Source organism: Mycobacterium sp. RTGN4 (assembly GCF_033804635.1).
Lineage (GTDB): Bacteria > Actinomycetota > Actinomycetes > Mycobacteriales > Mycobacteriaceae > Mycobacterium.
This window is the reverse complement of record NZ_JAPZLB010000001.1, coordinates 401,436-516,778: the sequence shown is the minus strand read 5'-3', so window position 1 is coordinate 516,778 and position 115,343 is coordinate 401,436. Positions and strand designations below refer to the sequence as shown.

The 115,343-nt window shown below is 65.1% G+C and carries 102 protein-coding genes, 4 tRNA genes and 2 pseudogenes (2 of these 108 cut by a window edge); 64 read left to right on the top strand and 44 right to left on the bottom strand.

Features of this window, described 5'->3' with window-relative positions; translation table 11 throughout:
• From SLQ30_RS02475 to SLQ30_RS02425, 11 genes and pseudogenes are all read left to right on the top strand, one after another.
• Positions 1–825: the 3' portion of a metal-dependent hydrolase gene (locus SLQ30_RS02475; protein ID WP_319445242.1), read on the top strand. Its footprint begins 117 nt before the window's first position; the window shows 825 of its 942 coding nt (coding positions 118–942); its start codon lies off the left edge, out of view; its stop codon occupies positions 823–825.
• Positions 826–862: 37 nt separating this feature from the next.
• The gene (locus tag SLQ30_RS02470) at positions 863–2,026 is read left to right on the top strand and encodes a hypothetical protein (protein ID WP_319445241.1); all 1,164 of its coding nucleotides are present in this window, start codon (positions 863–865) and stop codon (positions 2,024–2,026) included.
• Positions 2,023–2,481, top strand: a complete 459-nt coding sequence (locus SLQ30_RS02465) for a VOC family protein (RefSeq protein WP_319445240.1) — start codon at positions 2,023–2,025, stop codon at positions 2,479–2,481. The genes SLQ30_RS02470 and SLQ30_RS02465 overlap by 4 nt, the downstream gene beginning before the upstream one ends.
• A gap of 10 nt (positions 2,482–2,491) precedes the next feature.
• A complete protein-coding gene (locus SLQ30_RS02460) occupies positions 2,492–4,879 on the top strand; it encodes a CoA transferase (RefSeq protein ID WP_319445239.1) in 2,388 nt (795 codons plus the stop codon).
• A 123-nt stretch (positions 4,880–5,002) separates the two neighbouring features.
• Positions 5,003–6,133: a Rieske 2Fe-2S domain-containing protein gene (locus tag SLQ30_RS02455; protein WP_319445238.1), complete on the top strand. Its 1,131-nt coding sequence runs from the start codon at positions 5,003–5,005 to the stop codon at positions 6,131–6,133.
• The gene (locus tag SLQ30_RS02450) at positions 6,133–7,764 is read left to right on the top strand and encodes an AMP-binding protein (RefSeq protein WP_319445237.1); all 1,632 of its coding nucleotides are present in this window, start codon (positions 6,133–6,135) and stop codon (positions 7,762–7,764) included. Before SLQ30_RS02455 ends, SLQ30_RS02450 begins: the two co-directional genes overlap by 1 nt.
• Before the next feature lie 11 nt (positions 7,765–7,775).
• Positions 7,776–8,189 (top strand): nuclear transport factor 2 family protein, encoded by a 414-nt coding sequence (locus SLQ30_RS02445; RefSeq protein WP_319445236.1) that lies wholly within the window; start codon positions 7,776–7,778, stop codon positions 8,187–8,189.
• Positions 8,190–8,271: 82 nt separating this feature from the next.
• Positions 8,272–8,745 (top strand): MaoC family dehydratase N-terminal domain-containing protein, encoded by a 474-nt coding sequence (locus SLQ30_RS02440; RefSeq protein WP_319445586.1) that lies wholly within the window; start codon positions 8,272–8,274, stop codon positions 8,743–8,745.
• Positions 8,742–9,167: pseudogene (locus tag SLQ30_RS02435) on the top strand (MaoC/PaaZ C-terminal domain-containing protein); the annotation flags it as partial. The gene SLQ30_RS02440 and the pseudogene SLQ30_RS02435, both read left to right, overlap by 4 nt.
• Before the next feature lie 86 nt (positions 9,168–9,253).
• The gene (locus tag SLQ30_RS02430; RefSeq protein ID WP_319445235.1) at positions 9,254–10,174 is read left to right on the top strand and encodes an LLM class F420-dependent oxidoreductase; all 921 of its coding nucleotides are present in this window, start codon (positions 9,254–9,256) and stop codon (positions 10,172–10,174) included.
• A gap of 25 nt (positions 10,175–10,199) precedes the next feature.
• Positions 10,200–10,391, top strand: coding sequence for a hypothetical protein (locus tag SLQ30_RS02425; protein ID WP_319445234.1), 192 nt, complete (start codon positions 10,200–10,202; stop codon positions 10,389–10,391).
• Between the two features lie 26 nt (positions 10,392–10,417).
• On the opposite strand, the gene SLQ30_RS02420 is transcribed toward SLQ30_RS02425, so the two are convergent.
• Positions 10,418–10,678, bottom strand: a complete 261-nt coding sequence (locus SLQ30_RS02420; RefSeq protein ID WP_319445233.1) for a hypothetical protein — start codon at positions 10,676–10,678, stop codon at positions 10,418–10,420.
• Positions 10,679–10,932: 254 nt separating this feature from the next.
• Here SLQ30_RS02420 and SLQ30_RS02415 point away from each other — a divergent pair, with 254 nt between their 5' ends.
• On the top strand, positions 10,933–11,370 hold the full coding sequence (locus SLQ30_RS02415) for a YciI family protein (protein ID WP_319445232.1): 438 nt from the start codon (positions 10,933–10,935) through the stop codon (positions 11,368–11,370).
• Positions 11,367–12,563, top strand: a complete 1,197-nt coding sequence (locus tag SLQ30_RS02410; protein ID WP_319445231.1) for an RNA polymerase sigma factor — start codon at positions 11,367–11,369, stop codon at positions 12,561–12,563. Before SLQ30_RS02415 ends, SLQ30_RS02410 begins: the two co-directional genes overlap by 4 nt.
• 147 nt (positions 12,564–12,710) lie before the next feature.
• Here the strand turns inward: SLQ30_RS02410 and SLQ30_RS02405 are convergent, their stop codons facing one another.
• Positions 12,711–13,007, bottom strand: a complete 297-nt coding sequence (locus SLQ30_RS02405) for a hypothetical protein (RefSeq protein WP_319445230.1) — start codon at positions 13,005–13,007, stop codon at positions 12,711–12,713.
• Between the two features lie 346 nt (positions 13,008–13,353).
• Between SLQ30_RS02405 and SLQ30_RS02400 the strand changes: the two genes are divergently transcribed.
• A complete protein-coding gene (locus SLQ30_RS02400; RefSeq protein ID WP_319445229.1) occupies positions 13,354–13,500 on the top strand; it encodes a hypothetical protein in 147 nt (48 codons plus the stop codon).
• A gap of 484 nt (positions 13,501–13,984) precedes the next feature.
• Here SLQ30_RS02400 and SLQ30_RS02395 read toward each other — a convergent pair whose 3' ends face one another.
• A complete protein-coding gene (locus SLQ30_RS02395; RefSeq protein ID WP_319445228.1) occupies positions 13,985–14,251 on the bottom strand; it encodes a hypothetical protein in 267 nt (88 codons plus the stop codon).
• A 209-nt stretch (positions 14,252–14,460) separates the two neighbouring features.
• Between SLQ30_RS02395 and SLQ30_RS02390 the strand changes: the two genes are divergently transcribed.
• On the top strand, positions 14,461–14,793 hold the full coding sequence (locus SLQ30_RS02390; protein WP_319445227.1) for a YnfA family protein: 333 nt from the start codon (positions 14,461–14,463) through the stop codon (positions 14,791–14,793).
• Between the two features lie 105 nt (positions 14,794–14,898).
• Here SLQ30_RS02390 and SLQ30_RS02385 read toward each other — a convergent pair.
• The 4 genes from SLQ30_RS02385 to SLQ30_RS02370 form a co-directional block, all read right to left on the bottom strand.
• Positions 14,899–14,973: transfer RNA gene (locus SLQ30_RS02385), tRNA-Val, on the bottom strand.
• A 13-nt stretch (positions 14,974–14,986) separates the two neighbouring features.
• Positions 14,987–15,060: transfer RNA gene (locus SLQ30_RS02380), tRNA-Cys, on the bottom strand.
• Positions 15,061–15,087: 27 nt separating this feature from the next.
• A tRNA-Gly gene (locus SLQ30_RS02375) sits at positions 15,088–15,160 on the bottom strand.
• 179 nt (positions 15,161–15,339) lie between these two features.
• Positions 15,340–15,843, bottom strand: a complete 504-nt coding sequence (locus SLQ30_RS02370) for a DUF6636 domain-containing protein (RefSeq protein ID WP_319445226.1) — start codon at positions 15,841–15,843, stop codon at positions 15,340–15,342.
• A gap of 108 nt (positions 15,844–15,951) precedes the next feature.
• Between SLQ30_RS02370 and SLQ30_RS02365 the strand changes: the two genes are divergently transcribed.
• Positions 15,952–16,023: transfer RNA gene (locus SLQ30_RS02365), tRNA-Val, on the top strand.
• A 156-nt stretch (positions 16,024–16,179) separates the two neighbouring features.
• On the opposite strand, the gene SLQ30_RS02360 is transcribed toward SLQ30_RS02365, so the two are convergent.
• The 9 genes and pseudogenes from SLQ30_RS02360 to SLQ30_RS02320 form a co-directional block, all read right to left on the bottom strand.
• A complete protein-coding gene (locus SLQ30_RS02360; protein ID WP_319445225.1) occupies positions 16,180–16,833 on the bottom strand; it encodes a TetR/AcrR family transcriptional regulator in 654 nt (217 codons plus the stop codon).
• 183 nt (positions 16,834–17,016) lie between these two features.
• A complete protein-coding gene (gene lpdA, locus SLQ30_RS02355) occupies positions 17,017–18,438 on the bottom strand; it encodes a dihydrolipoyl dehydrogenase (RefSeq protein WP_319445224.1) in 1,422 nt (473 codons plus the stop codon).
• Positions 18,438–19,355, bottom strand: a complete 918-nt coding sequence (locus SLQ30_RS02350; RefSeq protein WP_319445223.1) for a TIGR03564 family F420-dependent LLM class oxidoreductase — start codon at positions 19,353–19,355, stop codon at positions 18,438–18,440. The genes lpdA and SLQ30_RS02350 overlap by 1 nt, the downstream gene beginning before the upstream one ends.
• A gap of 35 nt (positions 19,356–19,390) precedes the next feature.
• The gene (locus SLQ30_RS02345; RefSeq protein ID WP_319445222.1) at positions 19,391–19,978 is read right to left on the bottom strand and encodes a GNAT family N-acetyltransferase; all 588 of its coding nucleotides are present in this window, start codon (positions 19,976–19,978) and stop codon (positions 19,391–19,393) included.
• Between the two features lie 144 nt (positions 19,979–20,122).
• Positions 20,123–20,893: an SDR family NAD(P)-dependent oxidoreductase gene (locus tag SLQ30_RS02340; RefSeq protein WP_319458303.1), complete on the bottom strand. Its 771-nt coding sequence runs from the start codon at positions 20,891–20,893 to the stop codon at positions 20,123–20,125.
• 34 nt (positions 20,894–20,927) lie between these two features.
• Complete coding sequence (locus SLQ30_RS02335; RefSeq protein WP_319445221.1) at positions 20,928–21,308, bottom strand: nuclear transport factor 2 family protein; 381 nt, start codon at positions 21,306–21,308, stop codon at positions 20,928–20,930.
• Positions 21,309–21,969: 661 nt separating this feature from the next.
• Positions 21,970–22,371: pseudogene (locus SLQ30_RS02330) on the bottom strand (cupin domain-containing protein); the annotation flags it as partial.
• 51 nt (positions 22,372–22,422) lie between these two features.
• Positions 22,423–22,827, bottom strand: a complete 405-nt coding sequence (locus SLQ30_RS02325) for a cupin domain-containing protein (protein WP_413467898.1) — start codon at positions 22,825–22,827, stop codon at positions 22,423–22,425.
• A gap of 35 nt (positions 22,828–22,862) precedes the next feature.
• The gene (locus SLQ30_RS02320) at positions 22,863–23,078 is read right to left on the bottom strand and encodes a hypothetical protein (RefSeq protein ID WP_319445219.1); all 216 of its coding nucleotides are present in this window, start codon (positions 23,076–23,078) and stop codon (positions 22,863–22,865) included.
• A gap of 660 nt (positions 23,079–23,738) precedes the next feature.
• On the opposite strand from SLQ30_RS02320, the gene SLQ30_RS02315 reads away from it, so the two are divergent.
• The 14 genes from SLQ30_RS02315 (at position 23,739) to mug (ending at position 37,932) form a co-directional block, all read left to right on the top strand.
• A complete protein-coding gene (locus SLQ30_RS02315) occupies positions 23,739–25,151 on the top strand; it encodes a PLP-dependent aminotransferase family protein (protein WP_319445218.1) in 1,413 nt (470 codons plus the stop codon).
• A 76-nt stretch (positions 25,152–25,227) separates the two neighbouring features.
• Entirely contained in the window at positions 25,228–27,576 is a 2,349-nt protein-coding gene (locus tag SLQ30_RS02310; protein ID WP_319445217.1) for a LuxR C-terminal-related transcriptional regulator, read from the top strand.
• A gap of 800 nt (positions 27,577–28,376) precedes the next feature.
• Complete coding sequence (locus SLQ30_RS02305) at positions 28,377–28,658, top strand: tryptophanase (RefSeq protein WP_319445216.1); 282 nt, start codon at positions 28,377–28,379, stop codon at positions 28,656–28,658.
• Positions 28,659–28,670: 12 nt separating this feature from the next.
• A complete protein-coding gene (locus SLQ30_RS02300) occupies positions 28,671–30,161 on the top strand; it encodes an MFS transporter (protein WP_319445215.1) in 1,491 nt (496 codons plus the stop codon).
• Between the two features lie 148 nt (positions 30,162–30,309).
• The gene (locus tag SLQ30_RS02295) at positions 30,310–31,086 is read left to right on the top strand and encodes an SDR family oxidoreductase (RefSeq protein ID WP_319445214.1); all 777 of its coding nucleotides are present in this window, start codon (positions 30,310–30,312) and stop codon (positions 31,084–31,086) included.
• Between the two features lie 44 nt (positions 31,087–31,130).
• Positions 31,131–31,625, top strand: coding sequence for a peptide-methionine (R)-S-oxide reductase MsrB (gene msrB, locus SLQ30_RS02290; protein WP_319445213.1), 495 nt, complete (start codon positions 31,131–31,133; stop codon positions 31,623–31,625).
• Positions 31,626–31,893: 268 nt separating this feature from the next.
• Positions 31,894–32,412, top strand: coding sequence for a YkgB family protein (locus tag SLQ30_RS02285; RefSeq protein ID WP_319445212.1), 519 nt, complete (start codon positions 31,894–31,896; stop codon positions 32,410–32,412).
• 52 nt (positions 32,413–32,464) lie between these two features.
• Positions 32,465–33,385 (top strand): NADP-dependent oxidoreductase, encoded by a 921-nt coding sequence (locus SLQ30_RS02280; RefSeq protein WP_319445211.1) that lies wholly within the window; start codon positions 32,465–32,467, stop codon positions 33,383–33,385.
• Positions 33,386–33,398: 13 nt separating this feature from the next.
• Positions 33,399–33,830: a phage holin family protein gene (locus SLQ30_RS02275; protein ID WP_319445210.1), complete on the top strand. Its 432-nt coding sequence runs from the start codon at positions 33,399–33,401 to the stop codon at positions 33,828–33,830.
• A 113-nt stretch (positions 33,831–33,943) separates the two neighbouring features.
• Complete coding sequence (usfY, locus tag SLQ30_RS02270; RefSeq protein WP_319445209.1) at positions 33,944–34,252, top strand: protein UsfY; 309 nt, start codon at positions 33,944–33,946, stop codon at positions 34,250–34,252.
• 916 nt (positions 34,253–35,168) lie between these two features.
• The gene (locus tag SLQ30_RS02265; RefSeq protein WP_319445585.1) at positions 35,169–35,717 is read left to right on the top strand and encodes an aldo/keto reductase; all 549 of its coding nucleotides are present in this window, start codon (positions 35,169–35,171) and stop codon (positions 35,715–35,717) included.
• Position 35,718: 1 nt separating this feature from the next.
• Positions 35,719–36,471 carry an SDR family NAD(P)-dependent oxidoreductase gene (locus SLQ30_RS02260; RefSeq protein WP_319445208.1) on the top strand — a complete coding sequence of 251 codons (753 nt, stop codon included), beginning with the start codon at positions 35,719–35,721 and terminating at the stop codon, positions 36,469–36,471.
• Between the two features lie 168 nt (positions 36,472–36,639).
• Positions 36,640–37,377 (top strand): ABC transporter substrate-binding protein, encoded by a 738-nt coding sequence (locus SLQ30_RS02255; protein ID WP_319445207.1) that lies wholly within the window; start codon positions 36,640–36,642, stop codon positions 37,375–37,377.
• 21 nt (positions 37,378–37,398) lie between these two features.
• The gene (mug, locus tag SLQ30_RS02250; protein WP_319445206.1) at positions 37,399–37,932 is read left to right on the top strand and encodes a G/U mismatch-specific DNA glycosylase; all 534 of its coding nucleotides are present in this window, start codon (positions 37,399–37,401) and stop codon (positions 37,930–37,932) included.
• A 29-nt stretch (positions 37,933–37,961) separates the two neighbouring features.
• On the opposite strand, the gene SLQ30_RS02245 is transcribed toward mug, so the two are convergent.
• On the bottom strand, positions 37,962–39,335 hold the full coding sequence (locus SLQ30_RS02245; RefSeq protein WP_319445205.1) for an LLM class flavin-dependent oxidoreductase: 1,374 nt from the start codon (positions 39,333–39,335) through the stop codon (positions 37,962–37,964).
• A 166-nt stretch (positions 39,336–39,501) separates the two neighbouring features.
• Here SLQ30_RS02245 and SLQ30_RS02240 point away from each other — a divergent pair, with 166 nt between their 5' ends.
• From SLQ30_RS02240 to SLQ30_RS02195, 10 genes are all read left to right on the top strand, one after another.
• Positions 39,502–40,854: a sugar ABC transporter substrate-binding protein gene (locus tag SLQ30_RS02240; RefSeq protein ID WP_319445204.1), complete on the top strand. Its 1,353-nt coding sequence runs from the start codon at positions 39,502–39,504 to the stop codon at positions 40,852–40,854.
• Positions 40,855–40,857: 3 nt separating this feature from the next.
• The gene (locus SLQ30_RS02235; protein WP_319445203.1) at positions 40,858–42,441 is read left to right on the top strand and encodes a sugar ABC transporter ATP-binding protein; all 1,584 of its coding nucleotides are present in this window, start codon (positions 40,858–40,860) and stop codon (positions 42,439–42,441) included.
• A gap of 4 nt (positions 42,442–42,445) precedes the next feature.
• Positions 42,446–43,483, top strand: coding sequence for an ABC transporter permease (locus SLQ30_RS02230; protein WP_319445202.1), 1,038 nt, complete (start codon positions 42,446–42,448; stop codon positions 43,481–43,483).
• A gap of 225 nt (positions 43,484–43,708) precedes the next feature.
• Positions 43,709–45,373, top strand: a complete 1,665-nt coding sequence (locus SLQ30_RS02225) for an ABC transporter substrate-binding protein (RefSeq protein WP_319445201.1) — start codon at positions 43,709–43,711, stop codon at positions 45,371–45,373.
• 11 nt (positions 45,374–45,384) lie between these two features.
• Positions 45,385–46,305 carry an ABC transporter permease gene (locus SLQ30_RS02220; protein WP_319445200.1) on the top strand — a complete coding sequence of 307 codons (921 nt, stop codon included), beginning with the start codon at positions 45,385–45,387 and terminating at the stop codon, positions 46,303–46,305.
• Complete coding sequence (locus SLQ30_RS02215) at positions 46,302–47,177, top strand: ABC transporter permease (protein WP_319445199.1); 876 nt, start codon at positions 46,302–46,304, stop codon at positions 47,175–47,177. The genes SLQ30_RS02220 and SLQ30_RS02215 overlap by 4 nt, the downstream gene beginning before the upstream one ends.
• Complete coding sequence (locus tag SLQ30_RS02210) at positions 47,174–48,814, top strand: ABC transporter ATP-binding protein (protein ID WP_319445198.1); 1,641 nt, start codon at positions 47,174–47,176, stop codon at positions 48,812–48,814. Before SLQ30_RS02215 ends, SLQ30_RS02210 begins: the two co-directional genes overlap by 4 nt.
• The gene (locus SLQ30_RS02205; protein ID WP_319445197.1) at positions 48,811–50,181 is read left to right on the top strand and encodes an LLM class flavin-dependent oxidoreductase; all 1,371 of its coding nucleotides are present in this window, start codon (positions 48,811–48,813) and stop codon (positions 50,179–50,181) included. The genes SLQ30_RS02210 and SLQ30_RS02205 overlap by 4 nt, the downstream gene beginning before the upstream one ends.
• Entirely contained in the window at positions 50,178–51,395 is a 1,218-nt protein-coding gene (locus SLQ30_RS02200; RefSeq protein ID WP_319445196.1) for an acyl-CoA dehydrogenase family protein, read from the top strand. Before SLQ30_RS02205 ends, SLQ30_RS02200 begins: the two co-directional genes overlap by 4 nt.
• A complete protein-coding gene (locus SLQ30_RS02195) occupies positions 51,395–52,753 on the top strand; it encodes an LLM class flavin-dependent oxidoreductase (RefSeq protein WP_319445195.1) in 1,359 nt (452 codons plus the stop codon). Before SLQ30_RS02200 ends, SLQ30_RS02195 begins: the two co-directional genes overlap by 1 nt.
• A gap of 24 nt (positions 52,754–52,777) precedes the next feature.
• Here SLQ30_RS02195 and SLQ30_RS02190 read toward each other — a convergent pair whose 3' ends face one another.
• Complete coding sequence (locus SLQ30_RS02190) at positions 52,778–53,221, bottom strand: DUF6319 family protein (RefSeq protein WP_319445194.1); 444 nt, start codon at positions 53,219–53,221, stop codon at positions 52,778–52,780.
• Between the two features lie 339 nt (positions 53,222–53,560).
• Between SLQ30_RS02190 and SLQ30_RS02185 the strand changes: the two genes are divergently transcribed.
• On the top strand, positions 53,561–54,409 hold the full coding sequence (locus SLQ30_RS02185) for a TIGR03620 family F420-dependent LLM class oxidoreductase (protein WP_319445193.1): 849 nt from the start codon (positions 53,561–53,563) through the stop codon (positions 54,407–54,409).
• Positions 54,410–54,430: 21 nt separating this feature from the next.
• On the opposite strand, the gene SLQ30_RS02180 is transcribed toward SLQ30_RS02185, so the two are convergent.
• The 11 genes from SLQ30_RS02180 to SLQ30_RS02130 form a co-directional block, all read right to left on the bottom strand.
• On the bottom strand, positions 54,431–55,432 hold the full coding sequence (locus tag SLQ30_RS02180; RefSeq protein WP_319445192.1) for an ABC transporter permease: 1,002 nt from the start codon (positions 55,430–55,432) through the stop codon (positions 54,431–54,433).
• A gap of 5 nt (positions 55,433–55,437) precedes the next feature.
• Positions 55,438–56,400 carry an ABC transporter permease gene (locus SLQ30_RS02175; RefSeq protein ID WP_319445191.1) on the bottom strand — a complete coding sequence of 321 codons (963 nt, stop codon included), beginning with the start codon at positions 56,398–56,400 and terminating at the stop codon, positions 55,438–55,440.
• On the bottom strand, positions 56,393–58,045 hold the full coding sequence (locus tag SLQ30_RS02170; RefSeq protein ID WP_319445190.1) for an ABC transporter ATP-binding protein: 1,653 nt from the start codon (positions 58,043–58,045) through the stop codon (positions 56,393–56,395). Before SLQ30_RS02170 ends, SLQ30_RS02175 begins: the two co-directional genes overlap by 8 nt.
• 37 nt (positions 58,046–58,082) lie before the next feature.
• Positions 58,083–59,918, bottom strand: coding sequence for an ABC transporter substrate-binding protein (locus SLQ30_RS02165; RefSeq protein WP_319445189.1), 1,836 nt, complete (start codon positions 59,916–59,918; stop codon positions 58,083–58,085).
• Positions 59,919–60,411: 493 nt separating this feature from the next.
• Positions 60,412–63,786, bottom strand: a complete 3,375-nt coding sequence (locus tag SLQ30_RS02160) for an ATP-binding protein (RefSeq protein ID WP_319445188.1) — start codon at positions 63,784–63,786, stop codon at positions 60,412–60,414.
• Positions 63,779–64,477, bottom strand: a complete 699-nt coding sequence (locus tag SLQ30_RS02155; RefSeq protein ID WP_413467897.1) for a DUF4194 domain-containing protein — start codon at positions 64,475–64,477, stop codon at positions 63,779–63,781. Before SLQ30_RS02155 ends, SLQ30_RS02160 begins: the two co-directional genes overlap by 8 nt.
• Entirely contained in the window at positions 64,474–65,955 is a 1,482-nt protein-coding gene (locus SLQ30_RS02150) for a DUF3375 domain-containing protein (RefSeq protein ID WP_319445187.1), read from the bottom strand. The genes SLQ30_RS02155 and SLQ30_RS02150 overlap by 4 nt, the downstream gene beginning before the upstream one ends.
• Positions 65,956–66,168: 213 nt before the next feature.
• Positions 66,169–67,518, bottom strand: coding sequence for an APC family permease (locus SLQ30_RS02145; RefSeq protein WP_319445186.1), 1,350 nt, complete (start codon positions 67,516–67,518; stop codon positions 66,169–66,171).
• Between the two features lie 316 nt (positions 67,519–67,834).
• Positions 67,835–70,141, bottom strand: coding sequence for an isocitrate lyase ICL2 (gene aceA / locus SLQ30_RS02140; RefSeq protein WP_319445185.1), 2,307 nt, complete (start codon positions 70,139–70,141; stop codon positions 67,835–67,837).
• Positions 70,142–70,273: 132 nt separating this feature from the next.
• Positions 70,274–71,392, bottom strand: a complete 1,119-nt coding sequence (locus tag SLQ30_RS02135) for an NDMA-dependent alcohol dehydrogenase (RefSeq protein WP_319445184.1) — start codon at positions 71,390–71,392, stop codon at positions 70,274–70,276.
• A 111-nt stretch (positions 71,393–71,503) separates the two neighbouring features.
• A complete protein-coding gene (locus tag SLQ30_RS02130; RefSeq protein WP_319445183.1) occupies positions 71,504–71,638 on the bottom strand; it encodes a hypothetical protein in 135 nt (44 codons plus the stop codon).
• A gap of 229 nt (positions 71,639–71,867) precedes the next feature.
• Here SLQ30_RS02130 and SLQ30_RS02125 point away from each other — a divergent pair, with 229 nt between their 5' ends.
• From SLQ30_RS02125 to SLQ30_RS02110, 4 genes are all read left to right on the top strand, one after another.
• On the top strand, positions 71,868–72,026 hold the full coding sequence (locus SLQ30_RS02125) for a DUF6307 family protein (protein ID WP_319445182.1): 159 nt from the start codon (positions 71,868–71,870) through the stop codon (positions 72,024–72,026).
• 101 nt (positions 72,027–72,127) lie between these two features.
• On the top strand, positions 72,128–72,325 hold the full coding sequence (locus tag SLQ30_RS02120) for a hypothetical protein (protein ID WP_319445181.1): 198 nt from the start codon (positions 72,128–72,130) through the stop codon (positions 72,323–72,325).
• Between the two features lie 295 nt (positions 72,326–72,620).
• Positions 72,621–73,853, top strand: coding sequence for a glycosyltransferase (locus tag SLQ30_RS02115; RefSeq protein WP_319445180.1), 1,233 nt, complete (start codon positions 72,621–72,623; stop codon positions 73,851–73,853).
• A gap of 352 nt (positions 73,854–74,205) precedes the next feature.
• Positions 74,206–77,031, top strand: coding sequence for an MMPL family transporter (locus tag SLQ30_RS02110; RefSeq protein ID WP_319445583.1), 2,826 nt, complete (start codon positions 74,206–74,208; stop codon positions 77,029–77,031).
• A 15-nt stretch (positions 77,032–77,046) separates the two neighbouring features.
• On the opposite strand, the gene SLQ30_RS02105 is transcribed toward SLQ30_RS02110, so the two are convergent.
• Both SLQ30_RS02105 and SLQ30_RS02100 read right to left on the bottom strand, forming a co-directional pair.
• Positions 77,047–78,141 carry a dihydrodipicolinate reductase gene (locus SLQ30_RS02105; protein ID WP_319445179.1) on the bottom strand — a complete coding sequence of 365 codons (1,095 nt, stop codon included), beginning with the start codon at positions 78,139–78,141 and terminating at the stop codon, positions 77,047–77,049.
• A 94-nt stretch (positions 78,142–78,235) separates the two neighbouring features.
• Entirely contained in the window at positions 78,236–79,021 is a 786-nt protein-coding gene (locus SLQ30_RS02100; RefSeq protein ID WP_319445178.1) for a spirocyclase AveC family protein, read from the bottom strand.
• Between the two features lie 231 nt (positions 79,022–79,252).
• On the opposite strand from SLQ30_RS02100, the gene SLQ30_RS02095 reads away from it, so the two are divergent.
• Positions 79,253–79,915: a helix-turn-helix domain-containing protein gene (locus SLQ30_RS02095; RefSeq protein WP_319445177.1), complete on the top strand. Its 663-nt coding sequence runs from the start codon at positions 79,253–79,255 to the stop codon at positions 79,913–79,915.
• An 11-nt stretch (positions 79,916–79,926) separates the two neighbouring features.
• On the opposite strand, the gene SLQ30_RS02090 is transcribed toward SLQ30_RS02095, so the two are convergent.
• A complete protein-coding gene (locus SLQ30_RS02090; protein WP_319445176.1) occupies positions 79,927–81,030 on the bottom strand; it encodes a dihydrodipicolinate reductase in 1,104 nt (367 codons plus the stop codon).
• Positions 81,031–81,368: 338 nt separating this feature from the next.
• Between SLQ30_RS02090 and SLQ30_RS02085 the strand changes: the two genes are divergently transcribed.
• From SLQ30_RS02085 to SLQ30_RS02070, 4 genes are read left to right on the top strand one after another with little or no spacing between them, the layout of a single operon-like run.
• Positions 81,369–82,349 (top strand): LLM class flavin-dependent oxidoreductase, encoded by a 981-nt coding sequence (locus SLQ30_RS02085; RefSeq protein WP_319445175.1) that lies wholly within the window; start codon positions 81,369–81,371, stop codon positions 82,347–82,349.
• 11 nt (positions 82,350–82,360) lie between these two features.
• The gene (locus tag SLQ30_RS02080) at positions 82,361–83,434 is read left to right on the top strand and encodes a dihydrodipicolinate reductase (RefSeq protein WP_413467896.1); all 1,074 of its coding nucleotides are present in this window, start codon (positions 82,361–82,363) and stop codon (positions 83,432–83,434) included.
• Between the two features lie 14 nt (positions 83,435–83,448).
• Positions 83,449–84,480 carry an LLM class flavin-dependent oxidoreductase gene (locus tag SLQ30_RS02075; protein WP_319445173.1) on the top strand — a complete coding sequence of 344 codons (1,032 nt, stop codon included), beginning with the start codon at positions 83,449–83,451 and terminating at the stop codon, positions 84,478–84,480.
• A 1-nt stretch (position 84,481) separates the two neighbouring features.
• Positions 84,482–85,678, top strand: coding sequence for a cytochrome P450 (locus tag SLQ30_RS02070; protein WP_319445172.1), 1,197 nt, complete (start codon positions 84,482–84,484; stop codon positions 85,676–85,678).
• Between the two features lie 54 nt (positions 85,679–85,732).
• Here SLQ30_RS02070 and SLQ30_RS02065 read toward each other — a convergent pair whose 3' ends face one another.
• From SLQ30_RS02065 to SLQ30_RS02055, 3 genes are all read right to left on the bottom strand, one after another.
• The gene (locus SLQ30_RS02065) at positions 85,733–87,172 is read right to left on the bottom strand and encodes a transposase (protein WP_319445171.1); all 1,440 of its coding nucleotides are present in this window, start codon (positions 87,170–87,172) and stop codon (positions 85,733–85,735) included.
• Between the two features lie 74 nt (positions 87,173–87,246).
• Entirely contained in the window at positions 87,247–88,551 is a 1,305-nt protein-coding gene (locus SLQ30_RS02060; protein ID WP_413467895.1) for a TetR/AcrR family transcriptional regulator, read from the bottom strand.
• A gap of 318 nt (positions 88,552–88,869) precedes the next feature.
• On the bottom strand, positions 88,870–90,078 hold the full coding sequence (locus SLQ30_RS02055) for a cytochrome P450 (protein ID WP_319445170.1): 1,209 nt from the start codon (positions 90,076–90,078) through the stop codon (positions 88,870–88,872).
• A gap of 103 nt (positions 90,079–90,181) precedes the next feature.
• Here SLQ30_RS02055 and SLQ30_RS02050 point away from each other — a divergent pair, with 103 nt between their 5' ends.
• Together SLQ30_RS02050 and SLQ30_RS02045 are read left to right on the top strand one after the other, a co-directional pair.
• The gene (locus tag SLQ30_RS02050; protein ID WP_319445169.1) at positions 90,182–90,808 is read left to right on the top strand and encodes a helix-turn-helix domain-containing protein; all 627 of its coding nucleotides are present in this window, start codon (positions 90,182–90,184) and stop codon (positions 90,806–90,808) included.
• Between the two features lie 155 nt (positions 90,809–90,963).
• The gene (locus tag SLQ30_RS02045; RefSeq protein WP_319445168.1) at positions 90,964–91,845 is read left to right on the top strand and encodes a mycofactocin-coupled SDR family oxidoreductase; all 882 of its coding nucleotides are present in this window, start codon (positions 90,964–90,966) and stop codon (positions 91,843–91,845) included.
• Positions 91,846–91,874: 29 nt separating this feature from the next.
• Here SLQ30_RS02045 and SLQ30_RS02040 read toward each other — a convergent pair whose 3' ends face one another.
• From SLQ30_RS02040 to SLQ30_RS02015, 6 genes are all read right to left on the bottom strand, one after another.
• Positions 91,875–93,167: a TetR/AcrR family transcriptional regulator gene (locus tag SLQ30_RS02040; RefSeq protein ID WP_319445167.1), complete on the bottom strand. Its 1,293-nt coding sequence runs from the start codon at positions 93,165–93,167 to the stop codon at positions 91,875–91,877.
• Between the two features lie 210 nt (positions 93,168–93,377).
• Positions 93,378–93,914 carry a nuclear transport factor 2 family protein gene (locus SLQ30_RS02035; RefSeq protein ID WP_319445166.1) on the bottom strand — a complete coding sequence of 179 codons (537 nt, stop codon included), beginning with the start codon at positions 93,912–93,914 and terminating at the stop codon, positions 93,378–93,380.
• On the bottom strand, positions 93,911–94,552 hold the full coding sequence (locus SLQ30_RS02030) for a nitroreductase family protein (RefSeq protein WP_319445165.1): 642 nt from the start codon (positions 94,550–94,552) through the stop codon (positions 93,911–93,913). The genes SLQ30_RS02035 and SLQ30_RS02030 overlap by 4 nt, the downstream gene beginning before the upstream one ends.
• A 21-nt stretch (positions 94,553–94,573) precedes the next feature.
• The gene (locus tag SLQ30_RS02025) at positions 94,574–95,545 is read right to left on the bottom strand and encodes an SDR family NAD(P)-dependent oxidoreductase (protein WP_319445164.1); all 972 of its coding nucleotides are present in this window, start codon (positions 95,543–95,545) and stop codon (positions 94,574–94,576) included.
• Positions 95,542–96,630, bottom strand: a complete 1,089-nt coding sequence (locus SLQ30_RS02020) for an acyl-CoA dehydrogenase family protein (RefSeq protein ID WP_319445163.1) — start codon at positions 96,628–96,630, stop codon at positions 95,542–95,544. The genes SLQ30_RS02025 and SLQ30_RS02020 overlap by 4 nt, the downstream gene beginning before the upstream one ends.
• On the bottom strand, positions 96,627–97,778 hold the full coding sequence (locus SLQ30_RS02015; RefSeq protein ID WP_319445162.1) for an acyl-CoA dehydrogenase family protein: 1,152 nt from the start codon (positions 97,776–97,778) through the stop codon (positions 96,627–96,629). The genes SLQ30_RS02020 and SLQ30_RS02015 overlap by 4 nt, the downstream gene beginning before the upstream one ends.
• A 205-nt stretch (positions 97,779–97,983) precedes the next feature.
• Here SLQ30_RS02015 and SLQ30_RS02010 point away from each other — a divergent pair, with 205 nt between their 5' ends.
• The 8 genes from SLQ30_RS02010 to SLQ30_RS01975 all read left to right on the top strand — a co-directional run bounded on the left by SLQ30_RS02010 (position 97,984) and on the right by SLQ30_RS01975 (position 108,039).
• Positions 97,984–99,645 carry a nitric oxide reductase activation protein NorD gene (locus tag SLQ30_RS02010; protein WP_319445581.1) on the top strand — a complete coding sequence of 554 codons (1,662 nt, stop codon included), beginning with the start codon at positions 97,984–97,986 and terminating at the stop codon, positions 99,643–99,645.
• 127 nt (positions 99,646–99,772) lie between these two features.
• Positions 99,773–100,606: a CbbQ/NirQ/NorQ/GpvN family protein gene (locus SLQ30_RS02005; protein WP_319445580.1), complete on the top strand. Its 834-nt coding sequence runs from the start codon at positions 99,773–99,775 to the stop codon at positions 100,604–100,606.
• Between the two features lie 96 nt (positions 100,607–100,702).
• Positions 100,703–101,821, top strand: coding sequence for an ABC transporter substrate-binding protein (locus SLQ30_RS02000; RefSeq protein ID WP_319445161.1), 1,119 nt, complete (start codon positions 100,703–100,705; stop codon positions 101,819–101,821).
• Between the two features lie 3 nt (positions 101,822–101,824).
• Positions 101,825–102,979 carry a spirocyclase AveC family protein gene (locus SLQ30_RS01995; RefSeq protein ID WP_319445160.1) on the top strand — a complete coding sequence of 385 codons (1,155 nt, stop codon included), beginning with the start codon at positions 101,825–101,827 and terminating at the stop codon, positions 102,977–102,979.
• Positions 102,980–103,004: 25 nt separating this feature from the next.
• Entirely contained in the window at positions 103,005–104,006 is a 1,002-nt protein-coding gene (locus tag SLQ30_RS01990) for an SDR family oxidoreductase (RefSeq protein WP_319445159.1), read from the top strand.
• Positions 103,999–105,495 (top strand): aldehyde dehydrogenase family protein, encoded by a 1,497-nt coding sequence (locus tag SLQ30_RS01985; protein WP_319445158.1) that lies wholly within the window; start codon positions 103,999–104,001, stop codon positions 105,493–105,495. Before SLQ30_RS01990 ends, SLQ30_RS01985 begins: the two co-directional genes overlap by 8 nt.
• A gap of 19 nt (positions 105,496–105,514) precedes the next feature.
• Positions 105,515–106,738, top strand: a complete 1,224-nt coding sequence (locus SLQ30_RS01980; protein WP_319445157.1) for a cytochrome P450 — start codon at positions 105,515–105,517, stop codon at positions 106,736–106,738.
• Positions 106,735–108,039, top strand: a complete 1,305-nt coding sequence (locus SLQ30_RS01975; RefSeq protein ID WP_319445156.1) for a cytochrome P450 — start codon at positions 106,735–106,737, stop codon at positions 108,037–108,039. Before SLQ30_RS01980 ends, SLQ30_RS01975 begins: the two co-directional genes overlap by 4 nt.
• Positions 108,040–108,105: 66 nt before the next feature.
• Here SLQ30_RS01975 and SLQ30_RS01970 read toward each other — a convergent pair whose 3' ends face one another.
• Positions 108,106–108,696, bottom strand: coding sequence for a TetR/AcrR family transcriptional regulator (locus tag SLQ30_RS01970; protein ID WP_319445155.1), 591 nt, complete (start codon positions 108,694–108,696; stop codon positions 108,106–108,108).
• Between the two features lie 65 nt (positions 108,697–108,761).
• Between SLQ30_RS01970 and SLQ30_RS01965 the strand changes: the two genes are divergently transcribed.
• Both SLQ30_RS01965 and SLQ30_RS01960 read left to right on the top strand, forming a co-directional pair.
• Positions 108,762–109,994, top strand: coding sequence for a cytochrome P450 (locus SLQ30_RS01965; RefSeq protein WP_319445154.1), 1,233 nt, complete (start codon positions 108,762–108,764; stop codon positions 109,992–109,994).
• A gap of 1 nt (position 109,995) precedes the next feature.
• The gene (locus SLQ30_RS01960) at positions 109,996–111,036 is read left to right on the top strand and encodes a dihydrodipicolinate reductase (protein ID WP_319445153.1); all 1,041 of its coding nucleotides are present in this window, start codon (positions 109,996–109,998) and stop codon (positions 111,034–111,036) included.
• A gap of 9 nt (positions 111,037–111,045) precedes the next feature.
• On the opposite strand, the gene SLQ30_RS01955 is transcribed toward SLQ30_RS01960, so the two are convergent.
• Positions 111,046–112,482 carry a wax ester/triacylglycerol synthase family O-acyltransferase gene (locus SLQ30_RS01955; protein WP_319445152.1) on the bottom strand — a complete coding sequence of 479 codons (1,437 nt, stop codon included), beginning with the start codon at positions 112,480–112,482 and terminating at the stop codon, positions 111,046–111,048.
• 153 nt (positions 112,483–112,635) lie between these two features.
• Here SLQ30_RS01955 and SLQ30_RS01950 point away from each other — a divergent pair, with 153 nt between their 5' ends.
• Positions 112,636–113,856: an alpha/beta hydrolase gene (locus SLQ30_RS01950; protein ID WP_319445151.1), complete on the top strand. Its 1,221-nt coding sequence runs from the start codon at positions 112,636–112,638 to the stop codon at positions 113,854–113,856.
• A gap of 70 nt (positions 113,857–113,926) precedes the next feature.
• Here the strand turns inward: SLQ30_RS01950 and SLQ30_RS01945 are convergent, their stop codons facing one another.
• Positions 113,927–114,799: a hypothetical protein gene (locus tag SLQ30_RS01945; RefSeq protein ID WP_319445579.1), complete on the bottom strand. Its 873-nt coding sequence runs from the start codon at positions 114,797–114,799 to the stop codon at positions 113,927–113,929.
• A 219-nt stretch (positions 114,800–115,018) separates the two neighbouring features.
• Here SLQ30_RS01945 and SLQ30_RS01940 point away from each other — a divergent pair, with 219 nt between their 5' ends.
• Positions 115,019–115,343 carry the 5' portion of a mycofactocin-coupled SDR family oxidoreductase gene (locus SLQ30_RS01940; protein WP_319445150.1) on the top strand. It continues 512 nt past the right edge of the window, so 325 of the gene's 837 nt are visible here — the first part of the coding sequence; it begins with the start codon at positions 115,019–115,021; the stop codon falls past the right edge of the window.

The window sequence follows — 115,343 nt, the reverse complement described above, 5'->3', positions numbered from 1 at the left end:
GTGCCGTTCGAGAAGTACATCATCAGCGCGGTTCGAAAGGCGCAGCACGAGTTCGACAAGGACCCAGTCATCGCAGCAGAAGCCGAGGCGTTCCTGCGGCAAGAGGCCCAGCACGCGGCCGCCCATCGCAAGCACATGCTGGCCCTCGTCGCGCGCTACCCGGCGTTGGAGAAGTGCTACGAGGACGCCGTCAACGCGTACGACCAACTGATCGAGCAGCACCCGGCAGAATTTCACTGGGCCTACATCGCCAACCTCGAGGCGACATTCACCCCGTTGTTCAAGCTCGTCCTGGACAATCGGGATGCGTTGTTCGGCAACGGCGATCAACGCGTCGCGTCGTTGATGATGTGGCACTTCGTCGAGGAGATCGAGCACCGAAGTTCCGGCCTCATGCTGTATCGACACCTGCGCGCCGATCCTTGGTACCGGGTCAAACACATCAAGAGCACCTTCAAACACGTCGGCGACCTCTCAGCCATGATCGCCAAGACGTTCGACGAGGTCGTCCCCTTGGAAGAGCGCGGGGCGTCGGCCGAAGAGCTCATGTCGATCGACATGCTGATCGGCGAGTTCCGCTACCGCGGCCCAGGTGGTGCGCGTAGGCGTTCCAAGATTGACGGGGGTACGCCAACTCTGTTCAATGCTGTGCCGACAAGGGAATTGGCCGCGATGGTGTGGCGACTGCTGCTTTCCCAGGCGCCGTACCACGACCCGGCCGAGCAGCCGCTGCCATCCATTGCGGACACCTGGATGCGGGAATACGACCGGGGCACCGACATGAGGACCTATTGGGGTCGACCGCCAGACCAGGCGATCCAATAGCTCTGCCCGCCAGACCAACTGACAAGGGGATCTTGAGTTGCTTTCGACGAACTACGGCGGCTTGGTAGCCGATGACGAGAGTTTGACGCATCAGATCGTCGATACGTTCGCGACGGTCAGCCAGTCCGATCCGTCGTGGACGGAGAAGATCTGGACGATCGCGCACGCCAGGGACAACTCCCTTCAGGTCGTACTCGGCGTCGGAAAGTACACCAACCGCGGCGTCTTCGACGGTGCTGCCGGGGTGTGCCGGGGTACCGAGCAGTGGACGGTGCGCGGCGGACGGCGGTTGTCCTCGGATCCGTGCGGCACCGACGTCGGGCCCATTCACTACCAAGTGGTCGAGCCGTTGCGCACCATCCGGATCAGTCTCGACCGCAATGAGCACGTGCCGATCGCCTTCGACATGACCCTGCGCGGCAGCTTCGACGCCGCACTCGAGGATCCGTGGCCGGACCGCAGCCCGGACGCCTTTCGCGTCACCCACAACGTGTTGCGCTACCACCAGATTGGGGTGGCCTCCGGGTGGGTCGAGGTCCAAGGGGACCGCACTGAAGTGGGGCCCGACGAATGGATCTCGATACGCGACCACTCCTGGGGGTTGCGCCCAGGCGTCGGCAAGCCGATACCGGGGCTGCCGCGCGGCGGCCGCGGCGTCACGCACATGTTCATGACCTGGCTGCCGATGACGCTGACGCGCCCCGATGGGACCGCGTATTCACTGTTCGTCTTCTATCAGGAGGAGCGCGGGCAAGGCTTCACCTCGGTGCGGTGTCAGGCCGAGGAGCAGTTCGCGGACGGAACGTCGAAGCGCTTCGCCCATGTCGAACAGGATCTGCACTTTCGGGACGACAACCGCCGGTTCACTCACGGCACCATCACCTTGATCGAGACCGACGGCACTCGGCGTCCGGTATCGCTCACCGCGGCAGGCCCTGGTGGCTTCCACCTTGGTACGGCAGGCTATTACGGTTGGGACGATTGGGTTTACGGGCAATGGGTCGGCGACCTGCGCGTCGAAGGCAACCACGTGACGAACTGTGACAGCCCCGAGCAGGCGCGCAAGCTGCACCAGTTGCGTGATCTGCTGGTCCGCGTCGAGGATCCGGTCGGCGATGGCGTGGGTCTTGGCAACGCTGAGACGTTCGCGCTCGGCGAGTTTCCGGAACGCGGCCTTACGAAGGAGAATTCGTTCCTGTGACCGTGTTGCATCACGCCGGCGTGTGTTGTCGGGACATCGAGGAATCCCTGCGGTTCTATCGCGACGGCATCGGGTTGGTGGTACTGGCCGATGTCGTGCTCGAGGCTGACCTGAAGCCGCTGCTCGGGGTGAGCACGACCTCGGTTCGGACGGTGTTTCTCGGCGAGGCCGAGCATCCCGATGCGGGCATCGTCGAGTTGCTCGATCTCGGTCTTGCGGCCATTTCCGACGCCGACGCACAGGCCGGCACTCCGGCGCGTGGCGTCTTCCTGCTGTCGCTGCAGGTGGACGTCGAGGTGGTGTTGGAGCGGTTCGCGGCGATGGGGCTCGGCGGGACGCCGCTGGCGATGCCGGTGCCCGGGGGCAAGGTGGCCGCGACGGTGGTCGATCCCGACGGGGTGCAGGTGGAACTGCTTCCGCTTGGCGGGCTTTCGGTGATGAACGCGAAGAAGTAGCACACTGTTCATGGCCGGGCCCACGCCGACACCGTTGACGGACCTGCGGGTGCTGGAGCTCGGTGGGCGCATCGCCGGGGCCTACTGCGGCAAGCTGTTCCGTGATGCCGGGGCCACCGTGGTCAAGGTCGAACCCGAGCGCGGAGATCCACTGCGCCGATATAGCGCGACGCGGTCGGAGTCGCCGCCCGGCGTCGACTCGCCTTTGTTCGGGTATCTCAACGCCGGAAAGCGCAGTGTCGTCGCTGACCCGAGTGGACCCGTCGTCGCCGAACTCATCGAGAAGGCCGACGTCGTGGTGCTCACCGCGACCCGGGCCGCCGCCGAGCGCATCGGGTTGGGTCTGGACACATTGGTGGTGCCTGGTAGTCCACGCATCGTCGTCACCATCTCCGACTTCGGCTGGACGGGTCCGTGGGCCGAGCGTGCGGCCACCGAGTTCACGCTGCAGGGATGGTGTGGCGCAACGGGATTCCGAGGGGTGCCCGACGGGCCGCCGATCTCTGTCGGCGGCGACGTAGGCGAGTACGTCGGCGGCGCCATGGCGGCGTTCGCGGCACTGGCCGTGGCGAGACGCGTCCAGGCCGGAGGGCCGGGGGACCACCTGGACATGGCGCTGCTCGAGGCGATGACACTGTCCATGCAGAGCTCGGAGTGGCTCCACACCCACCTACTCAAGGTCGGCCCGATTCAGCGGTCCATCGAAGTGCCGTCCATCGAACGGGCCAAGGACGGCTTCGTCGGCATGACGCTGATCACCGGCCAGCAGTGGCTCGACTTCTGCGCAATGGTGGATTGTCCTGAGCTGGCGGAGGTTCCGGAGTTCCAATTCCAGTTGCAACGGTGGATTCATCGTGACCGCATCCGCGAGCTCATCGGACCGTGGATGCGCGCGCACACCGTCGACGAGATCGTCGAACTGGGCGAGCTGTTCCGGCTGCCCATGGCGGCCGTTGGCAACGGCGCCACGATCACCGAGCAGCTGCACCTTCGGGAACGCGGCGTGTTCAGCCAGGACGCCTCCGGTCTGCAGAGCCCACGTCCACCGTGGCGCATGACGCTGGCCGCGCCCGCGGCGAAGGCGCCGGCACCGGCGTTGGCTGAGGCGGGCGACGGAGTCGGTTGGGCTCCGCGACACCGCGTGACCGTTGTGGACACACCTGCCCGGCTCCCGCTGTCCGGGGTGAGAATCGTTGACCTGACGGCGTTCTGGGCCGGGCCGTCGGCCACCCATCTGCTCGCCGCGTTCGGTGCCGAGGTGATCAAGATCGAGTCGATTCAGCGCCCCGACGGCATCAGAAGTTCAGGCGGCGTGCGCAAGGACGTCGACGACTGGTGGGAGTACGGCTGGGTGTTTCAGGCCGTGAACACCAACAAGCGGTCCGTCACCCTCAACCTGGAATCCCTGGACGGCATCCGCCTGCTCAAGACGCTCGTCTCGGAGTCCGACGCCGTCATCGAGAACTTCTCGCCACGCGTGATGGAGCACTTCGGACTCGGAGCCGACGCGCTGTTGGCGGTGAACCCCCGCGTGGTCGTCATGCGGATGCCTGCCTTCGGACTCGACGGGCCGTGGCGGGACCGGGTGGGATTTGCCCCAACCATGGAACAGATCGCCGGAATGGCTTGGCTGACAGGCCTTCCCGAGGATCCGCCGATTCCGCCGCGCGGGGTCTGCGACCCACTCACCGGTGCGCACGCCGCCTTCGCGCTGCTCGCCGCGCTGGACTTCACAAGTCGCACCGGCAAGGGCCAGCTGGTCGAGATGGCCATGATCGAATCGGTGCTCAACGTGACCGCCGTGCAGACCCTGGAGGCGCAGGCCTTCGGGCGGGTGATGGAACGTCAGGGCAACCGCAGTCACGGACTGGCCACCCAGAACGTCTACCGCTGCGCAGGCACCGACGACTGGGTGGCCGTCACCGTGCGCGATGACGTCGAATGGGGCGCGCTGACGGGGGTGATGGGTAGGCCCGACTGGGTCGACGAAGACGAGTTCGCGACCGTTTCAGCCCGCCGGGCTCACGCCGACCTCGTCGACGAGCGGCTGGCGACGTGGTTCGCCGCGCAGGACGCCGGCGCCGTCGTCGAGCAGCTCGCGGCGGTGGGGGTGCCCGCCGCATCGGTGGGCTCGCCGTCGCTGGTGACGGACAACGAGCAACTGCGCTTCCGTGGGTACTTCGAACCGCTCGACCATCCGAGTTCGGGCCCATGCGTGTATCCCCGGCCGCCGTTTGCACCGATCGCCGGAACGGGTGGGCGGTGGCTGCGGACTTCCGCGCCGACACTCGGCCAGCACACCGCCGAGGTACTCGGTCGGCTGTGTGGGGTGTCCGATGAGGAACTCGCGCGGCTCGCTGCGGGCAGGGTCATCGGCACCAGGCCGATCGGCTTGTGACGTCCTGCGTCATGATTGACGCTTAAAGCTAATAATAGTAAGAATAGAATTCAGTCACTGCGGCACGGCACGTCCGCCGGGCCCATAACGTTGGATCATTGGCCCGACGTCGGAGGAGTTGACGTGACTAATACAGTTTCTGATTCGGCGGCCGACCTGGTGTCCGGCGATCCCTCGGAACGGGAGTTCGGGACCTCGGGGATCGCCCTGTCGCCGTACCGCTTCCCGACCGGATGGTTCATCGTGGGCTTCGCCTCGGACCTGGCCGTGGGTCAGGTCAAGCGCATGCACTACTTCGGCGAGGAACTCGTGATGTTCCGGACCGCATCAGGAGCGGTGAACGTGCTTGACGCGTACTGCCTTCACCTCGGCGCGAACATGGGCGTCGGTGGCACCGTCGAGGGTGAACACATCGTCTGCCCCTGGCACGGCTGGCAGTGGAGGGGCAACGGCACCAACGCGCTGATTCCGTACAGCAAGATCGGCTGCAAGCAGAACGTCCGCGTCAAGACCTATCCCTGCCAGGAGTGGTACGGATTCATTGTGGTGTGGCACGAACGCCACGGTCGGGCGCCGTACTGGCGGCCACCGGTACTGCCCGACCTCGAGGGTGGCGACCACTATCCGCTGCACCCGCACTCCCGGATGGTCAACCGGGTCAAGGTGCACGCGCAGATGATCATCGAGAACGCCGCCGACCCATATCACGTGCAATTCGTGCACAAGGCCGACAGCGCGGCCACCACAACGTCGTTCGACGCCAACGGATACCACCTGCACGCGACGGTCACGGCGAACTTCGGCGGCGGGCGCGCGGCGACGTGGCTGACCCCGGATGGCCCCGTGGACGCTCACATCGTTTACGACAACTACTCACTCGGGCTTGGCATCGTGCGATTTCCCAAGGAACTCGTCCAGACCATCGAGGTCACCGGCCAGACTCCGGTGGACGAGGAGTACACCGACTACTTCTACACCCAGGCCTCGGTGCGTGAACCCGGCGACACCGGCGACGTGCCGACGGGCCGGGCGGCGAAATTCATTGCGCTGCAACAGGAAGTCATCAAGCAGGACTTCTTCACCTGGGAGAACATGAAGTACCTCGAGAAGCCCAACCTCGCCCCTGAGGAAGCCCGCGACTATGCCGCGCTGAGGCGCTGGGCGCATCGCTTCTATCCGGGTGTAGAGGCCGCTTCCGACGATTTCGGATATCTGCCCGACGGTGAGCCGGATCCGGCCGCCGCGAGCGCGTGATGTCCGGCGGCGGAGACACCTGCGCCGCCACACGCCGCTACGGAGTTGACGAGTGCACCGTCGCGGCGGTGCTGGACGCTCGCGCGGCCGAGTTCGGCGATCGCAGCCTCTTGGTCGTGGACGGCGTCGCCATCAGCTTCGCCCAGATGCGTGACCGGGCAAACACGGCGGCGAATGTCCTTCTCGGGTTGGGTGTTTCCCGCGGCGATACGGTGGCACTCTTCGCGGGCTCCACTCCGCAGTGGGTGTACTTCTGGCTGGGCGCTGCGCGCATCGGTGCGGTAACTGCCGCGGTGAACGCCGCGAACAAGGGCGACTACCTGCGACACGCGCTCGCGATCTCGCGCGCCAAGGTCGTCGTCACCGACACCGCCGAGCGGTGCCTGCGCGTGCTCGAGGTGGCGGGCGAACTCGACTTCTTGCACACCGTGTTGTCAGACGAGCTTGTCGCGGCGGGGGAGTCCGGTCTCATCATCAGGTCCATCACCGAGTTACTTGGTGCCGCCTCGACGGCGAATCCACCGGCGGCGCTTGGCTTCAGCCCATCTGACACGGCCGCCCTGTTCTTCACGTCGGGAACCACCGGACCATCGAAGGCCGTGGCGACGAGTTGGCAGTATCTCTTCACGGCGGCCGCGACAGTGGCCTCGAGTTGGGAGTTCGCCGAGGGCGAGGTGATCTGGTCGGCGATGCCGCTCTATCACCTGAGCGCGGTGGCTACGATTCTCGCGCCGCTATTGGTCGGCGGCACAACGGTGTTGGCAGCCGCATTTCGGCTGACGCAGGTGTGGGATCAGCTCCGCGGCTGCAACGCTGTGGGTTTCGTTGGCGCGGGTGCGATGGTCTCGATGCTGTGGAGCCTGCCCGTCACCCCGACCGACCGCGCGCCCGGGCTGCGGTTCATCTCCGCGGCCCCGATCCCCGCTGAACTCCATCGCGCAATCGAGCGGCGATATGACTGCCGGGTGGTCACGATGTACGGGCTCACCGAGGCCTTCCCGATCGCGGTCAAAGCAGTCGGTGAGGACGGCGTACCGGGAACCTCCGGCCGGACGAACGACGACTTCGAGGTGGCGATCCTGGACGCCGATGGCCGGCCCGTGGCGGACGCAGTCGGCGAAATCGCCTGTCGCGGTGGCTCACCGGAGGTGATGAGTCAGGGTTACGTCGAGGCGTCGGAAGCGGGGCTGTTCGTACGCCGCCACGACGAGTGGTTCCGGACCGGCGATCTGGGGCGCCTCGACGCAGAGGGGAACCTCACCTACGTGGATCGTGTGAAGGACGCCATCCGGCGCCGCGGCGAGAACGTCTCGTCGGTCGAGGTCGAGACGGTCGTCACCGGGTACCAGGGGATCGCCGAGGCTGCGGCCGTCGGCGTCCCCAGTGCGCTCGGCGAGCAGGACATCCTCGTCGTACTCGGTGTCGTCCCCGGGACCGAGTTGGACCCGTGTGGCCTGCTCGACTACTGCGCGCAGCGGATGCCGTACTTCTGCGTTCCGCGTTACGTCCGCGTGGTGTCGGAGTTGCCAAGGAACATCGTGGGGCGCGTGCGCAAGGATCTGCTGCGTGTTGACGGCATCGGTACGGACAGTTGGGACCGCGAGGCGCACGGCTACGTGCTCGACCGCTAAAGGAGATCGGCATGTCGTTCGGTTATCAGCAGCAGCACGTCCTCGAGAGCACCGCAGCGCGCGCAGCGATTCTCAACCTCGACGCACGCCACAACCGGTTGTACTCGGCAGGAGACCGGGTGCAGTGGCTGGCCACCTTCAAGCACTCCGGCGCCACGCTCACCGTCGGTGGTCAGACGTACTCCAAGATTTGGGAGGCCTTCGATGGTGGCGCGGGCCGGCTGATTACCGTCGATCATGAGATCGACGTCGACGGGGTGAACGCGACGCAACATTGTGTGGCAATACGATTCGATGTCTCGGGATCCGTTTCCGCGGTCGGCACCTACCGCGATGCGTTGATCTACGAACGCGGTGGCTGGTACTACGCCAGCCGAACATTGGCGTGGGACAGCGCATCGAACCCTTCGGCCACCACGTCGTGAACAGGATCCGGGTCGCCGCGGTAGCGGAGCCACTGAAGTGAACGCCGAGTTAGCCTTCGGCACTTATGAAGACGGGCTGAAGATGGTCGGCTTTAGGTCAGCGCCGCGCGTCGCGGCGAGTGCCGTCAGCGCTGCGCGAATTCAGATGTTCGCCGCGACCATCCAGGACGCCAATCCGGGGTTTTGGGATGCCGAGTTCGCCGCGGAGGTCTGGGGCGGGTTGATGGCGCCTCCGGCCCTGTTGATGGGCTGGCTCATCCCGACGCCGTGGCAGCCCAATGGCCGACCGCCGACGCCGTCGCTCGCGACCAGAATTCCGCTTCCTGGAACGACTTTCATCAACGCCTCCAACGAGGTCGAGTTGCTCGATCCGATACTGGAGGGCGATCGGCTCACCGTCGTGGAGGAGGTCGTGTCGATCTCCCCGGAGAAACGCACTCGACTCGGTACGGGACACTTCGTACAAACGTTGGAAACCTTTTATCGCGGCGACGGCAATCCGGTTGCGATGAACCGCAATACGCTGTTCAGGTTCACCCCGAAAGAGCAGGCGTGACGGCGGGCGGGCTGGACTGGGCGGCCGTCGTCGTGCCCTTCGACCTGCCCGACGTCGTCGACGGCCCGATCAGCTACCAGCGGGTCGTCATGAACCCAGGCTCGACGTGGGACTACTTTCCCGGTCACTTCGACCCGGACTATGCACGCGCGCACGGCCAGCCGACGATCTTCGTCAACACCATGCACGTCGCCGGATTCGTCGACCGTGTGGTCACCGACTGGGCGGGGCCCTACAGCAGGGTGGTTCGGCGAAAGCTCACGCTCATCGAGTCGATCTACGCGGGCGACTCCGTCACGGGCCGCGGTCGGGTCACCGGCAAGCGCCGCGAGCCCGACCGCTGGCTGGTCGACCTGCACGTGGACGTGGTCAACCAGCGTGGGGAGTTGTGTTGCCCCGCAGACGTGACGGTCGACGTAACCAAGGCGCTGAACCGCAAGAACCAGCCCGATTTGGCGATGACATACCCGGTTCGCATCGACGAGAACAGGCCTGGCAACATACGAGAATGAAGTTCACAATCACCTACCCGATGCATAGCCACCCGTATCACCCGGAGTTCGCGTCGGGGGCGGGTGTGGTGAAGTTGGCTACGGCGACCGAGGCGGCGGGCTTCGACGGATTCGGCTTCACGGACCACCCCGCTCCGACGCAGCGCTGGCTCGACGCCGGCGGGCACGACGCGCTGGACCCGTTCGTGGCGATGGCCTTTGCGGCCGCGCACACGTCGACGATCCGGTTGATTCCCAACATCGTGGTGCTGCCGTATCGAAATCCGTTCGTAGTGGCCAAGTCTGGGGCCACGCTGGACCGACTGTCAGACGGTAGGTTCACGCTCGCCGTCGGGGTCGGGTACCTCCGCAAGGAATTCGCGGCGCTTGGCGTGGATTACGAGCAGCGCGCGGAGTTGTTCGACGAGGCGTTGGAGGTCATCGACGCAATCTGGACGGGTGACGACGTGTCGTATGAAGGCAGGCATTTCAATGCGGTCGGCATCACCGCGCATCCGCGGCCGGTCAGCACTCCTCGGCCTCCCATCTGGATCGGCGGTAACACCGGCGCCGCGCGTCAGCGCGTGGTCGACCGCGGCGAGGGCTGGTGCCCGTTCGCGGCCCCCAAGGCCCTCGCGCAGACCGCCAAGACGGCCGCGATGGATTCCGTGGAGGCGCTCGAAAAGGCGATCGGCGATCTGCGCCGTCGGTGTGACGCCGCCGGCCGCGACTGGTCGAAGCTGGACATCGCGTTCACCAACTTCGAGGGCGGCAACGCCGGAGAAGACGACTTCAACGCGGCTGCGCACATCGCCGGACTCAAGGCGCTCGAAGCGCTTGGCGTGACCTGGGTGCACGTACACCTGCCCGGGGACAGCGTGCAGCACGCACTCGAAACCATCGACCGCTTCCGGGTCGAAGTCATCGACGTGCTCTAAGCGATGAAGTGGCATGCTCGATGGCATGCGCATCATCATCGTGGCAATCGGTATCGTGCTCGCCCTGTTCGGCACGCTGTGGGCACTGCAGGGGTTCGGCGTGCTGGGTGGCAGTCCCATGAGCAACACCACGACGTGGTCGGTGATCGGTCCGATCACGGCGTTGGTCGGCGTCGCCGTTGCGGTCTTCGGTTGGCGCCGCGGCAAGTCCTCCTAGCGCCCTATTCCGTTGCGCCTGAGCGCTCACGCGGCGTGGGCAGCCCGCTTTCGATAGCGCTGATACGCACATCCGCGCGCAATTCCCAGTGCGGAACCGATGCGGCCCCATTCGACATCGAGGTCCCGCGCGACGTCGACCGCGGCGTGCAGCTGCCGTTCGGCGCGCGCGACGGAAGTGACGGAGTGTGTGCGCTTGGCCGCTTGCAGGCTGGCCCCGGCCGCCGAGACTTCGCGCAGCGCGCTTACCTGTTCTTCTTGATAATCGACCACTTCGTTGCCTCCCATCGATGTGTTGTTTGTACAAGTGTGTTCCGATTCTGCAAAGAGGTCCACACTTAAAATTGTGAATCAAGCTGCAATAAGAACAATCTCATAACCTTCTCAGCAACAATTCAAGGAAACCGCGACGCCGCTAGCGCTCTGGAGACAGCGGGCGTCCCGGGTAGAAATCTTGCGAGGGGATGTCGAGAAGTCTCCCGCAGCTCCGTCCCAGGGGTGAGCGCGGCCAGAATGGGCCGCATCGAATAGAGGAGATCAGAATGGCCAAGTACCTGTTGCTCAAGCATTACCGCCGCTCGAGCAGCCCCGACAACCTCAACGTGCCCGGTGCCGATTGGTCGCACGGCCTCCCGATGGACCAGTGGACTCCTGAGGAGATCGACGCACACGTGAAGTACATGAACGACTTTGCCGCGCGGCTAGAGCAGTCCGGGGAGTTCGTGGACGAGCAGGCGCTCTCACCCGAGGGCACCTTCGTCCGGTACGACGGGCCGGGCCGTCCACCCGTGACCGACGGCCCATTCGCCGAGACCAAGGATCTGATCGCCGGCTGGATGGTCATCGACGTCGATGGCTATGAGCGGGCGCTCGAATTGGCTGGCGAGCTGTCGGCGGCCCCGGGCCACAACGGTGAGCCCATCTACGAATGGCTCGAACTCCGGCCCTTCTTCGCCGCGCCGCCCACCGTCACCGAGTGACCGACGCGCCGAGCGCCGCCCCGCTGCGCGAGCTCGTTCCCGCCGTGCTTGGCGTTCTCGTCCGCCGCGGAGCTGACTTCGCGACGGCCGAGGACGCCGTTCAGGAGGCTCTGGTCGCGGCCATCAGCAGCTGGCCCGCATGGGCGAGCGGAGCGACGGGGGACGATTCCGACCCGCCGGACGATCCCAAGGGCTGGCTGATCACCGTCGCGTGGCGGAAGTTCCTGGACGTGGTCCGGTCCGACGTGGCCCGCCGCGGCCGCGAGGAACGCCTGCTCGCAGAACCTGCGCCCGGCCCCACCGAGGATGCCGACGACACGCTCGAGCTGTATTTCCTGTGCGCCCATCCCGCGCTGACGTCGGCGTCGGCGGTCGCCCTGACCCTGCGCGCAGTCGGAGGGCTCACCACCCGCCAGATCGCTGCTGCCTACCTCGTGCCCGAAACGACCATGGGCATGAGAATCAGCCGGGCGAAGCGCGCGGTCTCCGACGTCCGCTTCGATCGGTCCGGTGACTTGGGCACCGTGCTCACGACGCTGTATCTGGTGTTCAACGAGGGCTATTCGGGCGACGTCGACCTCGCCGCGGAGGCCATCCGGCTCACTAGGCGACTCGCCGCCATCAGTGACAACGCCGAGGTCGGCGGATTGCTCGCATTGATGCTGCTGCACTACGCCAGGCACGATGCGCGCACCCGCGCCGATGGCAGCCTCGTCCCGCTCGCGGAGCAGGACCGCACCCGATGGAACGGAGAAATGATCGCCGAAGGCGTCGACCTGCTCCAGGCGGCCCTCGAGCGTGATGCGCTCGGCCCGTACCAGGCGCAGGCCGCGATCGCCGCCCTGCACGCCGATGCGCGCACAGTCGAGGAGACCGACTGGGTGCAGATCGTCGAGTGGTACGACGAGTTGCTCGACCTCACGGACAGTCCGGTCGTCCGACTCAATCGCGCCGTCGCGGTCGGTCAGGCAGACGGTGCCCGCGCCGGGCTCGCCGCCCTCGCCGACGTCGACCCAGCAGTACCTCGCCACCGCGCGGCGGCCGCCTTCCTACACGAGCAGGACGGTGACCTCGTCACGGCGGCGAGGCTCTACGTCGAGGCGGCTGAGATTGCTCCGAACCTCGCCGAACGAGACCACCTCACCCGCCAAGCCGCCCGGCTCCACCAGATACTGCGCGATCCCGAGACGTAGCCGGTCGGAACCATGAGTTGCTAAATGCGTTGGCCCACCTGGGCATCCGCAAGGGCAATCACGGTCACCGACATTGGTCCAGGCTAGAAGCTGACGGGTCTCGCGGGTTCTCGGCACGAACCGTCGGGGCCTTTCAAGGCGCGATGTTCACGCGTTGCCGTCCGGCGCTTGGCGCCGGGCGGCCTCCTCACGCCTGCGCCGAAGCTTGGCCTGCTGGCGATTTTCCAACACGTACCGGCCGTTGATCACGATGTCGATCACAGCCGTCCCAACGACACCGACCAACGCCCCGACACCCGCGCCCAACAGCCACATCTGCCACGTGCTGTTGTACCCGCCCGTGCAGAACCCGTAGACGCCGCACTGGCGTGGCCCCATGCCGACCGCACCAAAGGCGGCGCCGAACATCACGACCAATGCGTACAGGGAGACCCGTTTACCCACACCCCACCCCCGAGGAGAGCACTGCCTGCAGTCTAGGTGTTTCTACGCGCGCGCACTGAGCGTAAGCCGTCGGGGCCTAGTGTCGGACGCGTAGCCGACGAAGAGGGAATGCGTCACGCTCGGTATGTCTTGGCCTCGAGCGATCGGGCTCCAGGAAGTCGGATCGGCCACGGGCGCAATGGGTTTGGGTGGCGCATTCGCGCATTGGTAGCGACGCGGACCGCCTTTAGTCTGGCCAGATGCCTTCGACCATGACGAGGAGTTCGGCGTCAGGACTGTAACGATGGCACCGGCTGCGGCCGGTTAGCTTCCAAATCCATCGCCCATTGGGGGCGTGGAGGGTCACGTGGGTGCCGTCGAAACTCAGGCCGATGTCTGGGTTCGCGCGGGTGCGCTCAAGAGCATGGCGGGCGAACCACATGACCGGGGTCGCGTGGTCGACGCACAGCCGGTTGCCTTCTCGTCGGAACCGCACTTCTCCGGCGGGTTGTAGCTCTCCCACGGTCTGCAGTTGCTCCGTCATGACAACCCCCAGTTCGTCCGCGCCTGGCCTCAAAAATGAGTTTGCCGAATTGACGTTTAAGCAAACGCCTGTTTGGCCAATGTTGTGGGATTTGACCGGTCGTGTCGCGGTGGCCGGTTGACATAGGGACCGGCAGATCCACCACAAATGGACTGATGTGAACAGGATCACACTGTCAAATACATTGCGGCTAGCGAATTTTCGACTTGCGCAATTGAGTTCGCTGTTTGCTTGTTGGCTCTTGTGAACAAGTGTTCGGGCCGCCCTGGGAGAGCCATCGGGGAGAGCCGAAGGGTCCGAGTGAAAATCCGACCCACATGTTCAGACGCAAGCGAGCGGCGTTTGGTTCATTCGGTCGGAAACCGAGGCCGACTCGGGCCACCTGCGGAGCGGATATCGAACCGCCTCATCGAGACTGTCGCCGCCGCGCGCCGGTACCTTCCCGGCCTAACTTTCAGCGGTGGCGGCCCTCGATGCCCGTGAGGCCCTGCTCCTCGGTCGGAAGTTGTGCCGGCCCCCGGATCGCCGGTGCGGCCTCACCTTCGGTAGGGGCGTTCGGAGCCACCGTCGCAGTGCTGGTCGAGCCCAACGTCATATGCGACGATTCGTACGTTGATGCTGGCGGGACGTGGCCCTGCACGACGCCGGTGTCCAGCGCACCGAGGGTTACCACGGCGCTGCCGCCGATGACCGCGGCGAACACCCTTGCGTTGTAGCGCATGTCACGATTCCGATCTGGCGAAAGGGCAAATGAGGCTCTTCGAGTGAACGCTCGCTTGCCTTGACCCAGCTGATCTCGACCTGTCAGTTCACGTAGCTACTCAGCCACGCTTGGCCGCACGACTCGGCCCGCCACTGGGAGCGCCGTGGTCGGGGGCTGGATGGCTGGAGCCGCAGCGTCACCGCCGAACGTCTCATAGGGTCAACACCATGGTGCTGCGTTCGATCCTGTTGTTCGTCGTGGCCGCAGTGTTCGAGATCGGGGGCGCCTGGCTGGTGTGGCAAGGCATCCGCGAGCACCGGGGATGGATATGGGTGGGCCTCGGTGTGGTCGCCTTGGGGGCCTATGGATTCGTCGCCACCTTGCAGCCCGACGCACATTTCGGCCGGATCCTGGCGGCCTACGGTGGTGTGTTCGTGGTTGGCTCGCTCGCCTGGGGAATGGCCTTAGACGGCTTCCGACCCGACCGCTGGGACGTCATCGGTGCGTTGGCTTGCTTGGCAGGGGTAGCGGTAATCATGTACGCGCCACGCGGAGCGTAGAGAAATTGGTCGCATCAGCTGCGGCGGGATTGCTGCGGCGAGGTCATGTAGAGCTCGTGTCCGCGATTTCCGAGCCGTAAAACGGCCTCTGACCTGCAAACTAACTGGTGCGCGATACTGGGATTGAACCAGTGACCTCTTCCGTGTCAGGGAAGCGCTCTCCCGCTGAGCTAATCGCGCCGGGGTACCTTCTTGGAGGTGGAGACGGGAATCGAACCCGTGTGCACGGCTTTGCAGGCCGTTGCCTCACCACTCGGCCACTCCACCGTTGGGGTTGATGCCAATGCACCTTCGAGCGGATGACGGGATTCGAACCCGCGACCCCAACCTTGGCAAGGTTGTGCGCTACCAACTGCGCTACATCCGCGTGCCACGGGCGAGATCGTCGCCCGTCGCGAAGCGCAACATTAGTCCAAGCACGTGAGGCCGCACAAATCCCTCGACGATCGGGCATCGTGCTCGGCCGATTCGATCGTCCGCGCGATGTCGCCCGCACGGCCGACCGGTGGGCGTGACCTGCGTACGCGCTCAGAACACCTTGTACGCCTACCGCGCGGTCGTGAAGCCATGGCCAGTCGCGCTGTCCCGACACGTGATACCTACCTTCGCGCTCGCACAGGTCAGATTGCCCTTGGTGATCGACTTGCCGTACGCCAGCGGCGCGCCGGCACCCATCACGGTGTCGCCCGCACAGTTGAACGCAGGCCGCTCGCCAGCCGACATGTTGATGCCCTGCCCGCAGTCGAACTCGCAGTCCGCGGGCCTCGGAGGCGGCGACCAGTCATGTTCGGATATGTCGCATCGGACGTAGGTCGGGTCCAGCATGCAGCCCACGTTGTCGCTGGGGGAGATGAAGCCGACGAGCTCGGTAATCGCTTCGGGCTCAGTCGTTTCGCAGGCAGCTGTGCCGGTCGACGACGGAGTGCCCGACGTCGTCCCGGCCGAGGTTGTCGCGGCCGACGACGTGGTGGACGCAGGACCCTGGGTGCCGCAACCGGCCAGCGCACCTGCGCCGAGGGCGAGCACATCGAGGCCGACTCGAAGCGTCATGGCGTGACGATTCGCCGGCGTTATCGCGCGTTGCGTCCTCGAGATTCCCGGCCTCGTAGCGCGCCGTGTTAATCTTCGTCGTCCATCGATCACTGATCGGTGCTCCCGGGTCTCGTAGCTCAGTGGGAGAGCGTCCGCCTCACACGCGGAAGGTCGCTGGTTCGATACCAGCCGGGACCACCCTCAAAACCCCAGTTCAGTGGGTATTTTGCCATCCCCACTCTGAGTCGTGCCAGATCTCAGCGAAACACCACCTGCGCACTGCTCTACGTCACGATGACCCGCGGCCGCGACGCTTACCTACCGGTTTTCAAGCGCGGGTTTCGGCCGAAGTGTTTAGCGTTCTATGCCGGGTCTGCGGCGCGCCTGGGTCGTGCTCGCACGGCGTGAAGCCGCAGCCGCTTTCTGTGGCCTGACTGTCTTCGTGGAAGGAACTGTCAGGCTTTCGACATGGGCCAGCGCCATGTCGAGCGCAGTCGCGAGGGGGGCGACATCATGATCGGCTTGGGCCAGCAGGTAGCCGCCCTGCAATGCGGCCATGAGCCCCGTGGCCAACGCATCCGGGTCGGCCTTTGGCGCAAGGATCCCATCGTCTTGCATGCGCCGAAGTCCCGCAGCCAGCAGCCCCTCCCAATTGGAAATGTGCTCCGACAGCGAGGTGCGTGCCGATTCATCTTGATCGGCAAGCTCCACCACCAAGTTGCCCAGAGTGCAGCCGTACGCGCCGCCGCGTAGGCCAGCGGCTTGGACGATGGCGTTGCGCCAGCGCCGCAGCCCGCTGATGGACTTCAACCGTCCCAGGCGCTGTTCTTCGCGTGCCAGGATCTGTTCGGCGCGCAAATCCACCACCGCGCGCACCAATTCAGGCTTGCCGTCCGGGAAGTGTTTGTAGAGCTGGGACTTGCTGGTGCCCGTCGCGGCGCGCACGTCGTCGAGGGTGACTGCGTTGACGCCGCGGACGTACATCAGCTCTGCGGCCGACGAGATCATGCGGGCCCTGGTCGCTTCCCCGCGTGCGGTCATTCGCCGCCGCGCCGGACGCTCACCGCTAGTCACCGGCGCGACACTACCGGCCGAGCCGCGGCTGCGGTCGCTGCGCGCCGAGATAGCCTGCGGCGCTGAGATATCCTGCGCGTGGACCATCCGGTCCGCAGTTGTGCGGCGCATCTGTCACTAGAAGTTGATCATCTTTCCGGTCAGGCCATGAAAGGCTTCTTGCAGCGCCTCGGACAACGTCGGGTGGGTGTGGACGTTGCGGACCAGTTCCTCGACGGTCAGATCCCAGCGTTGGGCCAAGGTGAGTTCGGGCAGCAGTTCGGCGACGTCGGCACCAACCAGGTGCGCTCCGAGCAACTCTCCGTGCGCACGGTCCGCGATAACCTTGGCGAATCCGGTCGCGTCGCCGTAGCCGTGGGCTTTTCCATTCGCGCGGAACGGGAACTTGGCAACCGCGATGTCACAGTCGCGCGCCGCAGCGTCGGCGTGGGCCTGCGCTTCGGTCAGGCCGAAACTGGCGACTTGGGGTTGGCAGAAGGTCACGCGCGGCATCATCGCGTAGTTGGTCAACGCCAAAGTTGGTGCGCCGCCGATAGTTTCGGCGGCGACGATGCCCTGAGCCTCTGCCACGTGGGCGAGCATCAGCTTTGCGGTGACGTCGCCGACGGCATACACGTCAGGCACAGTGGTTTCCATGACGTCGTCGATGACGATGCCACCGGTGCGAGGGTCGATCGCCACGCCCAAGCTCTCGAGCCCGTAGCCAGTGGTATTGGGCGCGAATCCGATGGCCTGCAACACGACATCGACAGTGAGGATGTCGGCTTCGGCGGCACCGGGCCTGCGGTAGGTAACGGTGACGGCGTCGGCAGTTTCGGTCAGCGCCTCGATGCGCGCACCGACCAGCATGGTGATGCCCAGGTTGCGGAAGGCCTTGGCGAGCTCGTTGGAGACATCGACGTCCTCGTTGGGGAGCACGCGTTGCAGGCTTTCGATCACAGATACCCCGACACCGTAATTGGCTAGCAGGTAGGCAAATTCGACACCGATTGGGCCGCCTCCAACGATCGCGATCGACGTCGGGAGCTCGCGGGACATGATTTGTTCCTTGTAGGTGCGCACCCGAGGCCCGCGGCTGGTCCCGGGTAGCAGCCGCGGGATGGCGCCAGCGGCGATGATCGCAGCGTCAAATGTGATTTGCGTGTCGACGTCCTGGCCCTTGATGCGCATCGTGTGGCGGTCGACGAAGATTCCCTCGCCTTCGTATTCATCGATATTGTTCTTGCGCATGAGGAATCGCAGCCCGCGCACTCTTTCGACTGCGACCTGCCGGGAACGTTCGAAGGCCGCGTCGTAGCGCATCGTGGTGGCGCCTTCGATGCCGAACTTGTCGGCGTCGGTGCGCAGGAGGTGGGCAATTTCTGCATTGCGCAGTAGCGCCTTGGACGGGATGCATCCGACGTTGAGGCACACCCCACCCCAGTAATGGGCTTCGACGATGGCCACCGACAGACCCAGCTGCGCAGCGCGGATTGCGGCCACGTAACCGCCCGAACCTGCGCCGAGTACTACGACGTCATACTGCATGGATCGACCCATCAGAGCGAGGCTGCGAGCGCCCAGAGATCTTCGGCTGCGGTGGCGTCCGTCCAGGCCAGCCCGCTCAGCACGACGTCAGTCGCACCCGCATCCAGATGCCTCTGAAGCTGATGCCTGATCGATTCCGCCGTACCCACCGCCGCAAGGTTTGCCGCGCCAGCGACTCCCTCTCGCGCAATTACCTTTTGATACGACGGAATGGTCTCGAAGAAGTTCAATCGCTCGGCCGCGAAGTCCTTTCCCGCCTGAACGTCGGTGCAGATGATTGCGGGAACCTGTGCGATGAGCCTGGGTTTCGGCCGTCCAGCATCGGCGGCCGACTTCGCGATGGCCGGTTCGATGAACTCTGCGATGGTCCGCGGACCGGCGAGGTACGGCATGGTGCCGTCGGCCAACTCGCCGGTGACCTGTAACGCCCTTGGGGCCATCGCGGCCACGTACACCGGGACGGGCGTGCCCCCGGCCACCTGTACCGGCCATACGGGATGTGCGCTGATCTCGTCACCGCTGAAGTCGACCGCTCCGCTATCGAACACGGACCTCAGCACCGTCAGGTGCTCGCGAAGGCGCGTGATCGGGTTGGGCCACGACGTCCCGAAGGCCTGCCGCTCCGGCTCATGCCCGCCCAATCCGAGCCCGAGACTGAAGTTTCCGTGCGACGCGGCCTGCGCGGTCTGCGCTAGCGACGCGACGATCAGCGGGTGACGCGGGTTGATCGGCACCACCGACGTGCCGACGCCCAGGCCCGGTACGGCCGCGCCGACCACGGCGGCGAGCGCGATCGCGTCGTGATCGTTGTTCTGGCTGAGCCAGACCTGGCGGACGCCCAGCTCGTCTGCACGCGTGGCCTGAGCCACCACGTCGTCGACACGATTGGGTGCTTGCGGGTTGGCGTGCAATACGATTCCAGTCGGCATGGCGCTCCATCTCCTTTGGCTTGGGCAACCGCGGGTCATACCCCCGCGGTGGGTTCGGGATAGTCGAGGTCGGGTGCGCTGAGTCGGTAGATCTGCAAGGTGAGGCCGTAGTACTTGTCCGTCTCACCGACCCATTCCATTCCGACGCGGCGTGCGGTCGCGAAACCGCGGGTGTTGCCCAGCCGGACGACTGCGAACACCTCTGACACACCCTGGGCGAAAGCCTGATGCGCCACCGCATGCCCGGCCTCGGCACCGAATCCGTGCCCCCAGGCCGTCGGACTGATTTGCCAGCCGATCTCGAGGTCGGTGCAGCCGGGTGGCAATGGCAGCAACGAGACCGCTCCGACGACGCGGCCACTGTCGCGGAGCTCGATCGTCCAGTGGCCCAGTGGCAGCCCGGCCTCATCGTGTTCGGTGATCCACCGGTCTAACAATTGGCGCATTTCGTCGCGATCGGCCACGCGCGGCACCGCCGGGGTCAGCCAGCGCGCCACTTCCGGCTGGCCGAAGATCCCGAGTGCGGCTTCGGCGTCGTCACCCGTCCACGGGCGCATTCTCAAGCGCTTGGTGTTCAGCTCGTCGGTTCCCGCCACCACCTCGACGTGACCATCCTCGTACATCGATTACTCCTTCCGGCTTACCTTGACGGCTCAACGTCAAATGGGTTCATCAGGGAATTTCACGTCGAAGCGTTTGCATAGCTCTGGGCCACCGTCGCCTTTCGTTCATTTGCAAGGCACACTTGCGTTTTGGTCGCGGCGACGTCAGTTGCGGCCGGCCATGACGCCGCCGTCGACGTTGAGAATCGCGCCGGTGACCCAACTGGCCTCATCGGAGAGCAGATACGTGACGGCGTTGGCGACGTCATCCGGGGTGCCGACTCGTCCCAAAGGGTGAAACGGCGCGAAAGTGTCAAGCGTGGCCTCGATCTCGTCCTTTGGAACCCACCGCTCGAGTGCAGGGGTCTTGACGGCTGCGGGCGCCACTGCGTTGACGCGGATCTGGTGCTCGGCAAGCTCGATGGCCAGGTTATGGGTGAGCGCATGCAGCCCGGCCTTTTGCATCGAGTGCCCGCACGATGGGGTCACGCCGATCGCCTGATGTGCCCACATGCTGCCGATGTTGACGATGGACCCGCCCTCGTCGCGGGCAATCATGCCCTCGACGACGGTCTGGGTCAGGAAGAACAGGGCGTAGTTGAGCTCCATGTAGGAGTCGTAGAACGCCCCGTCGTACTCGAGAAACGGCTTCGGGATCAATAAGCCGGCCGGGTGGACCTCCGGTGGGGCGTCGCCGGCCCGCGCGCACCGCCCGCGCGGGCCGCCGGCGAGCGGGGCGCTATCCGCCCGGGCCGGGGCGAGGCCCCCGGCCTCCCCACCCCGACTCGTCAACTCAGCCACGGTGTCGTCGACTCGGGGATTCGAACGTCCGACGATCACGGCGCCCCCGCCGTGATCGACTATGTCGATCGCGACCTGCCGGCCCATGCCGGCACTGCCGCCGACGACCACGACTTTCTTGCCCTCGAAATGCATGTCCAGGTTCCTTTCTGGTGGTGCTCGCCGACGGTCAGGCGCCCGGTGCGATCGCGCAGGCTGCGACACAGACCCAGGTACCGTCGCGCTTTTGGTACGTGTCCGTGTATAGGGCGTCTTGGTTCACTCCATCGGCGAGCATCGTGTAGGTGGCGCGCGCGTGGATCAGAGCAACGTCACTGAGAATGCGGATGTTGACGTCGTGCACGGCGAGCTCCTTGAAAGGGCGCGGCTTGGCGATGTAGTCGAGGAACTCGTCGCGGTTCCGGGTGACGCCCGGCGTCTGCACGATGAAGTCTTCGGCGAGGAACTCACTGAAGCGCCTGACATCACAGAACTGGTCGGAGTGGACGTAGTCGTTGTTGAGCTGTTCGAGGATGGCCAGGTCTTCGGCGGATTGCTTGATATCGTTCACTTTCCCTCTCCTTCTTGTCATTTCGGTGTCGCTGCCAATTGGCGGAGTCGTAGCCGCGAACTTTTGGTCGTACTGAGCGTGCCGCCTCAAGGGGTGAGCCGTCGTCACCCCGGCCAACGATTCACCCGGGTGAGCAGCGCCGCAGTGAAGACCCGGGTAGGGGTGGTCGTTAGCGGTGCGGCTTTTCCTACTGTGGCTGGAAATCCAGTACGGCGAGCGGAGCCCGCACATCGAGGAGAACAGAACGAAACTCGCATGCCATCACTGAAGTGGCGTCGGTATGCGGGTTGCGGGTAGTCAATTCGACCACTAGCCGGAGTTGCGTCGGCTCGGTCACGCCACGTCCTAGCACACGGATCGCGGGTAACTCGCTGAGGATGTCGAGTCGCATCGGTATCACCTTCATCGGGTGACTGCGTGCGGTTGTGTGGTCGCCGAGGGATGCCAGTGCGATGTTGCCTGAGTCGGCAAGCAACAGGTCGTTCGACAAAGCGCTGCCGGTCAACGTGATCGAGACGGATCCGTGCGAGTGCGGCGGGTGAGCCGCGGCCGTCGCGGTGGCGCCCATCAACACCAGCTCGCGAGTTGCCTCGCGCCATTGGTCTGCTCGCGCGCCTCCTGAATCGCGGCCGGTCGCTTCAGCGCTGGTATGGGTCCGCATGACGCGCAGGCGCTTTCGGTCCTCAAGCTCCTCTTCGGAGACCTGCTCGAGTAAAGGTTGCCCGGGCTTGCGCAATATCGTGAGCACGAAGCTACAAGCAATGTCGGCGCGATTGTTGGCGTCCTGATAATGGATCACGTCGCCGCCTGGTCCCCAGAACGCATCTCCCGCACGGAGCACCCGTGGAGCTTCCCCCTCGAGCTCGAAGAGCATCTCACCGGAAATCATGTAACCGAATCCGGGACCGCCAGGAAGGCGGTGTGGGGGATTACCTGGGGCGCCCGGCGGATGATTGATGAGGACCGTCATCACGTCGGCATCGCCGGGAATCAACGCAGACCGCACTTCCTGCAGCACGTTCATCGTAGATTTCGACTGGGAACCAGGCATGTCCTGCAGCATTTGGAATCCCCTAAGTCGGAGTATCGAGTGGTGACGATGGTGGCGTCATCGCTAGCGGGGTGGCTCCTCGCCGACGATGTCGTCGGTGGTGAGTGGTCCGTCTCCGCTATCGAGCAGGAAGACTGCGAGCAGTTCAGCAGGTTCAATGGCGCTGGCGTTTGCACTGATCGTGTGGTGCGCACCCGGCGCTTCACTCCACGTGTCGCCGGCGTGATAGACACGTGCAGGCTCACCTTCGAGTTCACTGCGGATCGCTCCAGAGACCACGTAAGCCATGATGAAGGCTGATTTCGCATGGTGGTGAGCGGCGCTTTTGGCTCCCGGTGGATAGCTCACCGTCACTGCCTGCAGTGATTTGCCCGGCAGGTTACTCGCTTGATCGAAAACTGCACGGACAACCGGGTTCTGACCTGGATGCTGCGGCGGCTCGGCGCGGGCCGCAGGCGCGATCAACACACCAGCGACCAGTACGACGAATAGTGATCTTCGGGTCACTTCTTGACGCCTTCCGTGCCATCCTCTTCGTCGGGTATCGGATCAGCCGAAGACAACGGCTGGCAGCTGACGAGCTCAAGTCCGAGATCGCGGACCCGGTCCAGCAGCCCGTAAAGCTGTGACTGATCCCGGATTTCGCCAGTAAACACGGTTTCGGTCGCACTGGACCTCAGACGCATCCCCTCTAGCGCGGATCCGAGTCGCTCGCTCACGCGACCTCGAATGCAGATCTGGTACATCGTCGGCTCCATATACCCTCCGTTCGTCCTCTGCAGAGCCAGAGTTCACCGACCGGGGGTAAGTCGTCATCACCCGGCGAGCTAAATCACCCGGGTGAGTACCAAGGCATAGCGGCGTACCCGCGCTTGACCCGGTGATCGACACCGCGCGATGTCATTGCCGGGCAGCTGACCGCCAGGGAAACCAATGCGGACTATTAGGTCCATTTCCTTTCCTTCAACATGGGTCACTGAGGTGCGTTCCCCGACGGCAGTCAGGTGATGGTCGCATCGAAGTCGGCCCCGGCCTTGAAATAGGGACCAAATGGTCCACAATGGTGATTGGCGTCTGGTACCGAATGAAGGGCAACTCAAGGTGGATACAGCGGGGCGACGGCCACCAGCCCGTGCGCTGATTCCCACGACATGTCACCGGCGGAGCTGTCCATCGCGTAACCACTGGACAGCCACTTCGTCGACGTCAGAAAAAGCTAGCACCAGCAACCTTCACCGTCGATGCTCCGGCGTATTCTTGATACCGCTTTTCAGGGGAGAAGACGCGATGGACGGGATCGCTGATGCGGGTAGCGTCGTGGGTCGGGTGGCCCCTTGCGATTGCGGGTGCCACCATTGGTAACCACCTCGAGCGTCGATATGCACGACGATTCCGGACCGCATAGCGCGGTCGCCGGGTTGGACCTCCACCTGGATCGCCCCGGCGGCAGGCTCCGCGACGGCGTGATGGAAGCCATTCGCGATGCGATCCGTTCGGGGCGTTTGGCGCCGGGCCTCCAGTTGCCCTCGAGTCGCGCGCTCGCTGCCGATCTTGGTGTTGCGAGAAACACCGTCGCCGCTGCATACGCAGAGCTCATCGCCGAGGGCTGGCTGACGTCGCAGCATGCGTCCCGCACGTTGGTTGCCCAACGTGCGGCCGAACTCATCCCGCCCGTCGCTCCATCGCCAAGGAGACGGGGGCAGCGCCAGTTGGACCACGACTTTCAACCGGGACATCCAGACCTGGCCTCGTTTCCGCGGGCGGAGTGGAGTCGTGCGGTCAAGCGCGGGTTGAGCGCCGCACCGTTCGAGGCATTCGGCTACACGGAACCGCAGGGGCGGCCAGAGCTTCGCAACGCCCTTGCGCAGTATCTGGCCCGTGCGCGCGGCGTTCGGGCCCGGCCGTCCAACATCGTGATCTGCAGCGGCGCCGCCGAAGGATTGCACCTGGTGGCCGGCGCGCTGGCAGAAACCGGAGTCGCCGCCGTTGCCGTCGAGGAATTTGGCTTGGACACCCAGTGGGCGTCACTCGCTCGAGCCGGGTTACGTTGCCCCCCAATGACAGTGGACGCAAATGGTGCTGATGTCATGGCGCTCGACAGCATGGCAGATGTGGGCGGTGTGCTGCTCACCCCGTCGCATCAGTTCCCGCTCGGCGTGTCCTTGCATTCCGACCGCCGCGCGGCGGTCGTTGACTGGGCGCGACGTACCGGCGGCGTGATCATCGAAGACGATTACGACGGCGAGTTCCGCTACGACCGCAGCCCTGTTGGTGCATTGCACGGTGTGGATCCTGAACGTGTCATCTACATGGGGACGGCCAGCAAATCGCTGGCGCCGGGGCTTCGGCTCGGGTGGCTGGTGTTGCCGAACCGGCTCGTCGATGCGGTGGGGAGGCAGCGGGGCGATCGCGAAGAGACCTGCAGCTTCGTGGACCAGTTGGCGATGGCGGAGTTCATCGAGTCTGGTTCCTACGACAGGCACATTCGCACGATGCGCGCCCAGTACCGGCGCCGCCGAGAGCAACTGGTCGCCGCTGTGACAGCGTCGTCGCCGACGACCACTGTGGCAGGAATGCCCGCGGGTCTGCAGGTGATGCTTGAACTTGCCGGGGCCGACGAGAGCGTGCTGTGTCGGCAACTCGTGTGGCGACGGATGGGCGTTGCGGGGCTTGATCGGTATCGTCATCCCGAAGCCGGCAGCGAGCGGAACGGCTTGGTGGTCGGGTTTGCAGCTCCCGCGCCGAGCGCGTGGTCAGCGGCATTGGATGCCTTGGTCCGAATGCTGCCCTGAGATGGGCCGACTGGCCCAATGTCGCTGCACGCAACTGGCCCACGGTCACCTCTATACCGCGATTAGCGTTGAAAGCGTGATAGTCGGGGGCAGAACCGAGATCGCCGATCTGGTGTGTGTCACGCCGCCCCTCTTCGAGAAGGAGGGCGAAGCTCCGAATGACGCCGGCGAGCCGGCGGTGCTGCATGACGCCGGCGAGCCGGCGGTGCTGCTCGCCGCCAAGTCTGCGCCACCGGCCATCCGCGCTCGGCTCATCGAGCGGGCGGCTCTGATCGAGCTCCTGTCGGCAGAACCCGCTCGCAAGCTCACGTTGCTCAGTGCGCCTGCGGGCTGGGGAAAGACGACGCTCTTGGCGCAATGGGTCGGCGGCCCCGATGACCGCCGTCGGCGCGGCTGGCTGTCCCTTGATGCGTCCGACAATGACCCGGCGCGATTCTGGGCCTGCGCAATCGCCGCGCTGAGCAAGGCCAGCCCGGGGGTCGCGCCACGTGCGTGCGAGCTCATCAAGATGGGCGCCGACCCTCGACAGGTGGTCTTGCCCACCTTGCTCGACGAGTTGGCCGGTATCGACCATCAGATCGCGTTGATCCTCGACGACTATCACGTCGTCGAAAATCGGACCGTGCATGAGCAGGTGGGTTTCCTTGTCGAACGGATGCCGCAGACCTTCCAACTGGTCATCGCCACCCGCTCGGACCCCGCGCTGCCGTTGGCGCGGCTGCGTGCCCGTGGCGAGCTGCTGGAATTGCGGGCCGACGAACTGCGCTTTCATGCCGGCGAAGCCGCGGACCTACTTGATCGCGTGCTTGGTTTTAGGTTGACCGACGCGCAGGTTCAACAGTTGTCTCGCCGCACTGAGGGCTGGGCCGCCGGACTCTATCTGGCCGGGCTGTCGTTAGCCGGTTGCACTGATGCGGCGGCGTTCATCCAAGACTTCGCCGGCGACAACCGTCACATCGTCGACTACTTGATCGCCGAGGTGCTCGACGGTCAGCCGCCGCACATTCGCAGCTTTCTGCTGCGCACCTCGCTGCTGGGTAGGTTGAGCGGGCCGCTGTGCGACGCCGTACTGCAAACGAGCGGCTCTGCATCGGTACTGGAGACCATCGAGCGGGATAACCTGTTTCTGTTGCCCTTGGACGTTTCCCGCCGCTGGTATCGATATCACCAGCTGTTCGCGGACTTGCTGCGCACCGAATTGCACTGTAGCGAGCCAGCTCTCATCCCAACTCTGCACCAGCGGGCCTCAACTTGGTTTGCCGGCGAGGGCCTCACCGACGCGGCAGTACACCATCTAGTGGCCGCCGGTGACATGCAAGGCGCGGCAGAGCTCATCGCCGAGAGCTGGGCTAGCGCGTTCAACCTAGGCCGGTTGTCGACGGTCTCAGGCTGGCTGGACGTGCTGCCGCCGGCGTTGGTGTCAGGCCACCCACGGTTGTGCTTCGCCCGGGCCTGGATTGCTTTGGGCTGGGGCCACCTCGACGACGCCGGCCGTTGGATCGACGCGGTGCAGGCCGTGCATGCGGACGATACCGCTGATGTTGACAACATCGACGCGAAGCTCGTGGTGTTGCGCGCGCTGCACCGTTTCAAGTCTGGCGACCTCACCGCGGCCCTTGATACGGCGCGACGCGCGGTCAGTCTTGACCTCGGTGACGCGCCCGTTGGTGGGCCGATCGCTTACTGCACTTATGGCGCTGCGCTGTACTTCTCGGGCGACACGCACGAAGCCCAGGTCGCATTCCGCACGGCCGTGTCGCTGGCCGAGCAAGTCGGTCATCTTCTCGCGCATCGCTACGCGTTGGGCTATCTCGCGATTATCTCGGCCCAACAAGGTGAGCTAGCCACCGCCGAGGAACTGGTCCGCCGTGCAACCGGCAGCAGCAGGGACCTGGCCGACGAGGAGCATTTCGTGGACATGATGGCGTCGCTCGCCACGGCCATCATCCTTGACAATCGCGACGACACGGCCGCGGCCGCGGAAGCCGCCGACATGGCCGTCGCGGAGGCGCGACGCGGCGCAGGAGTCCTCGAGGTGGCCAACGCTCTGATGGCCCGTGCCGAGATCCTCGGACATCTTGGCGAACACGCCCAACGTCAGGCCAGCCGCAATGAGGCGGCCATGCTGGTGCGGGGCTGCACTGATGCCGGCGTCGTTGCAAGGTCACTCGCCGCGACACACCGCAGTACGGCCGTCGAGGTGGGTACCCGTAGCAAGGGCAACTGGGTCGTAGAAGCCCTCACCGCCAAAGAACACGAGGTTCTTGGGTTACTGGCCACGCGGCTGTCGCGTCGTGAGATCGGCCAACGGCTCTACGTCTCAGTGAACACCGTGAAAACCCACCAACGCGCCGTGTACCGCAAGTTGGGTGTGGAGAACCGTAGCGCTGCAGTCACTCGAGCTCGCGAGCTCGGCCTGCACTAAACCTGTCGGCGAGACACCTGGAGCCGCCCGAACCAGGCTGGCCCCACATGCAGCGGCAGCGACGCGTCCATCCCCGCAGCAATCACCCGGGTGAACGGGCGCCAAGGGTGATGACCATTCACCCCGTCGCGCGGAAGCGTGACCGTCATCAGCCTTGAAAGGCAACGGCGCCAAGCCATTCACCAAGTCCGGGAAGGGAGCCAAGACATGCGTTCAGAAGTCATGAATCGAAAATGCGTCGGGACTTCGCTGATCAATCGCGCGCCGGCTCATCGCGCTGTGATCGGCAACGGGAACCGCGCCCCGCAGTGCGGGCTGGCTTATCTCGACAACGGACTCCGGTGTGCCCGACCCGCTGCGGCGTATGTGGAATTTCACATGGTCGGGCACTGTCAGCGCTTCGATTGTGACGCGCACGGGAATGCATGTGGCTTCGTATGCGCTGATCATCGGGACGCGTTGGAATACACCGCGCAGTGCACAGCGGCAGAGCTGCAGCCCTCGACCTTGTCGAGGCGGCTGTTCAATCGTGTCGGCCGATGCCCGACGTGTGGCAGAACGCTTCTGAGTGCATCCGACATCCTGCAAGCCGTGGTGGCGCTCTGATGCAAAGTACGTGGACAGCGGACGTTGATTCGTGGCCGCCACGGTGCGCCGCACACCGTGAGACAGGTCGGCCTGCAGCCATTTTTGTCGCGATCGGTAGCTGCTCAGCGAGTCGTCAACCGCAGAAGCCGTTGTCGAGAGCTTCGCGTCATCGGCCGAGCACGGCCGACTCGTCGATTACCTCGGATACGGACATGGCGTGGTTGCTGGCCACTGCAGCCGACGTGTGTCTGACAGGTCATGAACGCAACATGATATTCGTCGAATTGGGCTGCGGGGAAAGCCTTCTCGCGATCCATCGGATACTCAGCGCGGTCGTGGCAAGTCGGATGGCATTGCCGGAGGGGATATTCGATCGGCTCATCTGCTGGCTGGACGTGTACGTAGGCAGCCCGGAAGAGCCCCGACTGCGCACAATGCTCTGCGCGATCGGGCGCGGCAGTTTCACTCGGTTGCAGCCGACCGCCTCGGCGTGAGCATCGGCTCGGATGGGAACGGACGATGACAGCGATTCGGCGGATTTCGTGGTGAAGATCCGCGATGCGGCTCCGGCGAGCCGCGTGATGGTGGTGGCGGTCATGGTGTCGATGGTCGCCTTCCTCGACAGCACCGTGGTGAACCTGTCGTTGCCCGCTACCACGCGCGAGCTCGGCGGGGGAATGGGCCTGCAGCAGTGGGTCGTTGACGGATACCTTCTGGCTCTGGGCGCCATGATCCTGCCCGGCGGATCGATATCGGATCTACTCGGTCGGGTGCCCGTGGTGCGCTTCGGGCTGGTGGCGTTCGGGGTCGGATCCGTGCTGGCCGCGACTGCGCCTTCGCCGGCGATCCTGATCACCGCTCGAGTCGTTCAAGGGTTGGGTGCGGCATTTCTGGTGCCCGGCTCGCTGGCCATGATCAACGCCTCGTTCGACAGCGCCCACCAGCCGGCGGCCATCGGAGCGTGGACCGCATGGACCGGAACCGCGTTCGCTTTGGGCCCGCTGCTCGGCGGCCTCGCCGTGGACCTCCTCAGTTGGCGTTGGATCTATGCGCTCTCGGCCATCCCGATGGTCATCGGTTTTGCCTTGACGTTCTGGATGTGCCCCATGGCGGCACCGTCCGAACACGGCCGCGTCGACCTCGCCGGTGGGCTGTTGTCCGCGACGGGTCTGGCTGCCACCGTGTACGCACTCATCGAATCCCAGCGACGAGGTTGGGTCGACCCGATCGTCAGCGGAGCCTTCATCGTCGGCGTGACGGCACTGATCGGATTCATTCGGTGGCAGCGCCGCGCGCCGCACCCCATGGTGCCCTTGCACTTGTTCAGCAGCCGCAACTTCGCGGGGGGCAATCTCGCGACCGCCTTCGTCTACGGAGGGCTAGCGCTGGGTTCGTTGATCATCGCGCTCTACACCCAAGAGGTCGTTGGCTATTCGGCGACCGCCGCGGGGTTGGTGACCCTGCCGATTCCCATCTTGTCGTTTCTCTTCGCCCGCCACGTCGGCGACGCCGCCACCCGTATCGGGTCGCGGGTCTTTCTGGTCGTCGGACCGACGATCGCAGGGGCCGGGTTGCTGCTGATACGGCCTACGGCGCACGGTTCCAACGTCGTCGCTCAGTTGTTGCCCGGAATGGTGCTGCTAGCAACGGGGTTGGTCGTCACAGTCACACCGTTGACGTCTGTCTGCATGTCGGCCGTGGACCCGATCCACGGCGGGATCGCCTCAGCGATCAACAACGCCGTCTCAAGGTTGGCAGGGCTGATAGCGGTGGCCTGTATGGGATTAATCGCGGCAGGCACACTGACCGACGGCAGTTTCCTGCGGCTCGTTCAGGTCAGCGCCGCGTTGTTCTTCCTGGGCGCGGCAGTGTGCGCAGTCACGATCACCAACCCGGCGGTCCGGGCCGAGCCCTTGCCGTGCGGAGTGGCTGCCCTGTGCCGCGACCGGGCCGGCGCCCAACCCGCCCTTGCCAGCGGTCAGTCCTCACCCGGGTGATTGGCGCTGCCGGGCGAAGACACCTCACCCCGACACGGGCCAGGCTTGACTTCGGGCCAACCTGCGCGGCGGTGATCGATTGTTTCACCGCCACACCGAACGTCGAGGACGCGGTAGCGGGCGAAGAAATCCGGGAAGGAACTGAGCAATGGGCGCAGAATTCGAAGGTAAGAAGGTCATCGTTGTCGGGGGCAGTGCAGGCATGGGACGCCAAGTCGCGCTGGACGTCATCGACCGCGGCGGCAGCGCGGTGATCATCGGCCGCTCGAAAGGCCGTGTCGATGACACCGTGGTCGAGATGATCGACCGGCGGGGTCAGGCCTGGGGGATTGCTGCCGAGCTGACCGATCGATTCGCGGTTGCCGATGCCCAGCGCACACTAGCCGAGTACCACGGCGACGCAACGCTGATGGTCAATGCCGCCGGCTTCTTCATCCCAAAACCGTTCCTGGACTATGACGCCCAGTTCTACGATTCGTATCTGGAGCTGAACTACGCGCTGTTCTTCCTCACCCAGACCGTGGTCACCGGCATGGTCGCCGGGGGTGCGGGTGGGTCGATAGTCAACATCGGCTCTATGTGGGCGCATCAAGCCATGGGCGTGACTCCGTCGTCGGGCTACTCCATGCAGAAGGCGGGGCTACACGCCCTCACCCACAATCTGGCCATCGAACTGGCCGGCCATCAGATCCGTGTCAATGCCGTCGCGCCGGCGGTGGTCAATACACCGCTCTATGAAAGGTTCATTCAAAAGGACGAGATCGACTCCACGCTTGCGACATTCGCACCATTGCACCCGCTAGGGCGCGTCGGCACACCAGCTGACGTGGCCAACGCCATCACCTTTCTGCTGTCCGAACGAGCGAGCTGGATCACCGGCGCGATTCTCAACGTTGACGGCGGCATCATGGCAGGCCGCAACTAGCCCACGGGCATTCCGCCGAGCACCCACCACAAGGAGCAACTTCGATGCGCGATTACCACAAGAATCCGACTGCGGTCGACGCGTTGAACCCCGAGCAGTACTACGTCACACAGGAAAGCGGCACCGAGATACCTTTCACCGGCGAGTACTTCAAGAACCACGACCCGGGCATCTATGTCGACGTCGTGTCTGGCGAGCCGCTATTTGCCTCGGTCGACAAGTTCGACAGCGGTACCGGCTGGCCGAGCTTCACCAAACCGATCGAAGGCGGCAACGTCGTCGAGAAGCCCGACTGCCGCCACACCATGGTGCGCACCGAAGTGCGCTCGCGCCACGGCGACAGTCACCTCGGGCATGTCTTCAACGACGGACCACGGTCCGACGGCGGGTTGCGCTACTGCATCAATTCCGCGGCATTGCGCTTCGTCCACCGAGACGACCTCGATGCCGAGGGTTACGGAGACTATCTGAGTCTCTTTGAAGCCACGAATACTTCAGCGCGGCAGGGTGAAGCTGAACTGACAGAGCCGCGACGATGACCGGCGAGACCGTGAGGTACCGCCACATGTCGGCTCGCGATCGGCAGATGCTAGCCGGCGCGTATCTGCCTGTCATCGCATTCGCCAGCGTGCTGCTCGCCGCGCGAATCTCGCGTTCGCGGAGGCGCGTCTCACCCGGGTGAAATGCCCAGTCGGATGAGGACAATTCACCCCGGACGCACAGATAGTGATAGCCGACCGAGCCGCCCCAGCGGCGCCAAGAGGTACGAACGGAGAGAGCATGTCACACGATCAGGCCGCAACCAGGATGGCCGACGACCTGCGAAGCCCTCGAACGACCGCGGTTGCAGCGCTCGTTGCTCGCTACGGGCTGGTCATCGTCATCGCCTGGTTCGGCGCGATGAAGTTCACTCATTATGAAGCCCAGGGTATTTCACATTGGGTGGCCAACAGCCCCTTCTTGAGTTGGCTATACGACTTCATGTCCATCGACGCATTCGGTCGACTGAACGGGTCAATAGAGTTGATTACTGCAGCGCTGCTTGCGGTGAGCCCGTGGTACCCGAAGGTTTCGGTGGTGGGCGGCGTCATCTCGTCGCTGTTCTTCGTGCTCACGTTGAGTTTCATGATCACGACCCCCGGCGTCGGCGAGGGGTCCGCCGGTGGCTTTCCCGTTTTGTCCGCCGACGGGGAATTCTTGATGAAGGACATCGCGCTTCTCGGGTTGTCGCTATGGCTGCTCGCGGACGCCACGGACGCGGCCCGCAGAAGGAACGAATTGCACAAGGGCGTGGCCGCGAATCACCTCAGTTTCTCAACCGGTTAGAAGCCGGTCGTCAGAACGCAACCGCTACAACTCAAATCAGGAGGTTCGTGCAATGCAAGCCATTACTGTTTCAGATCGCGAGGCCGGTATCGCTGGCCTGTCGCTCACGGAGCTGCCCTATCCGCAGCCTGCCACCAACGATGTCGTCGTACGGGTACATGCCGCGGGTTTCATACCGGGGGAGCTTGACTGGCCGGATACCTGGGTCGATCGAGCGGGCCGTGACCGCACACCCAGCGTGCCGGGCCACGAACTGTCGGGTGAGGTGGTCGAGTTGGGCTACGGCACTACCGGTTTGAGTGTTGGCCAGCGGGTGTTCGGGCTAGTTGACTGGTCACGCAACGGCTCGCTTGCGGAGTACACCGCAGTCGAGGCCCGTAGCCTTGCGCCGTTACCAATTGACATCGACCACAAGGTCGCAGCCGCCGTGCCGATCTCCGGTCTGACCGCCTGGCAGGGCCTGTTCGACCACGGCCGGCTCACCACTGGACAGACAGTTCTGGTCCACGGCGCCGCGGGTGGGGTGGGGTCGATCGCCGTGCAGTTGGCTCGTGAAGTCGGTGCGCGCGTCATCGGCACCGGCCGGACCGCAGATCGTGACCGGGCGTTGGCGCTCGGCGCCCATGCCTTCCTCGATCTTGAGACCGAGAAGCTCGAGGACGCAGGGGAGGTCGATGTGGTCTTCGACGTGATCGGGGGAGAAGTGCTCGCCCGCTCGGCTGCACTGGTGCGCGCGGGCGGAACGCTCGTCACCATCGCCGAGCCGCCCAAGATCCAGCCGGGCGACGGACGGGCAATCTTCTTCGTCGTCGAAGCCGATCGTGCCCGACTCGCGGACCTTGCCGTGCGGGTGAGGGATGGACGCCTCAAGCCTGTGGTCGGCGCGGTACTGCCCCTCGCCGAAACCACCGCCGCGTTCGCTCCCGGCAAGCGCACTCCAGGCAAGACGATCTTGCGCGTGGTCCAAGACTGACGAGAAACCATCCGTGATCAGACTGGGTATCGCACAGGGCATCGCGGCCAAGTCCGCTGGACGAATCCTGCTGCGGGCGGTCGTGTTTCTGGCGTCGTGGTCGATCGGACTACTGGTTGCGGCGTGGATCGTTCCCGGAGTCTCAGTGTCGTTACCAGCATTCGTCGTCGCCGTAATGGTGTTCGCGGTGACGCAGGCGATCCTTTCGTTGTCGATCTTGAGATTGCCCCATTGGTATGTGCCGCTACTCCTTGGCGGCACAGGCTTGGCATTGACCATCGTCGCGCTGATCCTCGCGTCGATACTGGCTCGAGGCCTCGGGATCGACGGTGTGGCAGCCTGGCTGGCCACGACGGTTGTGGTGTGGCTCGTAACGACGATTGGGGCGATCACCCTGCCCGAGCTACTTGCCGGCGATGGGGGCCCGCTCGACGTGACGAAATAGAGGCCGGCGCAGGCGGATCGATCGCGGTTGACCGCATCGATGGCTGCACCTCGCGGGTTGGCACAGTGACTTGGAGTTTGGCGGTACTTCATCCGACGACGGAGGTAGCGGTGATGGGAGACACTCACGACGATCCGACGGATCACTCCCGTACCACGCAACCGCACGCGGGTATCGCAATGAAGGACAACTTCTTGTGGCCAGGGTTGGTCCTGACGGTCGTAGCGATGCTAGGGCTCATCGGCACGGCAGTTGCGGCCGCCTATCGACACTTCGAATGGCTGGCCACCACGCTGCTGATCGCTGCGCTCGGCGCGATCGCCGGAGCGCTGTGGCTTGTGATGGAGCATCGGCGCGTAGCGCGTATCGAGGCGCAGTGGGACGCCACGCACCACGAAAGTCGGACGCGCGGGCGGGGCTAGATTTGCGTCATGCTTCGCAAGACGTATGCCGGTTACAGCACCGGATGCGCAATCGTCTGGACTGTCATCCTGACGCTTGTTGCGATCCTTAATGAAGTAGAAACCCGCGTCATCGCCTTTCGCCGATCTTGTGAACGACTCCAAAGTCATCCGGCCAATATCCGGCCAAACCTTCAGAACAGGTGCTCCAAGGGGGCCAATTCGAGCCTTTGGCAACAGTCTGACCAGCACAAATAGTATTCAGTCACACGCTTAACCGCCTCACACGCGGAAGGTCGCTGGTTCGATACCAGCCGGGACCACCCTAAAGCCTCAGTTCAGAGGGTCTTTCTTGGAAACGGCTGCGTGTCCGAGAAGACGTTCCAGGCAGTTATAGGGCAAAAAAGGGCCCACACTCTCGAGCTACTCAGACGGACAAACGTCGAGCGCGACCGAGTAGATGTTGGCCTACGGTGAAGAGCGAAGGTCCGCCGCAGTCGTCGATGAGCGTAGTGAGCGAATTGCGGAAGTTGTGAGTGGTCACGCGGCGGACGCGCGGAGGTACCGGCGCGGCGGCAGGGCCAAGCGAGTGATGCCAGCGGGATCGACACCGGCTTCCTCGGCCGTCTCTCGCAATGACCAGGGCGTTACGCGGGGGCGAGCGCGCACCGCGGCGCATGATGCTTGTAGCGGAGCCACCGCCACGCCACCAATGCCGCGCTACCGAGGAGACCATATGACGTGCACAGACAACGTGACACAGTTGTTACTCGCCCGCCACTCGCCGGCCTACGTGCTCGGACACCGCGTCGTTCTATCGAGCGGGATCCAAGAAAGCGTGAGCAGATGAACTCGGAAGCATTCCGCCACAGCACGATTCCGCTCATCCGGGGCTCCGGCACGATTCCTGCCGTCGGGTTCGGCACGCTGATCCCGGATCTCCTCGCCACCCAGGCGGCGACGAAGACGGCGCTGGACGTGGGTTTCCGGCACGTGGCACGCACTCGAGCGACTTGTCGACGAAGGCCACTGCCGGTCGATCGGGCTCTCGAACGTCTCGCTGGACACGCTGCGCGAGATCGTCGCGGGGGCACGGATCACACCCGCCGTGGTACAGGTCGAGTCGCATCCCTATCTTCCGGAATGGGAACTGCTCGACTTCTGTCGGGAGCGCGGGATCGTCCTACTCGCGTTCGCGGCGCTGGGGCACGCGATGACCCCGAACTTGCTGGACGACCCGGTGATCACGGCCATCGCCGACCGCGTGCACAAGTCACCGGCGCAGGTCGCCCTGGCCTGGGCCGTGCAACGAGGCACTGCGTTTCTGACCACGTCGACCAATCCGCAACGCATCCAAGAGAATTACGACGTCTCGCCGCTGCCTGCAGACGCCATGCAAGAGATCCGCGACGCCATCACCACGAACATCCGCTTCAGCTCCGTCGTGCAGACTGGCGTTCCCGGATTCATTCCGAGAGCTTCGTGAGATGACGTCGACGACGAGGGTCGCGCTGGTGACCGGGGCCAGCCGGGGGATCGGTGCCGCGACTGCGTCGGTGCTCGCCGAGCGCGGGTTCCGAGTGGTCGTCAACTACCGGTCTAGCACCGCGGAAGCCGACGAGGTGGTCCGCGCCGTCAACGCGGCAGGCGGCCAGGCCGTGGCGATTCAGGCCGACGTCACCGACCCCGGCGACGTGGCGGCAATGGTCGACGAGATCGAACGACGCTGGGGCAGCGTCGACGTCGTCGTGCACAACGCCCTGATCCCGTTCGCGGTCACCTCGTTCCACGACCTGACCTGGGAGCAGCTGGGCGGCAAGCTCGACAGCGAGTTGCACGCCGCTTTTCTGATCACCAAAGCCGTTGTGCCGGAGATGATCAACCGCAAGTACGGCCGACTGATCTACCTCAGCACAGGGCTATCTCGACGGCCCCGCGCCGGGATGATCACACTTGGCACCGCCAAGGCGGCCCTTGATCAGTTCGTCCGCTACGTCGCCCTCGAGTTGGCGCCGCACGGCATCACTGCGAACCTCGTTGCGCCGGCCACGGTCGACGAGACGAAGGTGACGCAGCAGTTGACGGCCGACCAGATCGGCCACCTCGGCGCCACCAACCCCATGGGACGCCTCGTCCGTCCCGAGGAGGTGGCCAGAACGGTGGCCTTTCTGGCGAGTGAGGACTCCGGTTTCACCACCGGCCACTACCTTCCGGTCAACGGTGGCCTCTCCATGGATTGACAAGAACTGCAAACAAATTCACGGAGGAGCGTCAACCATGCACACGATCGACCTTGCCTATGCCGGGCACGGCATCCACGAGGAGCTGGTCGCCTACGTCGCCGACCAGGAGGGTACTACGAGGACGAGGGCGTACACGTCGCCGTCCGCGATGGCGTGCATTGGCCGGTGGAGCGCCTGTGCCGCGGCGCGACCATCGGCCTCGGCCGGTCACTGCTGTCGCGCCTGACCGATGACATCGGCTGGACCGTACTCAGCGTCAACACCCATCGTCCGCTGTTCTGGTTTCTCGGCGGACCCGAAGTGACGTCGATGACGGATCTTCGCGGTCGGCGGTTGGCGGTGCACGCCGCCCACACCGCGCCCGGGTGCTTCGCCCGAATCGTGTTGCGCCAGCACGGGTTGGACCCCGACGTCGACGTAACGTGCGTGGCCCGCGATCCCGGCGACTACCAGATGGACCTGCGCCGGCTGCGCGATGGATCAGTCGATGCGGCCTATGTCGGCAGCACGCTGTCGCCCGAGCAGGTCGCTCGGGAGGAGCGGTTCCACGTGTTGGCCTGGGTGGGCGATCACTTCCAGATCCCAACGGTGGGCGTCGCCGTCGACCCGGTTCACGTCCCGTTGGATAGCCCGGCATTGCAGGCCTTGGTGCGCGCAAACGAGCGGGCGCTCCGCACGCTTGCCGACCGGCCCAAGGTGGCCGTCGACTACATCGCCGGATTCCTGAACCGGGTCACGCCCGAGGAGGCGAAGCGGTACTACGAACGCTACGTCGGCCCGTACTTCACCGCCGACGGCCGGGTCGACCTCGACGTTGCACGGCAGGCCATCGCCGCGGTGGCGGCTGAACTCGGCGTCGCGGCAGTGGACGCCGAGGCCGTCTACCGTGCGCGGTCGTCATGACTGCTTCCACGGTAGATATAAGTGACCGACGCCGGTATCGGTCTGATGAGTGGGTATGACCCCGACGTGCTGGCCACCGGGCTGGACGTGATCTTCTGCGGCATCAACCCGGCATCCAGTGCGGCCGCCGACGGGCACAACTTCTCGAACAAGAGCAACCGCTTCTGGGCGGTCCTGCATCTGGCGGGGTTCACCGAAGAGCGCTTGCGGGCCGACCAGGAGCGCCATCTGCTGAGCTATGGCTGCGGCATCACAGCGGTCGTGGCTCGCCCGACGTGTTCGGCAGCCGAGATCGCGTCCGCCGAATTTCGCCAAGCGCGACCCGTCTTCGAAGCGAAGATGCGTCGATATCACCCACGGGTAGTCGCCTTCCTCGGCAAGCGCGCCTTGTCGGCGATGCTCTCGACGTCTGACATCGGTTGGGGAAGACAACCTTTGGACTTCGCTGGCGCGACGGCCTGGGTGCTGCCCAATCCGAGTGGCCTCAACAGGGGCTTCACCCTGGACGCGCTCGTTCGTCCCTACGCCGATCTGCGCTCGGCTCTAGCCGGCTAGCTCGCTCGACGTCCGCCATACGGGCCGAGCTAGACCTCGGCAGGCGTGAACGCACCCCGGTACCGCGCGGCGGGATGACGGTCGGTCAGCAGGTCGGAACCGAAGAGCTTGGTGCGTGTCGTGCCAGGGGAGTATTCGCGCTGAGCCAATCCGCGGTCCTGAAGGACGGGGATGACGTGGTCGACGAACTCTTCGTAGCTCCCTGGAATCGTCGCGTTGACGACGTTGATGCCGTCTACTCCAGCACCGCGCCACTCGGCCAGCTGATCCGCGATGGTCTCCGGGGTGCCGACGACTCGCGAGTTCCGTCCTTGCAACAGGCCGAGATCACGCACGGTGGCGTCTCGACCCGACACGGATTCCTCCACCCAAGCCACGATGCTGCGCACCCCGTCGGTGTGGGTGATGTCGCCCAGCGGTGTGTCCAGTGAATGGCCGCCGAAGTCGACACCGACCGCACCGGACAGGTGCGCCACCATGCCGTCGAGATCGATGGACTCGTCGAGTTCGTCGGCCTTGCGTGCCGCCTCCTCCTCGGTGCTACCGATGACGAAGTGCAACCCCTGAAAGAACTTGAGATCCCCAGGTGCGCGGCCGGCTGCCACCACTCGGCGGCGAGTGTCGTCGATGAGGGTACGAGCATGCTCGGGGCCGGGTGTGATGATGAACTGTGCCTCGGCATTGCGCGCCGCGAAATCCCTTCCAGCGGGCGATGATCCAGCCTGAAAGAGCACCGGGGTGCGTTGCGGCGACGGGGCGACCAGATGTGGTCCTTCGACCTTGTACCGCTTCCCGGCGTGGTGGATCTTGTGAATCTTGCGGTAGTCGCCGTGCAGCCCGCGATCCCGGTCCTGCAGTAGGGCGCCGTCGTCCCACGAACCCTCCCACAGCTTGTAAGCCACGTCGACGTACTCGTCGGCCCAGTGATACCGCTCGTCGTGTTCCTCCAATTCGTCGTAGCCGAAGTTACGAGCCCCGTTGGCAAGTGCGTTCGTCACGATGTTCCACGCGATCCGGCCATCTGACGCGTGGTCGAGCGTGGATATCTTGCGGGCGAAGTTGAAAGGATGCTCTTGAATCACCGAACTCGTGATCGCGATCCCCAGATCCGTTGTGTTGTAGGCGATCGCCGATGCAACGACGCTCGGATCGTTGCTCGGGATCTGCAGGCCGGACTGCACGTACTTCTCGTAGGACCCGCTGTAGTCGCCGTAGAGCCCGATCACGTCGGCGAAGAAGATGAAGTCGAACCGTCCCCGCTCGAGGACCTTCGCCAGCTGAACCCAGTGCTCGAGTGAGTTGAAGTTGACCTGACCCGCCTCCGGCTGACGCCACACTCCCTGCAGGATGTGCGAGGTGGTGTTCATCACGAACGCCGAGAAGTGAAGTGGTGGGGCAGACATCCAACCAGCGTCACGGTGAAGTGCGCTTCGGCGCAATGGTTTCGATCATGCTGCGTGCGAATCCGCGTGCCGGGAACGGTATTTGCTCAGCACGAGTATGACGCTCGAACATCCTGGGAAGTAGCACTACGTTCAGCCCGCACTATCAATTAGGAACGGACGGGCGATGACTCCAGACGGCAGTGGCGACGAACGCCGCGTGGTGGACTCGCTGCTCGAGCGCCTCGATACGTACGGTCTCGGCCGACGGCAGTTCGTCAAGCTGTTGGCCGGCGCCGGGGTCGCGGTGGCCGCGGGCGGCACGTTGGCGGCGATCGGGCGACGCGGCCCCGACAAGAGCGGTGCGGTCGCCTACACCGACGGCCAGTTCGCGCTGCTCAACTGGTCCTCGACAGGCGACTACCAGGTTCAGTGGGCGAAGGCGTACCAGGACGCCGCCAGTCAACTTGGTTACAAGAGCGTGGTTCTCGACGGCAAGAACGATGCGGCCGTCCAGTCCAACCAGTTCAACCAGTTGCTCACTCAGAAGACCACCGCGATCTTCATCGGCCTCAACGACCCAGGGGCGCTACCCACTCTGGCGCACGACGCCAACGACAACGGCGTGCTCTTCCAGGCGGCGTGGAACTCACCGGCCTGGTACACGCCGTGGCACAGCGACGTCGATGGCGACAAGTACAACACCTTCCTGATGCCCGACGAGTACGAGGCGGTCAGCAAGGCCGTCGACGTGCTGGCCAAGCAGATCGGCGAGGAGGGCACCATCGTCCGGGTAGGCGGCTACTACCCGTCCATCGACGGATGCGAAGTCCAGCGCAGGCTCGCGGTGTATCACACGCTGAAGAAGTACCCGAAGATCACGTTCGCTGGTGAGTTGCACGCCAAGTACGACGCTGATCTGTCGCAGCGGGCCGCCTCGTCCCTGCTGGCTCGCTACCCGGACACCAGGGGAATCGTCGCCGTTAACGACGATGCGGCAACCGGGGTGATCGCGGGTATCGAAGCGGCGGGCAAGGTTCCCGGCAAGGATGTCTTCGTCGTGGGGGCTAACGGCTCGACGGCAGGCATCGAGCGGGTGCTGGCAGGCAAGCAGTTGGTCACCACCGGAAACGTCCCTGCCTACCCGTCATTCGTGACACTGGCACAGTTCCATGACCGGCTGCGCGGCTGGAAACCCGAGCCCGCCGAGCGGTTCTACGGCTGGCACGCCGAGATCATCACCCGCGCCAACGTCGAAGCGTTCAAGGCCCGCTACGTGGACCAACCGATCGGCGAGTCGTTCGACGTCAAGCTGTTGTCGCGCACCGAGCACCCGAACGACTTCGACCTGCAGTTCGATGGATACCCGGTCGAGAACCTCGACCTCATCTGGCCGGACGTGCCCAAGCCCAAGGGATTCCAGTATCCGGATGCCTATCTGAAGGCTCAGCGCAACGGCGACTTCGACCGGATTCGCGCGCTCTACAAGGAGCACTACCGCACGCCGGTGCTCGGGCCGTCGCCGTACGGGAAGGTGTGAGAATTGAGCACACAGACCACCGAGCCACGCCTGCAGGCGCGGAACATCGTCAAGTCGTTTGGCGCCAACCGTGCACTCAAGGGTGTCGATCTCGACGTCGGCGACGGTGAAGTCGTCGGATTGATCGGCGAGAACGGCGCGGGCAAGAGCACGATCCTCAACATCGTGTCCGGGGTGTTGCCCTACGACTCGGGCTCGCTGCGCCTGGATGGCCGGGAGATCGCACCGAAGACCTACCAGGAAGCCAACCGGCTCGGCATCTTCCGGGTGTTCCAGGAGGCGGCACTTGTCGATTCGCTGGCCGTCTACGAGAACGCCTTCTTCGGTTGGGAGCACCTGTTTCGTTCGCGCAGTGGCGGTCTCGATCGTCGGCGACTCAAGCGGGCGATGGAGGAGGCGCTCCACGAGGCCGGGGTAGATGGTATCGACGTGTCGTTGCCGACCGGCTCGCTCACACCGGGCCAGAAGCAGAGCATCGACATCGCGAGGGTGACCGCGTTGGCCAAGCTGCTCGAAGTCGCGCGCCCCGTCGTGCTCTTCGACGAACCGACGACCGCCCTGGATCAGGAGCACGAGGACAACTTCCTGCGCCTGCTCGAGCGGCTTCGGGGCGTGGCCGCCGTCGTCTTCGTCTCGCATCGCCTGCCCGAGATTCTTCAGACCACCGACCGGATCACCGTCTTCAAGGACGGTGAGTCGGTGGGACATCGGCCGACAAGGGGCACGGACGAGGGTGAACTGCACCGGCTGATGGTCGGCAGGATACGGACCGAGAACTACTACCGCGAGCATGCCCAGCACGAACTTCAGGCCGGCACCGCTCCGCGGTTGGTCGTCGAATCGGTCGCAGGAGCCGGCGTGCTGCACGAGGCGTCACTCGAGGTGGCGCCGGGCGAGATCGTCGGTCTGGCGGGGACCGAAGGTTCGGGGAAGCGCGTGCTCGGCGAGATCATCGCGGGTGTCGTGCGGCCGACAACGGGCCGGGTGCTCGTCGACGGCCAGGAGGTGTCGGGCTCCATCGGGGATCACGTCCGGGCCGGCATCGCCTACGTGCCACCGGACCGCGCAGACAAGGGTTTGATCACCTCGGCCTCGATCATCGACAACGTTCAATTGGCCTCGCTCCACGATCAATTCGCGACCAAGCGGGTCGGGCTATGGGCTGTCGGACGAGCGCGCAAGGTGACCGAGCGCTTCGTCGAGGAGCTCGGCATCGTGACCGAGAGCATCGACGCCCCGGTGTCCTCACTGTCGGGCGGCAACGCACAGAAGGTCCTGATCGCGAAATGGTTGTTGCGTCAGCCCGACGTACTGGTCCTCGATGAACCCACCCAGGGCGTCGACACCGGTGCGCGCGAAGGCATCTACGACCTATTGCGTCAGGTCGCTGCCGGCGGCACCGCGGTCGTGCTGGTCAGCGATGACCTGCCCGAACTGATCGGACTGTCCAATCGGATCGTCGTGATCACCAACGGCCGGATCTCCGCCGTTGTCGACGCTCCACCCGGCGCCAAGCCGGATGAACACGACCTCGTCGCCAGGATGATTCCCGGCGCCGACTCCAATACCCCTACGACCGTCGGATGACATCATGACCACCGAACTCAGTCCTGCCACACCATCCGTCGACGTGCCTTCGCCCGCGCCCGCGTCCCACACGGCTACGCCACGGGCCGCGGTTCTCAAGCGTGTCAACGTCGTTCGCGACATCCTGCCGCTGGCAGCGCTGCTGGCGCTCATCGTGTACTTCTCGGTGCGAGCCGAGGCGTTCCTCAGTGCGGCCAACCTCACGCTGATCAGTGGGCAGGCCGGGATTCTGCTTCTCGCGTCACTGGGTGCGACCCTCGTCATCATCGCCGGCAGCGTCGATCTGTCGGTCGGATCGATCGCGCTGCTGACCGGCGCCGTGCTGGCATCGCTCATCAACGCCGGTATCGGCAACCCGATCCTGGTGTCACTGATCGCCATCGTGGTGGGCGCCGCGATCGGCCTGCTCAACGGGGTGGTGTTCGCCTACGGTCGCGTGCCGTCGTTCATCGCGACCCTGGGCACGCTCTCCCTGTTCGCAGGCATCGGGCTGACGATCCTGCAGGGCAGCACGATCAACTTCACCGACCAGGGCATCCGCGACCTGGCGATCGGCCAGCTGATCCCGAACATCCAGAACGCCGCACTCATCGCCGTCGTCGCGTTCCTCGTCGTATGGTTCTTCGCCCGCCGCACCAGGTTTGGGCTCTACGTGTACGCCGTTGGTGGCAACGAGCGCGTCGTTGAACTCGCTGGTGTGAGCACGAGGCGGGTCAAGGTACTGATTCTCGTCGTCTCGGGAATCACCGCGGGACTGGCGGGGCTACTGCTCACGGCGCAGCTGGGCGCGGCAGGCCCGACGACGGGTTCGACGATTCTGCTCGACTCGGTCGCCGCGATCGTCATCGGCGGCACGGCGCTTTCCGGCGGCGTCGGCGGTGTGGGCCGCACGGTGCTCGGCGTGCTCATTTTGACCGTACTTTCCAACGGGCTCAACCAGATCGGCGCCGCGGACTACACCCAGACCATCATCAAGGGCCTGGTGATCATCGTCGCGGCAGTCTTCACCATGGCGTCACAGCGAAAGCTGATCGTCAAGTGAGCGGTGTTATTGGCACGCCCAAATAATCGCACCGATTTCATTGCTGGCGCGGCGGGTCTCGTTCCGGCAGCGTGACAAGGTCATCATCTCTTAGCTCCGCCCCCGTCGGGATCCACATACGACTGTGTCCGGTCGTCAGATGGGTGGATAGGCGCGGTCGGGCACCCCGGGTGCTCGGTCGTGGAGTACGTGATGCTCACCGATCGACCGAAAGACCAGCTAACGATGCCTATTTCCCGAACGTCCCTTGCATTCCTGGGCCCTACCGCGCTTGCCGTCGTGCTCGCCCTCGCAGGGTGCGGGGGAGGTTCGACCGGCAACTCGCCATCGACTGCCGCGGGTCCGCCAGTCAATGGCGGCTCGATCGTCTACGGCGCAGACCGCGAGCCAGTCTGCCTGGACCCGCACAACAACGGTGACATGCCGCAGACCTACGTGGCGCGGCAGTTCCTGGACAGCCTGGTGTCCGAGCGGCCGGACGGCACCGTCGTGCCGTGGCTGGCGGACTCCTGGACGACGTCGCCGGACGGACTCACCTATACCTTCAAGCTCAAGCAGGGGGTGAAGTTCCACGACGGCACGCCGCTCGATGCCGCCGCCGTCAAGGCGAACTTCGACCAGATACTAGATCCGGCTACGCAGTCGCTCACCGACACCGGGTACCTGCGGCCGTACTACGACTCTTCCCGCGCGGTCGACCCTGCCACGTTCGAGCTCAAGCTGAAGTCCCCGTACTCGGCTCTGTTGCCGGTGCTGTCGCAGGCATTCTTCGGTATCGAGTCGCCCAAGGCGATGGCCCGTGGGCTCGCCGCGAACTGCCAATCCCCGGTCGGGACAGGCCCGTTCGTCATCAAGGAGTGGGTGCACGGCCAGAGTGTCGAACTCGACCGCAACCCCGACTACAATTCGGCGCCCGCCGATGCCAAGCACCAGGGCCCGGCCTATCTGGACCACGTCAGCTGGAAGTTCCTGGAGGACGGCTCCGTCCGGTTCGGTGCGGTTCAGGGTGACGGCGCCGACATCATCTTCAATCCACCGCCTCAGCAGAACGCCGCGCTGAAGTCCGACCCGAACCTCGTGCTGCAGGAGTTCACCCACACCGGGCTGCCGAACGGCATCGCACTCAACACCACCCGCTTCCCGTTCACCGACACCGCGGTGCGGCAGGCGTTCATCCACGGCGCGAACGCCGAGGCGTCGGTCAAGAGCGCCTATCTCGGGGTGTTCAACTGGGAACCCGGCCCGTTGACGTCGACCACACCGTTCCTGGACAAGGACCTGCGCGACTACTACGCCCACGATCCCGCCAAGGCCAACCAGCTGCTCGATTCCGCGGGCTGGACGCAGCGCGACGCTGATGGCTTCCGCACCAAGGACGGAAAGCAGTTGGCCGCCACGGTGATCTATTCGTCGGACCCCGGCGACTCACCGCCCGCCGACGTGACCTTGTACCAGGACATCCAGGCGGCCGAGAAGGAAATTGGCTTCAACGTCATCCTCAAGCCGATCCCGCAGGACCAGTACTACGCCGCCTTCACCGACAGGAACACCACCGACGGCCTGGCCGGCGCGTACTGGAACAGCCCGACACCGTTGGTGCTCACCCTGCTGTACTCGACCGACTCGATGAACCTGGCGCCGGGCAACAACATGTCCTGGGTGTCGAACCCGGCCATCGACGCCCCGCTGAAGGAGATCGCCGCCGCATCCGACGTCGAGCAGCAGAAGCACCTCTACGACCAGGTGCAGCAGCTCGTCGCGCAGAACGCCTACCACCTCGGGCTGTACCCGCAGACCACCCGACTGGTCTCCAAGAAGCACCTGCAAGACGTCTGGATCGAGCCGTCCGAGGGTGAGCCGGTCCTGCACGACGCGTGGCTCGCGAAGTGACGGCGAGGCGGGTGATTTCCCGCCTCGCAGGCGTGGTCGGCGTCCTGTGGGGCGCCGCCACGCTGACATTCATCGTCGAGCAGTTGATGCCGACCGATCCCGCCCAGACCATCCTCGGTGGCGCAGGAGCGAAGCCGTCGCCGGAGCAGCTGGCGGCCGTGCGGGTCCAATACGGTTTCGACAAGCCGGTCATCGTGCAGTACTTCGACTATCTCGGCGGGCTGCTGCGCGGTGACCTCGGCACGTCGTACGTGCGCAAGCAACCGGTGTCCGACATCATCGGCCAGCAGCTCGGCTCGACGCTGACGCTCACCATTGTGGCCCTGATCGCGTCCTGGCTGATCGCCGTGGTGGTCACGCTCCTGACGGCACACCGTAGCCGCGGCCTGGCCGCGCTGGGCTCCGGCCTGGAGACGTTGCTCGCCGCGCTGCCGCAATACTGGTTGGGCATAGTGCTTTTGGTGGTGTTTGCGTTCACGCTGCATTGGCTGCCGGTGGTCGGTGACGGCGGCCCCGAAGGGCTGGTATTACCCGCGTTGACGCTCGCCCTTCCGTTAGCCGGGTTCCTCGGCCAGGTCACCCGCGACGAGTTCTCCTCGGCGATGGAACAGCCGTTCGCGGTCTCAGCGCGCGCACGGGGGATGAGCGATCTGTCCGTGCGGTGGCGCCACGCACTGCGCCATGCCGTGCTGCCCGGCCTGACGTTGTCGGGATGGGCGCTGGGGTCACTGTTTTCGACCGCTGTGATCGTCGAGGCGGTCTTCGTGCGCCCGGGGCTTGGCCGGGTCCTCGTCGACGCCGTCACCTCACAGGACATGCCCGTGGTGGTAGGGGTGACGTTGTTCGTCGCCGCGGTCTACGTGCTGGCAAACTTGCTCGTCAACCTGGCCTTCGGGCGCATCGATCCTCGGCTGCGGAGTGCGGCGCGATGACCATCAACGTCGCCGACGGTCTGACCGCAGCTGCCGCGCCCCCGGTCGTTCGGGCCAGGAGCGGACGCGCCATACGCCCCGCGGTGTGGCTGTCGGCCTTGTTCCTGCTGCTCGTGCTGGCTTGGGCCGTGGTGCCAACGGTTTTCACCAGCGGAACGCCATTCGACACCGATATCGACGCCGCGGTACAGGCACCCTCACTGGACCACTGGTTCGGCACCGATGCCTCCGGACGTGACATCTACACCCGCGTCGTCTTCGGCGCCCGTAGCTCACTGCTAATCGGCGTCGGGGCGACGGCGCTCGCGCTGGTCGCTGCCATCGTGTTCGGCTTCGCGGCGGGACTCGGTGGACGTTTCACCGACGGCGCCATCAGCCGTTTCCTCGAAGTCCTGCTCGCGTTGCCCGGGCTGCTGCTGGCGTTGGTGCTCATTGCGATGCTGGGGCCGGGCGTGAGCACCGAGATCGTGGCGGTCGCACTGGGGTCGGCTGCCGGCTACGCGTGGATGGTGCGCGGGCAGGTGCTCGCCGTGAAGGACTCCGGCTACGTCAGCGCCGCAACGGCATTGGGGCACAAGCGGTCTCGTATCATCGTCCGGCACGTGTTCCCGAACGCGATGCGGCCACTCGTCGTCTTGGCCACCATGGGCGTCGGGCAGTCGATCGTGTGGTCGTCGTCGCTGAGCTTCCTCGGCCTCGGTGTCGCCCCGCCCGCCCCGGAATGGGGCGCGATGCTCGACGCCGGGCGTGATTTCGTGTCGACGGCCTGGTGGCTGGAGCTGTTCCCCGGGCTGGCGATCGTCGGGTGCACCCTGTCGGTCACCGTGCTCGGCCGTCACCTCCAACGGCGACTCGAAGGACGACTGACATGACATCGCGGCTGCGTGTCGAAGACCTGACCGTCGCATTCGGCGACCGCGACCCGGTGGTGCGCGGCGTCTCGTTCGAGGTGGCGCCCGGTGAATGCCTGGCGATCGTCGGCGAGTCGGGTTCCGGCAAGAGCGTGACCGCGCGCACGCTGCTCGGCCTGGCCGGCGCCGGTTCGCACGTCGATGCGACGGCGCTGGAACTTCAGGGAAAGCCGTTGCTGCACAGCCGCGATCGCGATTGGCGACGAATTCGTGGTGGCCAGGTCGGGTTCGTCCTGCAGGACGCCCTGGTGTCCCTGGATCCGCTGCGCACCGTCGGCCACGAGATCGGCGAAACCCTGCGATTGCACCGCTACGGCAGTCGGAAGCGACGTCGCGCCCGCGTGCTGGAGCTACTAGAAACGGTCGGCGTACCCGAACCGGAGCTGCGGGCCCGTCAGCTTCCCCACGAACTCTCCGGAGGTCAGCGGCAGCGCGCGCTGATCGCGTCGGCGATCGCGCTCGACCCACCGCTGCTGATCGCCGACGAACCGACCACCGCCCTCGACGTGACGATTCAGGCCCAAATTCTTGACCTGCTGGCAGAGATGAAAGGTCGTGGCACCGGCCTGATCCTGATCAGCCACGACCTTTCGGTGGTGAGCAGGCTAGCCGACCGGGTCGCGGTAATGCGTGACGGGCTGTTCGTGGAGCAGGGTCCTGTCGCCGACGTACTTAACACGCCGACTCACCCCTACACGCAGACACTGCTCGACGCGGTACCGGCGGCGCATCGCAAGGGCACTCGGCTGTCCGGTGCAGCAGCGCCGTCACCAGAACCAGTTCCGGTCACGCCAGCGCGGGACGGTGTGCTGTTGGAGGCGGACGGACTCGTCAAGCGATTCCGGGGACCCGACGGTGTCGAACGCACCGCCGTCGCCGAAGTCTCGTTCACCATCGGGGTTGGGGAGACGCTCGGCATCGTCGGTGAATCCGGTTCGGGCAAAACGACTACCGCCCAACTCGCGTTGGCGCTGCTGACACCCGACGAAGGCACCGTGCGACTGAAGGGTGCCCCGTGGTCCGAGGCGACCGAGGCTCAGCGGCGCCCGCGCCGTCGGCAGATCTCGGTGATCTACCAGGACCCCTTGGGGTCGTTCGATCCGCGCTGGACGGTAGGCCGGATCGTCGAGGATGCGGTGCCTGCTGAGCTGTATCCGGAGCGGGCCGCCAGACGTCGGCGCGCCGCACAGCTGCTCGCAGACGTCGGACTCTCCGACGAGCACCTCGATCGGCGGCCACTTCTGCTGTCGGGCGGGCAGCGTCAACGGGTGGCGATCGCCCGTGCGCTCGCACCGGAGCCATCGCTGATCGTGTGCGACGAGCCGGTGTATGCCCTCGACGTCACGATCCAGGCGCAGGTGCTCGACCTGCTCGCCGACCTACAGCAGCGGCTCGGTCTGTCCTATCTCTTCATCTCGCACGACCTCGGCGTCATCCACCACGTCGCCGACCGTGTGCTCGTCATGCGCGACGGCCGGGTGGTCGAATCCGGAACGGCGGCTGACATATTTGCGACACCGAGTGATCCCTACACGCGCCAGTTACTTGCGAGCCTGCCGGTCGCGCAACCCGAACTAGCCTCTGGAGGCCAGACATGACCCGCCACATCGTTCTGAACGCGTTCGACATGAACTGCGTGACCCACATCGTCGCGGGCACCTGGCGACATCCCGAGTCGCAGGCCGCCCGCTACAAGGATCTGGAGTACTGGCTCGACCTGGCCAAGCTGCTCGAACGCGGACTCTTCGACGGGCTCTTCATCGCCGACGTGCTTGGCATCTACGACGTGTACGGCGGCGGACCGGAAGCCGCCCTTCGTTCGGGAGCCCAAGTGCCCGTGAACGATCCGTTGCTCGTCGTGCCCGCGATGGCGACGGTCACCGAACACCTGGGCTTTGGCGTCACCGCAGCCACTTCCTTCGAGCACCCGTACTCGTTCGCCCGGCGGATGTCGACCCTGGACCACCTGACCAAGGGTCGGGTCGGCTGGAACATCGTCACCGGCTACCTGGAGAGCGCGGCCCGCAACCACGGCCTCGACACCATCACCCCGCACGCCGATCGCTACGACATCGCCGACGAGTACACCGAGGTGTTGTACAAGCTATGGGAAGGCTCCTGGGACGACGACGCCGTCGGCACCGACCCGGGCCGCGCGCAGTATGCCGATCCGGCCAAGGTGCATCCAATCGATCACGACGGCAAGCACTTCCGCGTCCCGGGGATCCACCTGTCCGAACCGTCGCTGCAGCGCACCCCGGTGCTTTATCAGGCAGGCGCATCCAATCGCGGCAAGCAGTTCGGGGCCGAGAATGCCGAAGTCATCTTCATCGGAGCGCCCACCAAGGAGGTGCTGAAGGAAGCGGTGGCCGACATTCGGACCCGCGCCTCCGATGCGGGGCGTGACCCGTATGACGTCAAGATCGTCAACGGCCACGTGGTGGTGACCGGAGCGACCGAGGTGGCGGCGCAAGCGCGGTACGAGGACCTCCGGCGCTACATCGACCCCGAGGGCGCGCTGGCGCTGTGGTCGGGCTGGTTGGGCACCGACCTGTCCCAGTTCGACCTCGACGACCCGGTGGCCGTCACCGACAACGAATTCCTCAAGTCGTCGGTGCAGATGTTCGGCCAGGGCCAGTGGACACTGCGCGACTTCATCGACGCGCACGCCATCGATGCCGAAGGTGGATTCACCGTCGGGTCGCCGACCCAGGTCGCCGACGAGTTGCAGGAGTGGGTCGAGGAGACCGACGTCGACGGCTTCAACCTGACGAATGCGATCACGCCCGGCTCGTTCGTCGACTTCATCGACCACGTCGTGCCCGAGCTTCAACGGCGCGGGGTCTACAAGACGTCCTATGGCGACGGAACGTTGCGCCACAAGCTCTTCGGACGCGGCCCGCGGCTCCCTGAAACCCATCGTGCGGCGCGATACCGCCGTGTCACTGAGGAGGTAACCCCATGACCACCACGTCGACCCAGTCGCTCACCTACGCCTCGGAACGGCTGACTGCGCTGATCGCCGAGATCGGTGAGGGCGCGCTCGAGCGTGAGCGCACCGGCGAGCGGCCGTTTGCTGCAATCGATTTGGTCCGGCAGGCCCGGCTGGGCGCGCTGCGGATACCGATTGCCGACGGTGGTGGTGGCGCCAGTCTTCGCGAACTGTTCGCGACCGTCATCGCGTTGGCGACGGCTGACGTGAACGTTGCACACATTCTGCGCGGTCACTTCGCTCACGTCGAAGAGCGGCTGCGACTCGGTGCCGACGAACGTCAGCGGGTGATCGACCTGGCGCTGAGCGGCAAGATCGTCGGCAATGCGTCGACCGAGATTGGTTCCACACCTGCCGGCGCGTTCACCTGGAAGACCCAGCTCACGCCGGACGGCGACGACTTCCGGCTCAACGGCAAGAAGTACTTCACCACCGGCACGCTCTACGCCGATTACGCCGAGGTGCTCGCGAGCAACCCCGACGGCGCGACGGTGATCGCGCTGGTCCCCACCGACCGTGCTGGCGTGACGGTGCTCGACGACTGGGACGGCATGGGGCAGCGCGCCACCGGCACCGGAACCGCGGTCTTCGAAGAGGTCGTCGTGGCGGCCGACGAGACGTTGCAGTTCGCGCCGCCGGACGCCGACACCGAACCGCCTGCGTTGTATCACTCGGGCGCCTTCTTCCAGCTGTACGTAACCGCGTTGGAAGTCGGTGTGCTGCACGCACTTCGAGCAGACGCGGTGGCGCACGTACACCAGCGCGCCCGCAGCTTCGCCTGGGCGCCCAGTCCGTCGGCCCCCGATGATCCACTGCTGCAACGCGAGATCGGCGAGATCGCCAGCGCCGCGTTCGCCGCCGAGGCAACGGTATTGGCCGCCGCCGACGCCCTTGCCCTTGCGTTCGACGCCGACGTGGCGGGCACCGACCCCAACCTGGAGCTGGCGCACGAGGCGTCGCTTCAGGCCGCCGCGGCCAAGGTCGTCGTCGACGCCCTGGCACAGAAGTCTGCATCCCAGGTGTTCGACGTCGGCGGCGCCTCGGTCGTGCGCGAGGCTCATCTGCTGGACCGGCACTGGCGCAACATCCGAACTCTGGCGTCGCACAACCCCACGTCGTACAAGGCGCAAGCGATCGGTGCGTACTACCTTCGCGGCGCCGCACTCCCGGGCAGCGGATACTTCTGATGCCGAAGCGCGAACTGCACCTCGGTGTGAACGTGCTCTCCGATGGCATGCATCCGTCGGCGTGGCAGCATCCGTCGGCGGATCCGAACTGGTTCACCGACCCCGCGTTTTGGATCGACGTGGCACGGACGGCCGAGCGCGGCACGCTCGACGCACTGTTCCTCGCCGACAGCCCATCGCTGTTCCAACGGCCCGACGAACCCTTGGTGGCCCCGCCGCTGGCGCTGGACCCGATCGTGCTTCTGTCGACGCTGGCATCGGTCACCACGCACCTTGGCTTGATCGGAACGGTGTCGACGTCCTTCGAGGAGCCGTACAACATCGCCCGTCGGTTCGCGTCGCTGGATCATCTCAGTCGCGGGCGAGTGGCCTGGAACGTGGTGACAAGCAGCGACCCGTACGCCTGGAACAACTTCGGGCACGGAGGCACTGAGCCCGCGCGACAACCGAGCCGCAGTGACCGCTATGCGCGGGCGGCCGAGTTCATCGACGTCGTTCGCGCGCTGTGGGATTCGTGGGACGACGACGCCGTGTTGGCGGACAAGGGCTCGGGCGCCTTCAGCAAGATCGGCGCCATCAACACCATCGACCACCGCGGCGCCCACTTCACCGTCGACGGCCCGCTCACGCTGCCGCGATCGCCGCAGGGTCATCCGGTGCTGTTCCAAGCCGGGGGATCGGCGGGCGGACTCGACCTGGCGGCGAAGTACGCCGACGGCGTCTTCGCCGCGCAGGCGTCCCTACCGGACGCCCAACGCAACGCTCGCGAACTTCGTTCGCGCACGGTGGCTCACGGTCGCCCGTCGAACGCGATCCGCATCATGCCGGGGCTGTCGTTCGTCCTCGGAAGTACCGAAGAGGAAGCCCGGCGACGCAACGAGGAACTCAACGAGCTCTCCGGCGAACGCAGACTCGCGCATTTGGCAGGACAACTCAGCGTCGATCCCACGGAACTCGAGTGGGACCAGAAGCTTCCGCAGTGGCTGCTCGACGGCGCCGAGGCGAGCGGCGGTTCGCAGGGTGCGCGCGACATCGTCGTGAACCTGGCGCGTCGCGAAGACCTTACGGTCCGTCAGATCTTGGACCGAGTGATCACCTGGCACCGGCTGGTGATCGGGTCACCCGAACAGCTCGCCGACGCCATCGAGGAGTGGTACCTCGCAGGGGCCGTGGATGGATTCAATCTGATGCCGGACGTGTTCCCTTCGGGCCTAGAGCTTTTCGTCGATCACGTGATCCCTATCCTGCGGAACCGAGGTCTGTTCCGGCGCGAGTACACTCACGCGACGCTGCGGGGCCATCTCGGCCTCGATCGGGTACCGGACCGCCGGTCCCGTCTGACCGCTCGCACCGGCTGACGCGACCGACCTGGTTCAGGGAGCTCAGTCCAGGTCGGCGAGCGTCCTGCGGGCGGCCTCTAGTTCGGCTTCGAGGGCGGCGACCTTGGCGGCCTGCTGGGAGCGCGCCTCCTCGATGACCTCGTCGATGGGGGTGGAGAGGTCCTCGTGCAATTCCTTGGCGGCGCGGGAGACTGCAGCGGCCGCGACCGCGAGGTCGCGGGCCAGGAACGTGGTGCCCTGCTTGAGCTCGGCGCGCCATTCGCCGTCGGCAGTCCCAGTGACGGTGAGGGTCAACTCGAGAGTCTTGGTTTTCTTGCCGACCGCCTTCTTGACCGGAGCCTTCTTGGGCTTCTCCGCGGCAGAAGCGTCAGCAGGGGGCGCGGCGGGTGTCGGCTCGGATGAGGTGTTCTCGACGGTAGGAGCCAAGACCTCGAGAGTGTCGGAGTTGGTGGGCAGCGCTTCTGCTGTCAGAGTGTCTACGGTCATCGTTGCGGCGTGCTCCTTCTGAATATCGCCCGCAATGAGCGGGCCGGGGCCTAGTGCTATTAGAACACATGTTCGACGTTTGCAGTCAAGTCGCCACTCAAGCGAAATCGCGGCCTTGAAGTCATTGATTGTTCATCGACAATGAGTGGCATTGATCGGAATCATCAGTACATGTCGGCGGTCGAAACCTCGAATGATGTTGTCAGACAGTAACGTACCCGATGAATGGGTGATCACGCGAACGGGCAGACGCGAGTCCGTTGGTGTTGGTATCGACTTGCCGCGTGCAATGTGAGCTCTCCCGGGAATAAGGGAGCACCAGGCGGTGTCGAGGTTGAGGTGACCACTCCATCGCTCGGCCGCTACGGTGCCTATCTGCTCGTTTCGGACTACGAGACGCGGTCGCTCGCGTCGCGGGTCAAGGGCCTCGAAGACATCGGGTACGGCACGATATGGATCGCCGGAAACGCACCGGGCGACTTGCGCATCCCCGAATCACTGCTCGCAGCGACGGCGTCGGTCGCGGTCGGCACGGCGATCGTGAACGTCTGGTCGGAAGCCGCGGACCAGGTGGCGGAGTCCTTTCACCGGGTGGAAGAACGCCACCCGGGTCGCTTCGTGCTCGGTGTCGGCATCGGGCATCGCGAGATGACCGGCGATGTCTACCAGAAACCCTTTCCAACGTTGACCACGTACGTCGACCGGTTGCTCGAACTTGGGGTGCCTGGAGACCGGATCATCTTGGCCGCGCTGCGATCGAAGGTTTTGCAGCTGTCCAAAGACAAGGCCGCGGGCGCACTCCCATACTTCACAACCGTGGAGCACACCAAGAAGGCCCGCGAGGCCTTGGGGACGGATCGGACGCTGGCGGTGGTGCAAACCGTCGCCACTGACCAAGATCGCGCCGCGAATAGTGCTGTCGCACGTGAGCACTCGGCGACTTACCTCGGGCTGCAGAACTATGTCAACAACTTGAAGGAGACCGGCTTCCCGGATCTCAAGGTGGGCGACGATCCGAGCGACGAGCTACTGGAAGCGCTCATTCCCCTCGACGGTGTCGACGGCAGCATCGAACGGATCGGTCAACACTTCGACGCTGGGGCTGATCACGTGGCGATCATGCCCCTTCCCACCGCGAACGACCCATTCCCGGCGCTCGAGGCATTCGCTGCCAAGCTTCAGCCATAGGGCCCCAGCCGATCCAGCCCGTCAGTGGACGGTGGTGCCGGCGGCCGGGTCACGTAGGCGATTGATGACGTCGACGCCGAGCGTGGACACGATGAACACCAGCGACGCGAACAGCGTGGCGCCGAGCACGACTGGGAAGTCGCCGTTGAGCGCGGAGGTCAAGGCCAGTCGTCCAACCCCGTCGATACCGAAGATCGACTCGACCACTACTCCGCCGCCCAGGATGTAGGCCAACTCCAGTCCACCGAGGGTGATCACCGGAGTGAGTGCCGCGCTCAGCGCGTGATCGAAGTACACCCGTTGTTCACGGATCCCCTTGGCCCGCGCGGTGCGAATGTAGTCAGCGCCAAGCGTTTCGAGCATGCTGGCGCGCACGACCCGCTGGAACACCCCGACCTCGGCGATTACCAACGTCGCCCACGGCAGGGCCAGATGGCGAGCCCACTCGACGGGGTTCGTGCTCAGCGGTACGTACCCGCCGTTGGGGAACCAGTGCACCCCGACCTGGGACAGCTTGAAGAACAGGAAGTACGACAGCAGCACCCCGGTCACGAACATCGGGATTGCCAGGCCCAGGTACGAGAAGCCGGAGAGGATGCGGTCCGTCCAGGACCCGGGCCGACGGGCGGACAGTGCTCCGAAGATCACCGAAAGGACCATCCAGATGGCCACGGCGCCCAGCGCCAGTGATGCCGTCGCCGAGATCTTCGACAGCAGCAGCGGCATCACCGCGGTCTGCTGGTGAAACGAATACCCGAGGGACGGAGGCCATCGCGCCAACCCCGTCGGGACGTTGGCGATCGCGGGCCCGCGGAAGGCGTAGTGCCAGAACTGTTCCAGCCAGGGCTCATTGAGGTGCAGCGCGTTCTTGATCGCCTCGACCTGTTGGCCGGTGGCGTTGCGGGGCAACAGCGTTGCGGCCGGGTTGCGATAGGCCACGCGGGTCATTGCGAAGGTCGCGACCAGGACCAGTGCAAGGGTGATAGCGGCGCGCCCGACGCGGCGGAGAACGAAATTGGTCATCGGTCTTAGCGGGTGTGCGAGTGCGGGTCGAGGACGTCGCGGATGCCCCCGCTGATCGCGTTGAAGGCGAGCACGGTCAGGAACAACATGATCGCCGGGCCGATCAGGTACCAGGGCTGCGTCTGATAGAGCGTGGACACCTGAGCGTCGGAGATGATGTTGCCCAGACTCGGGTTGGGCGGCACGACGCCCACCCCCAGGAACGACAGCGTCGCCTCGGCGATGATGTTCTGCGGCAACTGAACTGCCCAGTAGACAACGACGGCCGGGACGACCATCGGCAGGATCTCGCGAGCGAGGATTCGCAGGTCGCTCGCGCCGAGCGTGCGAGCGGCCTCCACGAATGGTCGACTACGCAGCTCCTGCACCATGCCGCGGGTCAACCGCGCGAAGTACGTCCAGGCGAACGTCACGATCACGAAGATCACAAGCAACGCGGGGTTCAGAATCGCCCCGCCCTCGCTCGAGCGGTTCAACGTGATCAGGGTGAGCGCGGTGAGAATGAACGGAAACGACAGCACGACGTCGATCAACTGAGACAACAGCCGGTCCACCATCCCGCCGTAGTACCCCGAGACCATCCCGACCGCCGTACCGATCAACATGGCGATCGTGGTGGCCGGCACCCCGACGAGCAACGACACCCGCAATCCGTAGAGGGTGCGGACGAAGACGTCGCGGCCGTTGCTGTCGGTGCCGAACCAGAACTGGGCATTCGGCCCCACCGGAAGGCCCTCCGGAGACAGTCCGATGTCCGGAAATTGGTCGTTGGGGCCGTGGCCCGTGATCGCCGCGAACAGTGGCGCCCCGAGCGCCAGCACGGTGATCACGCCTGCCACCAGCAGCCCGAACCGCGCCTCCGGTCGGCGCCACATGCGGCCGATCGCCGACCGAACACCCACCGTCGCAACCTGTTCCGGCTGATGGGGCGGAGTCGCCGTGACCGTCGAGAGCAAGGACTCAGTCACCGAGCAGGTCACCTCCTGATGCGCTCGAGACCGTGGCCAGGGCGCGGCGCTTTCCGGGGACCGAGTCCAGCAGCAACTGGGTGTAGGGATCGGAGGGATTGGCGAACAGGTCCGCGGTGGGACCATGTTCCACGATGTGTCCGGCGTGCAGGACGAGCACTCGATCGCACAGTTCGGCGACCACGGCGAGGTCGTGCGAGATGAACAGGAACGACACGCCAAGTGCGTCGCGGAGATGGCGGATGAGCGCGAGGATCTGCGCCTGGGTGGTGACGTCGAGGGCGGACACCGGTTCGTCGGCCACCACCAGGTCGGGCTGAAGGGCCAACGCCCGCGCGATCGCAACCCGTTGGCGCTGCCCACCGGACAGGTGTGCCGGATGGCGGTCGACGACGTCCTCGGGCAACTCGACGCGACGTATCAGATCGGTCACCTGCTGCTCGATCTCCTGGCCGGTCAGTCCGCCTGCGAGCAGGAAGGGTTCGGCCAGGATGGCGCCGACGCGGCGACGCGGATTGAGGCTTCCGTAGGGATCCTGGAAGACCACCTGGATTCGGGAACGCGTCGTCGCATCGAGTTGCAACCGGCGTCTGCCGGCCTCGTTGTACACCGCGCCGTCAATCGACACCGTGCCGGTGGTCGGCCGGACCAGACCCGAGACGATCCGGCCGAGCGTGGTCTTGCCCGATCCCGATTCGCCGACCAGACCGACGATCTCGGCTCGGCCGATGTCGAACGACGTACCGTCGATGGCGCGAAACGATTGTCGGCGCTTGCCCCTCACCGGAAAGTCCTTGACGACGTCGGTGACGGCGAGCAGCGGTTCGGTCCCGTCCCGTCTCGCCGCGGATCCCTGCGGTGCGAGGCCGTGCCTGGCCGAATCCAGCAGCGCAACCGTGTACGGGTGCTGCGGCGCGACGTAGATCAGTTCGGCGGGTGCCTTCTCCACCACCTCGCCCGAACGCATCACGACGACGTCGTCGGCGATGTCGGACACCACTGCCAGATCGTGACTGACGAAGACGAGCGCCGTACCGTGGTCACGCTGAAGCCTTTGTAGCAGAGCGAGTATCGACGCCTGCACGGTCACGTCGAGCGCGGTCGTGGCCTCGTCGGCGATCAGCAATGAGGGGTTGAGGGCGATGGCGGCCGCGATGATCGCCCGCTGGCGCATGCCGCCGGAGAAGTGCACCGGATAGTCGTCGACGCGGCGCTGCGGCTCCTTGATGCCGACCTCGTCGAGGAGTTCGATCACCCTACGGCGCCGGTCCCGTTTGGGTACCCGCCCATGTGCAGTCAACGCCTCGCCGACCTGGGTGCCGATCGACTTCAGCGGATGCAGGCTGCTCAACGGGTCCTGGAACACGAACCCGATGTCCTTGCCGCGGATGGCGCGCAACCGGTGCTCGGGCATCCCGATGAGATCGCTATCGCCGTACCGGGCTTGACCTTTCACGATGGCGTTGCCTGCGCCCAACAGCCCGGTGGCGGCCAACAGGGACACGCTCTTGCCCGATCCCGATTCGCCGACGATCGCCAAGGTCTTGCCCGCGTCCACCGAGAAGGACACGCCGCGCACTGCTTCGATCTGTCCGCGCTCCGTGGCGAACGAGACTGCGAGGTCGGTTACCGAGAAGACAGGCATCTGCCCTCGCTCGCCTTGCGCGGGTCGGCGCGCTCGGTCATTGCCCTCCACCGGCGAGGCTGATGGTGGTGATGTCCGGGTTGACCGGCAGATTGCCCCATTGGAAGTTGCGCACCCGGTCGGAGGTGATCAAGATCTTCTTGATCGAGACCAGCGGTAGCCATGGCAGCGCGTCGGCGGCCAGGTGATCGGCTTTGGTCCACAGCGGACCGGGGTCATCGGACTGCACTGCCTCGGCCACCAAGGCGTTGAGCGCAGGGTCGTGGTGGCAGATGCCCTCGTTGGCGGCGCCGCACTCGGCGACGTCGGAGTCCAGCGGACCTCCCAAGATCTGGCGGGAGTCGTCACCCTGCCAGTCGGGCGCGTACGTGCCTGAAAGGTTCAGGTCCCAGACGGACTTCGGATCCCGACGAAAATCGTCATAGTTGGCCTCCGACAACGGAATCAGATCCAAGGTGATCCCCGCCTTGGCGAGGTCCTCTTTCAACGCAGTGGCCAGCTGCGCGCCGTTGGCGCCGTTCTGGTTCACCGTCTCGTAGATCGCCTTGAGCGTGAGCCCGCTCGGGTAACCGGCCTGCGTCAGCAACTCCTTGGCCTTGGCCGGGTCGCCTTGGCCGTTGGGCGAGGGGTACGGGTCGTACTTCTGGTAGCCCAGCTGTCCCGGGGTGAGGAACTGACTGAACGGCTCGGCGACGTCAGGACCCCCGAAGAGCTGCGCCACGTGCGTCTTGTTGATGGCGTAGGCCAATGCCTGGCGCACCTGCGGCTTGCGCAGCGCGTCCCCACCCACCGACGTGTTGTATGGCGCGTTGTTGGCAACGATGTAGGCCTGGTTGCCGCCCTGTGACGAATGAATGTTCGGGCTATTGCTCGTCTTGAAGCTCTGAATCGTCGCCGTCGGCGGCACGCCGAGGTACAGCGACAGGTCGGCCTCACCGGACTTGATGGCCTGAACCACGGCGTCGGCGCTGTTGGTGGTGAAGTCGACCACGATCTTGTCGACGTACGCCTTGCGTGCGGGATCGGCAGCCGGATCGAACGTCGGGCTCTTCTCGAGGGTCAGCTGCTTGCCGGGTTCGTAGGACGAGATGAAGTACGGCCCGCTCGCGGGAAAGTTCTGACGGAATTCCAGCGAGTCCGGAATGTACTTGCCCGACACCTCTTCCGGGAGCGGAGTGACGAAGTTCATGGTGAGGATGCTGAGGAAGTCGTTGGCCTTGCCCGTCAGGTGAAACACCACGGTGTGCGGGTCGGGTGCCTCGATGGCTGGCAGGTCGTGGGTGTCCTCGTATTGCTGCGCCTCCGCCGGGTTTCCGGGTTTGACGGCCTTGCCGAAGTCTTCGCAGTATGCCTTGAAACCCTTCAGCGTCGCGTTGTAGTACGTGATCGCGGCGACCTGCTTGTTCGGGTCGCAGAATCTCTTGACGGCGTAGGCGAAGTCTTGGGCGACGATCTCGCGGTTGGCTGCGCCGGAGTAGTGCACGCCGGGGCGAAGTTTGAACGTGTACGTGGTGCCGTCCGGACTGATGGTCCACGATTCGGCGAGGTCGGGCACCAACTTCGTGGTGTCGCTGAGATCCTTCGGGCTGCTCTGGAAGGTGACGAGCTGGCGGGTATCGGCACGTGCGATGGCCCACGAATCGATGCTCCACGCCGAGAGCGGGTCGATGGCGTCGATGTCGGAATTGATCGAGGCGATCTTCAACGTCCCGCCAGCCTGTGGAGCCTCTGACGCCCGTTCGGAGTTCGCGTCGCCGCCGGTGCCTCCGCATGCCGTCATAACCACGGCGAGCACGATGACGGCGGCTCCCGCCGAGGCTCTTCGTGGGCCGAACCGCCCGACGAAGCGATTCAGGGCATGGGCATTCGCCATGAGCAGGATCCCCTTTCAGGAAGCGAAGTAGAAGTGTTGACGGACGGGAGTCATGGCAGGCGATGACCATCGTTGTCCGAGAAGGTATTTCGTCCTCGGACGGGCTGGACCCTAGGGCCGGTTCGGTGACGTGTCCTGCGCGCGCGTCATCGCAGCCCTCGGGTGACGCCAAGCCACGCCAGCTCGCCGCGTTGAAGTCGCTCAGACGGCACTCGACCCGATCGGCTCGACCAATCAGCTCGTCGGGCCTGCCTGATCACGCCTTGCCCGTGTCGTGACGCGCCTTCGGCGGCTCAGACGGAGTAGGGAGGCCACGGGGTCGGGCCTCGACGTCTCGCTCGCACATTTGCATCACGGTAGATCGAACGCGTCGAAACGCAGATTGTTTCTGTCAGCCTGAACTTTTGTAGGGCAAGGCATTCCGTACCGGTTCCGCGTGCTGACCTCAGCTGACGTACTGGAGTGACGACACCAGCAAGACGGATCAGGAGGTCTAACCCACCGTCGCGGGCACCCGCGCTGCGGCGGCGGACGCCGTCATCTCGTGCCGCAACGCCGTGAAGTCCGAGATCGTCTTGGTCGCCACGGTAGCCACCGGTCGCGCGTTGCGACCGGTGGCTTCCTTCTTGGACACCATCACCACGCTGTCGATGTAGGGCTGGATGGTGGTGGCGTTCTGCACAGTGGCCACGATGACGAGCTGAAAGCCGAACTTGCGGAACGCTTGGAGCGCCTGCTGGGCGAACTGCGGGTCGGACTTGGAGAACGCCTCGTCGAGCATCAGCTGCGCGAAAACCGGCTTGTTGTCCGTACTTTCGGGGCTCGCCAAGTTGAAGCTCAATGCGCCGGCCAAACAGAAGGCCATCAGCTTTTCCTGCTCACCGCCCGAGTTGTCGCCTGCGTTGCTGTGGGTGCGGATCAGCTCTTCGCTGCTGACATCCCATTCGGCGCAGTCGAAGGTGAACCGGTTGCGGACGTCGAGCGCATCCCGCGTCCAGGCCTTGTCCTCCGGAGCGGTGGACGCCAGCCGGTTGCGCAGCCGCAGGATGTCCGCGTACTGATCCAGGATCGCCTGCTTGTCGCCGAGCCCGACTTCGGCGATGCGCCGCGAGATGGCCCTGACGATGTCGGTGAGCTCGGCGACCGCGGTGAGGCTCCGGGGAGTGGCCCGCAGCGTCAGGCGGGTACCGCGGTTGAACTCGACGGAGCCCAGCCCGGTGTTGACCCTGTTGATCTGCTCGGTGATGCGTCGGCTCTCCTGCTCGGCCACCCGGTGCAGCGTGAGGATGGCGTCGGGGGCCTGTTCGGTAACCAGCCGCATCATGCGCTCGTAGGCCTCGGGGAGCTCTCGCTCGTCGATGTGCCGACACAACGCCACATAGTCGTGGACGCGTTCGTCGAAGACATCGCTGTCGTTGGGGATCGCATCGGGGAAGGCGGTATCGAACGTGTTGAGGATGCGGGCGAGCTCGTCGTAAGAGCGCCTGCGGCTTTCGCGCAGCTGCTCGCGCTCACGGCGGATCGAGGTAAACACCGCGTCCCGGTGCGGCTCGGGATTGAGCAATTCCAACTCCACCGGCACATCGCGCGCGTAGCGGTCCAGCAACTCGGTCAGCGGCTCGGACACGAACTCCGGGGTGAGCCGCTCCTGAAGTTCCAGCAGCCGGGTCCGTCGACCGTCGAGGTCGTCGCGGCGGGTCTGGATGGCGCCGCGGCGGGTCATCAGCGTCTGGATCTCCTCCCAGCACTGATCCGCGCGCGCATTGAGCGCCTCGATGTCGGGGTGATCGGCCAGCAGCAGCTCGAACTGCTCGCGCAGTCGTTCGGCATGCCCGTCAGCGGATTCGGTGTCGATCTGACTCCACTGCGGGAACTGCTCGCATATCGCCTTGCACGCGGCCGCTCGGTCGCGCCGCTGCTGGCGCTCCGCGGCGATGTCGTCGGCGGCGCGCCGGGCCTGGCTGAAGGTCTCCTCGGCGTTGCCGAGGTCGACGGTCAGTGCGTCGATCTTGGCGGCGATGTCGCCCTGGAAGATGTAGTCGGACTGCCGCAGTGGACGCCGGTCGTCCTTGATGGCCAGCCGGTCGGAGTCCTTGTAGAGCCCGGTATCGGTGACCGCGCGGCGAAAGCGGGGGAAGACGTCGGGGTCGTCGACGCAGACGTGGTCCCCGGCCGCGGCGATGACATCGGAGCCCTCGGCGGCGCAGACGTGCGTCGGATCGACGAGGAACAGCTTGCCCGCCAACGTCTTCGGCTCTGCCGGAGTGGCCTCGGCGCCAACGAACTTCGCGCGCACGTGATGCAGCTGCAGGCGCCCGCCCATGTTGGTCTCGTTGACGAACCGCAGCACTGCGGCGTAGTGGCTGTCGGGGACCAGCAGGCGCAGGCCTACGCCGCGCAACACCTTCTCCACTGCGACCCGCCATCGGCTCTGCTCGGGCCGCAGGTCCATCAGTTCGGCGATGTACGGCAGCTCGCCAGGGTCGGCACCCACTGCAGCACAGATGTGTTCGCGCATCGCAATCGCGAACTCCGGCAAGGCCGAGCCGACGTGCTCGACCCGCTTGAGCTCCTTCGCGGCATCGTCGCGGGCGATTCGAGCGGCCTTCTGCGCGTACTCGGCGTCAGTGGATGCTTCCCGGCCGCGATCGAGTTTGGCGAGTAACTCGGTGGCTGTCGTCGTGAGTTCCTCGCGCAGATTCCAGAACTCGTCAGCGGTGTCCGGGATGTCGAGCTTCTGTGCGGTGAGCAACGATTCGTAGGCGCTGCGACGCCGCGACACCTCCTCGGCCTGCGCCTCGGCGCCCGCCACCTGCGACTGCAGTGGCCCGATGCTCGCACTGGATCCGCTGATCTGCGCGTTGAGCGAATCCCCTTCAGCCTTGGCGAGATTCAGCTGGCGCGTCACGTCCTCGTACTCGTTGCCGAGTTGGTCGATGGTGGCGTCCAGCGAGTCGATCTGGGCAGGGCACTGCGCCACCCGGATGTGATCGGTGTACGCGCGGACCATCGGCTGATCCACCAGGTCGATGATGCCCAGATCGGAGGACTCGGAGCCGTAGCGCTGCTGGATGTTCTCGATGTCGCCGAGGATCTTGCGTTTGCGTTGGGCAACGGCCAGCAGTTCGCGGGCGTCGACCAGTGGGTCGATCTGCTTGAGCGCGTCGGGTAGTCGCGTCAAGCTGCTGGGTTCGTCCAACATGAACTCGCGGACGAATTGCTCAAGGCCACCAACGCTTTTCAGCGACTTTGCCTTACCGAGCAGCTGCTGCGCGGCGTCGGAGGCGCGGATGCCGATGGTCGCGTACAGCTGGGCGAGGTACTGCGACTCCACCTTGGTGGAGAACCGCCATTCGTCGTCCTTGAAGACGCCTGCATCGAAGCGGCCGGACGCCCAGCGGTTGCACACGTCCTCGATGTCGCGGTCGCCGTCGGCCAGGACGAATCTGCTCGAGGAGTCCGATCGGGATTCGCCGGTGAGCCATTTGAGCACGAGGCCGGTGATGGCTCGCCCGGTATTGCTGGCGTAGGTGACGGCGACCGCGGACCACGCGGTGCCGTCGCCGCGCAAGTACATGACCTTGCTCGCGCCGGCATCGCTGCGTTGGCCCCAGGCGCCGCGCACGTACTTGTCGACGGTGCGGCGGCCCGCGTTGGAGCCGGCCGCCGAATTGTCGCCGGAGGCATTGAAGTTGCGGCGGTTGAACGGAAGGAAGCCGAGCGAAATAGCGTCCAGCAGTGAGGATTTGCCGCTACCTGAGGCGCCGGCGATCAGGGCTCCGCCTTCGCCGAACGGGATGGTGTGATAACCGTCGAACACCCCCCAGTTGATGACCTGCAGGCGGGACAGGTGGAACTGTTCAGGCATCGACTGCGACCTCTGCTTCGTCCTGCGGGCCCGGACTGCCACCGTTGAGCAGTAGCTCGAACTGTTGCTGCAGCTCGGTGATCACCGAGGCCGTCATGACCGCGTTGATCACCGGACTGACGGTGTAACTGTCTTCGTCGTCACGGCTCTTGCGAAGAATCTCCAGAGCGGCCAACCGGGCGATGGCGGCGTCGATGCGGGCGGTGAACGTCACGGTGTCACGGTCGACGTCGTTGACTACCCCCGAGAACAGGCCATGTACCTCGTCGCGGCTGATCAGGACGCGCTGGTCGCCGGAAGCGCGCATCATTTGCGCCAGCTGCAGCGCCAAGATCGAGTCATACGTGCCGAGCGGCTCGCGGCGCAAGAGCTTTACCCCTCTTGCCGATTCGTAGCGGGCCTGCTCGACGAAGGCCACTTCGGCGCCTTCGACGATGCGCAATTGCAGGTCGAGTTCGGAGAGGCGCACGCTGAGTTGGGCCCGATATTCCAGCACCCAGGCGTAGAGGTCGCGGTCGGATTCGGCGCTGAGGTAGCGGCGGGTCAGCAGGTTCTGCAGCGCCCAGCAGGCACGGTCGGGTAGCTCACTGACGTCACCGTCGAAGCGGGGCCGGCGCTGGTGCGGCGGACGGGCCGTCTGGTCGACCTGGGGCAGTGAGGAGAAGTCGATATCCGGTTCGGTGGTCGTCACGATGCGGATCCCAGCAGGCTGGAGATGGGCTCGGTGAACATCAGGTGTGGAACCTCCATCTCACGGTCGCGGCCGTCCAAGGACTGGAAGCGGACCGTGACCGATTCGAGCGCTGCGGTGTCTGTTTTGACGGGTTGTTTGAGCGCCCAGGACCACAACACGATGACGTGACCCAGATACGCGGAGTCGAGCAGTGCCACCGCATCGGGCAAGGAAAGTTGAGCCCCCGAGTTGATTTCGGTATTGATCAGCTCCGACATGGCCGGTGAGTCGACCTGGGTCGTCAGCGCAGCGAAGCTGGACAGGTCGACCTCGCTGCCCGCGGCCGCCGCGGGCTTCGGGTTCGACAGGTCGCCGATCCGAAAGCTGAGCGCGCCGACCGAGCTGATTGCGTGACGGGCTAGGGGCAGTTCGAGGTCGAGGCGCGAGTCGGTCAGCGAGGCCTTCAGCAGGGCGCGGGCCGAGCCGATGGCCTCGTTGAGCTGACGGGCAACGCCCCTGCTCTGTTCTAGGGTGCCGAACGCGGTGAATCGTTTGACTCGCTGGGCGCAGCGCTGCTGAATGCGTTCCACCTCGTCGATCTGGTGCCCGACGAGTTCGAAGAACCCAGCCATCACCTTGCGCAACGCCGGATCCAGCGCGGGCAGTGCTTCCGCGACGGCAGCGACGTCGGCTTCGAACTCGGCGCGCTGATCGGGGTCGTTGATCATCCGCAGGAAGGCGCGATGCGAGTCGCGGCCCTGCGAATCCCAGGCCGACTGGTAGTCGGCATACATCTGGCGCTGGCGGTCGCGATACTCGACATTGCTGTCGATGGGTTCGTCGAGTGCAGCCGTGGCCTGCTCGATCAACGTCCCGTATTGGCCGATGTCGGTGATCAGCCGCTCCATTTGCAGGGCGATGGCGCAGGCCTCGTCGTACATGTCGGTCAGGTCGGGTTCGGGCCGGGAGTGGTCACCGGCGTGCGCGTCGAGCGCGTCGAGTTCGGCGTGCAGGGCGGCGATTTCGGCCTGGATGCCGGCGCGGACGCGGTCGGGGTCGTTGCCAACGCGGATGGCGATTTGCTTGAGCCGCGAGGCGATGCCGTTGATGGAGCCGCCGGTGGCGATGGTGTCCTGGCGTTGCATGCCGCGAAGGAAGTCCAGCGCCCGCCGTGCGTCCTGGGTCAGGTAGCAAAGGTTGCGTTCGAGTCCTGCGCGTTGGTCCGCCACGCGGTGCAGCCAGCCCTGGCTGGCCCACGACTTGATGAGCGCGAGGCCGGATTGCTCGCCGCCCGGGCGACCGAGCTCGTCCAGGTCGCGTTCCAGACGGACGACGAGGTCGGTTTCGGCGATCACGCCGCCGCCGAGGTGGCGATCCATCAGCGTCGCGTACATACCCAGATTGAGGGTGGCCAGCAGTCGGATCGTGGGTGAGCCCTGGATCTCGCGATTGAGTTCGAGGAGGTCGCCAGCCGACAGCGCCGCGTTGTCGTCCACCTGGTGTCCTCCTCGGCTACCTCGTACGTCGACGGTCCAAGATAGGGCACGGCGGCGACATGGCATCCGTGACGCGCGGGCGATCAGCGTGTGGCGGAAAGGCCGTCGTCCCAGGGGTCTCAGGCGTCGCGTGAGCCCCATTGGTCAGCGCGTAACCTGATGCCGTGAAGGCCATGGCCGGGTTTCGGAGTACCCGAGACCGGTCTCGGCTGGTTAGTCGGCTTCGGCGAGACCAGCCAGGTCTGGTGGCTGGCGGGTGAATCCTCGCGTCAGCACTAACAGATAGACGATGCCGATGCCCAGCCAGGACAGCCCCAGAATCAGCGCATCCTTGTCCAGTTGAGTGAGCAGGGCGATGTCGATCACCGCGCCGATCAACGGAATCACCACGTAGCGCAGGGCATTGAGTCCGTCGTTTCGGTGCCGGAAGAAGTATGCGATCACCGAAAGGTTCACCAGGGTGAACGCGGTGAACGCACCGAAGTTGATGAACGAGGTCGACGTGGTGACGGACAGGAAGATCGCGGCCAGCCCGATCACGCCCGCGAGCAGGATGTTGGGCACCGGGGTGTGGAACTTCGCCCACACGACCCCGAAGAACTTGTTGGGCAGCACGCCGTCGCGGCCCATCGCGTAGAGCAGCCGGGCGACCGCAGCTTGGGCCGCGAGCCCTGACGTGAACTGGGCGATGATCAAGGCGGCCAGGAAGAACGCACCGAACAGGCTGCCGCCGATGGTCTGTGCGACGTCGGAGGCGAGCGAATCACTGTTGTCGAAGGTGCCGCCCGGCGCCACCAGCGTCACGAAATACGACACCACGATGAAGATGCCGCCGCCGAGCAACGCGACCAGCACGATCGCCCTTGGGATGTTGCGTTGCGCGTCGTGGGTTTCCTCGGTGAGCGTGCTGACCGCGTCGAAACCCAGGAACGAGTAGGCCGCGACGGCCGAGCCCGCAGCGATGGCAACGAAGCCGCCATCACCGGTGAAGGGCTTGAGCGAGAAGAGTGACTCCGAGTGCCCGACGAGATGGGTGATCGTCAGCACCACGAACAGCGCCAGGACGAGTAGCTGGAACGCCATCAGTACGAAGTTCGCCTTGTCGGCGACCTTGAGGCCTATGACGTTGAGCGCCGACGTGATCACGATGAACGCGACGATCCACACCCAGAACGGCACACTGGGGAACTTGTCGCTGAGATAGGCGCCCCCGATCAGCCAAATGACAAGTGGCAGAAAGAGATAATCCAACAAGATGGCCCATCCGACGATGAAGCCAGCACGGGCGTCCAGGGACTTGCGAACGTAGGTGTAGGCCGATCCGGCAATCGGGTAGTGCTTGGCCATGAGGCCGTAACTCAATGCAGTGAACAGCATCGCGACGGTGGCGAGCAGATATGAGCCGGCACTGCCGCCATTGGACTTCACCGCGATGACGCCGAAGATGCCCAGCACGATGATCGGTGCCATGTAGGCCAGGCCGAACAATACGACGCCACGAAGCCCAAGAGTCTTTTCCAGAGCGGATTGATAGCCACCGGGTGCTGTTGCTTCGCTTGTCATGCGAGTCCTTTCACTGGCTAATTGCGAGGTTGGTGAACCGTGAGCGATGTCATTTGCCGGTCGACGAAATCCACAGCGCTGCCACAGCGTTCACGCAGCCGATCTTCAGAAAATGAAGCCGAGGCCAAATCGGTTGTTGCTGAACGGAGTTCAGTGCCAAGAGGCAGATATTGCGCGGTTGACTTGGTGGTCATTCGGGCGGCGTGTTGAGCCAACAAAGCGGTTAGCGGACGGGCCACCTGCCCAAGCTAGACCTCACGCACTGATTCCGCCGGGAAAGCGGGCAGCGCTGGAAAACCTGCAAGCCGTGCGACTGTTAGTCCTCCTTGCGGATCAATCGCAGCAGTGCTTCGTGATCGGGTGCCAGCAGTTCGTCGATGCGGGGTTGATTGACGTCGGCCACCACGATCTCGCCGACGTCCTGATGAACGTTGGTGAAGATCCCGTGGGACTTCATCTTCTCGGTCTGGTAGATGTTGTCCTCGGTCGGCGTGACGTAGTAGACCGCTTCGGCCTTGAAACGGTGCACAAGCCACAGGTGCACGAGCGTCATCAGGCGCTTCTTGCGTAGCTTCTCGGCGAACGTGTTCTGGTCGCGGACCGTCAGAATGCTGCGGCCGTGTCGATCCTTGATGGGGTCGACGAGCACGTTGGCGAGCAGTTCCTCCTCGCCCTCCTCCCTGGCGCCGTAGATACCGAGTTCGAGGACTTCGCCGCCGGCCCGCCGAGGCCGAAGCTGCACCCGTAGCTTCTCGCCGAGCTGGTAATGCTCGCTCCACAACGCCAGCCACTCTTCGAGCAGCTTCTTGGGCACCTCGGTCTGCACGAGGTGCTGATGCTGCGTGGAGCCCTTGCCCATGGACTTCGTCGTCGCGGTACGTCCCGAGGAGGCCGCCAGCGCGGCGTCGCTGCGCGGCCCGCCGACGAGCGTCTGAGGCGTTCGGTACGGCGATTCGACCAGCCGCATCTTGCGTTGCAGCCGCGCCAGCGCCAACATGCCGTCCTGGCGCAACGCGGTGGCGAACTCTTCGGCGGCGACGCCGTCGATCTGGTGGCCGCCGTAGGTCATGAAGTTGAAGACGAAGCCCATCTTGCCGATCTCCTCGGGGAAGGCTCGCATCTGGTCGTCGGTCATGCCGGTGGTGTCCCAGTTGAACGAGGGGGACAGGTTGTAGGCCATCATCTTGTCCGGGTAGACCGCGTGGATCGCATCGGCGAACTGCTTGGCATCGGCCAGATCCGCGGTCTTGGTCTCCATCCAGAGGATGTCGGCGAATGGCGCTGCGGCGAGCGACTTCGCGATCGCGTAGGGAATGCCGCCGCGGACTTGGTAGTACCCCTCGGGAGTCTTCGTCCGTTCGCAGTCCCATGGCACGTCGGCGCCCAACTCCCTGGCCTTCTCGCGGGCGGCGTACAAGGACGCGCGCTCGGCGAACGCCCGCCAGTCGGTCGCATTCATGTCGAGCGGTTCGCCCTCGCGCTCGCGGAAGGCCAGGAGTTCGGCCACCGACTCGGCGTAGGTCTCCAGCCCGGCGTCCGACTGCCACGCGTCGACGAACTTCGACTCGACGTCGTCGAAGAGGTCGTCGATCGACGTTTGGCCGTCCTGCTGGGTCTTCCATGCCGCCGCTGCCTCGGTGACGACCGCCGCGATGCCGTGGCGCTCCAGCCAGGCGTCCGCGGTGGCGTACTCGCCGTCGGGGATCGCGTAGAGCAGATGCCCCCGGATATCCGTGACGCCCTGTTGGTGCAGACTGCGCATCATCGCCAGGTAACAGGCCTTGTACGGCGGCACCTTCAAGTTGGTCGCGCCGAGCAGGAACGGTTGGTCGCGCTCGTCTGCGCGGCTGTCGATGAGGTTGGCCGCCTCGGCATCCGTGCGCGCCACGATGATGCCGGGGACCCGCATGATGTCGAGTTGGAAGCGGGCGGTGTTGAGCCGCTTGATCTGTTCGTCCGAAGGCACCAGGACCTTGCCGCCCTGATGGCCGCACTTCTTGGTGCCCGGGCGCTGATCCTCGATGTGATATCCCGGCACACCGGCCTCGACGAAGCGGCGAATCAGGTTGCGGACGTGCGGATCTCCGCCGTGTCCGGTGTCGGCGTCGGCGATGATGAACGGCCGGTAGTCGGTCGCCGGGCTCGCGGCGCGTTGTGCGTCGGTCATCTTCAGCCGCAAGTACTGCTGGTTGCGGTCGGCGGTGAGCAGGGCCCGCACCAAGCCCGCGGCTTCGTCGGGCACCTGGCTCAGGGGATAGCTCGCCAGATCGGGGCCAGGATCCTCGTTGATGGAACCCTTGGCAGAGGTGGCCCAGCCGCCGAGGTAGATGCCCTCGATGCCCATCCGCTTGATCGTCACGGCTTGGCCGGGGGAGTAGGGGCCGAAGGTCGTGATGCTCTTCTTCGATGCGAAGAGTTCGCGCAGGCGAGCGTAGAAGGCCGCTGCGGCATCACGTGCGACGGTGTAGTCGGTTGGGATCGTGCCGCGCTGCTCGACGACTTGGCGGGCCGTATACAGGCGAACGATCCCGTCGAAGCGCGGGCTGTCGAGGTATTGCTGCGTGGCGGTGACGTCCTGTTCGAACGGTGTGTTGGCCTCGACGTCCGGTTCGGTCATAGTCATGGTCTTAACGCTCCTCTTTGAGCCCGGTTCCACGGATATTGCGAGTGTAGGACGCTTGGGACGCCGAGAGTTTCAAACGGACATCTGATCATCGCCTGCAGCAAAGCAGCCGATGCAAGGTGGACTGGTCGATTACGGAAAGACGATGACGCCGCGGATGTTTCGGCCCGCGTGCATGTCCTCGTACCCCTGCGCGACCTGGTCGATTGTGTAGGTCGCAGTGACGAGCTCGTCGAGCCTGAGCTTCCCGTTCATGTACAACTGCACCTGCCGCGGAATGTCCTTGGTCGCCGAGCACTCCCCGTAGAGCGAGCCCTGCAGCCGCTTCTGGGACAGCGTGAGGTCGAACATCGAGATGGGCGGCGCCGTCTCGGCGAAGTTGCCGAGCCCCGTCACGACGCACACCCCTGCCTTGCGGATGGCGGCGAACGCCTGTCCCACGTGCGAAGCCTTCGTCACGCCGACCGTGACGATTGCCGAGTCCGCGCCCTGGCCATTGGTGAGACTGCGGGCGACCTCGGCCGCCTCGTCGATGTCGGCGAATGAGTGTGTAGCGCCTAGCTTTTCGGCCATTTCGCGTTTGAAGGGCACCGGATCGACGGCGATCACATGCAATGCCCCGGCGTGGGCGGCGCCCTGCACCGCATTGATTCCAACGCCGCCAACACCCATCACGATGACGGTGTCCCCGACTTGGACCTGCGCGGAGTTCACGGCCGCACCCCAACCGGTGCCCACCCCGCAGCCAAGCAGGCAGGCCTTGTCGAGCGGCACGTCCTTCGGGATCTTCACAGCACTGTCGACATGGACGGTGGTGTATTCGGAGAACGTGGCCAGCCCGGCAAACTGGCTCACCGGCTGGCCGTCGAGGCTCATCCGGAAGCTGGTCGGCTCGTCGGGCCGGGATCCGATCAATATCGTCCCGCCAAGGTCGCACAGGTTTTGCATGCCCGATGCGCACCACCGACAGTGACCGCAGGCGGGCAGGAACGAGAGCACGACGTGATCGCCCTCGGCGAAGCCGTTCACCCCCTGCCCCACCTCTGCGACGACGCCTGCGCCTTCGTGGCCGCCGCACATCGGGTAGGTGAGGATCGGCATGTCTCCGGTGGCAACGTGATCGTCGGAGTGGCACATGCCAGAGGCCGCGATCTTGATCAGCAGCTCGTTGGGGCCTGGCGGGTCCAACTCGAGCGTCGCCACCTCGTAGGTGCCAGGAGACTGTCGGATGATGGCCCCGCGTGTCTGCATCTGAGTTCCCTTGTCCGCCGATCGGTGTGCTGAATCAGCACCCGATCTTCCTCGGGAGGGCCAGCGGGCGGGCAGAAACAGCCAAAGCGACGGAGCGGCCCCGGCGCCGCGTCAGCGTTTCTTGCGGTTTATCAGGTTGTCGGTCGGCGACGCCTGCTGCCCGTCAGTGCGCTTGTCGGCGCGCTTCTCCTTGAGGGACTTGCCGGACTTCTTGGACATACTCGATCGGGGAGACTTGTCAGCCATCGCCAGCCCTTTGATTGGGGGCCTGAGCGGTCCCGATCCACGAACTGTACGCCCGCACCGATCGAGCCGTTGGTTGCCGCACCGCCGTTCGCCCGGTAGATCGTTGCGACGCAACGACATTCATTGGCTGCAGCTACGTGCCCAACCTGGTTGCGCGGCGAGGGGTAGCGTTATCGGCATCGAGCAGCCCGATTGCGGGCAGACATGCTCGGCAATGAAGGACAATTTGATGGCATCGCCCACAGCGTTCCGCACCCCCTATGACACCCGCGTCAGCCTCGTCAAGGACACCATTCTGGCTCACTCCAAGCTCGACGACGACGCCGCAGAAGCACTCGCAATCCACGTGCTCCACACGCTGAACTCCATCGCGGAAAAGGTTCGCTGAGCCCACAACATCACGTCCCCTCCGCACCAGCTTCGGCCCTCCTGGCCGCAGGTGAGATTCAGTCCGACCGCGTCGGCATCGCCGATGCATTTGGAGGTTCCATGACGGTCCAGGTGAGGCTGCCCGACGGGGCAACCGACGAGTACATGCGCTTCGGCGATTCCTACGTCAAGCATTCCGACGGCACGCTGGACGTGCTGCGCATCGGCGCGAAGACGTCGTACAGCTACGCCTCAGACGAGTGGTCCGATGTGGAAGGCGACGAGAAGGCATCGGCGAAACGTCGACTGTTCGGATAATTCGTGCGCGGCGGCGCGCCGGCTACCGGGTTCGCGGGCTAGGTCAGGCTTGAATCCAAACGCGGCAACGAAATTCGGAGCAGTTGTCCGCAGGACGGGCGGGCGCGGGAGTTTCAGCGCGCGAGCCATCCGGGGCCGGGCAGCGCCCAGGCGGCGCAAGTGCCCTGGTCACGACCGTGCGGGCCCGCCATCCGACGCGGCTGACGACCCGTTCGCGCAATCTTGAGGGTGTAGTGTGAGAAAGGTTGGGCGACCAATCAGTCCGGAATGAATCAGCCGTACGCCGCTGAACTCCATGAGCAACCGCTCGAGCCGGACATTTCTGTGGGAATCGCACGTCGGGATCGCTTTGACTGCACTATCTCTCGGTAGATCTCTGATCAACCACGCTGGACCGCAACACCTTTCCGCGCCGCCGCGGTTCGGCGTGCTTGGCACGCATCCGCCCGCACTGTGCGGGGTGGCAAGCTTCAGTGCCGCGCTCGTTGCGGGGTTGGAGGCCAACGGCGCAGCCGTCACCGTCGTGCGGGTCGCCGACGGCTCGACGTCCCCGGACGCCCGCGTGGTCGGGGAGTTAGTGAGCGATTCGGCGGCGTCGAGCGCAGCGTGTGCGGACCTGTTGAACCAGCGCGACATCGCAGTCATCCACCACGGCTTCGGGATCTACGGTGGTGCCAACGGCGCCCAACTGGTTGACGTCATGGAAGGACTGCGCGTCCCGGCGATCGTTGTCGCTCACGAAATTCCCGCCGACCCGACCGCATCCGAAAGGTCGGTTTTCGAGTCGATCGTGGCGCAGGCCGATCACGTGGTCGTGACATCGGATGCGGCCGCCCGGCAGCTGAATTCCAGTTTCGCCGTCGAACGCCACAAGGTCAGCGCCATTGCCCACGGCGCAACGATCCCGCTGGGCGTCGCTTTGAAGCGCGCAGGCCGACCGACCGTGTTGACCTGGGGTCTGCTGGGTCCAGGAAAGGGCGTCGAGCGCGTCATCGACTCGATGGGTGCCCTGCACGAACTTCGTGGTCGTCCTCAGTACCTGATCGCGGGCCCGACACATCCGAAGGTGGTTGCCGCCGAGGGTGAGGCATACCGCGAGGCTCGAATCGAGCAGGTGCGCAACAGCGGCCTCACGGGTTCGGTGGTCTTCGACCCCGCATACCGCAGCGGTTCCGCAATTGCTGCCATGGTCCAATCCAGCGCCGTGGTCGTGCTGCCTTATGACGCGAGCCATCAGGTCTCTTCCGGGGCGCTGGTGAACGCCGTCGCAAGCGGTCGCCCCGTGGTCGCAACCGCCTTCCCGCATGCCGTCGAACTACTCGGCACCGGCGCGGGCATCATCGTCGATCACGACGATCCCGAGGCCTTGACTTCGGCCTTGCGGAAGGTGCTGTCCGACCCGCGGCTCGCAGGCAACATGGCCGCCGAGGGCCGCCGATTGGCCCCGAGCTTGGCGTGGCCACAGGTCGCGACGTCCTATCTCACCCTCGCGCAGCGACTTCTGCGTGAGCGCCGCGCCCTGGTGTGACGGTCGCTGCCCGTTTGTCGAAATCGAACGGCGAGACTGACGCGTACAGGCAACTCCCAGGTTCTTCGGGGTCCGCACTGCTGCTTTGACGCGGGAAAACCGCCGGTCCGCGTGCAATTGACAGAAGACTGTTTGACGGGCTAGATATATGACACGCGTCACTCATTTTGTTACGCGCGCGGGCTCGCTGTGGGCCGATGGATGGCTTGTCGAGGGGGCTGGTGATGTCGTTGCGGCGCCGAGTCGGATGTCGGACGCACGTCGACGTGCCGCGATCTGACCTGCTTTGTTCGGGGCGCTCCGCGTGAGCACTAGCACCGAGCCTGGGAAGATCGCCCACTTCATCCGGGTCATGGCCGTGCCGATCGTGCTCGGCTGGCTGGCGCTGACGGTCATCACGAATGTCGTGGTCCCGCCGTTGGAGAAGGTGGCCCAGGAGCACACCGTGGGGCTCAGTCCCAAGGACGGCCCGTCGATGATGTCGATGAGGCAGATCGGCGCCAATTTCCATGAGTTCGACTCCGACAGCAACGCGATGGTGCTGCTGGAAGGCGACAAGCCGCTAGGGGCCGACGCCCACCACTACTACGACGAGTTGGTGAAGAAGCTCCAAGCCAACACCGAGCACGTCGAGCACGTCGCGGACTTCTGGAGCGACCCGTTGACCGCCTCGGGCTCGCAGAGCAACGATGGCAAGGCCGCTTACGTTCAGGTCTACCTTCGGGGCAACCAGGGCGAAACGCGCGCCAACGAGTCCGTCGCCGCGGTCCGCAACATCGTCGAATCGACTCCGCCCCCGCCCGGCATCACGGCGTACGTGACCGGGGGCGCGCCGCTGGTATCCGATCAGACCCACGCCGGCGACAAGAGCATCCTCTTGGTCACGCTGCTCACGCTCGTCGTGATCGCCGTCATGCTGCTCCTGGTATATCGCTCCTTCGGGACGATGATCCTGGTGCTGCTGATGGTGTTCTCCGAGCTAGGCGCAGCCCGAGGCATCGTGGCGTTCCTCGGCTACCACAACGTCATCGGGCTCTCGACGTTCGCGACGAGCTTGCTGACCCTCATGGTGATCGCCGCGGGCACCGACTACGCCATCTTCGCCATCGGCCGCTACCAGGAAGCGCGCGGCGATGACGAAGACCGGGAAACCGCTTTCTACACCATGTTTCGCGGCACCGCGCACGTGGTGCTGGGGTCCGGGCTCACCATCGCGGGCGCCATGCTCTGCCTCAGCTTTACGCGGCTGCCGTACTTCCAAAGCCTCGGCGTGCCATGTGCGCTCGGTACCCTGGTGGCCGTCCTCGCGGCGTTGACGTTGGGGCCCGCCGTGATCGTGATCGGTAGCCGCTTCGGGCGCTTCGAACCGAAACGTCGGATCCGGTCTCGCGGCTGGCGCCGCATCGGTACGGCGGTGGTGCGGTGGCCCGGGCCGATCCTCGTCGCAACGATCGCGCTGGCCTTGGTCGGACTGCTCGCCCTGCCCAGTTACCGCACGAGCTACGACAATCGGAAATACCTACCGGCTGACATCGCGGCCAACCTCGGCTACGCCGCCGCCGAGCGGCACTTCGATGCGTCGCGGATGAACCCCGAGCTGCTGATGGTCGAGAGCGATCACGATCTGCGCAATTCCGCCGACTTCCTCGTCATCGACAAGATCGCCAAGGCCATCTTCCGGGTGCCCGGAATCTCCCGGGTGCAGACCATCACCCGGCCCGAGGGCAAGCCGATCAAGCACACGACGATTCCGTTTGCGATCAGCATGCAGGGCACCACCCAGACGATGAATCAGAAGTACAACCAGGACCGCATGGCCGACATGCTCAAACAGGCCGCCGACATGCAGTCCACCATCGACACGCTGACGCAGATGTCCGCACTGACCGAGAAGATGGCGGCAGTGACCCACTCGATGGTCCAGAAGACCAAGAACATGACCGTCGACATCGCCGAATTGCGCGACAACATCTCCAATTTCGACGATTTCTTCCGGCCGCTGCGCAACTACTTCTACTGGGAACCGCACTGCTACGACATCCCCGGGTGCTGGGCCATCCGGTCGGTGTTCGACACGCTCGATGGCATCGACACCATGACCGACGACATCCAGAAACTGGTGCCCGACCTTGAGCGCCTCGACCAGCTGATGCCGCAACTGGTCGCGCTGATGCCGTCGCAGATCGAGACCATGAAGTCGATGAAACAGATGATGCTGACGATGTATCAGACCCAGAAGGGTCAGCAGGATCAGCAGGCGGCGGCGTCGGAGAACTCGACCGCAATGGGCGATGCGTTCGACAATTCGATGAACGACGACTCGTTCTATCTCCCGCCAGAGGCATTCGACAACGCCGACTTCAAGCGCGGCATGAAGAACTTCATCTCACCGGACGGCCACTCGGTGCGCTTCATCATCCAGCACCAGGGCGACCCAGCGACCGTCGAAGGCATCTCGCACATCGATGGCATCAAGCAGGCGGCCAGGGAGGCGATCAAGGGCACCCCGCTGGAGGGCTCCAAGGTCTATCTCGCAGGTACGGCCGCCACGTACAAGGACATGCGAGACGGTTCGTTCTACGATCTGCTGATCGCCGGAATGGCTGCGGTGGCGTTGATCTTCGTCATCATGCTGATCATCACTCGCGCCCTCATCGCCGCAGCGGTCATCGTGGGCACGGTTTTGCTGTCGCTTGGCGCGTCGTTCGGGCTCGCGGTGCTGCTCTGGCAGCACCTCATCGGTTTGCAATTGCACTGGATGGTGCTGGGGATGTCCGTCATCCTGCTGTTGGCGGTGGGCTCTGACTACAACTTGTTACTGGTGTCGCGGTTCAAGGAAGAAGTCCACGGGGGACTGAAGACCGGCATCATCCGTTCGATGGCGGGCACCGGGTCGGTGGTGACCTCTGCGGGTCTGGTCTTCGCGTTCACGATGGCATCATTTGCCATCAGCGATCTAAAGGTGATGGCTCAGGTAGGTACCACGATCGCGCTCGGACTTCTGTTCGACACCCTCATCGTGCGGTCGTTCATGACGCCCGCCATCGCGGCGCTACTCGGTAAGTGGTTCTGGTGGCCCCAGGTCATCCACACGGAGGCCTCGAGGCGCCGACTCGCAGCCATCAGGCGCGATTCGGATACGGAAGCCGACACCGCTCCGGTCCCGACGGGCGTCTGACTCTCCGACGGCGCATCAGCGCAACGCGTGCCGCGGCAGTGTCAAGGGGAGGTCGAGGGCAGACAGCAGGCCGGCCTTCGCGTCGACGACGTACGGTATTGCGTTGACGACGCGCATGGCCGTGGACACCATTGCGCCCGCCCCCGATGTCATGGCGCTTCCGGAGGCCTCCGGGTCGCGGAGGTTGGCCGTCATCTCGCACTCGACATCGGGTTCGCCGTCGATCGTGATGCGGTACACCGGGTTTGGGCCGCCGACGCCCCACTCCGTTCCGAGGTCGGCTGCGAGTCGATTGACGTGTTCGATGACGATCACCTCGCGCCCGTCGACCACGGCGATCGCTTGCGTGCGTAGCGCCCCGCAGGTGCCGGCCTTGGCCGTGCCGAAGGCGACGTCGAGATCGCGATCCGTCGCCACCCGGTCGAAGTTCTCGCGAATCTCGTCGATCTCCCAGCCGAGCCCCTCGGCGATCAACCGGAGCCCCGGCCCCCACTGGAATGCGATGGTGCCGGGGTACGCCAGCATCGGGGTGTAATCGAGGGGCATGCCGAATCCCATTGCATCCATCATGGTCTCGGCCACCGGATAGTCGTCATACAGCGCGATCTCGCTTGCATGTATGCGCGAAATGGTCTTGCACTGCGTCGCCATCATCAACACCAGATGGTCTGCGGCGAAACCGGGTTCGATTCCGCTGGCGTAGAGCGAGGCGTTTCCCGTTGCGGTGGCTTCGACCAACTCGTCGCGCCACACCTTGGGCTCGAAGCCCTCCGGGTAGATGAGCCGGTTGAGCGTGGTCGAGACGACGTTGATGCCCGCCGCCAGTAAGCGGACATGATCGGGTACGGCGGCGGCATCCCGTTCCGGCCCGCTCGCGGCGTATACGACGCAATCCGGGCGTAGCGCGATGAGCGCGTCGACGTCGTTGGTCGCGAGCACCCCGAGTGGCTCCAAGCCGACGAGTTCTCCTGCGTCGCGCCCGGCCTTGGCGGGGGAGTGCACCCACACCCCAACGAGTTCCGTGTCGGGATTCTCGGCGACCGCGCGGATGGCGATCGATCCGATGCCGCCGGTGGACCACACCGCTACTCGATAAGGCGTACTTGGCATCGCAGACACCACCATTTCTTCACGGGCGACGCACGTCGCCATCGGGACGAGATCGGGTTCGGAGTTCCTCCGCCGGGTCGCCGAGCGTCAGAAGCTATCTGGGTTGATTCTGGACGCCGGGGAACAGCTGCTCGCTTGGCCCCGAGGTCACGTAACCGCCCAGCTTCGTTATGAGATGCGGTAGGAAGACCGCACCGTAGACGACGTTTCCTACGACGATTATCGCGATGATGGACATGATCGCGGACTGCACTTTGGTCTTCGAAACCTTGTCCGACCACATCTCGATGACATTGCGGCCCTCGGAATCCGTCCGGGCCAGCAGGTAGGTGAACACCATGATCAGCACGCCCATCGCGATCGAGTCGTAGATGGGGTACTGGTGCTTGGTGCCCTCGAAGAGTCCCAGTCCGGGGATCACGTAGGCGTAGTAGAAGATGCCCAGCCGGGCACCGATGACCGAATTGAACAACAGTGCCCAGAAGAATCCGACGAGGAGGCCGACGGTCAGCAGGGTGATCGGCCTGCGCCAGTGGAAGCGGGCCACCGCCCGCCTGCCGAGCGCGGCACCGATCACGGCGGGCAGCACGAAGTACGAGACATAGCCGACGGGTACGGACGAGGGCAGGCCACCCCAGGTCATGTTCAACGGCCACCACGACGGCATGCGTGGGATGGCGGGTGGGAACTGCGCGTACATGGCCCAGTCGTAGGGCGCTTCGATCCACGAGAACGAGATCGCCGAAATACACAGCAGCAGTAGCGGATGCAGTCGGCGCGCTCGGATGCTCAGATACACGGCGATCGCCGTGAGCACGATTCCACCGCCCCAGCCGAAGATCACGTTCGCCGTCTGGAACGCCGTCATCTCGGTGTTCATGACTTCGGGCCCTGGCTCGAGTCACCGCGCGCTTCTGGGTCGAAGTAGATGACCAGGCCATATATGAGTGCGATCAGCCCGAACAACGTTCCGAGCATGATGAGTTGACCCACGACCACGTACCTCCGCGCTGATGAACGAGTAGTAATAGTGGACACTATTAAATGAGCTAGGTCAAGGACGGCTATCGTGAAAGTCCCTTTCCTGCGCGCGGTTCAAGGAGTGAAGAGCGTGCCTCAGCGACGTCCGGCAAGCCGTCAACCCTCGTCAGAGGTGCCGGTATCCGCCTCCCGACGGCCTCGCGGAGAAGCGCGCCGGTTGCTGCTCGACGCCGCCAGGGAACTCTTTGCGCGCCAAGACTATCGGCGCACCACGACCCGGGAGATCGCCGAGTCGGCCGGAGTCAGCGAGTACCTGCTGTTCCGCCACTTCGGCTCGAAGGCTGGACTGTTCCGCGAGGCGCTCGTCTTGCCGTTCACGTCCTTCGTCGACGGTTTCGGCAAGACCTGGGCAGCCGTCGTGCCGGAAGAGACCGGCGAAGAGGAGTTGTCGCGACAGTTCGTTGGACGGCTCTACGACGTGCTCGTCGAGAATCGAGGCCTGCTGCTCACCCTCGTCGCCGCCGATAGCCTCAGCGAAGAGGAAGTCGAAGACGCCGGGATCGCCGACATCAGGCGAGCGCTCACAGTGCTGGCTCAGATCAGCGGCGAGGGCATGCGCATGCGAGGGCTGCGGTCGAGCCAACCGGACATGCCTGCCCATTCGACGGTCGCCATGATCGTCGGCATGGTCGCGCTGCGCTCGACCTTCTTCGGGTCCAAACAGCCTGCCCGAGAAGTGATCGTCGACGAACTCGTCCAAGCAATACTGCACGGCTTCCTGCATCGCGAGTGACTGCGTGCAGGTCAGGCCGATGCGAACGCGCCCTTCGGAATCGTCAACGGTAGGTCGACCGAGCTCACCAAGCCTGGGTCGGCGGCGACGACATAGGGGATGGCGTTGACCACACGCATGGCCGTCGCCACCATCGCCCCTGCGCCAGAGGTCATTCCGGCAATGCCGGCCCGCTGCGGATCTCGCAGGGTGGCCGCCAGAGTGCAATCGATGTCGGGGTCGCCAGTGATCTGCACCCGATAAGACAGGTCCCCGATGCCATTCGGCCAATCCGGTGCGACGTCGTGAGCCAATCGCGTCACGTGCTCGATGACGATCGCCTCGCGCCCGTCCACCACGCCGATCGCCTGCATCCGCAGGGCGCCGCATGTGCCCGCCTCGACGGTGCCCATCGCCACCTCGAGTGTCCGGTCGGTCACGGCGCGATCGAAGGACTCGCGCACCTCCTGCACCTCGACGCCGAGCGCCTCGGCGGTCAGCCGGATCTGGCCCTGCCATTCGCCTGCGATGGCGCCGGGAATGCTCACCCACGGCTCGAAGTCGAGTGGCTGTCCGAAGCCCAACCCGTTGATCATGATGTCGGGCACGCCGTAGTCGTCGTACAGCCCCATCTCGTAACAGTGAATCTTCTCGATCTGCGACGACTGCGTGCTGAGCACCAGTGGGAGGTAGTCCGCTGCGAAGCCAGGTTCGATGCCGGACGCGTACAGCGACACCTGGCCTTGCTTGGCGGCGGCCGCCAGCTGGTCGCGCCACTCCGCCGGTTCGTACCGATGCGGGTTGACCAATCTGGTCGTGCTGGTGGTGACGACGTTGATTCCGGCTTCGAGCAGCCGCACGTAGTCGGGGACCGCGCCCGCGTCGCGCTCTGGCCCGCTCGCGGCGTAGATGACACAGTCGGGCTTCAACGCGATCAGCGCGTCGGCATCGTTGGTGGCCGTGACGCCGACCGGAGCCCCGTTCGCCAACTCACCTGCGTCCTTGCCGACCTTGTCGTCGGAGTGCACCCACACCCCGACCAGTTCGAGATTCGCGCGGTGCTGAATCGCACGAATGGCGATCGAACCGATGCCTCCGGTCGCCCAGACCACCACGCGGTATGAACCTTGCGTCATGTTCACTCCATTTCTCGTCGGTCGATGACGTCTGTCATCGGGGGTAGCCGTCGGAGCGCTGGCGAGCTCGACATGAATGCGGCGAAATTGACTGTGGTACAGAACATCCGAGCCGCACGACATGGGTGGCGGCCCCGAGCTGCGAAGCGGTGGCGCTCAACGACTTGGTGACGTCATCGAAGGGTCCCTTGGCGACGAAGATGTGATACCTAACGTTTGATCCGCAAGCTAACAGGACCGACGGGAACGGGTCAAGGGTCGGTGACGGCGGCGCACGTTCCGCGGCATTAGAACAAATGTTAGGTTAGATTTGTGCTCATGACTGCTGCAGCCGCCGCATGCTGACGCTCAGGTTCGACATGCGCGCCCCGGATTGGGCAGGGCCCGCCGCCGACCTGTACGGCGCCGCGGTGGAGATGTGCTCATGGGCGGAGTCCAGGGGTGCCATCCTGGCGGTCTTGTCGGAGCATCACGGCGCGACAGATGGACACTTGCCAACGCCGCTGGTGTTGGCCTCCGCCATCGCCGCACGCACCACGTCCCTCGCCATACTGCTTGCCGCCGTGCCGATTCCGCTGTGGGACCCCGTGCGGCTCGCCGAAGAAATGTGCGTGCTCGACTTGATCAGCCGCGGGCGGGTTTCGTACGCGTTCGGGGTCGGTCATCGTGTCGAGGAGTACGACCACTTCGGGGTGGACATGTCCGCTAGGGGCAGGCTGGCCGACGAGTCACTCGCAGCGCTCATAAGTCTGGTGAAGGGCGAGCCTGCCGAGTTCGGAGCGCGGCGCGTGCGGGTCACCCCGCGGAGCGCCTCGCCCAACGGGCCGCCGATGATGATCGCGGGGGGAAGCCGGGCCGCGGTGCGTCGGGCTGCGGCTCATGGGCTCGGCTTCATCTCTCAGGTCGACGAGCCGGAGCTGAAGAATTACTACGAGGCACAGTGCCACGCCAACGGAAGAACACCCGGATTCGTTCAGTTTCCCGTGGCGGGTGTTCCGACGGTGGTGTTCGTCGCGGACGACGTGGACGAAGCGTGGTCGCAGTTGGGGCCGCATCTGTTGCACGACGCCGCGATGGCCGCCTCCTATCGGCACGGCGACGACTCGGTCGCAAGCATTACTCGGGCCGACAGCGTGGCCGCACTGCGATCCGGTAATGGCCCATACCGCATCATGACCCGCAATGAGGCGGTCGAATACGTGAAGGGCGGACGGCCCTTGCCGCTGGCCCCGCTCTGTGGGGGCGTCAGCCCTGACGTGGCATGGCGGTACCTAGAGACCGCGGCGGCGGCAATCGAACAGTCTTCGACGTCGGAATGAGGAGTGCAACTGTGGCAGCGCCCGCACGGGTAGTCGTCTGGTCAACGGGCGGAGTCGGCTCGGTCGCAGTCGATGCAGTCCAGCGCCGTCCGGACCTGGAACTCGTTGGGGTGTGGGTTCATTCGCCGGAGAAGGTGGGCAAGGACGCTGGTGAACTCGCCGGGCGAGCGGCGATAGGCGTGGCAGCCACCGACGACGCTGACGCGCTCATCTCGCTCGCCCCCGACTGCGTCGTGTACGCCGCGAGTGGCCCAGAGCGCGACGGGGGAGCCGTGCCGGACTACCTCAAATTGCTCGCGGCGGGAATCAACGTCGTGTCGACGTCTTCGACCAGTCTGGTGTACCCGCCGTCGTACTTCGCCACGGAGTGGCGCGACCAACTGGACTCAGCGGCCAAGGCCGGTGGCGTTTCGTTCTACGTCTCGGGCATCTTCCCGGGTTTCGCCTCCGACCAGCTAGCGCTCTTGATGACGACGCAGTCGAAGTCGATCCGCACCATCACTGCAACCGAGGTGGCGCTCAACGACCACTACCCGGTGGCCGACGTGATGATGGACGGGATGGGCTTTGCGCGCTCACTCGACTTCGAGCCCATGCTCAAGACGCCGGGATTCATCGAAATGGCCTGGAAGGCACCGATTCACCTCATCGCCAAGGGCCTCGGCGTCGAACTCGAAGCGATCCGCGGCACGCTCGACCGCGAATTGACCCACCGCGACCTCGAGGTGGCCTTCGGCACGATTCCCGCTGGCACCTGTGGAGCGGTGCGCACCCGGGCGGCAGGGGTGGTCAACGGCCGCGAGGCAATCGTCATCGAACACATCATCAGGATGGCGCGCGACGTCGCACCGGATTGGCCGACCTCGGAATTCGACGCGACCTATCGAGTGGATATCGAGGGCGACCCCGACATCCATTGCGCGATGACGATGGGAGCGGCCGAGGGCCACGGTGCCGGTCACGCAGCGATGGCGGCGACCGCGATGCGGGTGGTCAACGCCATTCCGTATGTCATCGATGCGCCCGCCGGCTTGCTCAGTTCGCTCGACTTGCCAACGACCTTGCCGCGGTTTGCGTTCGACTGACTGGAGGGAGTGCAATGTTCACGCTGAGATTCGACATGCGAGCACCCGAGTCGGGCGCTCCGACCGCCGAGTTGTATGCGGCCGCGCCGGAGATGTGCGCGTGGGCCGAGACGCACGGTTGCCTGGCGGCCGTGCTGTGCGAGCACCACGGCTCCGACGACGGGTACCTTCCCTCGCCGCTGATGCTGGGCTCGGCCATCGCCGCCCGCACCGAGCGACTACTGCTGAGCCTTGTCGTCATCCTGCCGTTCTACGATCCCGTGCGGCTTGCCGAGGACATCGCGGTGCTTGACATCATCAGTTCGGGCCGGGCCACGTACATATTCGGAATCGGCTATCGCCCTGAGGAATTCGAACACTTCGGGCTGAAGCTGGGCGACCGTGGCGATTTGGTCGACGACAAGTTCGCACTGTTGAAGGAACTGCTGACCGGAGCACCGGTGACCTATCAGGGGCGCCGCATCAGGGTGACTCCACCGCCGCACACCGCAGGTGGGCCGGTGCTCATGTGGGGTGGGGCCAGCTTGGCCGCGGCCCGTCGCGCCGGCAGGTACGGACTGGGGCTGCTGGCGAACGGGACCGTGGCCAACATGCAGGAGACGTACGAAGCGGCCAGTCGTGCCCACGGGCACGAGCCGGGTCCCGTACTGCTGCCACCGCGCGACACTGCGACGGTGTGCTTCGTGGCCGACAACGTCGACCAGGCCTGGGACGAGCTAGGTTCCTACCTGTTGCACGACGTGCGGATGTACGCCGAGTGGAATCCGGACAACGACACCTCTGCGGGCATCTCCTACGCTAACGACGTTGCCGGGCTTCGGGAGACGTCCGCGTCGCACCGCATCCTCTCCGTCGCCGAGGCCGTCGAGACCATTCGCGGTGGCGGCATGCTCAACCTCTCGCCGCTGTGCGGCGGCCTTCCACCGGATATCGCGTGGCCCTATTTGAAGCGGGTCGGAGAAGTCGTGTTGCCGGCCGTTGCGCACACGGCGGGCAACGGACTCGACGACTCGCTGAACGACCTGCTATCGACCAAGGGAGCATGACATGACCGAGACAAGCGCCATTGATCTTTATTACGACCCATTCGACTTCGCCATCGACGACGATCCGTACCCGGTGTGGAAGCGGCTGAGGGAGGAAGCCCCGCTCTACTACAACGACAAGCACGAGTTCTACGCGCTCAGTCGCTTCGAGGACGTCTCCCGAGAGCTACCGAACTTTCGGACTTACCGCTCGGGTCGAGGCACCACCATGGACATCATCAAGAGCGGCCTGGAGGTTCCGCCCGGTGTCATTCTCTTCGAGGACCCACCGCTTCACGACCTGCACCGACGACTGTTGTCCAAGGTCTTCACGCCGCGCCGGATGGAGGCCATCGAGCCGCTGACGCGTCAGTTCTGCGAGCGCGCACTCGACCCACTCGTCGGCTCGGGCGGATTCGACTTCATCGCCGATCTTGGCTCGCAGGTGCCGATGCGGACCATCGGATACCTGCTTGGAATTCCCGAGCAGGGCCAGGAACTGATCCGCGACAATACCGGCGATGCCATATCGCTCAAGGACGACGCGACGTATGCGGTGGCCGCGGACGCATTCGAGCAGGCCTATCAGTTGTTCGCGGACTACATCGACTGGCGGGCCGACCATCCCTCTGACGACTTGATGACGCAGCTGCTCAACGCCGAAATCGAGGATGACGGTGTACTCCGACAACTGACGCGCATGGAGGTGCTCACCTACACCAGCATGATCGCGGGTGCAGGAAACGAAACCACCACTCGGCTCATCGGCTTCGCTGGCCAGTTGCTCGCAGACCATCCCGATCAGCGTCGCGAACTCGTCGCCGACAACGGGCTGATCCCGGGGGCCATCGAAGAGGTGCTTCGATTCGAGGCGCCGTCACCCGTGCAGGCGCGATACGTTGCTCACGACACCGAATGCCGCGGCGAACAGATCGCTGAGGGGTCGATCATGTTGCTGCTCAACGGTTCTGCCAATCGAGACGAGAGTCGGTTCCCCGATGGCGAGCGCTTCGACATTCACCGCAGCGGCGGACATCTCAGCTTCGGGCAGGGACTTCACTTCTGCCTGGGCTCCGCGCTCGCGCGCATGCAGGCGCGGGTCGCACTGGAAGAGGTGATGAAGCGTTGGCCGGACTGGGAAGTCGACTATTCTCGTGCGTCCAAGGCGCATACCGCGAGTGTGAGGGGTTGGGCCACGCTGCCCGTGACCACCGGCTAAAGCGTGTCTACCAATTATCTTGGTGGGCACCGCCCTGCTCGGGCGTTCTTCGGTTCAGGCCGCGGGTGCGGGGTGAACGTCGGTTCCCGCGTCGTTCGGGCTGGTTTCACCAGCGCGCGTGGGGTGCTGGTCAGTGCCGTCCCGTCGGCGGGCGTTGGTGGCCCGGCCCCGTTGCTTGGGGGTCCGGGGATCGTGGGGTGCATCGGTGTGATGGGTCTGGCCCCAGCATGCGAGGTTGACCGCGGCGTTGAGGTCGCGATCTTCGCGATGCCCACAGCTGCAGGTGAACACCCGATCGGCCAGTGACAGGCCGGCGCGGATGGTTGCGCAGTGCGAGCACCGCTTGCTGGAGGGATACCACCGGTCCGCGCGCACGACCGTGCCGTGCCGCCAGGCTTGCTTGTAGCCGACGAGTCGGGCGAACTCGGTCCAGCCGGCATCAGAGATCGCTTGGGCCAGCCGGTGGTTGGCCAGCATTCCTGCCACGTTGAGGTCTTCGAGGACGAGCCGGTCGTGGGTCTTGACCAACGCGTTCGATACCTGGTGCAGGAAATGGCGGCGCACGTTGGCCACCCGGTGATGGTGGCGCGCCAGTCTGGTGGCGGCCTCGCGGCGGTTGCGTGATCCTTTCTGTGTGCGCGACAACGACTTCGCCAGTCGCCGTTGCTTCTTCATGCCCGCGGCAAGCCCTTTGGGGGCATCGGTGATGCGGGCGACTTCGGTGCCGTCGGCGTGGGCGGCGACCAGGAACGCCGACAGCCCCCGATCCACCCCGACCCAGCCACCGCAGTCACCGTCGGGGCGCGGGAGGTGTTGACGGGCAGGGTGCAGGTCAGCGGCCTCGACCGTGAGACAGACCCACCACCGCCCGCCGCGGTGGGAGATGGTGGCGAACAGAATCTTCGCGCGTCCCGTGGCGAGCATGCGGCGCACCCGGCGGGTGTCATCGTGCACCGCGATCTGGCCGATGCCGGGCACGGTGACCGAGCGGGGACGGTCGCCATCGCCGACCCGGATCGCCGAGCGGCCGGCGCGGCAGTGTTTGTTGCGCACCCGAAACGACGCCACCGCCGTGGTCTTCTTCTTGAGCCGCGGGAACCCGACCCGCTTCCCCGGGCGGGTGCCGGCGCGCGAGTCCGACCAGGCGCTCAACGCCCGACCCAGGTCCACGGCGGCTTCCTCGAACACCTGCTGGCACACCTGTGTGCGCCACGACAGTCCGGTCACCGCCACCTCGGCGACCCCGTCGCCGTTCACCACGAAGACCCGGCCAGCGGCTTCGGTCCGCTTCCACCCGTTGAACGTGTTGATCAGATCAAACCCAGACCACGGCACCGCGACATCCGGGTTGGTCTTGCGTTGGCTGAGACCGGTTTTGACGATCCGCAAGCACTGGTTGAACGCGAACCGCGACGCCCCGGCATGACGACCCAGCACCGTTTCCTGCTCGACGGTGGGGTCCAGACAGAACCGAAACGTGGTATGCCGCGACATCGTCGAACCAGCATGACAGCACCCACCGACAAACCAACCACACAAACCGCGACGACCCCACCAGCCCAAAGCGGCTAGCTGGTGGGCTTCGCAACCCCGCGCAGCAGGGTGTCGCGAAGGTGAAGCTGGGCCGCCCTGGTTCCGATGTCCCTCAGGATGTTCTCCGGAACCCATTGAAGCCCGATCACGCAGCGCGCGAGCATCTCCGCCGGTGCGTCGTCGATCTTGATGGCGCCCGATCGAATCTCTTGAGCCAGTAGCTTCTTGGTCTGCTTGAGTCGGGTGGGGAACTCCATGCTCGGGTTCGGCGCGTCGGGGGGGATCTGGCGCATCCACGCGAGTTGGATGCGGAACTCGTCGCCGAAGCGCTCAAGCGCATTGAGGTTGATCCAGCCCAGCGCGTCGAGCTTCTCGATCGGCGATGACTTCGAGCGAAGGACTGCCTTCGCGCCCGGGTCCATCTTTTCCTCAAAGCTGCCCATGATCGACGCGAGCAGCTCGTCCTTCGACCCGATCAAGCGAAAGACGGTGCCGTGGCCGATTCCGGCGGCGGCCGCGATGTCGCGAACCGTGGTGCCCTCGTACCCCCTTCGGCCGAACTCCGTGCGCGCCACCGCGCGGATGTGAGCCGCCTTGTCGTCGGGCTCCGGGTCCTCGGCCCAACTCCCGATGGCTTCATCGGCGGCAATGAAGGCGGCGGAGCGGTCGAGTTGCACATCGGTCGGACGGTCGGCGGCCAACCCCTCCAACATGATTCGGCAGAGCAGCGTCGCGACGCGCTCCGTGTCGGCGTTGTGCCGCAGCACGTCGAGCCCCACCTGGAGCATGGTCTGGCAGATGCGGTCCGCGAGCACCCTGAGGTCAACATCGGTCGTGAGGTAGCCACTCCAGCGGGCGGCCCGCAGGGTCTGGTACATCGCGTCCAGAAGTGCTGCCGGGCGGCGGCCCGTCCATTCGATGAGCTCGGGATTGCTGCTCGGCGTTTCGTACATCGAGATCTGGATGGCGGCGCGGTGTGCGACCGCGCATTGCGCGATTGCGGTGCCGAAAGCGGTGATTCGCGCAAAACCGGGCTGCGCGGCGGGATCGTCTAGCGCGTCGAGGGCCTGTTCGGCCGCCCTGTCGAGGTCGCTGTGGTAGCGCCGGAGTAGCTCTACCAGTAGCGCTTCCTTGCTCGCGAAGTGATGGTAGAGGCTTCCGGTCTGTATTCCGGCCGCCCTTCCGATGTCGTGCATCGACGTGCGCAGGCCGGAGGTGGCGATCAGCGAGGCGGCGGTTTCCAATACTTCTGCGCGCCGCGTCCCTTCGTCGTTGACGTGGCCCGGTTCTGGAAGCGAGGCGGTGCCGCGGGCCGCCACGCCGGACCGGGTGGGCGTCACCTTGGCACGCCCCTCGACACGTTCATGGCTCGCTGACTCCCGTCGTGGTCATCACCCAACAGCCGCAGTTCAGTGGGCATTACGGCCTCGTCGACACCGAACCAAATTTTGGGTAACGCTATCAGAAATCGACCTCGACCTGCGGTGCTCGCGCCTCGGTCGCGCCGCATGAGGGGCGTCGGCCACGTGGAAACGCTGCTGCTCCGAGAACCAAGGGTGTCGGTCTGAGTAGAGCAGCAGCGTCCACTCAACTCTAAGACGGAACAAGTATTAGGTCAACTCGGCCCCGGCAGTCTCCCGCGGGGGTAGGGGCGTCGATCACCAGGTGACTGGTAGCGCGCTGATCCCGTAGATCTCCTGCTCGTTCTGGAAGCGCAGTTCCTCGAGCGGAACCGCCAAACGCAGCCCCGGCAGCCTGCGCGCCAACGTAGCCAATGCGATCTGCAACTCCGCCCTGGCAAGGTTCTGCCCGATGCACTGATGCACGCCGAAGCCGAAGCCCAAGTGACCCCTGGCATTCCGGTCGATGTCCAACGTGTCGGGATGCTCGACGAACGCGGTATCCCAATTGCCTGCAGGCAGGTTCATGAGTACGAAGTCGCCGGCACGGATCTGTTGACCGGCGATGGTCAGGTCTTCGACCGCGACGCGCTCGACGAGGCTGTGCACGATGGAGAGGTAGCGCATCAACTCCTCGACGAGGTTCGCGACCACGGCGGGATCGTCGGTTTCCCGCAACCGGGCCAGTTGCTCGGGATGCTGGAGCAGCGCAAGCGTGCCAAGCGAAATCATGCTCGCGGTGGTCTCGTGTCCGGCCTGCAACATGATCACTGCGTTCATGGCCGCGGTCTCGCGGCTGAGCGCGCCCGTGGCGACGTGATCGGTGATGAGTCTGCTGATGAGGTCGTCGCCCGGCTCGCGTTCCTTGCGCCCGACGAGCTCGAACACGTACCCGAAGATCTCCCCGATCGCGACGGCCTTCTCCTCGTTGGTTGATCTCGAGTCGAGTCCGGCGGTGCTCTGGCGCTGGAAGAATTCGTGGTCCTCGTAGGGCACGCCCAACAAGAGCGAGATCACCAATGACGGCACCGGCAAGGCGAAGTCTCGGACCAGGTCGGCCGGTGGCCCGGTGGCGATCATGCTGTCGAGGAACCCGTCGACGAGCTCCTGGATTTGCGGCCGCATGGCGTCGGCTCGCCGGAACGTGAAGTCGCGCGTCATCATGCGACGCAGCCGGTTGTGCTCGGGGTCGTCGATGCGCGGAAAGATCTGCGGCACCTTGTTGTCGGAGCTCGTCGCCTTGAGTTCGTCCGGAATGGTGTCCGCACTGAGCCGCGGGTCGACGAGGGCCGCCTTGATGTCGTCGTATCGACTGATGATCCACGTCGGGCGGCCGTGCCACGAAGCTAGTTGCAGCCCTTCGGATTCGCGCCACTCGGCGAACTCCGTGGGGGGCGCCAGCGGGCATCCCGGCGCGCGGGGGAGCGGGATGAACGGGAGGTCGTCGGTGGCGGAACTGGTCGGCATCGCGCGTACTCCTTGCGGCAGGAAGCGACAGTCACCTGTCACTTGACCGCCACCGTAGGTGCGATCCAAGTGTCAGTCAACTGTCAGTTGCTACCCTGTGGTGATGACCGGCGCTCTCGTTCGGCCCCTGCGCTCCGACGCGGCGCGCAACGCCGATCGCATCCTGCGCGCCGCTCGCGATGTCTACGCCTCAGCCGGCCCCGATGCCGCCGTCGATGCCATCGCCCGTCAAGCCGGTGTCGGCGAGCGCACGCTCTACCGCAGGTTCCCCAGCAAGGGCGAGCTCGTCAGGGCCGCGCTCGATCAGAGCATCGCAGAGAATCTGTCGCCAGCCATCGAACGCGCCCTTCGCCGCGCCAATCCACTGCAGGGCTTGACGGATCTGATCGAGGCGGCCATCTCCCTTGGCGCCCAGGAACACCACCTCCTGGCGGCAGCGCGTCGGGCAGGCGCGCTGGCCGGCATCTCTGCACCGCTCGACGATGCGCTTCAGACATTGATGAGTCGCGCGCAGGCGATGAGACTCGTCCGGGCCGATCTCGTAAGGGACGATCTGCCTCGAATCATCGCGATGCTGAACAGCGTGTTGTGGACCATGGATCCCTCGGGCGGAGGGTGGCGCCGCTATGTCGCGTTGGTCCTGGACGGGATGACCACGACCGAGGGACGTCGCCTTCGCCCCGTGCCTGCGCTGCGCTATTCCTCGCCCGAGGCCGACTGGCCACTGTGAGCCACGACTAGCGCCACTGATACCGGGGCGAACGGAATTTCGTCTTTTTCGCCGACCGAAGCTTGGGCGCGCTACGCCGAGTGTATGGTTACGGAACAAATGTTGGGTCGTCGCTGTCGATGCGGCGAAGCGGATGTTCCGAGAGTGGAGGACCAATGACGGGACGGCTCGAAGGCAGGGTCGCGTTCATCACCGGCGCAGCGCGCGGGCAGGGCCGCGCGCATGCCGTGGCGATGGCGAAGGAGGGTGCCGACATCATCGCCGTCGACATCTGTCGACAGATCGAATCCAATCCGTATCCGTTGTCCACACCCGACGATCTCGCCGAGACGGAGCGCGAGGTCAAGGAACTGGGCCGACGCGTGGTCGCCCGAATTGCCGACGTGCGCGAGCGCAACGAACTGCGGGACGCCGTCGAGGCCGGGCTCGCCGATCTCGGCAAGATCGACATCGTGGTCGCCAACGCGGGCATCCTGCCGATGGCCATGGGTAGGCCACATGATGCGATGTCCTTCGTCGATGCCAGCGACGTCGACCTCCTCGGGGTGATGAACACCGTGGCTGTGACGGTTCCTCATCTGCCGGATGGCTCGTCGGTGATCATCACCGGGTCCACCGCAGGGATGATCCGCGGTACCACCGACAACCCGAACATGGGTCCCGGAGGCAGAGGCTACGGCTGGAGCAAGCGCGTGCTCATCGAGTACGTCGAAGAGATGTCCCTGGCGCTCGCGGACCGCCTGATCCGTGTGAATTGCATTCACCCGACCAACTGCAACACCCACCTGCTGCAGAACGACGGCATGTACAGCATGTTCCGGCCCGACCTCACTCAGGAGGGCAAGCAGGCCACGCGCGAGGATGCCGAACCGTTGTTCACCATCTTCCAGGCCATGCCGATCCCGTACGTCGAGCCGGAAGACATTGCGAACCTCGGCGTCTTCCTGGCCGGCGACGAGAGCCGCTACATCACCGGACAGCAGATTCGCGTCGATGGCGGTTCGTTGCTCAAGTGGCCGAACGGCCCTGGCGGATAAAGACTTTCACACTGACACCGATGGCGTGATCACTTCCCGGCGCGGATGGCCACGCCGCGCAACACGGTGTCGCGGGCGTGGATCAGCGACTCCCTGGTGCCCAATTCGCGAAGAATGTTCTCAGGGATCCACTGCACGCCAATGACGCAGCGCGCCAGGATGTCCGTCGTCGGCGTATCGATCCTGATCTCTCCGGACTTGATGCCATCGGACAACAGCGCTTTCATCTGGCGCACCCGGGTGCTGTACGACCAGCCTGGTTCGTCGATGTCGGGCGGCGTTTGCCGCAGCCATGCGAGTTGAATGCGGAATTCATCCGGGAAGCGGTGCAGCGCACTGATGTTCAGCCAGCTCAGGGCATCCAACTTCTCGACCAGGGTGCTGTCTGATCGCAGGATGTCAGTCCATGCGCCACCCACCTTGTGCCCGAAGGACAGCATGATCGACATCAGCAGTTCGTCTTTGGAACCGATGACGCGGTACACGGTGCCAGTCCCGAGTCCCGCTGCCGAGGCGATGTCGCGGATGGTGGTCATCTCGTAGCCACGGCGCCCGAACTCGCTGCGCGCGATCGCGCGCACGTGAGCTGCCTTCGCGTCGCCGTCGTCGTCCCCGTCGCCCCACGTGTCGATGACGGCGTTCGCGGCGGCCATCGCCTTGGATTTGTCCAGGGTGGCGTCGGTCGGTTGCCGTGCGGCGAGCCCGTCGAGGTGTATTCGGCAGAGCACGCTCGCGACCTGATCGGTGGAGGCCTTGTGCCGAATGACGTCGAGTCCGACGTGGAGCATGCTCTGGCACATCCGATCGGCCAGCAAGGGCAGGTCGATGTCCGAGCGGATGTACCCGCTCCAGCGGCCGGCGCGCAGCAGTTGCAGCATCGCGGCCTGGATGGCGGCCGGTCGGCGGCTGGTCAGCTCCATCAGTTCCGGATCGGTGCTCGGACCCTCGAAGAATGACATCTGCAGGGCTGCGCGGTGCTCGACCGCACAACGCGCAACCGCGCAGCCGAATTCGACGATCTGCTCCGATACCGGACGTGGGTCGGGTTCGTCGAGTCGAGCCAACGCCTCGTCGCCGACGCGATCGAGGGCCGCGTGATAGCGCCGGATCAGCTCGACGAGGATGGCTTCCTTGGACTCGAAGTGGTGGTAAAGGCTGCCCGCGAGGATTCCTGCCGCGTCGGCGATCTGCTGAAGTGAGGTACGCAGGCCCGACGCGGCAATGACGGAGTTGGCGGTCTGGAGGATTTCGGTGCGACGGGTCGCCTCGATGAGCGGCTCGTCGCCCCCAGCGAATGCCCGGGCGGCTTTGGGTCGGCTCACGTGCCCATCACTCCCGTCGTCCATCGGCCACATATGACGTGCGATCGCACGAGAATGTGAACTGTCTGAATGACAGAGTCTAGCGACCCGGAACGCAAATAGGGTGCGCCGCACCAAACGGCTATTCCGGGCGATGGCGAATAGGTGGGCAGCGCTGCCGCTTTCTGATTCCAGCGCGCGGGCGAATGCCCAATTCTCCCAAATATTTGTTCAGTGACTCGACACGACCAGCGGGCGCAGGTAGGACGGGTCGGATCGGTCCTTGGTCGGGGTCTGCACCGGGGCCAGCATGCCGATCACGTCCTCGGTGATCGACGACGTCGACTCGGTGATCCATTCGACGACGCAGACCCTGGCCACGATCGCCCACCGGCCGTCGCGCCGTTCGAGCCGGTCGACGTAGCGGCCGCCCGAATTGGTGATGTGGTTGGCGGGTTCACGGTCCGTGCCGACGAACAGGTAGTACGTCTCGGCGTGTGCGGTGTCGCCGGTGATCTCGGCGGTGTGGTTCAGCAGATAGTGCTGGTATCTGGTCTGCGTGCCGTGATAGGCGAACGCCCAGTCGATGAAGTCGTCGACCTCGCCGACGAAGCCGACGTGGTCATCGACCGCACCGTCGTGATACGCCGACCGGAGTACGTCGCGATCACGGCGGTCCATCCCGCGGGCATAGCGCATCATGCACTCGTGGATCTCGGCCCGGTCGGTGAGTTCCCGCACCGTGGCGGCGAGCTCGAAGTCACTCATCGGTATTCCCATCCGTTGATCCCGACGACCTCGTCGATCGGTCGCCTTGGCGCGGGCCGGAATTCGTGACCGGTACGAAGTCGGCCGATGGGCAGTAGGCAGCCCTGCACGAAATCGTCCGGGATGCCGAGCAGCTCCCCGACCGCACGCTCCTGATGTAGGTGCAACGTCGTGATGCACGTACCGTAGCCCCGGGTGTGCAGCGCCAGTTGGAAGTTCCACACCGCTGGGAAGATCGACCCGTAAAGCGTTGCCAAGTAAAACGACTCGTCGCCGTCCTGACGAGGATACGTGGGCTGGTAACAGGGGATCACGTATACGGGCACCTCGGCCAGATGCTCCACCAGCCACTCCGTCGACGACATCAATCGTGATTCGGGGGAGCCACTGGGCAGGAAGCCGGCAATCGGTTGGCCGCCGACCTTCTCGAGATACGTGGTGCGGTAGAGCGCCGCAATCCGTTCCCGAAGCGCCGTATCGGTCACGATCACCCAGCGCCACGACTGCTGGTTGGAGCCGTTGGCCGCCTGCAATCCGATGCCGAGGCACTCGCGGATCACGTCGAGGTCCACCGGCGCCTTCAGATCCAGTGTCTTGCGGGCGGATCGCGTTGCGGTGAGCAATCGTTCGGTGTCCATGTCCGACTCCTACGGCGCTGGTTACTTCGCCGGCTCGGGGAAGGCGACCTCGGCGTTGTCCGGCATGGCGCTGATGCCAAGGCGCTCACACACTTCGAGCACCTCGTCGACGATGGTGTCCGGCACCAGGTAGGGGTCGGTCGCCGATATCTCGTCGAGGTGCGCGAGGAGGTCATCCGCGGTCGGGTCGCCTGCGGCATCGGCCACCCAACCCTTGCCGAGGCCCATGAAGACTCGCGCGTAGCGTCCCGCGCACGCCGAGTAGTTCCGGTGGGTGAACTCGCACGCCCTACTGGCCAGGAATACCACCAGCGGCACCACGAGTTCGGCCCGGATGGCGCGCATGAAGCCGGACTCTGCGAGGAACTTCTCGTCACCAACGGTCTCGGTCACCATGCGCGAAAACCCGGTGGGCAGAACGGTGTTCGACGATATGCCGTGCGCCGCGCCTTCGATGGCGATCACGTTGGACAGCCCGACGAGCCCGGTCTTGGCGGCGGCGTAATGGGCCTCCATCGGCTGACCGAAATTGCCCGCCGACGATGAGATGAACACGAAGCGGCCGTATTTCTGTTCGGCCATCACCTTGTAGGCGGGCTGGCTGAGGTAGAAGCCGCCGTCCAGATGCACTCGGAGCATCTGCCGCCAGTCGTCGGGCGAGAGCTGGTCGAACGGGATGCTGTTGAAGATGCCTGCATTGCTGATCACGGTGTCGACGCGGCCGAATGCCTCGACAGCGGTGTCGACGATGGCCTGGCCACCTTCGGGGCTGTCGACGGAATCGTAGGAGGCCACCGCGGATCCGCCGGTCGCGCGGATTTCGGCCACCACGTCGTCGGCGACGCTGGTGTCGGAACCGGCACCGTGCATCGTCCCGCCCAGGTCGTTGACCACCACGGATGCTCCGCGGCTCGCCAATTCGAGTGCGTACAGTCGACCGAGCCCGCGCCCTGCACCCGTGACGATTGCGGTCTGGCCAGTGAAGTCGATCATGAGATTCCCATCATTTCGCGTCCAATCCGTTCCTGATAACTGCCGGCGCTGCCGAGGAAGCTGCTGAAGCTCAGCAGCCGCTTGAGGTAGAGGTGAGCGTCGTGCTCCCACGTGAAGCCGATCCCGCCGAAGACCTGGATCGCCTGATCGCCGACGGTGGACAGCCGTCCCGAGAACGCCTTGACCCGTAGCGCGGCGAGATGCCGTTCGCGGTCGTCGGCATTGTCGGCGGCCCACAGTGCGTACATCACGCCGCTGGCGGCGAGTTCGACCGTCTCGTACATGTCGACGCACAGGTGAGCGACGGCCTGGAAGCTCCCGATGGGCGCTCCGAACTGGTTGCGCACCTTGGCGTACTCGACGGTCATCTGAAGCAGTCGGCGGGCTGCGCCTACTGCATCGGCGGCAGCCGCGATGATGACGTCGTCGACGAGGGCTTGGACAGCACCGAGCTCCGCGGTGGCCAGCACCCGCGCGGGCGCATCGTCCAATTCGACGCGAAAGAGCTTGCGCGTCTGGTCGATTCCCGGCTCGAGCGTCACGCGAGCCGCGGACACCGGTGTCGCCACCAACGTCACGCGCCCGCCGTCGTCGGCCAGTACGAACAGGGTGTCGGCGGCCGCGGCGTCGGGTACGCGATCGAAGCCCCCGCTGACGGATGGCTCGCCGCGGCGTGATTGGAGCGCGGCGCGGGCCGTCCCTGGGGACAGCGGCGCGACCGTCGCCACGAGCGATCCGTCGGCGAGTCCGGAGTAGAGCTCGGGGACGTCGACCGCCTCGAAGCGGGTCAGCGCGCGCGCTGCGGCCACCGCGCTGGACGGGAACGGTCCGGGATTGAGCGCGGCGCCGAGTTCCTCGCACACCACGCCGACCTCGGCCATGGTCATTCCCGCGCCGTCGTGCTCGACGGGAATCAGCAAGCCGGTGGCGCCGAGTTGTGCGAGCCCGGACCACACCGTTGTCGTCGTCCCCGTCGGATCGTCCAGCATCGGACGCACGTGGTCTGCGATGGGCGCCTTCTCCGCGAGAAGCCTGCGGACAGTGTCGCGCAGCTGTTGCTGCTCGTCGCTGGGTTCGAGGTTCATCGGCGGGGCAACCCGAGAATGCGCTGCGCGGTGATGTTCTTGTTGATCTGGGTGGTGCCGCCCGCGATGGTCAATGCCCGCGCCGTCAACCGGAAGTCGGCCCACCGCCCCGCGGCGTCGCCAAGCGTGTCGTATGCGAGCGCGGCGAGGTCCTGCCCAACCTCGCCCCACACCGACTTGGCCAGGCTGGCCGTCGCGAAGCCGTCGCCGCCGTGAAGTCCGGCGGATATCGAGCGCTGGCACAGCACCTCGAGGTTCTTGATCCGCACGTCGAGTTCACCGATCCGGCGCAGCACCGTCGGATCGTCCAGTGCGGGCCTGCCGTCCAGCGTGGCGACTGCCAGGTCGGCGACGAGGTCGGAAAGTCGCACCTGCATCTCCGAGTACAGCCTTGCGGCAGCCGCTCTTTCGTGACTCAGTGTGGTGGTGGCGACCTGCCAGCCTTGATTCAGCGGACCCAACAGCGCATCCGCGGGCACCCGTACGTCGTGAAAGAACACCTGGGCGAAGTCGGCGTCGCCATTGAGCGCGACCAGCGGTCTGGCCTCGATGCCGGGTAGTGACATGTCCACGATGAAGCACGAAATGCCCTTGTGCTTGAGCGCTTCCGGGTCTGTCCGGACGTACAGCTGGCACCAATCGGCGCGGTGGCCGAGCGAAGTCCAGATCTTCTGACCATTGATCACGAAGTGATCGCCGTCTCGGACGGCCCTGGTGCGCAGGGATGCCAGGTCCGAGCCGGAGTCGGGCTCCGACATGCCCTGGCACCAGATGTCGTCTGCCCGCACCATGCGGTTGAGCAGTGTGTCCTTCTGGTGATCGGTGCCGTACTGCATGATCGCCGGGGCGATGTTGTTGATCCCGATCGTGTTCAGCGGGATGGGAACCCGAGCCCGCGTGGTCTCCTCGGCGTAGACCAGTTGCTCAAGGGGCGTGGCGCCGCGTCCGCCGTACTCACTGGGCCACGACACGGCGGCCCAACCCGCGTCGGACATCGTGGCGTTCCACGCGCGAAGTAGCACGAACGCGGCGTCGTCGGAGCCGCGGCGCGCACTCGCGTCGATCACGTCGTCGGTGAGATGCGCGGACAGCCAAGACCGAAGCTCCTTGCGGAACTGCTGCGCTTCCTGCGGGTACGAGAAGTCCACTGTGCTCCATCGGACGTCGGGCCATCGAGTCTGCTGGGAGATCGCGATCGAAAAAGCGAGCTCACCGCAGTGTCGCGGAGGCGGCCCTGGCGATTGACTGCGGCTGGCACCGGACTCTACGGTGGAACAGATATTTGGTCAACGGGGTCGTCGCACGCCCCGCGGATGGAGGTAACGAGTGACAGAGGTCGTCGACGACGGTCGGATGCCCGGGCTCGAGATGGTGGCGTCGGCCCTTGCCGGACGCGCGGTCGCGGTGGCTCCCCTGGAGGCCGGCGAGCCGCCCTGGACCGACGGTCAAACCGTGTTCGTGGACCCAGGCGAGCGGGCGCTCGCGCTCCGGGCGATTGCCGTTCAAGCGTCGCTGATCGCGGCGGGCAGCCTCGATGCCGAGCTGCTGCGCCGCATGTCCCGACGCCCCCGGGTCGTCGAGCGGTACCTTGCGCTCGAGGGGTATCGCGCACTCGCGGCGAACGCCGAGTTGCTGCCCGGCACGATGGCGGGGCTGGTTGATCGCGTGCTGGCCGCGCGCAGCGACTCGCCCGAGTCGTCGCTGGCCATCGCCATGGGAAGGGATGTGCTCGCCCAGCCACTCCCGTCCTTCGGCGTGATCCAGGTCAAGAAGATCCTGGCCGCGAGCGGGCGCGTGGCCAGTCAGGCCGACCACGACGCCGTTGGCCACGTGCCGCGGCGAGAGGGCAAGCGCGAGTTGGAGGAACTCGACGACGGCGAAATGACCGATCCCAACAGCGGCCCTGACCTGTTCACCAGCCCGGTAGGCGGCGGTGGCTTCATCGGCAAGTGGCTCAAGAAGATGTTGGGCTCGAGCCGTCAGTCCGACGGAAGCGGCGGCGGACCTCCTGGTGCGGATGCCCCCACGCACCGCACGAATTCGGCCAACCGCGGCGCACATGCGGTGTCATCGACGGCTTCCGTCGCGTCCGAAGACGGCCCCGACCCGAAGACCGACGGGGTGAAGTACCCCGAATGGGATGTCAATCGGAAGTGCTACCGCTCCGATTGGTGCACGGTGCGCGAAGTGGATCCGCGCATCAACGCCTCCGCGTCAGCGATCATCGATGACGCGATCGCGCTGCGGCGTCCGCTGGCCCGGCTCGGGATGGGCCTGCACCGCCGACGTCGGCAGGCGCAGGGGGACGACATCGATATCGACGCGGCAGTCGAGCTGCAGGTGGAACTCGCGGCTGGTTCGGTGCCCGAGGAGTCGGTCTATCTGGACAGCCTGCGTCGTCGCAGGGACCTGTCGGTTCTGGTGCTCCTGGATGTCTCGGGTTCGACCGCCGAGCCGGGCACAGTCGGACGGACCGTGCACCAACAGCAACTCGTCGCGGCGGCCAACCTGGTGGTCGCCCTGCACGACCTCGGGGACCGGATCGCGCTTTACGCCTACAACTCTCAAGGGCGCGCGGCGGTGAATCTGGTGCCCGTCAAGCGCTTTGACGAACATCTGGATGCACAGAGCATCAAGCGGCTCAACAGCCTGGAGTCGGCCGCGTACTCGCGGCTGGGAGCGGCGATCCGACACGGCTCCGCGGTCTTGGAGAGTCATGGTGGAACGTCCCGGCGACTGCTGGTGGTGCTGTCCGACGGTCTGGCGTACGACCACGGCTATGAGCGAGATTATGGCGCGGCCGACGCCCGCCGGGCGCTGACCGAGGCCCGCAGGCGAGGCACGGGGGCGGTGTGTCTGACCGTAGGGGCCAGCACCGACGCGGCGTCGCTGCGAAAGGTGTTCGGCAGTGCGGCGTACGCGACCGTCGGTCAGCCCGATCGTCTCGTCGGCGTCATTGGCCCACTGTTCCGTTCGGCGATCCGCTCGGCAGAGGTCCGGCGCCGAGTGTCGTGAACCTCGCACACACTTGAACCAAACATCTGTTCCGGATAGGCTCGGTTCACTGCAATGCCCCAGAACGAAAGGAAGTCATGCCTGATTCGTGTGTCCTGGTGTTTCGACTGCGGGCGTGGGTCAGCTGATGGATGAGCGGGTGAGCACCCAGAACGGCGCCGTCGCCAAAACGGCGGAGCGTCCGTATTACGAGTCGGTCGGCAATGAAGGGGCGGTCTTCAAGGCGGCCTACCGTCAAGGACTTTCGTTGTTGCTCAAGGGCCCGACGGGATGCGGCAAGACCCGTTTCGTAGAGGCGATGGCACACGACCTGCGCCGGCCGCTGATCACGGTCGCCTGCCACGACGATCTGTCCACCGCGGACCTCGTCGGCAGGTACCTGCTCAAGGGCAGCGAGACGGTCTGGGTCGACGGCCCGCTGACCAGAGCGGTCCGCGAAGGTGCGATCTGCTACCTCGACGAGGTCGTCGAGGCCCGTCAGGACACCACCGTGGTACTGCACCCGCTCGCGGATCACCGGCGTCAACTGCCCATCGAACGACTCGGAGTCACGCTCGATGCGGCGCCGGGCTTCGGACTGGTGGTGTCCTACAACCCGGGCTACCAGAGCGTCCTGAAGGACCTGAAGGACTCGACGCGGCAGCGAATGGTCGCCATTGAGTTCGGGTTTCCGGCGCCAGAGGTCGAAGAGGGCATCGTCAGCCACGAAGCGGGTGTCGACCACGCGACGGCCGTCGAGTTGGTGCGATTCGGCCAAGCGATACGTCGCCTGGAAACCGGCGGGCTGCGGGAGGTGGCGTCCACCCGTGTGCTGATTGCGGCCGGGCGGTTGGTGGCCGAGGGGTTGTCGATGAAGGACGCTGCCAGCGCGGCGATCGCGGGACCGCTCACGGACGACGTCACGGTGAGCCGAGGGCTGAACGAGCTGATCGACGTGTATCTCGGCGCTGCCGGGCCGTGAGTCGTCATTGACGATAGGTCGCTCGCGGCGCTATCGTCTGAACAAATATTAGGTCTCTGGTTCGTCAACCTATCTTTCCAGGCCAATGGAGGTCGGATGTCCTACGAAAGCACCGCCGAGCCCATCAAGATCGGCTACTTGATGGACTTCACGCTCCCTCCGGGGTTTCCGGAGGACCTGTTCGCTTCTTTCACTCAGACTTTCGATCTCATCTTCGAAGAGGCCGTCGAGCAGGGCCTGATGGACCGCCCTGTGCGGATGATCTACCGCGAGGTGGAAGGCCTGCCCAAGGGTTCGGTCAAGGCGGTCATCGATGCCTACGGCGAACTCGTCGACGAAGGGTGCCTGGTGGTGTTCGGTCCGAACATCACTGACAACTGTGTGCCGTTGCGCGAGGCCATCGAGGAGCGCTTCAAGGTTCCGGCGATCAGCGTGACCGGTACCGACGACTGGCTGGGGGAGTGGACGTTCGCATTCCCCCAGGGGTCCATGACCGATGAGCCGATCTTCCTGGCCGACCTCGTCGCCAAGCGTGGACTCACCGAGATCGGCGTACTGGCGGAACAGAGCCTCATCGGCGAGAGCTACCTGAAGAACCTGCGAAGTGCGTGTCGCCGCAAGGGCATTCGGATCGTCGCCGAGGTCGAGATCGCGCAGACGGCGCAGGACATCAACGCGGCCGTGCAGACCCTGCACGAGGCGAAGGCCGAGGCGATCGTGCACCTGGGCTTCGGCTTCGGGATCGTCTTCATCAACCCGGCGCTGGAAAGCCTCGGCTGGGACCCCCCGCGATTCACCACCACGGCGTTCCAGAACGCGTGGGTCAACCCGATCATGTGGAACGCATTCATGGGCTGGATCGGGATCGACCAGTACGACGAGGACAACCTGGTCGGACAGAACTTTCTGGACCAGTACGCCGCGAAGTACGCGGGCAGCAGGCCCGAGTTCTGCGTCACGGTCGTCAACCGCGACGTCGCCGCCACCCTGGTGCGGGCGTTCACCGACGCACATCCGCTCAGCCCGCGCGGCGTCAAAGAGGCGTTGGAGCGGGTCAAGATGCTGCCTGCGGCTTCAGGTGCGCCGGGAACCCGTGTCTCGCTTGGCAAGTGGACCCGCAGGGCGTGGATGGGTGCCGGCTACCTGGTGGCCCGCACGCTCGACGCCGACGGCATCAACTCACATCTGGTCGACCGCTTCGGACAGGAAGGCTGATCAATGACGACTCAGGAATCCAAACCACCCGAGGCACAGACCGAAGCGCCGGCCGGTTCGAAGGGTTCGGCGCGCACCGGACCGAACTGGGGTCGCGTCATCGCGCTCTTCTCCTGGCTCGGCTTCCTGGGGTTGTTCCTCGTGGTCATGCGCCTCGACGTCGACCCGCGAGTGGCGAACCCGAATGTCGAGGGGCGGCCCCGCCCAGTCGGGTTCCTGACGGGATTCGATCACTGGCAGGTCATCCCGCAAGCCGGCGCCTTGATCATGGTGGTGGCGCTGACCATCGTCTTCATTCGTGGTTGGCGTAAGAACCCCGGCAGTCCGGTGCTGCTGATGGTGCTGTGCACCACGCTGATCGTGTGGCAGGACCCGATCATGAACTGGTCGCCATACGCGGTGTACAACCCGATGTTGTTGCACTGGCCGGAATCCTGGTACCTGATCATGATGTCGCCGACGGTTGAACCCTTCATCGTGTTCGGATACGTGACGTTCTACTTCGGCCCCTACTTCCCGGCGATCTGGATCCTTCGTAAGTTGCAGGCGAAGCGCGGTCCCGAAGCATTCGTGACTCGGCACCCGCTGCTCAGCCTGGGCGCACTGGTGCTGGTGATCGGCTTCATCTTCGACGCCATGCTGGAAGTCAGCTTGGTGCGCACGGGGCTGTACATCTACTCGCAGACAATCCCATTCGGCACGTTGTTCCCCGGCAGCACCTTCCAGTTCCCGCTGCTGTGGGAGTCGCTTTCGGTGACCTTCGTGATGATTCCGGCGGCGATCCTCGTCTACCGCGACGACACGGGGAAGTCGGTGGCGGAGAAGCTCGCGGCGAAGGCCAAGCTGTTCCCCAAGAAGCCGGTACTCGGCACGTTCCTGGTGATGTTCGCGATCATCAACGTGTCGTACTTCGCCTACGGCGGGTGGTTCTGGGTGATCAAGGCCAGCGGTGCCGCGACGTCGGTGGCCTGCCCGTGGCCATACCCCGAGGCGAAGGTGTTCGACCCGCAGGGCTACTACGAGAAGGCCGGTGCCGAAGGGCCGTTCTCGGTCGGTAAGTGGTCGACGTGGCAGTACGCGCTGCCGGACGGTCGGCCGGACGTTGAGGCGCCACCCCCTGGGCAGGGTCCCTGTGCACCGGAGCACGCGAATGGGTGATAAGCGCTCGCGCGAAGAACAGAAGGTGACTGACGTGAGAACGGTCGTCATCACCGGCGCGGCCCGTGGGCTCGGGTTCGCGTCGGCGGTGCGGCTGTATCGCGAGGGCTGGCGCGTGGTGGCTGCCGTGCGAACGCCGGACCGCGCCATGCCGCTGCTGCGGGAGGCGACCGGAGCGACTGACGACGACGACCGGCTGATCGGTGTCCAGCTCGACCTGATGGATGCCGCGTCGATCGCGGCTGCCGCGAAGACGATCGAGGAGCGCGTCGGCGCGCCGTTCGCGCTGGTGCACAACGCAGGCATCTCCGCCGCGGGCATGGTCGAGGAGACCGATATGCAGCTGTGGCAGAACATGTTCGCCACGCACGTAATCGGTCCGGTGGAGCTCACCAAGGCGCTATTGCCCGCCATGCGGGCGGCGGGCGAGGGCCGGATCGTGCTGGTGTGCAGCTCGGCCGGGGTGCGCGGACAGCCGGGCACCGGACCGTACTCGGCGAGCAAGGGCGCCATGGAACGCTGGGGCGAATCGTTGGCTGCTGAGATCGCCCCATTCGGGCTGGGCGTGACGAGTCTGATCACGGGTACGTACGACACCGACATCATCACCGACGCGGGTACCACTGACGATCGGGATTTCGCAGGGCCGTACGCGCGTCTGCATCAGACGATGAATAGCCGTGGCCGGTTTGCGATCAAATTTGCACGACCACCAGAGAAGTTCACCGATGGCCTGGTGAAGGCGTTGGCCGACCGCGGAGCGTTCCGCCGTCACGGCGTTGGGCCGGATGCCTCGATGTTGTTGGTGTCCAACAGATTGCTGCCATCGCCTGGGATGCATCACATGTCGCGACTGGTGCTGGGCATTCCCAGCCACGGCTCCATGCGCGGTGGCGCGTGGCCGTTGACGGGCACCCAGCGGGCGATGGTGTTGGCGGCCAAGGTGATTCCCAAATCAGTGATGCAGCGTCTGGCTGACCGGGCCGCCCGCAAGACCGCCGAGCAAGGGAGCGAGCGCAATGACTAATGGACTGACTAGTGCCACGACGGCCGCCTATGAAGCGCGCATGCTGATCGACGGAAAGCTCGTCGACGGCGAGTCCGGAACCTTCACCAACATCAATCCCGCCAACGAAGAGGTGCTTGGCGAGGTCGCCGACGCCTCGAAGGCGGACATGAATCGGGCGATCGATGCGGCCAGGCGCTCGTTCGACGAAACCGACTGGTCCACCAACCACCAACTGCGCAAGCGGTGTCTCGAGCAGCTTCACGACGCAATCGTGGGCGAACAGGAGGATCTGCGCGAGGAACTCATCCGCGAGGTCGGGGCTCCGCGCGCGGTGACGCACGGTCCTCAACTGGATGCACCACTCGAGGACGGCCTGAGGTATCCGGCGCGACTCATTGAAACCTTTCCGTGGGAAACAGATCTCGGCGATACCGTCGTCTCCGTCACTGGGGTGAACACCACCCGAAAGATGTGGCACGAACCGGTCGGCGTGGTCGGTGCCATCACGCCGTGGAACTTCCCGTTCGAGGTCACCATCAACAAGCTCGGTCAGGCTCTGGCGACCGGAAACACGGTGGTGCTCAAGCCTGCGCCCGACACGCCCTTCAACGCCACCCGACTTGGTCGGCTCATCGCCGAGCAGACCGACATCCCAGCGGGTGTCGTCAGCGTCGTCACGGCGTCCGACCACTTCGTCGGTGAGGAACTCACACTGTCGCCGAAGGTCGACATGATCTCGTTCACCGGTTCGACGGTGGTCGGTAAGCGGATCATGGAGAAGGGTGCGGCCACTATGAAGCGGCTGTTCCTGGAACTGGGGGGCAAGTCGGCCACCATCGTGTTGGAGGACGCCGACTTCAACACCGCGTGTCTGCTCGGCATCGGCGCGCTTTTTCATGCCGGTCAGGGTTGCGCGGCGCCCACCCGAATGTTGTTGCCCCGGTCTCGGTATGACGAAGGTGTAGCGATCCTGCAGGGCATCTACGAGAACGTCCCCGCAGCGGACCCTCAGGACCCCGGCACGCTCTGCGGTCCGGTGATCTCGGCCAAGCAGCAGTCCCGCATCCTCGGCCTCATCCAGAAGGGTGTCGACGAGGGCGCCACGATGCTCGTAGGCACGACCGAGAAGCCCAAGCAGTTCGACAAGGGTTTCTGGGTCAACCCAACGCTTTTCACCAACGTCGACAACAAGATGACGATCGCGCAGGAGGAGATCTTCGGACCCGTGCTCGTCGTGATCCCCTACGACGACGAGGACGACGCGGTCCGGATCGCCAACGACAGCGTGTACGGCCTTGCCGGAAACGTGATGTCGAGTTCGCTGGAGCGCTCCCTTGCCGTGGCCCGCCGGCTACGTGCGGGGTTCATCGGGCTCAACGGAACCGCGGGTTACGGCGCGGACACACCGTTCGGCGGCTACAAGGACAGCGGCGTCGGACGTCAGAACGGGCTCGTTGGCTTCGGCCAGTACACGGAAGTGAAATCGGTCGCCTACCCAGCTCAGTAGGCCCAACCTAGGAGCAATCTTGTCAGACCTATTCGACGATCTTGAGGACTTCGGGTCGTTCGACGACGCCGTTTCCGGTGACGTGCGGGACCCCTACCCGGAACTTGCGAGGCTTCGTCGGGAGGAGCCCATCCAGCGGATCGACATGTCCGCGATGCCCGGCGAAGAAGGCAAGCCGGTATTTATTGTCTACCGCTACGACGATGCCCAGCAGATGTTGCGCGACAATCTGACGTTCTCGTCGTCGGGTGTCATCGCGGCCTTCGGTCCGGTGCTAGGTGAACGCGTGATGCTCGGCATGGACGAGCCGGTCCACGGGAGGTTGCGCGGCCTCGTCTCAAAGGCGTTCTCGCAGAAGTCGTTGGCGCGCTGGCAGGACGAATTGGTCACTCGGGTCGGGAACGACCTGATCGACAAGTTCGCGGCCAACGGCAAAGCCGAGCTGGTCAAGGAATTCACCTTCGACTACCCGAGCCGAATCATCGCCGGGCTGCTGGGATTGCCCGAGGAGGACTACCCGCAGTTCCAGCGCTGGTCCATCTCGCTGCTGAGTTGGATCATGAACCCCGAGCGCGGGCTCGCGGCGGCGGCGGCGCTGTGTGAGTACTTCGCGCCGATCCTGGCGGCCCGCCGCGTCGAGCCGCAAGAAGACCTGATCAGCCTGCTGGCCGACGCGGAGATCGACGGCGAGAAGCTCACGGACGAGGAGATCTACTCGTTCCTGCGGTTGCTGTTGCCCGCGGGCGTGGAGACCACCTATCGGTCCTTGGGAAACCTGCTCTTCGGGCTCTTCTCGGATCCCGCTCAGTTGGACGCGATCCGCGCCGACCGCTCGCTACTGCCGCAGGCCATCGAAGAGGCGGTGCGGTGGAATCCGCCGCTGCTGACCATCACCCGCACCACTACCTGCGACACCGAGCTTGGCGGGGTGTCCATTCCCGAGGGGTGTTCGGTGCTTCCGATGCTCGGCTCGACGAATCGGCAAGAGGATCGGTGGGAAGACCCGGACGAGTTCAACATCTTCCGCACCGCGAAGGGGAATCTCGGCTGGGGCCACGGTGTCCATGTCTGCCTCGGCATGCATCTCGCGCGGCTCGAGATGCGCACGGCCATCGATCTTTTACTCGACCGTCTACCCAACCTGCGAATGGATCCCGACGGGGACGACCCGCACATCCGCGGTCAGGTGTTCCGTTCGCCGACGTCGCTGCCCGTGCTCTTCGACCCGGTGGAGGTGTCGTGACCCAGCTCGACGAGACGAACCAGGACAAGGGCTGCCCGGTGGATTTCGAGACCGTCGACTATTTCTTCGACCAGTCGCTGGTGCCCGACCCGTACCCGTACTACGACCATCTGCGCTCCCAATGCCCAGTGCGGCCGGCCACCCCGCACGGCGTGCTCGCGGTGACTGGTCACGCCGAAGCGCTTGCGGCGTACAAGGATCCGTCCATGTCGTCGTGTGTGGCGGTCGCGGGACCCTTTCCGCCGCTACCGTTCACCCCGGAGGGGGATGACATCAGCGCCCAGATCGAGACGTACCGCGCCGAGATCCCGATGGCCGAGCACGTCGTCACGATGGACGGGGACGTTCACGCGAAGACGCGGGGATTGCTGAGCAAGCTCATCACGCCGAAACGGTTGAGCGAGAACGAAGAGTTCATGTGGCGTCTTGCCGACCAACAACTGGACACGTTCATCGAGCGGGGTTCGTGCGAGTTCATGGAGGACTACGCGAAACCGTTCGCGATGCTCGTCATCGCGGATCTGCTCGGGGTGCCACTGGAGGACCACACCGAGTTCCGCCGGGTACTGGGCAACGAGGTCGTCGGCGACATCAACGAGAGCGACACCGTTGCGCACAATCCGCTGGTGTGGTTAGACGACAAGTTCAGGGCGTACATCACGGACCGGCGCCGCGACCCGCGCGATGACGTGCTGACCGAACTCGCCGCGGCCACTTACCCCGACGGTGCGGTGCCCGACGTCGAGGAAGTCGTCAAGCTCTCGACGTTCCTCTTCGCCGCAGGCATGGAGACCACGACGAAACTGTTGAGTACGGGCATGCGGGTGCTGGCCGAGCGACCCGACATCCAGCAGTCGCTCCGCGACAACCGGGCACAGATCCCGTCGTTCCTCGAAGAGGCGTTGCGGACGGAGAGTCCGGTGAAGAGTCACTTCCGACTGGCGAGCACCACGACGAGCATTGGGGGAGTGGAGGTTCCGGCCGGCACGATCCTCATGATGCTGCCTGGGGCGAGCAACCGAGATCCGCAGAAATTCGAGAACCCGCACGAGTTCCAGCACGACCGCCGCAATGTCCGCGAGCACGTCGCCTTCGGGCGCGGTGCGCATTCGTGCCCAGGTGCGCCGCTGGCGCGTTCGGAAGCGCGCATCTCCTTCAATCGGTTCCTCGACCGGATGGCCGACACTCGCATCGACGAAGCCGTGCACGGACCGGCCGACGACCGCTCCTACACCTACGACCCGACGTTCATCATGCGCGGACTGTCCAGCTTGCACGTGAAGTTCACGCCCGTCTCCTAGCTCGCGTTCGGCGGGCGGGTTGGCGCGACTCGAATCACCCGCCGGCGCAGTGCAGCGCGGACGCGCTCAGCCCGTGACCCGGAGACCTTCCACGATCGCGACTAGTGCAGCGCTGGTCTGAATGCGCGCGTCCTGCGGATTCTGGTGCGCCGCAACGTAGAGGGCCGCACCGTTGACGAGAATGAGTAGTAGTTCGGCGAGTGTTCGGACGGGCTGATCCTTGAGGATCCCGAGCGCCGCCGCTTCGGCGAGGGGCGCCTCGATACCTCTGAGCCCACGCGCTTCCTCTAGTTCCTGCCACCGCTTGATTCCGAATACTGCTGGCCCATCGATCAATAACGCTTGAACGTCGCGCGATCGCGAGGTGATTTCGAGGAACGCACTCATCGATGCCGCCAGTCGCGCAAGCGGGTCCGGCTCGTTGGAGGCCAGCGGTGCGAGCTCGGCGACGAGTCGCGCCTGAACGTTGGCGAAGACCGCGACGAAGAGCTCCTCGCGGTCCTTGAAGTGGTGATAGAAGGCGCCGCGCGTCCCGACCCCCGCATGCTCGACGATCTCGGCCGTACTGGTCGCGAAGAATCCTTTCGCGGCCCAGAGTGCGCGCGCGGATTCGATCACCGCATCCCGGGTGGCCTCAGCCTGAGTTTGGCGTGTCATGACTGTGCTACCGTACCGTCACATGCAGGCTGCATGTGAATTTCGTACCGCGACCGAGGCTGCTCGTGAACCAGATCGCTGAATACGAGGCCGATTCCTGGACGCTGTTCGAGGAGTTCAACAAGGGCGTTTCATTCGGACCTCCGTCTCCCTACCCCGAGTTCCACCGCCTGCGCGCCGAAGCGGCCGTGCACCCGGCCATGCCGCATCTCGGTATCACCGAGCAAGCGCCTGCCGGCCAGCCGCAGACGTTCAGCGTGTACGGATACGACGCGGCGACGACGGTGCTGCGCGACGCCGAGACATATAGCAACAGCGCCTACAAGCCGATGATCGGCGAGGTGATGGGACGCACGCTCATCGAGATGGATCCGCCGGACCACCGGGGCTACCGGATGATGTTGCAGCAGTCGCTCTCGCCCAAGGCGATGGTGCAATGGAAGACGGAACTTGCCGAGCCGCTCGCCGCCGAGATGGTCGCCGCGATCCGAGATCGGGGGCGGGCCGACCTCGTCCGCGACCTACTCTTCGCGTTCCCCATGCGCACCTTCGCCGCGATGTTGGGGCTGCCGGTCGAGAAGTTCCCCGTCTTCCATCGCCACGCGATCGAGGTCATCGCCGCGACGAGCGACATGGCGAGGGGTCATGCGGCCGCCGCCGCGCTCGGTCGCATGATCGGGGAGGTGCTCGACGCACGACGCAAGGCGCCACAGGACGACCTGATCTCCGTACTGGCGGAAGCCACGCACGACGGGCAGCGGCTCACCGACGAGGAGATTTTCTCCTTCCTGCGGCTGCTGCTTCCCGCAGGGGCGGAGACGACCTACCGGTCGTGCTCGTCGCTGTTGTTCGCGCTTCTGACTCAACCCGATCAGCTCGCGCTGATTCGCGACGATCCGGAGCTGCTCGGTGCGGCCATGAACGAAGCCTTCCGATGGGAGACTCCGCTGTTGTTCTCTCCGAGAGTCGCCGTCCGCGACTCGGTGCTCGACGGTGTCGAGATCCCCTCCGGCTCGTCGGTCATGGTGATTCTCGGTGCGGCCAACCGAGACGAGTCCCGATGGCCTGATCCCGACCGATTCGACCTCACGCGAGAGCGGCAGGGCCACGTCGGGTTCGGCCACGGTGCGCACCTCTGCATCGGTCAGCACCTAGCGAAGATGGAGACCGAGGTGCTCGTTCGGACTCTGCTGGACGGTCTTCCGGGCCTTCGGCTCGATCCGGATGCCGAACCGCCCGCCATCGTGGGCACGCTCTTGCGGTCGCCTGTCCGCCTCGACGTCGTTTGGGAGGTATGAGATGGCACCCATGCGTGTCGTGCAGTGGACCACCGGAATCGTGGGCGCGTCGGCGCTCCGCGCCATCCTCGACGACGATCGGCTCGAACTCGTCGGCGTCTTCGCCCACGGAGCCGCAAAGGTCGGCCAGGATGCGGGCGCCCTGGCAGGGCGCCCCGCTACCGGGGTCATCGCGACCGACGACGACGACGCACTCATCGCGCTGCGGCCCGATTGCGTGGTGTACATGCCCCACTGGCCCGAGGTCGAACTCCTCGAACGCATTCTGCGAGCGGGTATCAACGTCGTGACGACGGCGCGCCTTGTCAGCGGAGCGCACTACCCGGACGACGCCGGTGCGCGGCTGCAAGCGGCCGCACTCGCAGGTGGCGTGACGTTGGTTGGGACGGGCATGAACCCGATGTACGTCCCCAGTCTCGCCCTCGCCTCCACCGCGATGTGCCGCGACGTCCAATCCATTCGGGTCACCGAGTCGCTCGACTGCGTGGGATACGCGAGCGCGCAAATGTGGGAGGGCTACGGATTCGGTGGTCCTCCGGACACCGGCCGGCTCCGCGAGATTCTGTCGGAGGCCGAGCCTGATTACCGTGAGGCGCTCGACAGTCTGGCCCGTGGAATCGGTCTGGAAGTGGACGATTACGACCTCGTCGTGAAATGTGCTGTCGCCCTGGACGACCGCGATCTCGGCTTCATGCGGATCGACGGGGGGACGGTCTGTGGCACCGATGCGACCTGGACAGGCCGGAGTAATGGCACTCCGATCGTCGAGATGCGGACGATCTGGACACTCGGCAGCATCTTCGGGGCGCCGCAGGAGCCCGAGTGGAAGTTGCTCAACGGGTACAGGATTGACGTGAAGGGCGATCCGAACGTGAGGCTGAAACTGTCCTTCCGACCCGACGACTTCATGGACTTCGACATTGGCACGACGACGGCGATGCCCGCCATCAACGCCGTCACGGCAGTGGTCGCCTCGCCCAGCGGAGTGCGATCCGTTGCCGAGTTGCCCATCGTCACCGCTCGGGGCAAGGTGCGGGTGTGACAAATCGCGTCATCGGGTGGCATTGAGCAGCTCATCGAACGCCGTCTGCATACAGGCGGCGTAGTTGGCGGGGTCGGGTAGCGCGCTGCGGTCGGCGGTGGCACCGATGGAGATGGTCCCGTTGTAGCTGGCCACGACGTGGAACAGATTCATGCCGCCGATCAGCGGGCCCAGGCCCGTGACGTGGTGGAGGCGGGCACCCGCGAAGTAGATCGGTTCGGTGGGGCCGGGCACGTTGCTCACCGTGGTGCTCGCGATGGTGGGAGCGGAGAACGGCATTGCGCTGGCAGCCTTGACGGTCAGCCCGAGCAATGTGGTGGGCACCAAGCCCACGAGTTCCATCAATCGGGAGTTGCCCGGTGTGTCAACGCCTTCCCGGAAGACCGACGTCTCCGCGACGATTGCCGCCAGCCGTTCCACTGGGTCGGCGATCGAGGTACCCAGAGGGTGCAACCTGCCGAAGAGTCGGTTGCCGCCCGCGCCGCGTTCGTCAGTGGACCGGATGGAAGCCGGGCAGGCCGCCATGAGGCTCTCATCGGGCAGTTCGTCGTGTCCCTGAAGGTAGTGGCGAAGCGTCCCGCCGACGTAGGCGAGGGTCACGTCGTTGATCGTGGCGCCGGGCACGCAAGCCTTGATGCGTTTGAAGTCAGCGAGGTCGTGGAAGCGAGCTTCGAAGACCCGGTGTGGAGTGGCCGATCCGTTGAATCGGGTGGCCGGCGCGAACAGTGAGCCGCTTCCTGGCGCCAGTGTGGCGGCCACGCCAGACGCCAGCGCTCCGGGTAGCGAGGGTAGGTGACGAATTGCATTGAGGGCATTGGGAAATAGCACTTTGCTCGCCCGCAGCGGATAGAGCGCGATGTTGGTTGCGGTACGAGCAACCAAGTTCGACGTGGACGGTAGTGCGCCGGGCTCGAAGGGGCGTGCCGGCGGCGCGGGTCGGGGACCGTCTGGGGCGAGGTCGTGCATGGCGGCCATCAACTCGACGCTCTCCATTCCGTCGACGACGCAGTGGTGCAGCTTGAGCGATATCGCGAACGAACCCTTCGGCACTCCGGGAACGGCATTCAACCCCTCGATCACCGTGAGCTCCCACGGCGGACGGCGGAGGTCGAGTTGACGCCCGTGGATGCGCGCGATCTGAATGCACAATTGGCGCCAGTCGCCGGGGTGCGGCAGGGCGATGTGACGCACGTGGTACTCGAGGTCGAAGTCCGGATCGTCGACCCAGTACGGCATGTGCAGCCCGCCGGGTAAGTCCGTCAGCCGGCGTCGGAACGTTGGGGCAAGGTGCAGTCGCGCGTCGATTTCCTCGAGGATGCGCTTGAAGGTGACTCGGCCTTCCGGCGCGGTCGACTGGTCGTAAATGAGCAGCATCTGAATCTGCATCGGGGTTTCGGGCCGTTCGGCACGCAGCATCATGTCGTCGGTCCAGCTCAACTGCTCCATGTGGCTGCTCCGTCCACCTCGACCCGAACTCCAGTCGACACGCTTGGCGCGCGGAGCGCAGCGGTTCATGCAAACTGTCAGCGTTGACATTCAAATGTCTTACGGCAGGCCGATTCGCGTTGAACACGGGTTGGCGCGCCGTACGCTACGGCGATGCTTGGATCGCAACGCGCGCAAGCGGCCCGTATGGTGCGCTCGTACTCCCGTTGGGTGGCCGAGGCCAAACCGGGGGACTACGTCATCGCGCTGAGTGGCGCGTCTGCATCTGTGCCCCTGATAGGACGTCATCTGGGAGTACTCGGTAGTTTTGCGGCACTCGGCGTTGGCGGTCGACGCTATGTATCGAGCATCGCTGCAGGCGTGGTGCAGGCCCGGTTGAGCCCCGGCAGCGCAGAGCAGCGGGCCGCTCACCAGGCGTTGACGCCGAGCGTGCTGACGGCGGCCTTGGACGGCATCGTCGGCGCCGACGTGCTCAGCCAGCCATGGCCCTCGCACCGGGACCGGGCGCCGCTGTGGAAGGCCTCCGGGCAGCGGCGGTACGTACAGCGCTCGTCGGTGCGCTACGGCCCACATCCGAGCCAGCTGCTCGACGTGTGGCGAAGCAAGGACACCTTGAACGAGGATGCCCCGGTGCTCGTATTCATACCCGGCGGAGCGTGGGTGTTCGGCCGTCGTGAGTTGCAGGGCCACACGCTGATGGCCCACCTCGCTCGGCATGGATGGGTATGCCTGTCGGTTCAGTACCGGTCCAGCCCCAGGCACCGCTGGCCGCGCCAGATGACCGACGTCAAGGCTGCGATTGCGTGGGCACGCGCGAACGTCCATCAATATGGCGGGGACCCCGATTTCGTTGCCGTCGCTGGGTGTTCGGCAGGCGGCCACATTGCTACCTTGGCTGGTCTTACCGCCAACGATCCGCGGTGGCAACGCGAGCTGCCCGCCGACGCCGATACGTCGGTGGACGCCGTCGTCAGCGTGTACGGCCTGTACGACTGGCACGACCGGTCCACACCGGAGCGCGACCGCTTCATGGAATTCCTCGAGCGGGTCGTCGTCAAGCGTTCGCAGGCTCGCAATCCCGGGGTCTTTCGCGCCGCGTCGCCGATGGAACGCGTCCATTCGTTCGCACCACCCTTCCTGGTGGTACACGGGAGCAATGACGGTCTCATCCCCGTTGGGGAGGCGCGCGGATTCGTCGACCGATTGCGGTCGGTGTCCGAGTCGGTGGTGGGGTACGTCGAATTGCCCGGCGCGGGGCACGGTTTCGACCTGGTCGATGGCGTACGCACGGCGCCCGTCGTGGCCGCGATCGGCCGGTTCCTTCACCACATGCACCAGGAACGCCTGCAAGCAAAGGTCGATTCGGCGATTTGAGCGCGCCGAGACCGAAGCCATGGTCGCTAACTCGACGCGGTAACGACAGGGAACGGGATTTCGGCGGAGTTCAGCGGCCGGGGAGTACGTCGAAGACCGCGGCGCACGTGGTGACGGGCCGGTCTGCGTTGCCCTCGTCGTGAATGAGCACTCGCACACCGACCTTGCCCTGGCCGCCGTGGTAGGCCGCGCCCTCGGCGCGGAACGGTCCGACCTTTCCGCGCGCCATGAACATCACGTGCCAACTGGACACCTGAAGCATTGGGGTTCCGGCCAATTCGGCCGCGAGCTCGGTGGCGGCCGTCTCGAGCAGCACGTGCTGCGGCCCGATGTGGAGCGCCGCGTCCGGTGAGGCCAGCTCGAGCGTGAGCTGGGGTAACACCCAGTGGCCGTCGGCGCGTTTGCTCGCCCCGAACGCGTCCCATAGCGGGGGTAGGTCGGGGGAGTCCTCGATGACGAGTTCGGTGCCAGAGACGTCCATCTTGTCGAGCCCCTCGGGCGGAATTCCGATGACCGCGCCCTGACCCTCGATGAAGGCGATCACCCGATCGGGGTGGTCCGCGTCGACGATGAGGCAGCGCCCGTAGCCCATGGTGCGACCCTGGTGGATGTTCCCAGAGCCGACGACTTCGATGGTGGTGACGTCGAATCCGGGATCGATGATTTGAACCGAGGAGATCACCGGGTTGGGTACCGCAACCATGTCGGTCTGACAGCCCTCTGGAGAGGAAATGGCCAATGGCGCCACCATGATTCCGCCAGCCGCGTTGCGCATGTCGCGACGGATGCGGACGGTGTTGTCCGCCTCGCCGATGTTCATGCTGTCGTGGTTCCGCCCGATGTAGCGGTAGCTCAGCAGCCCCGTCCACCGGCGATGGAGCTCGTCACGGTAGGCCTCGGTATCGTCCATCAGGTCTCGGATGTCGCGCAATTGGTCCGCCACGGCCGTCACTCCCATTCGTCGGAAACCTCCACAGCAAAGTACTCGCTCACCTGCAAGCCCGAGGGAAGTTGTGCGACGCCCGCGGTCGCGAACCAAATGTTTGGGAACACGATTGCCAAATCCTTGACCTCGCGACTTTGCGGCTGCTAGACATAGGCGATCCCGAGTGTTGTGCGACTGCTCAACAACCGTCGGGTCACGGGCGATTCGAGGACATCAATGGCGGGACGGGTGGAGGGCAAGGTCGCCTTCGTCACGGGCGCGGCCCGTGGTCAGGGGCGCAGCCACGCAGTGCGATTGGCTCAAGAGGGTGCCGACATCATCGCCGTCGACATCTGCCGCGGCTTCGCGGATTCGACGGCGCCGGCAAGCACGCCCGAGGACCTCGCCGAAACCGCCGACATGATCAAGAACCTCGATCGCCGGGTCGTCACCGAGATCGTCGACGTTCGGGAGTACGACGCGATGAAGGCCGCCCTGGACAACGGCGTGGAGCAACTCGGCCGCCTGGACGTCGTCGTGGCGAATGCCGGTATCGGCACCA

Bases quoted from the DNA above. Each gene is read 5' to 3' on its own strand.
- SLQ30_RS02075 (WP_319445173.1), top strand. From the start codon at position 83,449: ATGTTCACGCTGAGATTCGACATGCGAGCACCCGAGTCGGGCGCTCCG.
- SLQ30_RS02225 (WP_319445201.1), top strand. From the start codon at position 43,709: ATGCCTATTTCCCGAACGTCCCTTGCATTCCTGGGCCCTACCGCGCTT.
- SLQ30_RS02230 (WP_319445202.1), top strand. From the start codon at position 42,446: ATGACCACCGAACTCAGTCCTGCCACACCATCCGTCGACGTGCCTTCG.
- SLQ30_RS02110 (WP_319445583.1), top strand. From the start codon at position 74,206: ATGGCCGTGCCGATCGTGCTCGGCTGGCTGGCGCTGACGGTCATCACG.
- lpdA (WP_319445224.1), bottom strand. From the start codon at position 18,438: ATGGGTCGATCCATGCAGTATGACGTCGTAGTACTCGGCGCAGGTTCG.
- usfY (WP_319445209.1), top strand. From the start codon at position 33,944: ATGGGAGACACTCACGACGATCCGACGGATCACTCCCGTACCACGCAA.
- SLQ30_RS02315 (WP_319445218.1), top strand. From the start codon at position 23,739: ATGCACGACGATTCCGGACCGCATAGCGCGGTCGCCGGGTTGGACCTC.
- SLQ30_RS02210 (WP_319445198.1), top strand. From the start codon at position 47,174: ATGACATCGCGGCTGCGTGTCGAAGACCTGACCGTCGCATTCGGCGAC.
- SLQ30_RS02180 (WP_319445192.1), bottom strand. From the start codon at position 55,432: ATGACCAATTTCGTTCTCCGCCGCGTCGGGCGCGCCGCTATCACCCTT.
- SLQ30_RS02200 (WP_319445196.1), top strand. From the start codon at position 50,178: ATGACCACCACGTCGACCCAGTCGCTCACCTACGCCTCGGAACGGCTG.
- SLQ30_RS02090 (WP_319445176.1), bottom strand. From the start codon at position 81,030: ATGACGCAAGGTTCATACCGCGTGGTGGTCTGGGCGACCGGAGGCATC.
- SLQ30_RS02295 (WP_319445214.1), top strand. From the start codon at position 30,310: ATGGGCGCAGAATTCGAAGGTAAGAAGGTCATCGTTGTCGGGGGCAGT.
- SLQ30_RS01955 (WP_319445152.1), bottom strand. From the start codon at position 112,482: ATGGAGCAGTTGAGCTGGACCGACGACATGATGCTGCGTGCCGAACGG.
- SLQ30_RS02130 (WP_319445183.1), bottom strand. From the start codon at position 71,638: ATGGCTGACAAGTCTCCCCGATCGAGTATGTCCAAGAAGTCCGGCAAG.
- SLQ30_RS02450 (WP_319445237.1), top strand. From the start codon at position 6,133: ATGTCCGGCGGCGGAGACACCTGCGCCGCCACACGCCGCTACGGAGTT.
- SLQ30_RS01960 (WP_319445153.1), top strand. From the start codon at position 109,996: ATGGCACCCATGCGTGTCGTGCAGTGGACCACCGGAATCGTGGGCGCG.
- SLQ30_RS02205 (WP_319445197.1), top strand. From the start codon at position 48,811: ATGACCCGCCACATCGTTCTGAACGCGTTCGACATGAACTGCGTGACC.
- SLQ30_RS02100 (WP_319445178.1), bottom strand. From the start codon at position 79,021: ATGAACACCGAGATGACGGCGTTCCAGACGGCGAACGTGATCTTCGGC.
- SLQ30_RS02195 (WP_319445195.1), top strand. From the start codon at position 51,395: ATGCCGAAGCGCGAACTGCACCTCGGTGTGAACGTGCTCTCCGATGGC.
- SLQ30_RS02420 (WP_319445233.1), bottom strand. From the start codon at position 10,678: ATGGGAGGCAACGAAGTGGTCGATTATCAAGAAGAACAGGTAAGCGCG.
- SLQ30_RS02280 (WP_319445211.1), top strand. From the start codon at position 32,465: ATGCAAGCCATTACTGTTTCAGATCGCGAGGCCGGTATCGCTGGCCTG.
- SLQ30_RS01995 (WP_319445160.1), top strand. From the start codon at position 101,825: ATGACGACTCAGGAATCCAAACCACCCGAGGCACAGACCGAAGCGCCG.
- SLQ30_RS02425 (WP_319445234.1), top strand. From the start codon at position 10,200: ATGCGCATCATCATCGTGGCAATCGGTATCGTGCTCGCCCTGTTCGGC.
- SLQ30_RS02115 (WP_319445180.1), top strand. From the start codon at position 72,621: ATGAGCAACCGCTCGAGCCGGACATTTCTGTGGGAATCGCACGTCGGG.
- SLQ30_RS02460 (WP_319445239.1), top strand. From the start codon at position 2,492: ATGGCCGGGCCCACGCCGACACCGTTGACGGACCTGCGGGTGCTGGAG.
- SLQ30_RS01970 (WP_319445155.1), bottom strand. From the start codon at position 108,696: ATGACACGCCAAACTCAGGCTGAGGCCACCCGGGATGCGGTGATCGAA.
- SLQ30_RS02445 (WP_319445236.1), top strand. From the start codon at position 7,776: ATGTCGTTCGGTTATCAGCAGCAGCACGTCCTCGAGAGCACCGCAGCG.
- msrB (WP_319445213.1), top strand. From the start codon at position 31,131: ATGCGCGATTACCACAAGAATCCGACTGCGGTCGACGCGTTGAACCCC.
- SLQ30_RS02260 (WP_319445208.1), top strand. From the start codon at position 35,719: ATGACGTCGACGACGAGGGTCGCGCTGGTGACCGGGGCCAGCCGGGGG.
- SLQ30_RS02065 (WP_319445171.1), bottom strand. From the start codon at position 87,172: ATGTCGCGGCATACCACGTTTCGGTTCTGTCTGGACCCCACCGTCGAG.
- SLQ30_RS02135 (WP_319445184.1), bottom strand. From the start codon at position 71,392: ATGCAGACACGCGGGGCCATCATCCGACAGTCTCCTGGCACCTACGAG.
- SLQ30_RS02070 (WP_319445172.1), top strand. From the start codon at position 84,482: ATGACCGAGACAAGCGCCATTGATCTTTATTACGACCCATTCGACTTC.
- SLQ30_RS02430 (WP_319445235.1), top strand. From the start codon at position 9,254: ATGAAGTTCACAATCACCTACCCGATGCATAGCCACCCGTATCACCCG.
- SLQ30_RS02050 (WP_319445169.1), top strand. From the start codon at position 90,182: ATGACCGGCGCTCTCGTTCGGCCCCTGCGCTCCGACGCGGCGCGCAAC.
- SLQ30_RS02415 (WP_319445232.1), top strand. From the start codon at position 10,933: ATGGCCAAGTACCTGTTGCTCAAGCATTACCGCCGCTCGAGCAGCCCC.
- SLQ30_RS02305 (WP_319445216.1), top strand. From the start codon at position 28,377: ATGGCGTGGTTGCTGGCCACTGCAGCCGACGTGTGTCTGACAGGTCAT.
- SLQ30_RS02160 (WP_319445188.1), bottom strand. From the start codon at position 63,786: ATGCCTGAACAGTTCCACCTGTCCCGCCTGCAGGTCATCAACTGGGGG.
- SLQ30_RS02120 (WP_319445181.1), top strand. From the start codon at position 72,128: ATGACGGTCCAGGTGAGGCTGCCCGACGGGGCAACCGACGAGTACATG.
- SLQ30_RS02165 (WP_319445189.1), bottom strand. From the start codon at position 59,918: ATGGCGAATGCCCATGCCCTGAATCGCTTCGTCGGGCGGTTCGGCCCA.
- SLQ30_RS02190 (WP_319445194.1), bottom strand. From the start codon at position 53,221: ATGACCGTAGACACTCTGACAGCAGAAGCGCTGCCCACCAACTCCGAC.
- SLQ30_RS02345 (WP_319445222.1), bottom strand. From the start codon at position 19,978: ATGTACGAGGATGGTCACGTCGAGGTGGTGGCGGGAACCGACGAGCTG.
- SLQ30_RS02395 (WP_319445228.1), bottom strand. From the start codon at position 14,251: ATGCGCTACAACGCAAGGGTGTTCGCCGCGGTCATCGGCGGCAGCGCC.
- SLQ30_RS02390 (WP_319445227.1), top strand. From the start codon at position 14,461: ATGGTGCTGCGTTCGATCCTGTTGTTCGTCGTGGCCGCAGTGTTCGAG.
- SLQ30_RS02145 (WP_319445186.1), bottom strand. From the start codon at position 67,518: ATGACAAGCGAAGCAACAGCACCCGGTGGCTATCAATCCGCTCTGGAA.
- aceA (WP_319445185.1), bottom strand. From the start codon at position 70,141: ATGACTATGACCGAACCGGACGTCGAGGCCAACACACCGTTCGAACAG.
- SLQ30_RS02350 (WP_319445223.1), bottom strand. From the start codon at position 19,355: ATGCCGACTGGAATCGTATTGCACGCCAACCCGCAAGCACCCAATCGT.
- SLQ30_RS02045 (WP_319445168.1), top strand. From the start codon at position 90,964: ATGACGGGACGGCTCGAAGGCAGGGTCGCGTTCATCACCGGCGCAGCG.
- SLQ30_RS02020 (WP_319445163.1), bottom strand. From the start codon at position 96,630: ATGAACCTCGAACCCAGCGACGAGCAGCAACAGCTGCGCGACACTGTC.
- SLQ30_RS02285 (WP_319445212.1), top strand. From the start codon at position 31,894: ATGGCCGACGACCTGCGAAGCCCTCGAACGACCGCGGTTGCAGCGCTC.
- SLQ30_RS02340 (WP_319458303.1), bottom strand. From the start codon at position 20,893: ATGCATTTCGAGGGCAAGAAAGTCGTGGTCGTCGGCGGCAGTGCCGGC.
- SLQ30_RS02030 (WP_319445165.1), bottom strand. From the start codon at position 94,552: ATGGACACCGAACGATTGCTCACCGCAACGCGATCCGCCCGCAAGACA.
- SLQ30_RS02025 (WP_319445164.1), bottom strand. From the start codon at position 95,545: ATGATCGACTTCACTGGCCAGACCGCAATCGTCACGGGTGCAGGGCGC.
- SLQ30_RS02245 (WP_319445205.1), bottom strand. From the start codon at position 39,335: ATGTCTGCCCCACCACTTCACTTCTCGGCGTTCGTGATGAACACCACC.
- SLQ30_RS02170 (WP_319445190.1), bottom strand. From the start codon at position 58,045: ATGCCTGTCTTCTCGGTAACCGACCTCGCAGTCTCGTTCGCCACGGAG.
- SLQ30_RS02370 (WP_319445226.1), bottom strand. From the start codon at position 15,843: ATGACGCTTCGAGTCGGCCTCGATGTGCTCGCCCTCGGCGCAGGTGCG.
- SLQ30_RS01985 (WP_319445158.1), top strand. From the start codon at position 103,999: ATGACTAATGGACTGACTAGTGCCACGACGGCCGCCTATGAAGCGCGC.
- SLQ30_RS02035 (WP_319445166.1), bottom strand. From the start codon at position 93,914: ATGAGTGACTTCGAGCTCGCCGCCACGGTGCGGGAACTCACCGACCGG.
- SLQ30_RS01950 (WP_319445151.1), top strand. From the start codon at position 112,636: ATGCTTGGATCGCAACGCGCGCAAGCGGCCCGTATGGTGCGCTCGTAC.
- SLQ30_RS02055 (WP_319445170.1), bottom strand. From the start codon at position 90,078: ATGCCGACCAGTTCCGCCACCGACGACCTCCCGTTCATCCCGCTCCCC.
- SLQ30_RS02085 (WP_319445175.1), top strand. From the start codon at position 81,369: ATGCTGACGCTCAGGTTCGACATGCGCGCCCCGGATTGGGCAGGGCCC.
- SLQ30_RS02360 (WP_319445225.1), bottom strand. From the start codon at position 16,833: ATGATCTCGTCGGCCGCAGAGCTGATGTACGTCCGCGGCGTCAACGCA.
- SLQ30_RS02300 (WP_319445215.1), top strand. From the start codon at position 28,671: ATGGGAACGGACGATGACAGCGATTCGGCGGATTTCGTGGTGAAGATC.
- SLQ30_RS02125 (WP_319445182.1), top strand. From the start codon at position 71,868: ATGGCATCGCCCACAGCGTTCCGCACCCCCTATGACACCCGCGTCAGC.
- SLQ30_RS02005 (WP_319445580.1), top strand. From the start codon at position 99,773: ATGGATGAGCGGGTGAGCACCCAGAACGGCGCCGTCGCCAAAACGGCG.
- SLQ30_RS02440 (WP_319445586.1), top strand. From the start codon at position 8,272: ATGGTCGGCTTTAGGTCAGCGCCGCGCGTCGCGGCGAGTGCCGTCAGC.
- SLQ30_RS02105 (WP_319445179.1), bottom strand. From the start codon at position 78,141: ATGCCAAGTACGCCTTATCGAGTAGCGGTGTGGTCCACCGGCGGCATC.
- SLQ30_RS02240 (WP_319445204.1), top strand. From the start codon at position 39,502: ATGACTCCAGACGGCAGTGGCGACGAACGCCGCGTGGTGGACTCGCTG.
- SLQ30_RS02000 (WP_319445161.1), top strand. From the start codon at position 100,703: ATGTCCTACGAAAGCACCGCCGAGCCCATCAAGATCGGCTACTTGATG.
- SLQ30_RS02215 (WP_319445199.1), top strand. From the start codon at position 46,302: ATGACCATCAACGTCGCCGACGGTCTGACCGCAGCTGCCGCGCCCCCG.
- SLQ30_RS02010 (WP_319445581.1), top strand. From the start codon at position 97,984: ATGCCCGGGCTCGAGATGGTGGCGTCGGCCCTTGCCGGACGCGCGGTC.